The 115,343-nt window shown below is 54.0% G+C and carries 100 protein-coding genes and 1 pseudogene (2 of these 101 running past the window's edge); 45 read left to right on the top strand and 56 right to left on the bottom strand.

The annotated features are described in order from the left end of the window. Positions 1–98, top strand: partial view of a sulfurtransferase TusE gene (tusE, locus tag AC6I8R_RS07105; RefSeq protein WP_021182655.1) — the 3' end only. 229 nt of this gene lie to the left of the window's left edge; 98 of the gene's 327 nt are visible here — the last part of the coding sequence; its start codon lies off the left edge, out of view; the stop codon is at positions 96–98. Here tusE and yccX read toward each other — a convergent pair whose 3' ends face one another. Next, positions 99–377, bottom strand: coding sequence for an acylphosphatase (gene yccX, locus AC6I8R_RS07100; protein ID WP_208725154.1), 279 nt, complete (start codon positions 375–377; stop codon positions 99–101). An 85-nt stretch (positions 378–462) separates the two neighbouring features. Between yccX and rlmI the strand changes: the two genes are divergently transcribed. Both rlmI and hspQ read left to right on the top strand, forming a co-directional pair. Further along, complete coding sequence (rlmI, locus tag AC6I8R_RS07095; RefSeq protein ID WP_021182653.1) at positions 463–1,653, top strand: 23S rRNA (cytosine(1962)-C(5))-methyltransferase RlmI; 1,191 nt, start codon at positions 463–465, stop codon at positions 1,651–1,653. Between the two features lie 59 nt (positions 1,654–1,712). Next, positions 1,713–2,030: a heat shock protein HspQ gene (hspQ, locus tag AC6I8R_RS07090; RefSeq protein WP_021182652.1), complete on the top strand. Its 318-nt coding sequence runs from the start codon at positions 1,713–1,715 to the stop codon at positions 2,028–2,030. Between the two features lie 32 nt (positions 2,031–2,062). On the opposite strand, the gene AC6I8R_RS07085 is transcribed toward hspQ, so the two are convergent. Continuing rightward, entirely contained in the window at positions 2,063–2,485 is a 423-nt protein-coding gene (locus AC6I8R_RS07085; protein ID WP_021182651.1) for a CoA-binding protein, read from the bottom strand. Positions 2,486–2,661: 176 nt separating this feature from the next. Between AC6I8R_RS07085 and AC6I8R_RS07080 the strand changes: the two genes are divergently transcribed. Together AC6I8R_RS07080 and mgsA are read left to right on the top strand one after the other, a co-directional pair. Next, positions 2,662–3,300: a YccT family protein gene (locus AC6I8R_RS07080; RefSeq protein WP_497832058.1), complete on the top strand. Its 639-nt coding sequence runs from the start codon at positions 2,662–2,664 to the stop codon at positions 3,298–3,300. Between the two features lie 68 nt (positions 3,301–3,368). Beyond that, positions 3,369–3,830 carry a methylglyoxal synthase gene (gene mgsA / locus AC6I8R_RS07075; RefSeq protein WP_021182649.1) on the top strand — a complete coding sequence of 154 codons (462 nt, stop codon included), beginning with the start codon at positions 3,369–3,371 and terminating at the stop codon, positions 3,828–3,830. Positions 3,831–3,834: 4 nt separating this feature from the next. Here the strand turns inward: mgsA and helD are convergent, their stop codons facing one another. Beyond that, positions 3,835–5,889: a DNA helicase IV gene (helD, locus tag AC6I8R_RS07070; RefSeq protein ID WP_415175279.1), complete on the bottom strand. Its 2,055-nt coding sequence runs from the start codon at positions 5,887–5,889 to the stop codon at positions 3,835–3,837. Positions 5,890–6,012: 123 nt separating this feature from the next. Here helD and AC6I8R_RS07065 point away from each other — a divergent pair, with 123 nt between their 5' ends. After that, complete coding sequence (locus AC6I8R_RS07065; RefSeq protein ID WP_021182647.1) at positions 6,013–6,456, top strand: YccF domain-containing protein; 444 nt, start codon at positions 6,013–6,015, stop codon at positions 6,454–6,456. A gap of 9 nt (positions 6,457–6,465) precedes the next feature. Then, positions 6,466–8,604, top strand: a complete 2,139-nt coding sequence (gene yccS / locus AC6I8R_RS07060; RefSeq protein ID WP_415175278.1) for a YccS family putative transporter — start codon at positions 6,466–6,468, stop codon at positions 8,602–8,604. A 7-nt stretch (positions 8,605–8,611) separates the two neighbouring features. Here the strand turns inward: yccS and AC6I8R_RS07055 are convergent, their stop codons facing one another. Next, a complete protein-coding gene (locus AC6I8R_RS07055; protein ID WP_021182645.1) occupies positions 8,612–9,211 on the bottom strand; it encodes a TfoX/Sxy family DNA transformation protein in 600 nt (199 codons plus the stop codon). A 223-nt stretch (positions 9,212–9,434) separates the two neighbouring features. On the opposite strand from AC6I8R_RS07055, the gene sulA reads away from it, so the two are divergent. Together sulA and ompA are read left to right on the top strand one after the other, a co-directional pair. Continuing rightward, positions 9,435–9,926: an SOS-induced cell division inhibitor SulA gene (gene sulA / locus AC6I8R_RS07050; protein WP_208725149.1), complete on the top strand. Its 492-nt coding sequence runs from the start codon at positions 9,435–9,437 to the stop codon at positions 9,924–9,926. Between the two features lie 349 nt (positions 9,927–10,275). Further along, a complete protein-coding gene (gene ompA, locus AC6I8R_RS07045) occupies positions 10,276–11,343 on the top strand; it encodes a porin OmpA (protein ID WP_415175277.1) in 1,068 nt (355 codons plus the stop codon). Between the two features lie 67 nt (positions 11,344–11,410). On the opposite strand, the gene matP is transcribed toward ompA, so the two are convergent. Beyond that, complete coding sequence (matP, locus tag AC6I8R_RS07040; protein WP_497832057.1) at positions 11,411–11,878, bottom strand: macrodomain Ter protein MatP; 468 nt, start codon at positions 11,876–11,878, stop codon at positions 11,411–11,413. A 53-nt stretch (positions 11,879–11,931) separates the two neighbouring features. Here matP and AC6I8R_RS07035 point away from each other — a divergent pair. Together AC6I8R_RS07035 and fabA are read left to right on the top strand one after the other, a co-directional pair. After that, positions 11,932–13,790: pseudogene (locus AC6I8R_RS07035) on the top strand (AAA family ATPase). Positions 13,791–13,856: 66 nt separating this feature from the next. Further along, complete coding sequence (gene fabA / locus AC6I8R_RS07030) at positions 13,857–14,375, top strand: bifunctional 3-hydroxydecanoyl-ACP dehydratase/trans-2-decenoyl-ACP isomerase (RefSeq protein WP_021182640.1); 519 nt, start codon at positions 13,857–13,859, stop codon at positions 14,373–14,375. 108 nt (positions 14,376–14,483) lie between these two features. Here fabA and rmf read toward each other — a convergent pair whose 3' ends face one another. The 6 genes from rmf to rlmKL all read right to left on the bottom strand — a co-directional run bounded on the left by rmf (position 14,484) and on the right by rlmKL (position 22,438). Further along, on the bottom strand, positions 14,484–14,651 hold the full coding sequence (gene rmf, locus AC6I8R_RS07025) for a ribosome modulation factor (protein WP_013508548.1): 168 nt from the start codon (positions 14,649–14,651) through the stop codon (positions 14,484–14,486). Positions 14,652–14,928: 277 nt separating this feature from the next. Next, positions 14,929–15,495 carry a membrane integrity-associated transporter subunit PqiC gene (pqiC, locus tag AC6I8R_RS07020; protein WP_415175276.1) on the bottom strand — a complete coding sequence of 189 codons (567 nt, stop codon included), beginning with the start codon at positions 15,493–15,495 and terminating at the stop codon, positions 14,929–14,931. Then, entirely contained in the window at positions 15,492–17,135 is a 1,644-nt protein-coding gene (gene pqiB / locus AC6I8R_RS07015; RefSeq protein WP_415175275.1) for an intermembrane transport protein PqiB, read from the bottom strand. The genes pqiC and pqiB overlap by 4 nt, the downstream gene beginning before the upstream one ends. Beyond that, a complete protein-coding gene (gene pqiA / locus AC6I8R_RS07010; protein WP_415175274.1) occupies positions 17,107–18,390 on the bottom strand; it encodes a membrane integrity-associated transporter subunit PqiA in 1,284 nt (427 codons plus the stop codon). The genes pqiB and pqiA overlap by 29 nt, the downstream gene beginning before the upstream one ends. A gap of 17 nt (positions 18,391–18,407) precedes the next feature. After that, positions 18,408–20,321 (bottom strand): ABC transporter ATP-binding protein, encoded by a 1,914-nt coding sequence (locus AC6I8R_RS07005; RefSeq protein WP_497832056.1) that lies wholly within the window; start codon positions 20,319–20,321, stop codon positions 18,408–18,410. Positions 20,322–20,326: 5 nt separating this feature from the next. Then, positions 20,327–22,438: a bifunctional 23S rRNA (guanine(2069)-N(7))-methyltransferase RlmK/23S rRNA (guanine(2445)-N(2))-methyltransferase RlmL gene (gene rlmKL / locus AC6I8R_RS07000; RefSeq protein ID WP_021182635.1), complete on the bottom strand. Its 2,112-nt coding sequence runs from the start codon at positions 22,436–22,438 to the stop codon at positions 20,327–20,329. Positions 22,439–22,547: 109 nt separating this feature from the next. Between rlmKL and AC6I8R_RS06995 the strand changes: the two genes are divergently transcribed. After that, entirely contained in the window at positions 22,548–23,657 is a 1,110-nt protein-coding gene (locus tag AC6I8R_RS06995; RefSeq protein ID WP_021182634.1) for a YcbX family protein, read from the top strand. Positions 23,658–23,661: 4 nt separating this feature from the next. Here AC6I8R_RS06995 and AC6I8R_RS06990 read toward each other — a convergent pair whose 3' ends face one another. From AC6I8R_RS06990 to AC6I8R_RS06975, 4 genes are all read right to left on the bottom strand, one after another. Continuing rightward, positions 23,662–24,204 carry a cell division protein ZapC gene (locus AC6I8R_RS06990; protein ID WP_021182633.1) on the bottom strand — a complete coding sequence of 181 codons (543 nt, stop codon included), beginning with the start codon at positions 24,202–24,204 and terminating at the stop codon, positions 23,662–23,664. 152 nt (positions 24,205–24,356) lie between these two features. Then, the gene (gene pyrD / locus AC6I8R_RS06985) at positions 24,357–25,367 is read right to left on the bottom strand and encodes a quinone-dependent dihydroorotate dehydrogenase (protein ID WP_208725140.1); all 1,011 of its coding nucleotides are present in this window, start codon (positions 25,365–25,367) and stop codon (positions 24,357–24,359) included. 131 nt (positions 25,368–25,498) lie between these two features. Beyond that, positions 25,499–26,803, bottom strand: coding sequence for a flippase (locus AC6I8R_RS06980; protein WP_021182631.1), 1,305 nt, complete (start codon positions 26,801–26,803; stop codon positions 25,499–25,501). Between the two features lie 58 nt (positions 26,804–26,861). Then, complete coding sequence (locus AC6I8R_RS06975; protein ID WP_497832055.1) at positions 26,862–27,869, bottom strand: glycosyltransferase family 2 protein; 1,008 nt, start codon at positions 27,867–27,869, stop codon at positions 26,862–26,864. A 748-nt stretch (positions 27,870–28,617) separates the two neighbouring features. Between AC6I8R_RS06975 and ssuE the strand changes: the two genes are divergently transcribed. Genes ssuE through ssuB form a run of 5 tightly spaced genes read left to right on the top strand, consistent with a single transcriptional unit; the run spans position 28,618 to position 32,873 of the window. Continuing rightward, a complete protein-coding gene (ssuE, locus tag AC6I8R_RS06970; protein WP_021182629.1) occupies positions 28,618–29,169 on the top strand; it encodes an NADPH-dependent FMN reductase in 552 nt (183 codons plus the stop codon). Between the two features lie 10 nt (positions 29,170–29,179). Then, entirely contained in the window at positions 29,180–30,133 is a 954-nt protein-coding gene (locus AC6I8R_RS06965; protein ID WP_497832054.1) for a sulfonate ABC transporter substrate-binding protein, read from the top strand. A 10-nt stretch (positions 30,134–30,143) separates the two neighbouring features. Beyond that, positions 30,144–31,289 (top strand): FMNH2-dependent alkanesulfonate monooxygenase, encoded by a 1,146-nt coding sequence (gene ssuD / locus AC6I8R_RS06960; protein ID WP_415175269.1) that lies wholly within the window; start codon positions 30,144–30,146, stop codon positions 31,287–31,289. A 10-nt stretch (positions 31,290–31,299) separates the two neighbouring features. Next, positions 31,300–32,085 carry an aliphatic sulfonate ABC transporter permease SsuC gene (gene ssuC / locus AC6I8R_RS06955; protein ID WP_021182626.1) on the top strand — a complete coding sequence of 262 codons (786 nt, stop codon included), beginning with the start codon at positions 31,300–31,302 and terminating at the stop codon, positions 32,083–32,085. Continuing rightward, on the top strand, positions 32,082–32,873 hold the full coding sequence (gene ssuB, locus AC6I8R_RS06950) for an aliphatic sulfonates ABC transporter ATP-binding protein (RefSeq protein WP_208725134.1): 792 nt from the start codon (positions 32,082–32,084) through the stop codon (positions 32,871–32,873). The genes ssuC and ssuB overlap by 4 nt, the downstream gene beginning before the upstream one ends. Positions 32,874–32,914: 41 nt before the next feature. On the opposite strand, the gene pepN is transcribed toward ssuB, so the two are convergent. Beyond that, a complete protein-coding gene (gene pepN, locus AC6I8R_RS06945; protein WP_415175267.1) occupies positions 32,915–35,530 on the bottom strand; it encodes an aminopeptidase N in 2,616 nt (871 codons plus the stop codon). A 231-nt stretch (positions 35,531–35,761) separates the two neighbouring features. Here pepN and pncB point away from each other — a divergent pair, with 231 nt between their 5' ends. The 4 genes from pncB (at position 35,762) to AC6I8R_RS06925 (ending at position 41,331) form a co-directional block, all read left to right on the top strand. Beyond that, positions 35,762–36,982 (top strand): nicotinate phosphoribosyltransferase, encoded by a 1,221-nt coding sequence (pncB, locus tag AC6I8R_RS06940; protein ID WP_021182623.1) that lies wholly within the window; start codon positions 35,762–35,764, stop codon positions 36,980–36,982. Positions 36,983–37,141: 159 nt separating this feature from the next. Then, a complete protein-coding gene (gene asnS / locus AC6I8R_RS06935; protein ID WP_021182622.1) occupies positions 37,142–38,542 on the top strand; it encodes an asparagine--tRNA ligase in 1,401 nt (466 codons plus the stop codon). A gap of 300 nt (positions 38,543–38,842) precedes the next feature. Beyond that, complete coding sequence (ompF, locus tag AC6I8R_RS06930) at positions 38,843–39,940, top strand: porin OmpF (RefSeq protein ID WP_415174082.1); 1,098 nt, start codon at positions 38,843–38,845, stop codon at positions 39,938–39,940. Between the two features lie 200 nt (positions 39,941–40,140). Next, entirely contained in the window at positions 40,141–41,331 is a 1,191-nt protein-coding gene (locus AC6I8R_RS06925) for an amino acid aminotransferase (RefSeq protein WP_021182620.1), read from the top strand. Between the two features lie 85 nt (positions 41,332–41,416). On the opposite strand, the gene AC6I8R_RS06920 is transcribed toward AC6I8R_RS06925, so the two are convergent. The 7 genes from AC6I8R_RS06920 to cmoM form a co-directional block, all read right to left on the bottom strand. Next, positions 41,417–42,046, bottom strand: a complete 630-nt coding sequence (locus tag AC6I8R_RS06920; RefSeq protein WP_021182619.1) for an MBL fold metallo-hydrolase — start codon at positions 42,044–42,046, stop codon at positions 41,417–41,419. A gap of 37 nt (positions 42,047–42,083) precedes the next feature. Beyond that, positions 42,084–42,635, bottom strand: coding sequence for a peptidoglycan L,D-endopeptidase MepK (gene mepK, locus AC6I8R_RS06915; RefSeq protein WP_021182618.1), 552 nt, complete (start codon positions 42,633–42,635; stop codon positions 42,084–42,086). 189 nt (positions 42,636–42,824) lie between these two features. Beyond that, positions 42,825–44,633, bottom strand: coding sequence for a L,D-transpeptidase (gene ldtD / locus AC6I8R_RS06910; RefSeq protein ID WP_415174081.1), 1,809 nt, complete (start codon positions 44,631–44,633; stop codon positions 42,825–42,827). A gap of 156 nt (positions 44,634–44,789) precedes the next feature. Then, positions 44,790–49,256 carry a chromosome partition protein MukB gene (mukB, locus tag AC6I8R_RS06905; RefSeq protein ID WP_497832053.1) on the bottom strand — a complete coding sequence of 1,489 codons (4,467 nt, stop codon included), beginning with the start codon at positions 49,254–49,256 and terminating at the stop codon, positions 44,790–44,792. Further along, on the bottom strand, positions 49,253–49,972 hold the full coding sequence (gene mukE / locus AC6I8R_RS06900) for a chromosome partition protein MukE (RefSeq protein WP_021182615.1): 720 nt from the start codon (positions 49,970–49,972) through the stop codon (positions 49,253–49,255). Before mukE ends, mukB begins: the two co-directional genes overlap by 4 nt. After that, positions 49,953–51,275, bottom strand: a complete 1,323-nt coding sequence (gene mukF / locus AC6I8R_RS06895) for a chromosome partition protein MukF (protein ID WP_415174079.1) — start codon at positions 51,273–51,275, stop codon at positions 49,953–49,955. Before mukF ends, mukE begins: the two co-directional genes overlap by 20 nt. 11 nt (positions 51,276–51,286) lie before the next feature. Next, on the bottom strand, positions 51,287–52,057 hold the full coding sequence (cmoM, locus tag AC6I8R_RS06890) for a tRNA uridine 5-oxyacetic acid(34) methyltransferase CmoM (protein WP_415174078.1): 771 nt from the start codon (positions 52,055–52,057) through the stop codon (positions 51,287–51,289). 124 nt (positions 52,058–52,181) lie between these two features. On the opposite strand from cmoM, the gene elyC reads away from it, so the two are divergent. Then, entirely contained in the window at positions 52,182–52,967 is a 786-nt protein-coding gene (gene elyC / locus AC6I8R_RS06885) for an envelope biogenesis factor ElyC (protein ID WP_021182612.1), read from the top strand. Here the strand turns inward: elyC and AC6I8R_RS06880 are convergent. The 12 genes from AC6I8R_RS06880 to serC form a co-directional block, all read right to left on the bottom strand. Continuing rightward, a complete protein-coding gene (locus AC6I8R_RS06880) occupies positions 52,947–53,840 on the bottom strand; it encodes a YcbJ family phosphotransferase (RefSeq protein WP_497832052.1) in 894 nt (297 codons plus the stop codon). The genes elyC and AC6I8R_RS06880 overlap by 21 nt on opposite strands. 112 nt (positions 53,841–53,952) lie before the next feature. Next, on the bottom strand, positions 53,953–54,702 hold the full coding sequence (gene kdsB, locus AC6I8R_RS06875; protein WP_021182610.1) for a 3-deoxy-manno-octulosonate cytidylyltransferase: 750 nt from the start codon (positions 54,700–54,702) through the stop codon (positions 53,953–53,955). Then, on the bottom strand, positions 54,699–54,881 hold the full coding sequence (locus AC6I8R_RS06870) for a Trm112 family protein (protein WP_013508517.1): 183 nt from the start codon (positions 54,879–54,881) through the stop codon (positions 54,699–54,701). The genes kdsB and AC6I8R_RS06870 overlap by 4 nt, the downstream gene beginning before the upstream one ends. Before the next feature lie 77 nt (positions 54,882–54,958). Further along, positions 54,959–56,176 (bottom strand): winged helix-turn-helix domain-containing protein, encoded by a 1,218-nt coding sequence (locus AC6I8R_RS06865; protein WP_497832051.1) that lies wholly within the window; start codon positions 56,174–56,176, stop codon positions 54,959–54,961. Between the two features lie 21 nt (positions 56,177–56,197). Further along, complete coding sequence (gene lpxK / locus AC6I8R_RS06860; RefSeq protein ID WP_415174075.1) at positions 56,198–57,199, bottom strand: tetraacyldisaccharide 4'-kinase; 1,002 nt, start codon at positions 57,197–57,199, stop codon at positions 56,198–56,200. Continuing rightward, on the bottom strand, positions 57,196–58,944 hold the full coding sequence (gene msbA, locus AC6I8R_RS06855) for a lipid A ABC transporter ATP-binding protein/permease MsbA (RefSeq protein WP_021182607.1): 1,749 nt from the start codon (positions 58,942–58,944) through the stop codon (positions 57,196–57,198). Before msbA ends, lpxK begins: the two co-directional genes overlap by 4 nt. A gap of 34 nt (positions 58,945–58,978) precedes the next feature. Beyond that, on the bottom strand, positions 58,979–61,237 hold the full coding sequence (locus AC6I8R_RS06850; protein WP_497832050.1) for a DNA internalization-related competence protein ComEC/Rec2: 2,259 nt from the start codon (positions 61,235–61,237) through the stop codon (positions 58,979–58,981). 195 nt (positions 61,238–61,432) lie between these two features. Then, the gene (ihfB, locus tag AC6I8R_RS06845) at positions 61,433–61,717 is read right to left on the bottom strand and encodes an integration host factor subunit beta (RefSeq protein ID WP_013508512.1); all 285 of its coding nucleotides are present in this window, start codon (positions 61,715–61,717) and stop codon (positions 61,433–61,435) included. Positions 61,718–61,803: 86 nt separating this feature from the next. Then, the gene (gene rpsA, locus AC6I8R_RS06840) at positions 61,804–63,477 is read right to left on the bottom strand and encodes a 30S ribosomal protein S1 (RefSeq protein WP_021182604.1); all 1,674 of its coding nucleotides are present in this window, start codon (positions 63,475–63,477) and stop codon (positions 61,804–61,806) included. Between the two features lie 123 nt (positions 63,478–63,600). Next, a complete protein-coding gene (cmk, locus tag AC6I8R_RS06835; protein ID WP_021182603.1) occupies positions 63,601–64,281 on the bottom strand; it encodes a (d)CMP kinase in 681 nt (226 codons plus the stop codon). A gap of 199 nt (positions 64,282–64,480) precedes the next feature. Beyond that, positions 64,481–65,767 carry a 3-phosphoshikimate 1-carboxyvinyltransferase gene (gene aroA / locus AC6I8R_RS06830; RefSeq protein ID WP_208725123.1) on the bottom strand — a complete coding sequence of 429 codons (1,287 nt, stop codon included), beginning with the start codon at positions 65,765–65,767 and terminating at the stop codon, positions 64,481–64,483. A gap of 83 nt (positions 65,768–65,850) precedes the next feature. Then, entirely contained in the window at positions 65,851–66,936 is a 1,086-nt protein-coding gene (gene serC / locus AC6I8R_RS06825) for a 3-phosphoserine/phosphohydroxythreonine transaminase (protein WP_497832049.1), read from the bottom strand. A gap of 314 nt (positions 66,937–67,250) precedes the next feature. Here serC and ycaO point away from each other — a divergent pair, with 314 nt between their 5' ends. From ycaO to pflA, 4 genes are all read left to right on the top strand, one after another. Continuing rightward, positions 67,251–69,014 carry a 30S ribosomal protein S12 methylthiotransferase accessory factor YcaO gene (gene ycaO / locus AC6I8R_RS06820; RefSeq protein ID WP_497832048.1) on the top strand — a complete coding sequence of 588 codons (1,764 nt, stop codon included), beginning with the start codon at positions 67,251–67,253 and terminating at the stop codon, positions 69,012–69,014. Between the two features lie 352 nt (positions 69,015–69,366). Then, entirely contained in the window at positions 69,367–70,227 is an 861-nt protein-coding gene (gene focA / locus AC6I8R_RS06815; RefSeq protein ID WP_415174072.1) for a formate transporter FocA, read from the top strand. A 73-nt stretch (positions 70,228–70,300) separates the two neighbouring features. Then, on the top strand, positions 70,301–72,586 hold the full coding sequence (gene pflB / locus AC6I8R_RS06810) for a formate C-acetyltransferase (protein WP_415174071.1): 2,286 nt from the start codon (positions 70,301–70,303) through the stop codon (positions 72,584–72,586). Positions 72,587–72,741: 155 nt separating this feature from the next. Beyond that, on the top strand, positions 72,742–73,482 hold the full coding sequence (gene pflA, locus AC6I8R_RS06805; protein WP_021182597.1) for a pyruvate formate lyase 1-activating protein: 741 nt from the start codon (positions 72,742–72,744) through the stop codon (positions 73,480–73,482). Positions 73,483–73,552: 70 nt separating this feature from the next. Here pflA and AC6I8R_RS06800 read toward each other — a convergent pair whose 3' ends face one another. The 6 genes from AC6I8R_RS06800 to lrp all read right to left on the bottom strand — a co-directional run bounded on the left by AC6I8R_RS06800 (position 73,553) and on the right by lrp (position 82,530). Further along, positions 73,553–74,704, bottom strand: a complete 1,152-nt coding sequence (locus AC6I8R_RS06800; RefSeq protein ID WP_036624587.1) for an MFS transporter — start codon at positions 74,702–74,704, stop codon at positions 73,553–73,555. A 313-nt stretch (positions 74,705–75,017) separates the two neighbouring features. Further along, positions 75,018–76,310, bottom strand: a complete 1,293-nt coding sequence (serS, locus tag AC6I8R_RS06795; RefSeq protein WP_415174070.1) for a serine--tRNA ligase — start codon at positions 76,308–76,310, stop codon at positions 75,018–75,020. 93 nt (positions 76,311–76,403) lie between these two features. Continuing rightward, complete coding sequence (locus AC6I8R_RS06790) at positions 76,404–77,753, bottom strand: replication-associated recombination protein A (protein ID WP_021182594.1); 1,350 nt, start codon at positions 77,751–77,753, stop codon at positions 76,404–76,406. A 7-nt stretch (positions 77,754–77,760) separates the two neighbouring features. Then, positions 77,761–78,372, bottom strand: coding sequence for an outer membrane lipoprotein periplasmic chaperone LolA (gene lolA, locus AC6I8R_RS06785; RefSeq protein ID WP_021182593.1), 612 nt, complete (start codon positions 78,370–78,372; stop codon positions 77,761–77,763). Positions 78,373–78,547: 175 nt separating this feature from the next. Continuing rightward, the gene (locus tag AC6I8R_RS06780) at positions 78,548–81,916 is read right to left on the bottom strand and encodes a DNA translocase FtsK 4TM domain-containing protein (RefSeq protein ID WP_497832047.1); all 3,369 of its coding nucleotides are present in this window, start codon (positions 81,914–81,916) and stop codon (positions 78,548–78,550) included. Between the two features lie 119 nt (positions 81,917–82,035). Further along, entirely contained in the window at positions 82,036–82,530 is a 495-nt protein-coding gene (gene lrp / locus AC6I8R_RS06775) for a leucine-responsive transcriptional regulator Lrp (RefSeq protein ID WP_006118610.1), read from the bottom strand. 523 nt (positions 82,531–83,053) lie between these two features. On the opposite strand from lrp, the gene trxB reads away from it, so the two are divergent. The 5 genes from trxB to infA all read left to right on the top strand — a co-directional run bounded on the left by trxB (position 83,054) and on the right by infA (position 88,955). Continuing rightward, complete coding sequence (gene trxB / locus AC6I8R_RS06770) at positions 83,054–84,019, top strand: thioredoxin-disulfide reductase (RefSeq protein WP_021182591.1); 966 nt, start codon at positions 83,054–83,056, stop codon at positions 84,017–84,019. Between the two features lie 145 nt (positions 84,020–84,164). Then, entirely contained in the window at positions 84,165–85,934 is a 1,770-nt protein-coding gene (gene cydD / locus AC6I8R_RS06765; RefSeq protein WP_497832046.1) for a heme ABC transporter permease/ATP-binding protein CydD, read from the top strand. Then, a complete protein-coding gene (gene cydC, locus AC6I8R_RS06760; RefSeq protein ID WP_497832045.1) occupies positions 85,934–87,664 on the top strand; it encodes a heme ABC transporter ATP-binding protein/permease CydC in 1,731 nt (576 codons plus the stop codon). The genes cydD and cydC overlap by 1 nt, the downstream gene beginning before the upstream one ends. Before the next feature lie 33 nt (positions 87,665–87,697). Continuing rightward, entirely contained in the window at positions 87,698–88,390 is a 693-nt protein-coding gene (gene aat, locus AC6I8R_RS06755) for a leucyl/phenylalanyl-tRNA--protein transferase (protein ID WP_021182588.1), read from the top strand. A 346-nt stretch (positions 88,391–88,736) separates the two neighbouring features. Continuing rightward, positions 88,737–88,955, top strand: coding sequence for a translation initiation factor IF-1 (infA, locus tag AC6I8R_RS06750; protein WP_002211347.1), 219 nt, complete (start codon positions 88,737–88,739; stop codon positions 88,953–88,955). A gap of 156 nt (positions 88,956–89,111) precedes the next feature. Here the strand turns inward: infA and clpA are convergent, their stop codons facing one another. Together clpA and clpS are read right to left on the bottom strand one after the other, a co-directional pair. Further along, complete coding sequence (gene clpA / locus AC6I8R_RS06745; RefSeq protein WP_021182587.1) at positions 89,112–91,388, bottom strand: ATP-dependent Clp protease ATP-binding subunit ClpA; 2,277 nt, start codon at positions 91,386–91,388, stop codon at positions 89,112–89,114. A gap of 55 nt (positions 91,389–91,443) precedes the next feature. Next, positions 91,444–91,764, bottom strand: a complete 321-nt coding sequence (gene clpS / locus AC6I8R_RS06740) for an ATP-dependent Clp protease adapter ClpS (protein ID WP_021182586.1) — start codon at positions 91,762–91,764, stop codon at positions 91,444–91,446. A 323-nt stretch (positions 91,765–92,087) separates the two neighbouring features. On the opposite strand from clpS, the gene cspD reads away from it, so the two are divergent. Then, a complete protein-coding gene (gene cspD / locus AC6I8R_RS06735; RefSeq protein WP_013508492.1) occupies positions 92,088–92,309 on the top strand; it encodes a cold shock-like protein CspD in 222 nt (73 codons plus the stop codon). 114 nt (positions 92,310–92,423) lie between these two features. Here cspD and AC6I8R_RS06730 read toward each other — a convergent pair whose 3' ends face one another. Then, positions 92,424–94,064, bottom strand: coding sequence for a DUF2813 domain-containing protein (locus tag AC6I8R_RS06730; protein WP_415174066.1), 1,641 nt, complete (start codon positions 94,062–94,064; stop codon positions 92,424–92,426). Between the two features lie 137 nt (positions 94,065–94,201). Here AC6I8R_RS06730 and AC6I8R_RS06725 point away from each other — a divergent pair, with 137 nt between their 5' ends. The 3 genes from AC6I8R_RS06725 (at position 94,202) to ltaE (ending at position 97,988) form a co-directional block, all read left to right on the top strand. Continuing rightward, a complete protein-coding gene (locus tag AC6I8R_RS06725) occupies positions 94,202–95,101 on the top strand; it encodes a LysO family transporter (protein WP_497832741.1) in 900 nt (299 codons plus the stop codon). 93 nt (positions 95,102–95,194) lie between these two features. Next, positions 95,195–96,916, top strand: a complete 1,722-nt coding sequence (gene poxB / locus AC6I8R_RS06720) for a ubiquinone-dependent pyruvate dehydrogenase (RefSeq protein ID WP_497832044.1) — start codon at positions 95,195–95,197, stop codon at positions 96,914–96,916. Between the two features lie 67 nt (positions 96,917–96,983). Further along, on the top strand, positions 96,984–97,988 hold the full coding sequence (gene ltaE / locus AC6I8R_RS06715; protein WP_021182582.1) for a low-specificity L-threonine aldolase: 1,005 nt from the start codon (positions 96,984–96,986) through the stop codon (positions 97,986–97,988). A 2-nt stretch (positions 97,989–97,990) separates the two neighbouring features. On the opposite strand, the gene AC6I8R_RS06710 is transcribed toward ltaE, so the two are convergent. Next, positions 97,991–98,824, bottom strand: a complete 834-nt coding sequence (locus AC6I8R_RS06710; protein ID WP_497832043.1) for an N-acetylmuramoyl-L-alanine amidase — start codon at positions 98,822–98,824, stop codon at positions 97,991–97,993. 83 nt (positions 98,825–98,907) lie between these two features. Here AC6I8R_RS06710 and AC6I8R_RS06705 point away from each other — a divergent pair, with 83 nt between their 5' ends. The 6 genes from AC6I8R_RS06705 to artJ (AC6I8R_RS06680) all read left to right on the top strand — a co-directional run bounded on the left by AC6I8R_RS06705 (position 98,908) and on the right by artJ (AC6I8R_RS06680) (position 103,381). Continuing rightward, positions 98,908–99,444, top strand: a complete 537-nt coding sequence (locus AC6I8R_RS06705) for a lipoprotein (RefSeq protein WP_415174062.1) — start codon at positions 98,908–98,910, stop codon at positions 99,442–99,444. A gap of 216 nt (positions 99,445–99,660) precedes the next feature. Beyond that, entirely contained in the window at positions 99,661–100,389 is a 729-nt protein-coding gene (gene artP, locus AC6I8R_RS06700; RefSeq protein ID WP_021182579.1) for an arginine ABC transporter ATP-binding protein ArtP, read from the top strand. Positions 100,390–100,404: 15 nt separating this feature from the next. Then, entirely contained in the window at positions 100,405–101,136 is a 732-nt protein-coding gene (gene artJ / locus AC6I8R_RS06695; RefSeq protein ID WP_497832042.1) for an arginine ABC transporter substrate-binding protein, read from the top strand. Positions 101,137–101,142: 6 nt separating this feature from the next. Further along, complete coding sequence (artQ, locus tag AC6I8R_RS06690; protein WP_497832041.1) at positions 101,143–101,856, top strand: arginine ABC transporter permease ArtQ; 714 nt, start codon at positions 101,143–101,145, stop codon at positions 101,854–101,856. A 1-nt stretch (position 101,857) separates the two neighbouring features. Continuing rightward, positions 101,858–102,526, top strand: coding sequence for an arginine ABC transporter permease ArtM (artM, locus tag AC6I8R_RS06685; RefSeq protein ID WP_021182576.1), 669 nt, complete (start codon positions 101,858–101,860; stop codon positions 102,524–102,526). A gap of 123 nt (positions 102,527–102,649) precedes the next feature. Then, positions 102,650–103,381 carry an arginine ABC transporter substrate-binding protein gene (artJ, locus tag AC6I8R_RS06680; RefSeq protein WP_208725110.1) on the top strand — a complete coding sequence of 244 codons (732 nt, stop codon included), beginning with the start codon at positions 102,650–102,652 and terminating at the stop codon, positions 103,379–103,381. An 84-nt stretch (positions 103,382–103,465) separates the two neighbouring features. On the opposite strand, the gene rlmC is transcribed toward artJ (AC6I8R_RS06680), so the two are convergent. The 10 genes from rlmC to AC6I8R_RS06630 form a co-directional block, all read right to left on the bottom strand. Then, positions 103,466–104,590: a 23S rRNA (uracil(747)-C(5))-methyltransferase RlmC gene (rlmC, locus tag AC6I8R_RS06675; RefSeq protein WP_497832040.1), complete on the bottom strand. Its 1,125-nt coding sequence runs from the start codon at positions 104,588–104,590 to the stop codon at positions 103,466–103,468. 48 nt (positions 104,591–104,638) lie between these two features. After that, positions 104,639–105,100, bottom strand: coding sequence for a YbjO family protein (locus tag AC6I8R_RS06670; RefSeq protein WP_497832039.1), 462 nt, complete (start codon positions 105,098–105,100; stop codon positions 104,639–104,641). A 195-nt stretch (positions 105,101–105,295) separates the two neighbouring features. Then, entirely contained in the window at positions 105,296–106,141 is an 846-nt protein-coding gene (gene potI, locus AC6I8R_RS06665) for a putrescine ABC transporter permease PotI (protein ID WP_021182572.1), read from the bottom strand. Then, entirely contained in the window at positions 106,138–107,100 is a 963-nt protein-coding gene (potH, locus tag AC6I8R_RS06660) for a putrescine ABC transporter permease PotH (protein WP_415174059.1), read from the bottom strand. The genes potI and potH overlap by 4 nt, the downstream gene beginning before the upstream one ends. Before the next feature lie 9 nt (positions 107,101–107,109). Continuing rightward, complete coding sequence (gene potG, locus AC6I8R_RS06655) at positions 107,110–108,243, bottom strand: putrescine ABC transporter ATP-binding subunit PotG (RefSeq protein ID WP_021182570.1); 1,134 nt, start codon at positions 108,241–108,243, stop codon at positions 107,110–107,112. Positions 108,244–108,358: 115 nt separating this feature from the next. After that, entirely contained in the window at positions 108,359–109,468 is a 1,110-nt protein-coding gene (gene potF, locus AC6I8R_RS06650) for a spermidine/putrescine ABC transporter substrate-binding protein PotF (protein ID WP_021182569.1), read from the bottom strand. A 371-nt stretch (positions 109,469–109,839) separates the two neighbouring features. Further along, the gene (locus tag AC6I8R_RS06645; RefSeq protein ID WP_013508474.1) at positions 109,840–110,319 is read right to left on the bottom strand and encodes a YbjN domain-containing protein; all 480 of its coding nucleotides are present in this window, start codon (positions 110,317–110,319) and stop codon (positions 109,840–109,842) included. A gap of 87 nt (positions 110,320–110,406) precedes the next feature. After that, complete coding sequence (gene rimK / locus AC6I8R_RS06640) at positions 110,407–111,309, bottom strand: 30S ribosomal protein S6--L-glutamate ligase (protein WP_021182568.1); 903 nt, start codon at positions 111,307–111,309, stop codon at positions 110,407–110,409. 17 nt (positions 111,310–111,326) lie between these two features. Beyond that, complete coding sequence (gene nfsA, locus AC6I8R_RS06635; protein ID WP_021182567.1) at positions 111,327–112,049, bottom strand: oxygen-insensitive NADPH nitroreductase; 723 nt, start codon at positions 112,047–112,049, stop codon at positions 111,327–111,329. Between the two features lie 12 nt (positions 112,050–112,061). Continuing rightward, on the bottom strand, positions 112,062–112,313 hold the full coding sequence (locus AC6I8R_RS06630) for a DUF1418 family protein (RefSeq protein ID WP_021182566.1): 252 nt from the start codon (positions 112,311–112,313) through the stop codon (positions 112,062–112,064). A 174-nt stretch (positions 112,314–112,487) separates the two neighbouring features. On the opposite strand from AC6I8R_RS06630, the gene AC6I8R_RS06625 reads away from it, so the two are divergent. The 3 genes from AC6I8R_RS06625 (at position 112,488) to AC6I8R_RS06615 (ending at position 114,634) form a co-directional block, all read left to right on the top strand. Next, positions 112,488–113,264: an MBL fold metallo-hydrolase gene (locus tag AC6I8R_RS06625; RefSeq protein ID WP_415174057.1), complete on the top strand. Its 777-nt coding sequence runs from the start codon at positions 112,488–112,490 to the stop codon at positions 113,262–113,264. Positions 113,265–113,279: 15 nt separating this feature from the next. Continuing rightward, complete coding sequence (locus AC6I8R_RS06620; protein WP_415174056.1) at positions 113,280–114,242, top strand: GlxA family transcriptional regulator; 963 nt, start codon at positions 113,280–113,282, stop codon at positions 114,240–114,242. A 128-nt stretch (positions 114,243–114,370) separates the two neighbouring features. Next, the gene (locus tag AC6I8R_RS06615) at positions 114,371–114,634 is read left to right on the top strand and encodes a GrxA family glutaredoxin (RefSeq protein WP_013508468.1); all 264 of its coding nucleotides are present in this window, start codon (positions 114,371–114,373) and stop codon (positions 114,632–114,634) included. 78 nt (positions 114,635–114,712) lie between these two features. Here AC6I8R_RS06615 and ybjM read toward each other — a convergent pair whose 3' ends face one another. Continuing rightward, positions 114,713–115,078, bottom strand: coding sequence for an inner membrane protein YbjM (gene ybjM / locus AC6I8R_RS06610; RefSeq protein WP_021182563.1), 366 nt, complete (start codon positions 115,076–115,078; stop codon positions 114,713–114,715). Between the two features lie 254 nt (positions 115,079–115,332). On the opposite strand from ybjM, the gene AC6I8R_RS06605 reads away from it, so the two are divergent. Further along, positions 115,333–115,343, top strand: partial view of an aspartate:alanine antiporter gene (locus AC6I8R_RS06605; protein WP_036624566.1) — the 5' end (the start) only. It continues 1,678 nt past the right edge of the window; 11 of the gene's 1,689 nt are visible here — the first part of the coding sequence; the start codon lies at positions 115,333–115,335; its stop codon lies beyond the right edge, outside the window.

Raw genomic sequence — 115,343 nt, 5'->3', positions numbered from 1 at the left:
AAGGCAACAGCCGTTATCTGTTTCGTTTGTTCCCGGAAGGCCCGGCTAAACAGGCAACGAAAATTGCCGGATTACCAAAACCAGCGAAGTGTTTGTAATCACCCGGTGGTAAAGCGGCTGGGGGCTTCTGTCGGTTGATGCGGTTCCACCAGCACTTTTTCCACGCGCGCGCTGCGCGGGCCACCGGCCTTTAACCACGTAATCAATGCGTTCACCTGGGGTTCCTCCCCCCATGCCAACACCTCTACGCTGCCATCGTTCAGGTTACGTGCATAACCTTTTACATCCAACTCTCTGGCCTGTGCCTGGGTGCTATAACGAAAACCAACCCCCTGCACCAGACCATGAACCCAGATTTTGAAGCAGGTTGTGGCCATTATCCTCTCCCCTCACTGTTCATTGCATTTTGCCGCCATCCACCGGAAAATGACGCCTCATTTTTTCAGGTAAGCATAGCAAACTATGACTGTTCGATTGATTCTCACTAAGGGACGTGAAAAATCCCTGCTCCGCCGTCATCCCTGGGTTTTTTCTGGTGCTGTTGCCCGTATGGAAGGCAAAGCCCAATCAGGGGAAACCATTGATGTCTGCGACAGCAATGGCAAATGGCTGGCTCGTGCCGCTTATTCTCCGCAATCACAAATTCGGGCGCGCGTCTGGAGCTGGCAACAGGATGAGTCAATCGACATTGCCTTCTTTGTTCGCCGTCTCACCCAGGCGCAGCAATGGCGTGCCTGGCTGGCGCAACGTGACGGGCTGGATAGCTACCGTCTGATTGCGGGTGAGTCTGATGGTATGCCTGGCGTCACCATTGACCGTTTCGGCAATTTCCTGGTGCTTCAGTTGCTGTCTGCCGGTGCTGAATATCAGCGCCCGGCGATCATCTCCGCCCTGCAACAATGTTTCCCGCAGTGTGCGATTTACGATCGTTCCGATGTGGCGGTACGTAAAAAAGAAGGTCTGGAGCTGACACAGGGGCCGGTCACTGGCGAGCTGCCACCGCCACTGCTGCCGATTACTGAACACGGCATGAAGTTGTTGGTGGATATCCAGGGCGGCCACAAAACCGGTTATTACCTTGACCAGCGTGACAGCCGCTTTGCTACGCGCCGCTATGCCGAAAATGCCCGCGTGCTGAACTGTTTCTCCTATACCGGCGGCTTTGCCGTCTCAGCACTGATGGGCGGTTGCCGTGAAGTAATCAGCGTAGATACCTCTCAGGACGCGCTGGATGTTGCCAAACAGAATGTGGAACTTAACGGTCTGGATGTATCCCGTGCCCAATTCTTACGTGATGACGTGTTCAAATTGCTGCGTCGCTACCGTGACAGCGGTGAAAAGTTTGATGTTATCGTGATGGACCCACCGAAATTTGTTGAGAACAAGAATCAGCTGGCGGGTGCCTGCCGTGGTTATAAAGATATCAATATGCTGGCGATGCAGCTGTTGAATCCCAACGGGATTCTGATGACGTTCTCCTGCTCCGGCCTGATGGCAACCGATCTGTTCCAGAAGATTATCGCCGATGCCGCCGTCGATGCGGGGCGTGATGTACAATTTGTAGAACAGTTCCGTCAGGCAGCCGATCATCCCGTGATTGCCAGCTATCCTGAAGGGCTTTATCTGAAAGGTTTCGCTTGCCGCGTACTGTGACTTGAAAATTCTGCCTCTGCCTCCATATCTGACGCAGGGCAGTATTTTGGGAGGTCACTATGATTGCCAGTAAGTTTGGAATTGGACAGCAGGTCCGGCATCGTCTCTCCGGGGTGCTTGGCGTGATTGTGGATGTTGATCCGGAGTATTCGCTGGAAGAACCTAAGCTCGAAGAAGTCGGGGCTGCCGAGAAGTTACGCGCTGCACCCTGGTATCATGTGGTGATGGAAGATGAGGACGGTGAACAGGTCCACACTTACGTTGCCGAAATTCAGCTGTCCGGTGAAACATCTTTCGAACATCCAGAACAACCCTCGATGGATGAGCTGGCCGCGTCAATCCGACAGCAGCTTCAGGCACCACGCCTGCGTCATTGATCAAAAACGGCGACCCTCGGTCGCCGTTTGTTTTAGTGCACCGGCTGCGATAGCCCGAGCCGTGGTATCTCAATCTTCGGGCATCGATCCATGACCACCGTCAACCCCGCATCCTGCGCCAGTACCGCCGCCTGTTCATTGATCACGCCCAGTTGTAGCCACAACGTCTTCGCGCCGATGGCGATGGCTTCCTGCGCGATCCCCCATGCCGCTTCGGCATTACGAAACACATCCACCATATCCACCGGACCCGGGATGTCAGCGAGAGTCGCGTAGGCAGTTTGTCCCAACAGTTGTTGCCCGGCCAGCTTCGGACTCACCGGCACCACCTCATAACCCTGATCGAGCAAAAACTTCATCACGCCATAGCTGGGACGATCGGGACGATCGCTGGCGCCAACCAGCGCAATACGTTTGGTGCGCGTCAAAACATCACGAATGGTTTGATCGTTCATGCCTCTCTCCTTTTTCACTCGCCTGAGTGTAGATGGCATCAGGTTACACCACGCAACCCCCGCGTCAGAAAACTTTGCGCGGCAGCACGAATAAATATGTTAAAATGTAAATTTACTGCCATAATGTAATAATTTGCTACACATCACTGATTTGCGCCCAGCTTACGGGAGTTGAAATGAAGCTGTTTTTGGCTGCGACGAGTCTGTTTATCTTGCTCGTCTCAGCATCCTGCCATGCCATAACCTTGAAACTTGATCCGGAGATCGATCTTCTGGTGCTGGATGGGCGCAAAATTTCGGGCTCTCTGCTGAAAGGGGCCGATGGTCTGGAGCTGGATCGCGGTCAACATCAATTCCTGTTTCGGGTTGATAAAGCACCGACCTCTGCTTCAAACAATGGCCCACATTATCAATCTGTCCCGATGATTGTGACCTTTACCGCCAGTGGCAAAACCGTGGCTATCCGCCTGCCTGCCCTGGACAGCCGCCGCGAACGCCATGCATTCGATAAATCTCTCAATTTTCAGCTAATTGATGAACAGGGCAAAGAGATTGCCAGCATCCGTGACCACCTGCCCATGCCGTCGGGAGGCGATCTTGAACAGGCCATGTTGAATTATAATCGCAATGGCCAGGCCGCATCCGTCCCCCGTTTTGCCGTGCAAACCAGCAGTACGCCAGATGTCCAGTTGAACGCCGATTTCGCCTGGCTGGAAGCCAGCGACCTGCCCTCACTACAACGATGGTTTGAACGTTTCGATGCGGCCACCCGTCTGCGTTTTCTTAGTTGGATGAAAACCTTACGCGCAAGTTGATAGGAACGAAACGCCAGGGGTAAACTCGAGCATCACTTAACCTAGCCCGAGAAGAGTCAGGAAGCCCTATGGAGCAGACCGTTCGTACCCTCAATATTCAGAAACACATTGCCCTCGTTGCCCACGATCATTGCAAAGCCTCGCTGTTGGACTGGGTCCAGAAGAACCAAAGCGCACTACAGTCGCATGTATTATATGCCACCGGCACCACCGGTAATTTGATCAATCGCCACACCGGCCTTGAGGTGAACGCTATGCTGAGCGGCCCAATGGGCGGCGACCAGCAGGTAGGCGCATTGATTTCCGAAGGGAAAATTGATGTGCTGTTCTTCTTCTGGGATCCGCTCAATGCCGTGCCGCACGACCCGGATGTCAAAGCGCTGCTGCGTCTGGCAACAGTATGGAACATTCCGGTTGCCACCAACCGTTCCACCGCAGATTTCCTGATCCAGTCACCGCTGTTTGCCAGCGAAGTCGAGATTCAGATCCCTGATTATCCGCGTTACCTGGCTGAACGCCTGAAGTCGTAATGCCTCAGGCCTTCCTGCTCTGCGGTACGCCTAAATCGCGGAAATGATCGACAAACACGGAAGGCCGTTCCTTATCGAACAATAACCAAACTTGCTGACGTGCACGCGTCAGCGCCACATACGCCAGGCGGCGTTCTTCCGCGTCCGGGAACGCTTCTGGTTGCGGTAACAATCCCTGTTCCATGATCGACTCGCGTGCGGCAGCCGGGAAACCATCACGGCCTTCATGCAGGCCCAGCACAATAACAAAATCGGCCTGCTGCCCCTTGCTGGCATGGATGGTCATGAAATCCAGATGCAGCTTCGGCCAACGGGTTTTGGCTTTATCCAGCACCTCAGGCCGCAGGTGATGGTAGCGTGCCAGCAGCAGCACCCGCTCATCGGGTTTCACATAACCACTCAACTTATCGAGTAACGCTTCTAGTTGTTCCTGCGCCAGCAATATCACCGATTTTTTATTGCCTTTAGTCAGGCTATTGAGTGGCTTGCGCAGCTGATGTGGATTTTGTTGCACGAATCGGTTGGCGATCTCACCGATGCGATCATTGAATCGGTAGGTGGTATCCAACACACAGCGATCACCTTCGCCGAAATAGTGATGGAAGGCGGTAGTCAGACTCATCTCTGCGCCGCTAAAACGATAGATGGCTTGCCAATCGTCACCGACAGCAAACAGTGAGGTTCGCTTATTTTGTTGGCGCAGTGCCGTCAGCAAGGCGGCACGCTGCGGTGAGATATCCTGAAACTCATCCACCAGAATATGCTTCCACGGACTGATAAAGCGTCCCTTATCCAGAATAGCGATTGCCTGATGAATCAGGCCGGAAAAATCGACCGCGCCCTCGTCTTTTAACGCACTTTTCCAGGCTTTCAGGATCGGTGCCATCAACTTAACGCGTTTGCTAAATTGATCGCGTTGCTCCTCAGGTACATCGGCGATCATGGCGGCCTGTGCACCGCCATGCATACGCATCAACCCCAGCCAGCGCTCCAGACGGGACGCCAAACGCTGTGCCAGTTTATCATCCTGCCAAAATGGCCCTTCGGTGACGTCCCACTCCAGTTCTTCCTGCAACCACTGACGCCAACCACTGGCCTGCGCCTTTTTGCTGCTGCATTGTTCACGCCAGCTCTCAATTAACAACTGACGACGGGCTTTGCTGTCGCTTTCCAGTTTACTGATGACAGGCTGTTTATTGCTGCCTTCACGAATAATGTGCAGCGCCAGCGCGTGAAAAGTGCGCGCCTGAATCGCGCTTTCACCCAGCCGCGACTGGATGCGATCGTTCATCTCGTCTGCCGCCTGACGCCCAAATGCCAGCAGCAGAATCTGCTCCGGCTGCGCCAGTTTACGCTGCAACAACCAGCCAGCACGCGCCACCAGCACCGACGTTTTTCCACTTCCCGCCCCGGCTAACACCAGTAACGCGTCTTCACCATTCACCACCGCCTCACACTGCGAAGGATTGAGCGGCGTCGTTTCAACCGTGGAGAAAAAGGTCTGGTACTCCTGCAAGATTTTTGCTGTCCACTCACGGTTGCGCTGGCGAATCGCCGTTTCACCCTGACTCATCCATTGCTGACAGAACTGCCACAATTCGCGGCAATTCTCGAACTTGTCCAGCCGTGATAGCGGTAACGGTAAGGCAGAGAACTGCCGGGCAATGTTTTCTTTTACCGTCTGGAGTTCGCTTCGCTTCAGCCAACGGTCCTGGCGGGTAAACGCGAAAATCTCCTGCTGTAACCCGGTCAGCACCCCGACACACACCTCGCTCATCTCCTGGCTCCATTGCTGCCAGGCTTGTTGCAGGTAATGAAAAAAGCGCTGCGTTTCCTGCCATTCCGTGCCGTGCAACCGCACCACTTTCTCGTCTGGCAGCAAAAATTCCAGCTCGCCCCACACCAACCCACGCTTACAGGCGATATCCAATAATTGATTGAAAGGGATCAGGTATTCGTGACGATCGCCGCTGACTTCCACTCCGGCTTCCAGCAGACGTACGCGATTATAAGGGTGCTGAGCCAGACGTTTACCCATTGATGTTGCTTTCAGTTCCATGTCCGCACCGTGTTCAGCAAGAGGATTATCGCGCAGTTTACCTGTCAGACACTTGGCGCTCCAGCCTTAAAACAGGCTAAACTGGGCAACACATATTGCGGATTGCAAAAGGAAAATCGTGTTATGCGTACCGTGCTCAACATTCTCAACTTTGTACTGGGTGGCGTTTTCACCACCCTGAGCTGGTTACTGGCTACGCTGGTCAGCATCGTTCTCATCTTCACATTGCCATTGACGCGTTCCTGCTGGGAGATCACTAAACTCTCGCTGCTGCCATTTGGCAACGAAGCGGTTCATGTCGATGTACTGCGACCGGACAGTAAAAATCAGGTGATGAACGCCGGAGGCACTTTTCTTAACCTCTTCTGGCTGGTGTTTTTCGGCTGGTGGCTTTGCCTGATGCACATCTCTGCGGGTATCGTGCAGTGCCTGACTATCATCGGGATTCCTGTTGGCATTGCTAATTTCAAGATTGCCGCCATTGCCCTGTGGCCCGTGGGACGACGCGTTGTTTCAGTTGAAGAAGCGCAGGCGGCGCGGGAAGCCAACGCTCGTCGCCGTTACTGAGACTATGCCATGATGCCTGAAGCCTTACCCGGCTGGCGCCGTTATCTGTTTAACAGCAGCTTGCGCTATTTGCTGCGCATTTTTTTCGCCCTTGCCGGTTGTGCCGCCGTTCCGTGGTGGTTACAGCAAATTGAGTGGACGATCCCCCTCACCCTCGGCGTGGTTGCCGCTGCATTGGCCGATCTTGACGATCGTCTGGCAGGCCGCCTGCGCAATCTATTGATTACGTTGATCTGCTTTTGTATCGCATCGGTATCCGTCGAATTACTGTTTCCCCACCCCTGGGCATTCGTCCTCGGCCTGGCGCTCTCAACCTGGGGATTTATTCTGTTGGGTGCTCTCGGGCAGCGTTATGCCACTATCGCCTTTGGTGCATTGCTTATCGCGGTGTATACCATGCTCGGCGTAGGTTTGTTTCCACAGTGGTGGATGCAACCAACGCTGCTGCTGGTGGGGGCCTTGTGGTACAACCTGCTGACCCTGGTGGGGCATGTGATGTTTCCGGTGCGCCCGGTTCAGGAGCAATTGGCGGCCAGCTTTTCTCAGTTAGCGCGTTATCTGGATGCCAAAGCCAACTTGTTCGATCCCGATGGCGGTGAGCAGGATGATGCCAACCTGATTGCCACCGCAATGGTGAATAGCCAGTTAGTCGCCCAACTTAATCTGACGAAAAGCACTATCCAAAGCCGGTTACGCGGCGACCGGGGTTCACGCAGCACCCGCCGCAGCCTGCATTACTATTTTGTGGCGCAGGATATTCATGAACGGGCCAGTTCCTCCCACCTGCAATATCATCAACTGCGCGATGACTGGCGCTATAACGAGGTGCTTTTTCGCTTCCAGCGACTGCTGAATATGCAGGCACAGGCATGCCGACAGTTAGCGGAAGCCATTTTTTTGCGTCAGCCCTGGCATCATGACACCCATGTCGAACGCGCCTTTGAGCGGCTGGAAACCGCACTGGAACGCTTGCAACAAAATGCCCCGGACGACGCCCATATTCGTGCGTTATTCTGGCTGCTGCGTAATTTGCGCGCCATAGATGCCCAACTGACCTCGATCGAATCGGAACAGAAACTGGCGCAACCTGCCCCATCCAGTGACGATAATCTTTCCAATGATGGACCAGGCGGTTGGGCGGATATTCGGCTGCGCATTAGCCGGCATCTCACGCCAACCTCCGCCCTGTTCCGCCATGCCGTAAGAATGTCGTTGGTGTTGTGCATCGGCTACGGATTTATCCAGATCACCGGTGTACATCGCGGCTATTGGATTTTGCTTACCAGCCTGTTTGTCTGTCAGCCGAATTATAATGCCACCCGACGGCGACTGGCGTTGCGTATTGGCGGGACGCTGGCTGGGATTGCCATCGGTTTACCGGTGCTCTGGCTGGTGCCTTCCATCGAAGGACAGCTGGTATTGATTGTGCTCAGTGGTGTGCTGTTCTTCGCGTTTCGCCAGATACAATATGCTCAGGCAACGCTCTTCATTACCCTGCTGGTGCTCCTCTGCTTCAATCTGTTGGGCGAGGGTTTTGAAGTCGCCCTGCCGCGTGTGGTGGATACGTTGCTGGGGTGTGGCTTAGCCTGGCTTGCTGTCGCTTTCGTCTGGCCAGACTGGCGCTTCCGCCAGTTGCCTGCGGTAGCCGAGCGTACGCTTAATGCCAACTGCCGCTACCTTGATGCCATTATGGAACAATATCATCAGGGCAAGGATAATCGTCTGGCCTATCGTGTTGCGCGGCGAGATGCGCACAATGCCGATGCCGAACTGGCCTCAGTTGTGTCAAATATGAGCAATGAAGCACGTCATCAGCAATCATTACGTGAAAACGCCTTTCGGTTACTTTGTCTGAATCACTCCTTTCTCAGCTATATATCCGCGCTGGGCGCTCATCGGGTCAGGTTAAATGACACCCGACTATTAACGTTGCTGGATGATGCGGTGTGCTTTGTTGATGATGTTTTGCAAATTGAACGCGTCAGCGATGTTGAGGCAACGCAGATGCAGCAGACCCTGCTGCATCGACTGGCGGAAATGAAATCCAGCCCGGAGACGCAAGCTCCGTTAGTTTTGCAGCAGTTGGGATTATTAATTGCGCTGTTACCTGAAATTGCGCGCCTACGCCGCACCCTCGCAGCAGATTGAACCGCTGTTAGCGGAGCGTTTTTTGATACCACGCGCATAACTCCTCCCGGACCTCACGAGGCAATGCCGCCTCGTGATGGCCCGAAATCGCTCCCTCGAGAGCCAGCAGCGTCTTCAGGCCGATATGCTTATTGATGGTGCGAAGTTTCAGCCAACTTTTCTTGGCACCTGTTTCACACAGATGTTTGACCGAGCAGATGCCGACCTTATGTAGCATCATTTCCATACGCAGGCTGAGATTGGGCAAATCCTTCAGCCGCAGTGAGACATAACGGGTTTGCAACTCCTCACGCGCAGCGTGTAGCGCCCCAGAGGATAGCCGCATTAACTGTTCCGGTTCCTGCCAAAGACGTTTGTCGACTTTGTAATAACTCAGTGTCACCGGTATACCGCGTTTACTGTATATCAGCGGCTCCATCGGGCATTGCGTCGCATAGGTCGTCACCGCTTCACAGGCACGTAGATAGAGCGCATCTTCATTGATAAACGCAAAGACAACCTTTTCCACTGAGAGCGTATAACCACCAAACTGCGTGCGGGATTCAATTTCGCCTAGCGCGGCTAATTGTGCTTTCGATTGTTCGACGATTGGGTGAGATTTTTTCATCCTGATACCTTCCTGAATTCCTTTTACCAGAACTGTCCTAATAAATACTTCATGTATTCATCAGGTTAGAAGATATTGAAAACGTTCCAGCTGTTCAATGATTAAATGCATTCGAGGTGAAAATTTGTCCGATTTTGCGAGACGTTTTCAGAAATTGAGGTTGATCTTTATCCAGGAACTCATTACTGTATATTCATACAGTTCATTACTGAGTGATTAAATTATGCGTACTCAATTCTCTGGCACCGCTGATCGTTCTCACCGTTTTGCGACTTCAGACGTAGCGCAACCTTCTTTGGGTGGCATTACAGAACTTCGCTACAGCGAGCAACCTGGCATGATGCAATTACTGCTGCTGCCGGTGCTAAAACAATTGAGCTTACAATCACGCTGGCAGCTGTGGTTAACGCCTGCACATAAGCTGAATCGCCATTGGATGCAACAATCTGGTTTGCCGCTGGAAAAGAGCATGCACATCACTGAATCTGAACGCTACAGTACGGTTGAAAGCATGGTTAAAGCTCTGCGCACCGGTAACTATAGCGTCGTGCTGGCGTGGATCCCTTATGAGCTGAATGATGATGAACGTCGTGAACTCAAACAGGCTGCTGCTGAAGGGGAAGCTTTGGGTTTGGTGATGCGTCCTCAGGGACACGATGGGGTTTTGTGCAGACAACCATCTGCGTCAAAAATTCCCTCAGATTTGTTTCATTAAGTAAAATTAGGATTTTTCTCACGCTGTTTTTTGCGGAAGTTGACGCTAAGCCACTGATTCTTGTCCCGCCAGCTTAGACAATGGCTTAGCCGATTTTTTCATTTCTGATCACGAAGATTATGCCGTGTCAATTGTTAAAATGTGTGTATAAATCCCTGTTTTTTTATCGCCTGGCGTCACATCATACTTGTAACTTTCCAATCTCGTTGTAGACTTTACCTCGCCAGGGTGCTCAATAACCTCCGTTTTTTCGGTAGAGTCATAAGCGAGCGTTTTGACCCGGCGAAGGATTAAACCAAGAGCAAACTATTTTTGCTCATTGCCTATTTGGATGATAACGAGGCGCAAAATGAAAAAGACAGCTATCGCAATTGCAGTGGCACTGGCTGGCTTCGCTACCGTAGCGCAGGCCGCTCCTAAAGATGACACCTGGTATACCGGTGCTAAACTGGGCTGGTCTCAGTATCACGATACTGGTTACTACGGTAACGGTTATGAGAACAACAACGGTCCGACTCACGAAAGTCAGCTGGGCGCAGGTGCATTCCTGGGCTACCAGGCTAACCCGTACCTGGGCTTCGAGCTGGGCTACGACTGGCTGGGCCGTATGCCGAACAAAGGCAGCGTGACTAACGGCGCGTTCAAAGCACAAGGCGTTCAGCTGGCTGCTAAACTGAGCTACCCGATCACTGACGATCTGGACGTGTACACCCGTCTGGGCGGCATGGTATGGCGTGCTGACTCAACTCAGAACAACAACGGCGTTCGCATCAGCGACCACGACACCGGCGTTTCTCCGCTGGCTGCTGTTGGTGTTGAATACGCACTGACCAAAAACTGGGCTACTCGTCTGGACTACCAGTGGGTTAACAACATCGGCGACGCAGGCACCGTTGGCGCACGCCCTGACAACAGCATGCTGAGCGTCGGTGTTTCTTACCGTTTCGGTCAGGACGAAGCTGCTGCACCGGTTGTTGCTCCGACTCCGGCCCCAGCTCCGGTTGTTGAAACCAAGCGTTTCACCCTGAAGTCTGACGTTCTGTTCAACTTCAACAAAGCAACCCTGAAGCCGGAAGGTCAGCAGGCTCTGGATCAGCTGTACAGCCAGCTGAGCTCACTGGACCCGAAAGACGGTTCAGTTGTGGTTCTGGGCTTCACCGACCGTATCGGTTCAGAGCAGTACAACCAGAAACTGTCTGAGAAACGTGCTCAATCTGTTGTCGATTACCTGGTTTCTAAAGGTATCCCGTCCAACAAAATCTCTGCACGTGGCATGGGCAAATCTAACCCGGTTACTGGCAACACCTGTGACAGCGTGAAAGGCCGCAACGCCCTGATCGACTGCCTGGCGCCGGACCGTCGCGTTGAAATCGACGTGAAAGGTATCAAAGACGTGGTAACTCAGCCGCAGGCTTAAGTTTTCGCGTAATAAAAACCCCGCTTCGGCGGGGTTTTTTTATACCTGGCAGATGGCAACCAATAGATTACTCGTTACCTGCATCACCTTTACCCAGAATAGCCTGCAAGTCCTGCTTCAGTGTCGACATCTGGCTGGCATACTTCTCTTTGCGTTCCGCATCTTCAATCAACTGAACAATCGTTTCAGAAAGCGTGCTGCTGCGACGCTGCGCCAGTCCTGCCAGCCGTTGCCACACCAGATATTCCAAATCGATTGATTTCTTCCTGGTATGCTGATGCTCCGCATTAAAGTGGCGCTTACGACGAGCACGGATCGTCTGCTTAAGACGATTTTCTAAATCCGGATGAATATGCTGGTCAATCCATGCGTTGACTTCGACAGGGCTATTCTCCATCGTCAACAGCAGGTCTACCGCGGCCTGAGCAGCACTCAGCTCCAGATGACGGGTGATCAGCTCACCTTCCCGATGCTTTTTCACCAGGTATTTCCACTTCCATCCACTTTCAAGATTTTCGAGCTGCTGGTATTTCATCGGAATCTCATCGTGATCACGTAACAAACTAAGAATAACAGCTTTTTTCCTGGATGCAGCAAGGAAAAACATGTTGCGGTCATCACAATTCGGGCCGGAACTCCGCAGTGCTTAACCTGGTTGATTCCTGTATAATCGCGCTTTTCCCGAATTCGACGAATGGAATATTTTGACCAGCTCTCAACTTACGTGGCAAGCCCTGCAGCCGGATAGCACCCGCTACCAATCCATTTTCTCCAATGTTTCACTGGAAGATAGCGATAGTCTAGCCGCGGTCCAGCCGCGTCTGCTGAATGCCCTGGCGCATTTACATCATCAACAACAGGGTTTTCCACTGCTGCTGTTACGCAGTCAGGAAAATAACGACTACCTCGCCTGGATTGCCTCTGCTGCACAGCGCTTTCAGCCTGATGAAACCGCCCTGTTTGGTGGTGATTATCTGGTGATGGGTGACAATGTCAGCCTGTTGCCAGCGGCAGAAAACCGCCCTTTCACCAGCCAGGGTGGCGTGCACTATGCAGACTGGATCGAATTTGAACAACTGTTCGGCTGCGTCCGTCAATATAAAGATCGGGTCCAGCTCGAGCCAGGCTTAATTCATCGCGCCAATGGCGGCACCCTGATCCTCAGCGTCAATACATTGCTGGCTCAGCCGCTGATGTGGTTACGACTGAAAAAATGTATCGAGCAGGGCCGTTTTGAATGGTATTCATCAGATGAACGTCAGCCGTTACCGGTCACGATTCCAGCGTTACCGTTTCAGCTGCGCCTGATCCTGTGTGGCGAACGTGATGCATTGGCTGATTTTCAGGCTCTGGATGCCGAAGCGCACGAAATGGCGCTTTACAGTGAGTTTGAAGAAAGCTTGCAGTTGGTCGATGAAGACGATATGACCGCCTGGTGTCAGTGGACACTCACCCAGGCCGGTATGGCCGGTTTACCGGATCCTGAAGCAGATTTCTGGCCGGTACTGATCAATGAGGCGGTACGGAACACTGGCGATCAGGACACCTTACCGCTCTGCCCACGCTGGTTGCGCCGCCAGATGCAGGAAGCCGCGCTGCACGGCGACGTCCTTAATGCCGAAGCCCTAAAGGATGCACTGGAAGCGCGTCAGTGGCGCGAAAGTTTCCTCGCCGATCGCATGCGTGATGAAATTCTGCTAAACCAGATCATGATCGAAACAGAAGGGGAAGTGGTTGGTCAGATCAATGGCCTGTCTGTGATTGAGTTTCCAGGCCATCCGCGTCCCTGGGGCGAACCGTCGCGTATTACTTGCGTAGTGCATCCGGGTGATGGCGAGTTCACTGACGTCGAACGCAAAGCGGAACTGGGTGGCAATATCCATGCGAAAGGCATGATGATTATGCAGGCTTACCTGATTGCCGAGCTGGAGCTGGAGCAGCAACTCCCCTTCTCTGCTTCACTGGTGTTTGAACAATCCTATTCTGAAGTCGATGGTGACAGCGCATCACTGGCCGAGCTTTGCGCGCTGATCAGTGCACTGGCTAATCAACCGCTCAATCAGCAAATCGCCGTCACCGGTTCGGTTGATCAGTTTGGCAATGTACAGCCAGTGGGTGGCCTCAATGAAAAAATTGAGGGCTTCTTCAGTATTTGTCACGAACGTGGTCTTACCGGCCAGCAGGGCGTCATTTTGCCCGCCAGTAATGTCCGCCATCTGAGTCTCAATGCTGCGGTGATTGAAGCGGTCCAGCAGGGCCAGTTCCATATCTGGGCGATTGAGAGCGTCGATGAGGCATTACCACTGCTAACCGGTGTGGTGTGGCAAAGTGAAAGCGGGGACTCCCTGCTGAGCACTATCCAGGAACGTATCGCGCAGCTGAATCAGCAGGAGACGCGTCAGCGTCCGTGGCCCTTACGTTGGCTTAACTGGTTCAACCACAGCTGATAGCATTGCCCGGCGTACAACTGTTCGCTAATATTCGGGCTTCACTAAATAAGGCTTATTGAGAACATGGTAGATAAACGCGAATCCTATAGCAAAGAAGACCTGGTTGCCTCAGGTCGCGGAGAACTGTTTGGCGAAAACGGACCGCCGCTTCCATCAGGCAATATGTTGATGATGGACCGCGTGGTCAAAATGACCGAAGACGGCGGCAAATACGACAAAGGTTTTGTCGAAGCCGAGCTGGATATCCGTCCTGACCTGTGGTTCTTTGATTGCCACTTCATCGGCGACCCCGTTATGCCGGGTTGTCTGGGCCTGGATGCCATGTGGCAGCTGGTTGGCTTCTATCTGGGTTGGTTGGGTGCCGAAGGCAAAGGCCGCGCGTTGGGCGTGGGCGAAGTGAAATTCACCGGTCAGGTGCTGCCAACAGCGAAGAAAGTGACGTATAAAATTCACTTCAAACGTGTCATCAACCGCAAACTGGTGATGGGCGTTGCTGATGGCGAGGTATTTGTCGACGGTAATCTGATTTACTCGGCAACTGACCTGAAAGTGGGTCTGTTCAAAGACACCACCGCTTTCTAATCTCCCTATACCCGAAATGACTCGAGGTATCTCAGGTTATGACGGGTATAAATGACAACCTCCGCATTACGCGGAGGTTTGTTCCTTATTGATAGACATCCGGCAGTGCTAAGCCACCGCCGACCTGTCCTCCATGGCTTGTCGCCAACCTCCCAACCAGTGAGACCGTGCGTCGATCATTTGATACGGGCAAATCTCTTTTGAGCGTCCCGTAATACCGGCCTGATAGCCTCGTGAATGTGCTCGTTCCAGGCGGTCTCGTTTCTGTCTCTTCATACCTCGTTTCCCTCATTTCAGGTCTGGTGGAATCTGGTGGAAAGATAGAGTGGCGGAAAAATGTTCAACCACTCTAACGTTCTAACGCCATGCGCCGAAAAGATCAATGCGCAAATTTCACGCCAATGTCATAAATATGACCTGAAACCAACATCACAGAATGAGGTAAATTTTCGGAAAAATCTCTTATCTGGCTGATTAGACAATAAAAAAGTCCCTGATATTTTTGCCACTCGTTAATGACAAATCAAGGACTTAGATAAGCTTCGAACAATTCTTAATTTAACGCGATCGCATTATTCGCTATCTGCTGAGCGACTTGATGCCAACCAAGCGCCAGGGTACGCACCAGGGCATCGTAACCGTCTTCAGTCTGTGGCAGCGTCAGATTAAAGCCATGTTTGATAAGGCGCCCTTCATGTTGCAGCACCCACTCCCCACTCACAATGGCTTTACCGTCAAAGCGCCCCTGAAAAGCGGTCACATTGACGGTCAGGGTGTCGTGCGTCTCAGCCAACGGCGAGCCTGATACCAGGCGGCCCGGCAACGCACGGCTCAGATTATTCACCAGCGTTTGCTGCAATTGCTGGTCAAGCGGACTGGCCCACAGATTATTAGCGGCAATGACGTATTTCACGTCGCTGGTCTGGTACACCAAACCATTGCCTGCCAGATAATCCGGCACGCTGACCTGCTGAACCCAAAGCATCGGCTGCTTACTGCTGGCATCGCTGCTGACAGGTGCCATAGCGGCACCTGTCGGGAGTTGATAGTACGTCGTTTCAACGGTGCTGCTGCAACCCGCCAGCAGCAGCATCGCCCCAATCATCAACCCTTTTTTCACTGTTTCGCCCTCTTTGGCTGTGGGTCCTCACCCGGCTTGGCTTCAAACACCAGCGCGTTGCTTTTGCTGTTCAGTGTCTTCAACACCGGCTGCAATTCACGCAGCGTCTTATCGAGTTGCTGCATACCGCCCACCAGCTTGTTATAAGCAGGCGATCCCGGTTGCAACCCTTTCATGCTGCGGTTCAGCTCACGCAATGTCTGCTGCATATCAGCCGGTAACGTCTTCATCGCCGGGCTGGCAGTGATCTGATTCAGGTTATTCAGCGTTTTTTGCAACTGCTGCAACGTTTTCTGACTCTCTTTCAGCGTACCGGTTGCCTCATTGATCATCGGATTCAACGGTAGATTGTTAATCTTATCCAATGCCGCCATCAGTTTTTGTTGAATCTGACTGAGGCCGCCGCTGACCGTCGGAATCACTTCGAAACCGGCAACTTTATTCGGCCCTTTATACGCCGCCACGTTGTCATAGAAGTCCAGATCAACGTAGAGTGCGCCGGAAAGCAGATTCCCTGTTTTCAACGTGGCACGCAGGCCGCGCTTTTTACCATCTTGCAGATGTTGCTCAAGGTTAAAATCTCCGCCCAGACGGGTAATGAAGCGATCAGGCTCAATACGAATCAATACCGGCACACGATAATCATTGTCCAACGCCTGATCCAGGCCCGGGATCATGTAAGGTGCCTTCGCCACCGTGCCAAGCCGGATACCGCGAAACTCCACCGGTGCTCCCGCCTGTAGACCTCGAATGGAGTCAGAGAAGAACATCAGGAAATCGATATGCTTGGTATACAACGAATCCTGGATACTGCGCTGATCGTCAAACAGATGGTATTCCGCCTTGTTCTGCGCCACTTCGCCCAGCTCCCAGCCAGTTGGCACATCAAAGCTCACACCGCCACTGAACAGTGTGGTCAATGATCCCATCTCGACACGCATACCTGAGGAAGACATATCCACGGCGATGCCGCTGTCCTTCCAGAAACGCACATTGGTGGTCACCAATCGGTCATAAGGCGCTGAGATAAACAGCTGATACGTCATCATACGTTTGTCGGTATCAAAACTGCTGGTTTCTACCGATCCCACCCGGTAGCCACGGAACAACACCGGATCACCCGGATTCAATTGCCCCGCTTTGTTACTATCAAGCGTGACGCGAATACCTTTGGCATCGGGCGGTGCCAGCGGCGGCGCGTCCAGCAATTCGTAACTGGTCGGCTTGTCGCCCTTGGCACCCGGCTGCAATTCGATGTAAGCACCCGACAGTAAAGTACCGAGGCCGGTAATTCCTTCACGGCCAATCTGCGGTTTGACCACCCAAAACACGCTATCGCTATGAAGTAGTTTTCCCATACCAGAATTCAGGCGCGCGGTGATTTCTACATGATGCAGATCGTCAGTCAGCACCGCACTTTCCACCACGCCGACATCAACGCTACGGCTTTTAATCGTGGTTTTACCTGCTTCAATACCTTCGGCATTTTCGGTGATCAGCGTGACTTGCGGCCCCTGATGGCTAAAATGATAAAAAAGAATCCATCCGCCGATCAACAGCGTAACGATGGGTACAATCCAGACCGGCGACCAGCGTTTAATCTGGTCGACGTTAGCAATGCCCTGATGATTGTCCGTCAAGACGCGGCTCCTTACGTTCGGTTTTCCGTACACGATCCCAGGTCAGGCGCGGATCAAAAGCCAACGCTGCAAACATGGTGAGAATCACCACCAGCGCAAACAGTAGCGCGCCTGGCGCCGGATAAACACTCATCAGCCGCCCCATCCGAACCAATGCGGAAAGGACAGCAATCACAAACACATCAATCATTGACCAACGGCCAACAAACTCCACCACCTCATAAACCAGATGCATCTTTTCGCTGTCATGCTGACCGCGTCCACTGGCATCCCAGCATAACCAGCCAATCGCCAACATTTTCAACGACGGCACCATGATGCTGGCGATAAAAATCACCAGCGCCACCGGCCAGGAGCCTTCACTCCATAGCAAAATCACCCCTGCCATAATGTTAGAAGGATATTGCGTGCCTAACGTCTCCGTCACCATGATCGGCATAATATTCGAAGGGAGGTAAAGCAGCAGCGAAGTCACCAGCAACGCCAGCGTCCATTGCAGGCTGTGCGGTCGGCGCGCATGCACCACCACACCACAGCGGCTACAGTGATTCTGCGCAACTGGCAAAATGGCGGTGCAGCACGAACAACGTTTCATCCCTTGTTGTAAACCACTGATGCCTGCTTTCGGTGCGTGTGGCAGCGCTGGCAAGGGTGCGATCTGCTGCCACACCCAGCGGCGATCCACCACCTGAAACGCGCGCAGTTGCAACACGCAAAACAGGCACCAGGCCCAGAAACTGATCCCCAGACCCAGTTCACCGTAAGCCATCAGTTTGACAAAGCTGACCAGCACCCCGGCCATGAAGATTTCCGCCATGCCCCAGTTACGCAACTGGAACAAAATGCGTGCCAGCACCAGCCGCAGGTGGTGTGGCATTCTGATGCGGTTGACCAACAGGATGATGGTCACCATACAGAATGCGGGAATGCCCTGCACAAAGAGCAGGAACAGGGTGGCGAGGCTGCTGTAATCCTCACGCACCATCACATTGGGGATTTCCGGCAGCGAGATTTCACTACTCAAACCGGCGACATGCATGTTGACGAAAGGGAACAGATTCGCCAGCACCAGCATAAACAGCGCGGCAAATGCATAGCCGGTCGGCCGCTTTTGCGGTTCGTGCCAGTTTGCTGTCAGCGTGGTATGGCAGCGCGGGCAACGCGCCCGGCTGCCGATCGGCACAGCAGGCAATTTAACCGTTAAATCGCATTGTGGGCATAGCACCCACGATTGCGGATTATCCGCTGCACACATACCGGTTTCCTTCTGTATTAAGCGCCGTTTTTCAGAGCTTCCAACTCTTCCCAGCGTTCAAACGCTGTTTCCAGTTCCTGCTCGGTCTGCGCCAGCGCATCAAGCACCGGCTGCGTTTTATCGTGCGGCTGACTGAAGAAATCCGGATGACTCATTTGCGCCTGCAACTCGCCAATACGCGTTTCGAGCTGCTCCAGTTTTTGCGGCAGCTGCTCCAGCTCTCGCGTCAGGTTGTAACTTAACTTGGTTGCGTTACGTTTACTGGCATCACTTTTTTCCGCAGGTTTTGCCGTGACGGAAGATTTCGCCACCGGCGCGGTCTTCAGCTGCTTATACGCGGCACGCTGCTGCTGCGCATCATGATACCCGCCGACAAAGGTCCCAATCTCGCCGTTACCTTCGAAAATCCAGCATTCAGTGACGGTGTTATCGACAAACTGACGATCGTGGCTCACCAGCAACACGGTACCCTGATAGCCATCAATCAACTCTTCCAGCAGCTCCAGCGTTTCCACATCGAGGTCGTTGGTCGGTTCATCGAGAATCATCAGGTTACTGGGTTTGAGGAACAAACGTGCCAGCAGCAGACGATTACGTTCACCGCCGGAAAGCGCACGCACCGGCGTCATGGCGCGTTTCGGATGGAACAAAAAGTCCTGCAAATAACCCAGCACATGGCGCGGCTTACCGTTCACCATTACTTCCTGCTTGCCTTCCGCCAGGTTATCCATCACGGTGCGATCAGGATCAAGTTCTGCACGATGCTGGTCAAAGTACGCCACTTCCAGCTTCGTTCCGGAGTGCACGCGACCACTATCCGCCTTCAGTTGTTGCAACATCAGACGCAACAGCGTGGTTTTGCCACAGCCGTTGGGGCCAATCAGCGCAATTTTGTCACCACGCTGCACCTGTGATGAGAAATCCTGCACCAGCACCTTGCCATCTACAGCGTAGTTGACATTCTCCAGCTCAAACACAATCTTGCCGGAGCGTGAGGCTTCACCCACCTGCATATTGGCTTTGCCCATCACTTCACGACGCTCAGAACGTTCACGGCGCAACGCTTTCAGGGCACGAACACGTCCTTCGTTACGGGTACGACGCGCCTTGATGCCCTGACGGATCCACACCTCTTCCTGCGCCAGCTTGCGGTCAAATTCGGCGTTTTGCATCTCTTCCACGCGCAGCGCTTCTTCTTTACCCAGCAGATACTGGTCGTAGTCGCCCGGCCAGGAGACCAGCTTGCCGCGATCCAGATCGACAATGCGCGTCGCCATATTGCGGATAAACGAACGGTCGTGCGAAATAAACACGATGCAGCCAGTGAAGGTTTTCAGGAAGGTTTCCAGCCAGTCGATGGTTTCGATATCGAGGTGGTTGGTGGGCTCATCCAGCATCAGCACGCGTGGATTGCTGACCAGCGCACGTCCCAGCGCCGCTTTACGTAACCAGCCGCCGGACAATGACGACAGTTCGGTATCCGCCTGTAAACCAATTTTCTCCAGCACATCATTGATGCGGCTTTCCAGCTGCCACAGGTTGTGGTGATCGAGGATGCCCTGCAAACGCGCCATCTCATTGAGGTTTTTCTCGCTGGGATCCTCCATCACCACATGGGAAATGGCGTGGTACGCCTTCAGGTGCTCCGCCTGTTCTTCCACCCCTTCGGCGACGAAGTCATACACCGAGCCAGTGATGTTGCGCGGCGGATCCTGTTGCAGACGCGCCACCACCAGGTCGGTTTCATAAATAATGCGACCATCATCGAGCGGCTGTTCACCGTTGATGATTTTCATCAGCGTGGATTTACCGGCCCCGTTGCGCCCCACCAGACAGACGCGCTCACCCTCTTCAATGTGCAGCTCGGTGTTATCCAGCAACGGCGCATCGCTGAAGGAGAGATAAGCGCCGTGGATACTGATCAATGACATAAAACTTATTCCTTACCGGCGTGGCTGACCAGCCAGCAGTTGTGAATGTGATTACGGGCAAAATCCTGCGACTGGGTCTTCTGAGTGATTTCCTGCGCCTGCAAGCCCAGACGCTGCAAACCATCAAGATCCATTTTGAAGCCGCGTTTATTGTTGGAAAACATAATGGTACCGCCACGACGCAGCAGACGCTTCAGGTTTTGCATCAGCATCAGGTGATCGCGCTGCACGTCAAAATCGTCTTCCATACGCTTCGAGTTGGAGAAGGTCGGCGGATCGATGAAGATCAAGTCAAACTGTTCGTTGCTGTCACGCAACCAGCTCAGGCAATCGGCCTGCATCAGGCGATGCTGGCGGCCCGTCAGCCCGTTGAGGCGCAAGTTGCGCTCAGCCCATTCCAGATAGGTACGCGACATATCCACCGTGGTGGTGGATTTAGCCCCACCCAGACCAGCATGGACACTGGCGCTGCCGGTGTACGAGAACAGGTTCAGGAAATCTTTGCCCTGGCTCATTTTACCCAGCATCTGACGCGCGATGCGGTGATCGAGGAACAGGCCGGTATCGAGATAATCGGTGAGGTTAACCAGGAAACGGGCATCAAATTCCTGCACTTCAAAGAAGTTGCCCTTCTCCGCCAGCTTCTGATACTGGTTTTTGCCTTTTTGACGCTCACGGGTTTTCAGCACCAGACGGTTCGCCGGGATCTCCAGCACGCTAAGCGTGGCGCTGATCACGTCGAACAGGCGTTGACGCGCCTTGTTGGCATCCACGGTTTTCGGCGCTGCGTATTCCTGAATCACCACCCAATCGGCATAGCGATCCACCGCCACGTTATATTCCGGCAGATCGGCATCGTAAAGACGATAACAATCGATGTTCGACTGGCGCGCCCACTTCTCCAGTTTTTTCAGGTTCTTGCGCAAGCGGTTAGCGTAATCTTCCGCGATCTGCGCGGTACCTTCACCACTGCTGGCCGCCAGCTGATAATTTTTCTGCACGCACTCGAGCGGGCCGTTTTTCGCTTTAAATTGACGGTCGGCACGCAGCGACAGGCAGCTCAGCAGCTCGGGTGAGGCGCTGAATAACGACAGGTTCCAGCCACCAAACTTCTGCTTCATGATGCGGCCTAACTGGCTGTGCAACGCAATCAGCGCCGGTTCGCTCTCCAGACGCTCACCATACGGTGGGTTACTCAACACCGTACCGGTCACCTCCGGCGGCAACGGATTGCTCAGCTTCAGGACATCCTGTTGCGCAAAGGTGAAGAGATCGGCCACACCGGCACGACGCGCGTTGGCACGCGCCCACTCCAGCACACGACCATCATTGTCATAACCAAAGAAACGCGCACCGGTCGCTGCCGTACCCGTGCGTGCGCGCTGTTGCGCTTCGCTACGCAGCTCCTGCCACAGCGGTTGATTATGTTTTTTCCAGTCAGTAAAGCCCCAGCGCGAACGCAACAGGCCTGGCGCGCGATCGCAGGCAATCAACGCCGCTTCAATCAACAGGGTGCCGGAACCACACATTGGATCAATCAGTGGCGTATCCTTTTGCCAACCAGAACGCATCACGATCGCCGCCGCCAGATTCTCTTTCAATGGCGCCTGGCCGGTTTGCTGGCGATAACCACGCTGATGTAGCGCATCACCGCTCAGATCCAGCGCAATGCTGACGCGATCTTTATTCAGCCAGGCATTGATACGAATGCCCGGCTGTTCACGATCCACATTCGGGCGCGGCAGATTCTGTCGCGTAAAGCTGTCAACAATGGCGTCTTTGATACGCAGCGCACCAAACTGGCTGTTGCGGATCACCTCGTTGGTGCCACTGAAGTGGATGGCGAAGCTGGTGTTGCTGTCGAAGATGTCACACCACGGAATACTCTGGGCGCCGACATACAGATCGAGATCGCTCCAGACGCCGAATTCTCCCAGCGGCAGTAAAATACGCGAAGCCAGACGGCTCCACAGCAGGCTTTGGTACATCACGCGGTCATCGGCCTCAAAATGCACCCCGCCCTGCACCACCTGCAAATCCTGCGCACCCAGCGCGTCCAGCTCAGTTTTCAACAGCTCTTCGAGCCCACGCGCCGTACTGGCAAACAGAGAATTCATATCGTCACTTATACCCTTGATAAAATTGTTGCGCATTATAGCGAATCAGCGTCCTATGTCCTAAAGTTAGCTTCTTTTTGTCCTGCATGACGGCTTTCAGGGAGTGGTGATGATTACGTTGTCCCGTCTATATATCCATCCGGTTAAATCGATGCGCGGTCTTCAGTTGTCGCATGCCCAGGTGCTGGATAGCGGCCTGGGATTTGATCGCATCTTTATGGTCACCGAAACCGATGGCACCTTTATCACAGCTCGCCAGTACCCGGAGATGGTGCGCTTCACCCCGGCGCTGTTGCCGGACGGCCTGTTTTTACAGGCACCCGATGGCAGCCAGGCGCTGATTCGCTTCACCGATTTTGCCGCCGATGATGCGCCCACCGAAGTATGGGGTAATCACTTTACTTCTCGTGTTGCCCCGGATGCGATCAACCAATGGCTGAGCGGCTTTTTTCCGCGCCCGGTGCAGCTACGCTGGACCGGTTCCCAACCGACCCGGCGCGTTAAACGCTTTGACCAGGTGCCACTCAGCTTCGCCGATGGTTTTCCTTATCTGCTGGTAAACATGGCGTCATTGCAGGATCTGCAACAACGCTGCCCCGCCAGCGTGCGCGTGGAACAGTTCCGCCCTAACCTGGTGGTCAGTGGCGCGCAGGCATGGGAAGAAGATAGCTGGAAGACCCTGAAAATTGGCGATATCACCTTTGAGATGCCGAAGCCCTGTAGTCGCTGTGTCTTCACCACGGTGGGAACAGAAAGTGGCCAGAAACATCCGCAGGGTGAACCACTGGCAACCCTGCAACGTTTCCGCAGCGCGCAGGATGGCAGTGGCGACATTGATTTCGGTCTGAATTTAATTGCGCTCAACAGCGGTGTGATCCGGGTGGGCGATCCCGTCACCATTGTGGAGAAACAACCGGCTCGCGCCTATGGTGCTGGTCAGGTCGTGGAAACACTGGCAACCACCGCCAGCCCGACCAGCCCTGTCACCATTGGTTATCAGGGCAGTGCCTTCGCCGGCGACAATCAGCAAGTCTTACTGGAGCAGCTGGAGATGCAGGGCTTTCGTATCCCCTACTCCTGCCGTGCCGGGATATGCGGCAGCTGCAAAATGACGCTGGTATCGGGGGAAGTGAAAGCATTGAAGAAAAGTGCCGTACGTCAGGATGGCACCATTCTGAGTTGTAGTTGTATTCCCGCTGGCGATATTGAACTGGCGTAACGCGTTATACCGCCCTGGCAAACGGGGCGGATGATTCCTGCTGACAAGGTTGCAGGCGATCGTTCATCACTTTAATCGCATCACCCAACACCATACCTTTACCCGCCACGGTTAGCGCATGTTGTGCCAGCAAACACAGCGCCGCATTCTCACCACTCTCCACCACCAGCAATTGTGCCTGCTCACCGCTATCGGCCAACGTCACCGCCACCATATCACCCGCAGCAGGCTGCCAGCTGTGAGCATGGCTGGTAAAGTGCCAACTTTTTGGCATCAGCGGTTTTAGAAAACGACTGGCAACCAGCGCATTTAATACCAGCTCGGCACGTTGATCGCCTTTTAATCCGCTCAGACGACAACGTTCTTCAAAGGTAAAATAAAGCGCGGCATCATCCACGCAAAAACCGCTTTCATTAAAGGCATCTGGCGTCAGCATTTTGCGTGAGAAGCGCGAGCGAAATAACATGCCATCAGCCAGATCAAGCATCATCCGGTCATGCTCCGCGTCAAAATACCAACGCCAGTTGTCATCGGGTTTGATTTTCATGATGTGCCCTGTGGTTTATCGCTGCGCAAAATTGCGGTTCACAGCAAAGAAAAATAACGCTAAGGAAAAGCTGAAAAATGCATCAGCAGAACAAAATATAAACGAGCCAGAGGGATAAATAAACCCCCTGGCGCGGGAATGTGGGAAATGTCTTAGAGGTGGGTCACGATATCTTTAATTAAACCAGGTCCTTTATAAATGAATCCGGAGTATATCTGGACCAGCGTGGCACCGGCGGCGATTTTTTCACGCGCGGCCACCAGCGAATCAATACCACCCACACCAATAATAGGCAGACGGCCTTGCAGTTCCTGCGACAGGCGGCGAATGATTTCGGTGCTGCGTGTTTGTACCGGACGACCACTTAAACCACCGGCTTCTTCACTGTATTTCAGCCCGGCCACCAGTGAGCGGTCCAGCGTGGTATTGGTGGCAATCACACCATCAATTTCATGACGCACTAAACTGTCTGCCACCTGGATCAATTCCTCTTCAGAAAGATCCGGCGCGATCTTCACCGCGACGGGAACATATTTAAGGTGCCGTTCCTGCAACTCTTTTTGCTTTAATTTGATCGCTGACAGCAGATCATCCAGCGCTTCACCATATTGCAGTGTGCGTAATCCTGGCGTGTTAGGTGACGAAATATTGATGGCAATATAACCGGCATGGGCATACACCTTTTCCATGCAGATCAGATAATCGTCTTTACCTTGTTCAACTGGCGTATCTTTATTTTTACCAATATTGATACCAAGGATTCCTTTAAAACGCGCCTTTTTAACGTTCTCAACCAGGTGATCGACACCCAGATTATTAAATCCCATGCGGTTAATTATGCCTTCCGCTTCCACCAGGCGGAACATACGCGGTTTGTCATTACCGGGTTGCGCGCGGGGTGTCACGGTGCCCACTTCGACAAAGCCAAAGCCCATAGCACCAAAGGCATCAATACATTCGGCATTTTTATCAAGACCGGCTGCCAGCCCCAAAGCATTAGGAAAGGTCAGCCCCATGCAGTTCACCGGACGCGCAGGTAACGACTGGCGGATAAACCCTTCCAGCGGGGTGCCGCTGATAAAACGCAATTGTTGAAAGGTAAGTTCGTGCGCACGCTCTGGATCGAGCTTAAACAGCGCCGGCCGGATGATAGGATATAACATGCACTCTCCTGAATGGCGGAAGCTTCGTGAAAGTCGGGGTGCACGGGAAAATGTGCGCCAGAATGGTAAAGGCCTCTGGCACAAAAGTAAATTGCAGCGCGAGGAAACGCAGGTCAGATTGACCTGCATCATCATTCACTTGCGGTATCTTTAATCGCTGTGCGGGTAGACGGTGAATTATGCAGGTATTCGCGCAAAATACCGTGCCGCGCCATCACCCAGAAAATCCCCACGCAGACGAGGAATTCAGCAATCACCATCGACCAGGCTGCGCCAATCGCCCCATATTTCCAGGCAAGAAACGCACAAACCGGGATATTAATAATTCCCGGTCCCAACATCACCAGCATACGCTGACGAGCCAGACCGTGGGGGATCAACACCTGCAACCCCGCCGGATAAGCAATGTTGCCAAACAGGAAACACAGCACAAACACGCGCAGCACGTCAGCCGAGGCCACAAACTCCTGACCCAGTAGAATGCGCACCACGTCATCGGCGAAGAACCAGGTAAAGATCACAATACCGAGGCTGAGCAGGAACGAGATCAGCAAACTTTTGCGCGTCGCCGCAATCGCCGCCGCTTTATCGCGGGCAAACAGATAACTGACCCGGGGGAAAAATGCATTGCCAATCTGCTCCGGCACCGAATTTGCCGCCTTACGCAGCCGATCAGCCCCGTTATAGATACCAATCGCATAATGCGAGGTGAATGCCGCCAGGATCACCACGTTGACGCTGTTAAACAGGTTGGCACCCGCGATAGCAATAAAAACGTGCACGCTATCTTTCAGACGTTGCTTGATTTCGCTGGGTTCGAAACGATAGCGACCAATCACCTTCATCATCAATACAAATCGAAGGGTAATCAATGCGCTGATCATTGACACCACACCCGGGATCAACGCTGCCAGCCAGGTATCGTCCGGGGTTTTCACCAACAGGAAGGTCAGTGGGATGGCGCAGAAGTTACCAAAGGTGGCGATCACCGCTGTTTTGCCCAGTTTTTCGAACCCCTGCATCAACCAACCAAAGGAGAACAGTGAACCGAGCAGCGTGGTGCAATTCGCCAACACTACCCAGAACAGATAATGCCAGCCTGGATTGAGCCAGGTCGTCAGCAGCAGCACGCCACTGGTGGACAGCATTAACAGTAATTTGGCGTTGAAGGTTGACCAGAAGATTTGCGTCACCCGCGTTTTATCTTCACGATGGTGGGCAATATCCTTGGTGGTATAAACGTTAAAACCCCAGTCTGAAATGGTGCTGCAATACATCACGCAGGCAATCGCCAGCGCCAGTACCCCCATTTGGTTGACGCCCAAAATACGCGCCAGATAGGGCAAGGTGACTAATGGGAAGAGAAAGGACGCTCCCCGATAGGCCAGTAAAGATAAAATATTAATCACTAAACTCTTATCGAGTGTTTTCGCCATGACGCAACAACCTTAATGCTCAGACCTGCAATGACTTTCGCACTTATTTCTGGTGCAATCAAACCACCGGAACACTTTTCGGAATAAGGCTGATTCTCTTCATCTCCTTTACCACTTTGTAATTCTGAAGACGAATAAACAGCTCGGGTTGATTCAATAAAAGCCACTCTTTAAACCCGGTAGCTTTGATTTCCCGGCCGAGAAAACGGATAGCATTAATCACGTAATGCGGCACCGGAGTACGGTTATATAACGAGAGGTAAATCATCAAGCGGAAGGAATGTAACAAATATTCTTTTTGAAGCCGATCGCGCCAGGTATTTTTTTCCAGCGTGGTCATTAAATCGTGATACGCCTGCATAAAGGCATGGTAACGTTGCAGAAAATAATCGCTATTTTTGCTGCCGTTGGTTAATGAACCCACGCGTACGCGTTGTTGATAATAGCTTTTCTCGCTCACCCATGCCTGACGGCTGTTCAGGAAAGCGCCAAGACTGAAACAGTGATCTTCATGCACCCGTTGTTCAAAGCGTAGCTGATGATTATCGACAACCGTGCGTTTCAGGATGTAGTTCCAGGCCGCCGAGGTATAGGTACCATTACGTAATAAAGAGGAAAGGACCTGCTGCGCCGGTTGCAGGCCAGCCAGGTCATGCTTCACTTTAGAGGCACAACGCTGCGGCTGTTCGTGGTCAAAGGTGGTCGAGCTGAAGCAGAACAGCTCCACCTCGGGATGCCTCTGCGCCACCTGTTGCAACTCCTGCACCAGGCCCAGTGCCACACGGTCATCCGGGTCGCAGAAGAACAGAAACTCCCCTTGTGCCAGCTCAATCCCTTTGTCGCGCGCCAGTCCGGCGCCACCGTTAGGGACAGTAACAATCTGGATCTGAGGTTGACTGGCATAATGTTGATTGAGGAGTGCCAGGGTACCATCGGTTGAACCGTCATTCACAATAATGATTTCATTGGGCGTGGATATTTGCGCTAACAGAGAATCCACACATTCAACAATATATTTCTCTACGTTATAAGTAGGAATGATAACGGACAGTTGTTTCTCTGACATAAGCACTCTCTTTTTGAACTTTTTAAAAAGAAAAATAGCAACCACATCCCTGTACGCCACAACGCACAGAATGCATTATCACAAGAATCATTTAGCGCTAGCTTAATCAGTGGCCGCAGGTTTTGACAGTTCCGTTTCTCAACCAGACCCAGGGCTAATCAGAAATAATGTTTATCAGCCATGATGTATTTATTTATTATTTTTGCACCGTTGAGTTGTGGTTTATTTTTCTCACCTGGATGACATTTTTCCATTTGTAATTTAGAACAAGAAATTATTTAAAATCGCCTTGTTTGTTATTGGTATCGATTTTGACAGAGTTGATTAAATTGATACCGGGAGATACAACCAGACATAACTGATACCCTCGCGGTTAACCGCATCATCGTTGTTTATACGAGAAGTTGCCGTGTCACCGGAAATATAGCGGCGTGGCAACCTGGTATGGTGCTGACATCACTTATAATGGGGTAGCGATACATTTGTTATCCTTTTGCACACTAATAAATCGACTCAACGGCATGTCATTGCTTAAAGAGAGCGAATCATTTCAATTTTGTGACTCAGCGGTTTTCGGAATTGTCGTATCGATTCCCCACCGCCTGATATTGATGCCCACCGTTTATTTGCAGATTCCGGCTTATCATTGCCGGATAAATCATTTAAGCCCTGCCCCCCGCTCTGTCAGGATTACCACATCAGTTCTCAATATCAGATAATCAATAACTTTCAGTTATAAGGAGTGACTATGCGGGTTATTACGCTGGCAGGCAGCCCACGATTTCCGTCCCGTTCCACGGCGTTACTAAGCCTGTGCCAGCAGGCGCTGGAAGCTCGCGGCGTAGAAGTCATTCCCTGGAATATTCACAACTTCCAACCGGAAGATTTGTTGTATGCGCGTTTTGATTCCCCGGCCTTGCAGGCCCTGAAAGAGGATCTGGCGCAGGCAGATGGTGTGATTGTCGCCACCCCCATTTATAAAGCTTCATTTTCTGGCGCCCTGAAAACGCTGCTGGACCTGTTACCGGAGCGCGCCCTGGAACATAAAGTTGTGCTGCCACTGGCAAGCGGCGGCAGCGTGGCACATATGCTGGCAGTGGATTACGCCCTGAAACCGGTACTCAATGCGCTGAAAGCGCAGGAAGTCCTGCACGGTGTGTTCGCCGATGACAGCCAGATTCAACACTATGACCGCCAGCCGGAACTGGATCAGTTGCTGGCCGCGCGCATTGATGAAGCACTGGATACCTTCTGGCATGCGCTGCATCGCCGCCACCAACCCTTTGCTAAAGCTGTATAAAGGAAGAAGTATGAAAAGGATGCTATCCGGTCTGCTGCTCGCAACCCTTACCGCGCTGCTAAGCCTGAGTACCTGTGCCGCTGACGCACCCGCGCAGTTTCGTATTGGCTATCAAAAAGGGTCCGTCAGCATGGTGCTGGCTAAATCGCATCGGCTGCTGGAGCAACGTTTCCCGCATACGCAGATTCAGTGGATTGAGTTCCCCGCCGGACCACAGATGTTGGAAGCGTTGAATGTCGGCAGTATCGACCTCGGCAGCACCGGCGATATCCCGCCCATTTTTGCCCAGGCTGCGGGGGCGGATTTGCTGTATGTCGGCTCGGAACCTCCTAAACCAAAGGCAGAAGTGATTCTGGTTCCCAAAGATAGCCCGATTCACAGCGTGGCCGAATTGAAAGGCCACAAAGTGGCATTTCAGAAAGGTTCCAGTTCCCACAACCTGTTATTACGCGCACTGGCGCAGGCCGGTCTGAGCTTTAAAGATACTCAACCCACTTACCTGACGCCTGCCGATGCTCGCGCCGCTTTTCAGCAGGGTGACGTGGATGCCTGGGCGATCTGGGATCCCTACTACTCCGCCGCCTTGTTACAGGGCAATGTGCGGGTGTTGGCCGATGGCAGCAAACTGAATCAAACCGGTTCCTTCTATCTCGCCACCCGTAAATTCACCGCCGCCAATGGCAACTTTGTGCAGCAGGTGTTGCAAACCTTCAGTGAGGCCGATGCGTTAACGCGTAGTCAGCGTGACCAGAGCATCGACCTGTTGGCGCAGGCGATGGGTCTGCCCAAGCCGGTGATTGCCAGCTATCTCGACCATCGACCACCCACCACCATTACGCCGGTCAGCGCCCATACCGCGCAGGCCCAACAGCAAACGGCCGACCTGTTCTATGCCAACCATTTGATGCCGGTAAAAGTGACGATCGCCGATCGCATCTGGCAACCACAGTCGGCTCAGCCTTAAGGAGTGAATAATGAGCGTATCCGTATTCTGGTTTCTCCCGACCCACGGTGATGGCCACTATCTTGGCACCGATCAAGGTGCGCGCCCGGTAGACCATGCCTACTTGCAACAAGTGGCGCAGGCCGCCGATCGCCTCGGTTTTGGTGGCGTGCTAATCCCAACGGGTCGCTCCTGTGAAGATGCCTGGCTGGTGGCGGCATCGCTGATTCCGGTGACGCAACGTCTGCGTTTTCTGGTCGCGCTACGCCCCGGCGTGATTTCCCCAACACAGGCCGCGCGTCAGGCCGCCACGCTCGATCGCCTGTCGAATGGCCGGGCGCTGTTTAATCTGGTAACCGGGGGGGACCCGGAAGAACTGGCGGGGGATGGCGTGTTCCTCGATCACCGTGAACGCTATGCTGAATCGGCTGAATTCACCCGTATCTGGCGGCGCGTACTGGAAGGGGAAACCGTTGATTATGAAGGCAAACACGTCAAGGTGCGCGGTGCCCGGCTGATGTTTAAACCGGTGCAGCAGCCCCGTCCCCCGTTGTGGTTTGGTGGATCGTCTGATGCAGCTCAGGATTTGGCGGCCGAGCAGGTCGATGTTTATCTCACCTGGGGTGAACCGCCCGCCCAGGTTAAGGAGAAGATCGCCCAGGTCCGCGCGAAAGCAGAAGCCCAGGGGCGCAAGGTACGTTTTGGCATCCGTTTACATGTGATTGTACGTGAAACCAATGAAGAGGCGTGGCGTGCCGCCGACCGGCTGATCGCTCATCTGGATGATGCCACCATCGCCAAAGCGCAGGCTGCGTTAGCCCGCACCGATTCCGTCGGTCAGCAGCGCATGGCCGCGTTACACGGTGGACGCCGTGACAAACTGGAGATCAGCCCTAATTTGTGGGCCGGTGTCGGTCTGGTACGCGGTGGTGCTGGTACAGCCTTAGTCGGCGATGGACCGACCATCGCGGCACGTATGCAGGAATACACCGACCTCGGTATCGAAACCTTTATTCTTTCCGGCTATCCCCATCTGGAAGAGGCGTATCGCGTCGGCGAGTTGCTGTTCCCGCATCTTGACCTGGCCATACCGCAGATCCCGCAGCCGTCGACGATTAAAGCGCGTGGTGAGGCTGTCGCCCATGACTTCGCGCCGCAAAAAGTGTCGCAGAGTTGAGGAGGCTATCATGACAAAGAAACACCTGAGTAATGCCTTGCTGCCCTGGGCGCTGCCGGTCCTGTTAGTCGCGGTATGGCAACTGGCTTCCCAAACCGGGCTGTTATCGACGCGCATTCTGCCGTCGCCGGAGAATATCCTGATCACCTTCTGGAATCTCTCGGCCAGCGGCGAATTGTGGCAGCACCTCGCCATCAGCGGCTGGCGCGCCGCGATTGGTTTCAGTATCGGCGGCTCGATCGGGCTGATACTGGGCCTGATTACCGGCACCTCACGTCTGGGTGAGCGCCTGCTCGATACCTCGGTGCAGATGCTGCGCAATGTGCCGCATCTGGCGCTGATTCCGCTGGTGATCCTGTGGTTCGGCATTGATGAGGCGGCGAAAATTTTCCTCGTCGCGCTCGGCACGCTGTTTCCGATCTATCTCAACACCTACCACGGCATCCGCAATATTGATCGGGGGTTGGTGGAGATGGCGCGCAGTTATGGCCTTTCCGGCTGGAGCCTGTTTATTCAGGTGATTCTGCCCGGTGCCCTCCCCTCTATTATGGTGGGGGTACGTTTTGCCCTGGGCCTGATGTGGCTGACATTGATCGTTGCCGAAACCATTTCTGCCAACTCGGGCATTGGTTATCTGGCGATGAACGCGCGTGAATTTCTGCAAACCGACGTGGTGGTGGTCGCCATCATTCTGTATGCCCTGCTCGGCAAACTGGCCGATGTCGCGGCCCAACTGCTGGAGCGCGTCTGGCTACGCTGGCATCCGGCTTATCAACTGAAGGAGGCTAACGCATGAGCACTGCAACCCTCACTCCGGCGCGGCTTAACAGCGGAACACCGGTGGGCGTTAACGGCGTAGTCAAACGCTATGGTGACCGCACCATCCTGAACCATATTGATCTGCATATTCCGGCCGGACAATTCGTCGCGGTGGTGGGCCGCAGCGGATGCGGCAAAAGCACCCTGCTGCGCCTGTTGGCCGGACTGGAATCCACCACGCAAGGCGAATTACTGGCCGGCAATGCCCCGCTGGCGTCGGCGCGCGATGATACGCGTTTGATGTTTCAGGATGCGCGTCTGCTGCCGTGGAAAAAGGTGATTGATAACGTCGGGCTTGGGCTAAAAGGTCGAGCCTGGCGGGACAATGCGCTGGAAGCGCTGGCAGCCGTGGGCCTGGCGGAGCGTGCCAACGAATGGCCCGCCGCGCTGTCCGGCGGGCAGAAACAGCGTGTCGCACTGGCGCGTGCGTTGATCCACCGTCCCGGTCTGCTGCTGCTGGATGAACCGCTCGGTGCGCTGGACGCCTTAACGCGTATTGAGATGCAGGGATTAATTGAATCGCTGTGGCAACAGCATAACTTTACCGTGTTGCTGGTGACGCACGACGTCAGCGAAGCGGTGGCGATGGCGGATCGGGTATTGCTGATTGAAGAAGGACAAATCGGGTTGGATTTAACGGTTGATCTGCCGCGTCCACGCCGTCGCGGCTCTGCCCGACTGGCTGAACTGGAAGCGGAAGTGCTGGATCGGGTGATGAAGCGTAGCTCCAGCGAACAGCCACTACGCTTTGCACAACAGCGATAATCGCCCCGTAGCGGCGCAATTTATTGCGCCGCTACGGTTAATTACGCATTCAACGCTTTGGTGATCTTCTCATACAGGTCGCCAGACAGCTTATCCAGTCCTTTCAACGTCTCCAGCGCCTGACGCATCAACGCCTGACGCCCGGCATCGTAACGCTTCAGACGAATCAGCGGCTCGATCATGCGCGCAGCAACCTGCGGGTTCCGCGTGTTGAGATCGGTCAGCATCTCCACCAGGAATTGATAACCGCTGCCATCTTTGGCATGGAAGGCCGACGGATTAGCCGAGGCAAAAGCACCAATCAACGAACGAATGCGGTTGGGGTTACCCATGGTGAAAGAGCGATGATGCAGCAGTTCACGCACCTTGCTCAGCACGTCAGACGCCGGACTGGTGGCCTGTAGCACAAACCATTTGTCCATCACCAGACCATCCTGATGCCAACGCTCGTCATAGGCCGCCATTAAGCTATCACGACACGGCAGTTGTGCAGCGACCGCCGCCGACATTGCCGCCAGCGCATCAGTCATGTTGGTGGCGTGCTGATATTGCGCCTGTACCAGCTTGTCAGCCTGTTCGACGTCAGCAAAGGCCAGGTAGCTCAGGCAGACGTTCTTCAGCGCGCGTTTACCAATTTCCGCATGCTCAACCTGGTACTCATGGCTCTGATTGGCACGATAAACCGCCAGGAACTCATCACTCAGTTCTTTCGCCAGGGTGCGCACCAGCGCCTCACGCACTTCAGCGATGGCCTGCGGGTCAATCACCTCAAACAACTCAGCGATTTCATTCTCCGAAGGCAGCGACAGAATCAGCGCCATCAGCGCCGGATCGCCCTGCTCATCCAGCAACACCGCACGGAAGGCATCAGCCACATGCAGCGGCAGCGACAGCGGTTGCCCCTGTTGATGACGCGCGACATTCAGGCGGATATAGGTTGCCAGCAGGCTTTGCGCTGCATCCCAGCGGGAAAAGTCGTTACGGGCATGACGCATCAGGAACGTCAGTTGTGCATCGCTCCATTTATAGTCGAGCTTCACCGGCGCAGAGAATTCGCGCAGCAATGAGGGCACTGGCTGGAAATAAACCTTATCGAATACGAAACTCTGGAACTCTTCGGTGACGTTCAGCACATGGTGCACCGGATGACCATTATGTTGCAGCGGGATCACCTTGCCTTCACCGTCATACAGTTCAATATCCAGCGGGATATGTAACGGCAGCTTCTCTTTCTGCTCGGCGGTCGGTGGCGTGTGCTGAGTAACGTGCAGCGTATATTGCTCCAGCTCCGGGTTGTAATCATCGCGCACCGTCAGCACCGGCGTACCGGACTGGCTATACCAGCGACGGAACTGTGACAGGTCAACATTAGACGCATCTTCCATCGCCTGCACGAAATCGTCGCAGGTCGCCGCGCTACCATCATGGCGCTCAAAATAGAGCTGCATCCCTTTCTGGAAATTCTCTTCGCCCAGCAGGGTGTGCATCATGCGAATCACTTCTGAACCCTTTTCATACACCGTCAGGGTGTAGAAGTTGTTCATCTCAATGACCTGATCCGGGCGAATCGGGTGTGCCATCGGGCTGGCATCTTCAGCGAACTGCGCGCCGCGCATCACGCGCACATTATCGATGCGATTTACCGCGCGGGAACCGAGATCTGAGCTGAACTCCTGATCGCGGAACACTGTCAGCCCCTCTTTCAGGCTGAGCTGGAACCAGTCACGGCAGGTGACGCGGTTGCCGGTCCAGTTGTGGAAATATTCGTGACCAATCACCGCTTCAATACCGAGGTAATCTTTGTCGGTGGCGGTTTCCGCTTTCGCCAGCACGTATTTAGAGTTAAAGACGTTCAGCCCTTTATTCTCCATCGCGCCCATATTGAAGAAATCCACCGCGACGATCATAAAGATATCGAGGTCATATTCGAGGTCAAAACGCTCCTCATCCCACTTCATGCTGTTTTTCAGCGAGGTCATTGCCCAGTCGGCACGGTCAAGGTTGCCGCGATCGACAAAGATCTCCAGCGCCACATCACGGCCTGAGCGGGTGGTAAAGCTGTCGCGCAGCACATCAAAATCACCAGCGACCAGCGCAAACAGATAACAGGGTTTCGGGAACGGGTCCTGCCATTTTACCCAGTGGCGACCATCTTCATGACGACCACTCTCCAGCTTGTTGCCATTGGAGAGCAGATACGGATAGCGCGCGGCATCGGCGATAATGGTGGTGGTAAAACGCGCCAGCACATCCGGGCGGTCCAGATACCAGGTGATATGACGGAAACCTTCGGCTTCACATTGCGTGCACAGCGCCTCACCTGACTTATACAAACCTTCCAGCGCGGTGTTTTGGTCCGGGTGGATATCATTGATGATGGTCAGGGTGAAGGTGTCTGGCACCTGGCTCAACACCAGCGCGCCCTCTTCTTCGCGATAATGCGTCCACGGAGTGCCGTCCACCGCCAGTGATACCAGGGTCAAATCTTCCCCATCCAGACGCAGCTCAGCCTGGCTGTTGCCTAAACGCTTCACCTGGCTGACCGCGGTGACGCGCGTGGTGGCCGCATCAAGGTCAAACGTCAAATCGATATCAGTGATGGTGAAATCGGGTGCACGGTAGTCGTGACGATATTTTATTTGCGGCTGTTGCGTCATAAATCCTTCTCGCATCGTTAAAAGGTATACCCGTCAAAGTCTAAGCGGGTTGGGCCTCACTTGCCACGCACAATGCGTGCCTTAGCAGAAAATGCTACAATTTATTAACAATGGCACAAATGACCATCGACCTGCCCCCTGCAAATATGGTGTGATCGCGGTCTATTACTGTTTTATACTCCTGCGTCTTTATGACTTTGTTGAACACCGGGCTATGCTCCGCGGAAGAGGATGCTGAAACGCACCATGACAGGACACGCTTCCCCGATTTTGACCACGCTGCTTGATACCGATGCCTACAAGCTTCATATGCAGCAGGCCGTATATCATCGTTACTACGATGTCCCGGTCACGGCGGAATTTCGCTGCCGCGGCACCGAGTTACTCGGCGTCTACACGGATGAACTCCGCACCCATATTGATGCGATGCACTCTCTCGCCCTGAGTGAAGAGGAATATCGTTATCTTTCTGCCCTGCCCTTTTTTGACGCTGACTATCTCAGCTGGCTGCGCGGTTTCCGCTTCGATCCCAGCCAGGTCGTGGTACGCAACGATCACGGCAAACTCGCCATCCAGATCAGCGGTCCGTGGCGTGAAGTGATTCTGTGGGAAGTGCCGTTGCTGGCGCTGATCAGCGAACTGGTGCACCGTCACCGCACCCCGCAGATCGGTGTCGCGCAGGCAGTCGATCACCTGCAACAAAAGTTGACGGACTTTCGCCGGCAGGTCAGCGACCTGGATATGTCCCGCTTCCATTTGATGGACTTCGGTACGCGTCGCCGCTATTCCCAGCCAGTGCAGGAAGCCATCGTCAGCACCCTGAAGCAGGATTTCCCGTGGCTGGTGGGTACCAGCAACTATGATCTGGCGCGTCGTCTGCAACTTAACCCGGTCGGCACCCAGGCGCATGAGTGGTTCCAGGCACATCAGCAGATCAGCCCGGTGTTGGCCAATAGCCAGCGTGCTGCGCTGCAATCCTGGCTGGATGAGTACGACGAGCAACTCGGCATCGCACTGACCGATTGCATCACTATGGATGCCTTCCTACGCGATTTCGGTCCCGGCTTTGCCAACCGCTATCAGGGATTGCGCCATGATTCCGGCGATCCGGTGGAATGGGGGGAGAAAGCCATCGCTCACTATCAGCGCCTGGATATCGATCCGAAAAGCAAAACCCTGGTGTTCTCCGACAATCTTGATCTGGACAAAGCGCTGGCGCTGTATCGTCACTTTGGTCAGCGCGCCAATGTGGTGTTTGGTATCGGCACGCGCCTGACCTGCGATATTCCAGGCGTAACCCCCCTGAATATCGTGATCAAACTGGTGAGCTGCAACGGCAAGCCGGTGGCTAAACTTTCCGACAGCCCCGGCAAAACCATCTGCCAGGATAAAGCCTTCGTTCGCGCTCTGCGTAAAGCCTTCGACCTGCCGCTGGTGAAAAGAGCTAGCTAACCACCCGACAGCAGGGTACCTGTACCCTGCTGTGCTGCAACAAATCTCCCCGTATCCCGGCAATTTTGCTTGTTTCCTGATGGCTCGTAAGTAACATAGCAAAACCCCGGTATGGGGAATGTATAAATTGACTTCATCCTAATATATAGAGAGATATTTATGAGCGTAGTGCCTGTAGCGGATGTACTGCACGGCCGTGTCGCGGTTGACAGTGAAGTCACCGTACGTGGTTGGGTGCGTACCCGAAGAGATTCCAAAGCCGGTCTTTCCTTTATCGCCGTTTATGACGGTTCCTGCTTTAATCCCGTTCAGGCTGTCGTCAATAATTCTCTGAATAATTATCAGGACGAAGTGCTGCGTCTGACCACGGGCTGCTCGGTGATTGTGACCGGCAAAGTGGTGGAATCGCCGGGTGAAGGTCAGGCGTTTGAACTGCAAGCCACTCAGGTTGAAGTAGTGGGCTGGGTGGACGATCCGGACACCTATCCGATGGCTGCCAAACGCCACAGCATCGAATACCTGCGTGAAGTGGCGCACCTGCGCCCGCGCACTAACCTGATTGGCGCGGTGGCACGTACTCGTCACACCCTGGCGCAGGCGTTGCATCGCTTCTTCCATGAAAACGGTTATTTCTGGGTTTCCACGCCGCTGATCACCGCTTCGGATACCGAAGGTGCCGGTGAGATGTTCCGCGTCTCTACGCTGGATATGGAAAACCTGCCGCGTGACCCGCAGGGCAAAGTCGATTACGACAAAGACTTCTTTGGTAAAGAAGCCTTCCTGACGGTGTCCGGCCAGTTGAACGGCGAAACTTATGCCTGTGCGCTGTCCAAAATCTACACCTTCGGCCCAACCTTCCGTGCTGAAAACTCCAACACCAGTCGCCATCTGGCTGAGTTCTGGATGCTGGAGCCGGAAGTGGCGTTCGCGACACTGGATGATGCCGCGGCCCTGGCGGAAGCCATGCTTAAGTATGTGTTTAAGGCGGTGCTGGAAGAGCGCGCTGATGACCTGGCGTTCTTTGCAGAGCGCGTAGACAAAGATGCGATTTCTCGCCTGGAACGTTTTGTTAATGCAGATTTCGCTCAGGTGGACTACACCGATGCGATCGAGATTTTGCTGAAAAGCGGCCAGAGCTTCGAAAATCCAGTCTCCTGGGGTGTCGATCTGTCGTCAGAACACGAGCGCTACCTTGCTGAGAAACACTTCAAAGCCCCGGTGGTGGTGAAAAACTATCCGAAGGATATCAAAGCGTTCTACATGCGTATGAATGACGATGGTAAAACCGTGGCTGCGATGGATGTCCTGGCGCCTGGCATCGGTGAAATCATCGGTGGTTCACAGCGTGAAGAACGTCTGGATGTCCTGGATGCACGCCTGGCTGAGATGGGTCTGAACAAAGAAGATTACTGGTGGTACCGTGACTTACGTCGTTACGGCACCGTGCCACACTCTGGCTTCGGCTTAGGTTTCGAACGATTAATCGCGTATGTCACTGGTGTACAAAATGTAAGGGATGTTATCCCCTTCCCACGTACGCCGCGCAACGCCAATTTCTAAAATTCGCGATTAATTATAAGTAATTCATATATATAACGAGGTCGGCTATGCCGGCCTTTTTTTATTTTTGTAAATTTAGAGTTCTCTCACAAAGTTCCCGAATATTTACATTTTGTAATACAATTTTTCTTTTTGATACCTAATTGCGAGATTAGTAGCATTTTCGGGGTAGAATTACCAACCCCGGGATGGAAAGATGCGTGCAGACACAGGAGACACCAAACTTCTTTCAAGGTTCCCGTAAAGGTTTCTTGACGGCAGTGGCAGGTGTCCAAATAACTCCAATGAGGGTAATAAAAAATGATGAAGCGCAACATTCTTGCAGTGGTTATCCCTGCTCTGTTAGCTGCTGGTGCAGCCAACGCAGCAGAAATCTACAACAAAGATGGCAACAAATTAGACCTGTACGGTAAAGTTGATGGTCTGCATTACTTCTCTGACGACTCTGGCAACGATGGCGACCAGTCTTACGTGCGCTTCGGCTTCAAAGGTGAAACTCAGATCACCGACCAGCTGACCGGTTACGGCCAGTGGGAATACAACATCCAGGCTAACAACTCTGAAGGCGGCTCTGACGCACAGTCTGGCAACAAAACCCGTCTGGGCTTTGCTGGTCTGAAATTCGCTGACGCAGGTTCTTTCGACTACGGTCGTAACTATGGCGTGGTTTACGACGCAATCGGCTGGACCGACATGCTGCCGGAATACGGCGGTGACTCAGGTTACTCTGACAACTTCCTGGCTGGCCGTTCTACCGGTCTGGCTACCTACCGTAACAGCAACTTCTTCGGTCTGGTTGATGGCCTGAACTTCGCTGTTCAGTACCAGGGCAAAAACGACCGTACCGACGATCCGCGTCGTGCGAACGGCGACGGCTGGGGTACTTCAATCTCCTATACCTCTCCGATCGGTGTTGGCATCGTAGGTGCTTATGGTTCAAGCGACCGCACCAATGCGCAGAACCAGATGGACTACGGCAGCGGCGACAAAGCTCAGCAGTGGGCAACTGCTCTGAAATATGACGCGAACAACGTATACCTGGCAGCAATGTACAGCGAAACCCGTAACGCAACCTACATTGCTAACAGCAACGTAAACAGCGTTGACAACGGTGCAACCGGTTTTGCTAACAAAACTCAGGTTATGGAATTCGTTGCTCAGTACCAGTTCGACTTCGGCCTGCGTCCGTCTGTAGCCTACGTTCAGTCTAAAGGCAAAGACATCGAAGGTATCGGCGATGCTGACCTGTACAAATACGCTGAAGTGGGCGCAACCTACTACTTCAACAAAAACATGTCTACCTACGTCGACTACAAAATCAACCTGCTGGATGACAACAACCCGCTGGGTCTGAACACCGACGATATCGTAGCTGTAGGTCTGGTTTACCAGTTCTAATCTGCCGATTAGTAACGCGTAATACCTTTAAAACGGAGCCTGACGGCTCCGTTTTGCTTTTCAGTGATCCACTTCGCAATAAGCGGCATTAATCGCAGCCGTGGCATTATTTCTTTTTCGTCGCAACGGTTGGCAACGGTGCCGACTGACGCTAACCTGATAGCTCATTTCGCTAAAGTTCACGCAACTGGACCTGACTCATGTTTGAATCGATCTCTGCCGCACCCGCCGATCCTATTCTTGGTTTGGCCGACCTGTTTCGCGCCGACGACCGCCCGAATAAAATCAACCTTGGCATTGGTGTTTATAAAGATGAAACCGGAAAAACGCCGGTGCTCACCAGTGTGAAAAAAGCTGAACAATACTTGCTGGAAAATGAGACCACCAAGAATTACCTCAGCATTGATGGCCTGGCTGATTTTGCTCGTTGCACGCAGGAACTGCTGTTTGGTAAAGAGAGCGCGCTGATTGCCGCTGGGCGTGCCTGCACCGCTCAAACGCCGGGTGGTACCGGCGCACTACGCGTTGCTGCCGATTTCCTCGCCAATCAGACCAGCGTAAAACGTGTCTGGGTGAGCAATCCAAGCTGGCCGAACCACAAAAACGTCTTCAACGCTGCGGGTCTCGAGGTCTGCGATTATCAGTATTACGATGCCGCCAACCATACGTTGGATTTTGACGGCATGGTTGCGTCACTGCGTGAAGCGAAAGCCGGTGATGTGGTGCTGTTCCACGGTTGCTGTCACAACCCAACCGGTATCGATCCAACAACCGAGCAATGGCAGCAACTGGCCGCCCTGTCTCAGGCAAATGGCTGGCTGCCGCTGTTTGATTTCGCCTATCAGGGCTTTGCCCGTGGTCTGGATGAAGATGCAGAAGGCCTGCGCATTTTTGCCGCCTCGCATCAGGAGTTGATTGTTGCCAGCTCATACTCAAAAAACTTCGGCCTGTATAACGAACGTGTGGGTGCCCTGACGGTGGTTGCCGCCAATAGCGATGTGGCAAAAACTGCGTTCAGCCAGGTGAAGTACAGCATTCGCGCTAACTACTCTAACCCACCGGCCCACGGTGCGGCGGTGGTGGCGACCATTCTGGGTAATGATGCGCTGCGTACCATTTGGGAGCAGGAACTGACCGATATGCGCCAGCGTATTCAGCGTATGCGTCAACTGTTCGTTAACACGCTGGCCTCAAGCGGCGCAGAGCAGGATTTCAGCTTTATCATCAAGCAGAACGGCATGTTCTCGTTCAGCGGCCTGACCAAAGATCAGGTGGTGCGTCTGCGTGAAGAGTTTGGGGTTTACGCGGTGAATTCGGGACGTGTTAACGTCGCGGGAATGACGCCAGACAATATGTCGGCGCTGTGCGAAGCGATTGTGGCAGTGCTGTAAGGAGTAACCCGTAGCGGCGCGATTTATCGCGCATTGCGAAAAAGACGCGTGATAAATCACGCCGCTACGGTTTATGCATGCAGTTTTATTGCAGAAATGGATTACTGATACGTTCGCGGCCCAGCGTGGAAATCGGGCCATGCCCTGGTACAAAAGTCACATCATCGCCCAGCGGCAGCAGTTTGGTTTTGATAGCCGCGATTAAATCGCTGTGGCTGCCCTGCGGAAAATCGGTTCGACCGACACCACCGTTAAAAATCACATCACCTGAGATCAACAGACGACCGGCGCGGTCAAAGAACACGATATGGCCTGGAGTATGTCCCGGACAATGCAGCACTTCCAGTGTCACTTCACCGACCTGCACCGTTTCCCCCTCTTCCAGCCAGCGGTCTGGCGTTAACGGTGCACATTCCGGCAGACCAAACATGCGACTCTGAGTCGGCAATGCCTCCAGCCAGAAAGCATCCAGTAACTGTGGTCCGACAATCGGCGCCTGAAAATGTGCTGCCAGTTCAGCCGCAGCACCCACATGGTCGAGATGCCCATGCGTCAGCAGAATCTGCGTCGGCGTGATACCACGCTCTGAAAGTACAGCGATAATGGTTGCAGCATCGCCGCCCGGATCCACCAGCGCAGCCTGCTGAGTATCGTCACCCCAGATGACAGAACAATTCTGAGAAAATGCGGTGACCGGAATGATGAGGTAGTTCATAGCGCTCCATGACCGACGCACGCAGCGCTGTCGGTTTTTACGACCAGTGCCTTACAGGACCGGTGTCAATGTGAACAAAGTTGCTGCGCGGGTAATATCCTACACCACCTGCACGCAGAGATAACGCCGCTTTGCGAACATTGCTCAGGGAAATGCCTTCGATGTGGAAGTCCATCGCCTGACCTTTGGTGTGGTAACTGTGTTTCGCCACGCCAGGACCGGACTCACGCAACATATTGTTGGTGGCAATGGTGCGATAGCCTGAAACCAGTTGAATCGGTTTACGTGTTCCCAGCGCGGCCTGGAGGCGATAAATCTGATCAAACAAATGTGGATCGATGGTTTTGATCTGATTGGCGCGATAATCACGGAAGAAGTGATTTAAACGAGCTAACTCATCCTTGTCATAACTCTTGCCGTTAAAAAACTCTGTTTTGAGGGTTTCACCGGTGTGAAGGTTATTAAGCGTCAAAATACGCGGCCGGGAGGTGGACATTGAAGCCAGTGCAGAGCCAGGGAGAAGTGCCAGACCTGCCGTTGCGCCTCCGATCAGGAGCAATTTGCGACGTTGAGAATCAAAATTAGCCATGAAACGGGGTTACCTGAGATTAAAGCGATAAAAAAATGTGTAAAAAGCACACAAGGCGGAACATTAACGTTAGCCTCAAACTCAGTCAACCCAGAATAAGGGAAAGAAAATGCAGAACCGGCGCAAAATCGCAATTTTGCTGCCGGCTGTATGAAAGTTAACCAGAAAGGAGATGAATTAAATCAATCACTAGAGTAGCAATTGACCAGCTTTGGTCAGCACCTGACTCCCCGAACGGGCCGGATTATCATAATTGTAAATATCTGTACGATATTGCGGTTGACCATCTTCCGCCACCCAGGCCGTCAGATAATAGAGGTTTACCGGGATACGATGACGAATCGGGATGTAGCGCGTGCTACCCTCTTTCAGGGTGTCAGAGATACGGCTGTCATTCCACCCTGCATCCTGAAGCAACAAATCCGCCAGTTCAGACGCCTTATTCACCCGGACACAGCCAGAGCTGAGCGCACGAATATCACGCTGAAACAGGTTGTGGTTCGGCGTATCGTGCAGATAAATCGCATCCGAGCTGGGCATATTGAATTTATAACGCCCCAGCGAATTCATTGCGCCAGGAGCCTGACGGATACGGTAAGGGAAGCTGGCGGCTGAAACCATATTCCAGTCGAGCGTGGAGGGATCGATGACTTGCGCATCAGCGCTCCAGCCTGACAACAGGGTATAACCGTGTTTATACAGATAACCCGGGTCCTGTTTGACCTTCGGCACAATGTCCTGGCGCACCAGCGAAGTCGGCACATTCCACGGCGGATTGAGCACCACATTATTCAATGCGCTGCGCATCAGCGGCGTTTTGCGATCGGGACGTCCGACAATCACGCGTGACGACAGGATGGTGGCACCATTGTTGTAGTAGGTCAGTGAGTAGTTGGGGATATTGACCATGATACCGTTATGCATATCATCCGGCAGCAAACGCAAACGCTGAATATTGAGTGCCAGCAAGGCGGCGCGCATTTGCGGCGAGACATTCAACCATTCGCGGGTGCGCGGACCAATCGCGCCATCGTCGGCCAGGCCTTGCCAATGCTGGAAGCGTTTTACGCCGTCCACCAGCGCAGCATCATAAACATTGTTGGCCGATTGCACGGGATTCGCTGCGACATTGCCCGGCGCTTGTGGTGCCGGAGCAGAGAGATCATTCACGTTGGCTGCCGAGGGGCTGACCGCAACGGGCTGCGCACTCTGACTGACCGGCACCGGTGCCACAGGCACAGCATCGTCTGCGGGCGTCGGTGTTGCACTATGCCCGGTCAACATGCCGGTACGTTGTAAAATCTCACGCAGGGCAGGCACATCATTACTGATTTGGCCGGGGCGCAGCGTACCGCTATCACGTAATTGCGGCCACGGGCGGTTGTCGGTCAACAGGGTTTTCAGCGCTGCGTGCATGGGAGCGTATTGCGGATGTTGCGGCTCAAGCGAGATGACAAAGGCACGGCTTCCACCACCATTTACCGCATTTTGCCACTGATTAATCGCCGCAATGGTGGGCATCGCCATCTTGTACGGCACGTTGCTGTACAACCAGGTTTCGCCCTGCGTCGGCACGCCGGAGACAAATTGCAGATAGCCCAACATGGCATCACTCAGCACGATATCGCGTGCCAGCCCTTTTATCGCTGGGTTGGTCAGTAGCCCTACCCAGCGCGTAAACTGCGGCTGTACCCCGGATAATGCCACTTCCGCCAGTTGCTGCTGAAACGCCTGTACCGCCGTGCGGTCCTGCCACAACGGCGCCATATTACGGGCGGCATAAATGCCTGCCAGCCCGGGAAGATAGAACGGTTGTTCGCTGGGGCTGAAAACCTGCTGAATCTGACGCTGGCTATCCGCGACCGACAGAGTATGGTGCGTCGTACCCGGTAGCGCTGCGATAATTGCCGCATGGCTGGCCGCCAGTGGCGACAATACCAGTGACAAACTGAGTGCTATGACAGCACGATTAAATCTGCTCTTATTATTCAGCAACATCCCTGGCCCCCTTCTCGCCTAAGACACAGCCGACTCGCTATGCTGTGTACTACCTTATACATATTTTTGAGTATACAAATAAAAACGGCATTTGCCTCTGGTAGCAAATGCCGTTTACACATTAACTGTAGCGATGAATTTTAACCACAATTCCCGCTACGAATTTTCTGTTTCCAGGTCCGGCGCGTTATTTTCTCGCTTCACCGGTGCCGGATCCGCTGAGAAGCCACGCAGGCCCACCACATGAACGTGTTCGGTGTTGTTAAATACCTTACGCACCAGTTTATAAGTGGTCCCTTTTTCCGGACTGATATTTTCCGGGGCGGCAATCACCAACTGCATTTCCAGACGCTCGCACAACTCAAACAAGGTGGCGATGGAACGCGCATCAAGACGCGCGGCTTCATCGAGGAACAGCAGACGGCATGGGGAAATATCTTTGCCGCGCAAACGGCGTGACTCCTCTTCCCAGCTCTGCACCACCATCACCAGAATCGACATACCGGTACCGATCGCTTCACCGGTTGAGAGCGCACCACTTTCCGCGCGTAGCCAGCCATCGGAGCCACGGTTCACCTCAACCTCCATCTCCAGATAGTTGCGGTAATCGAGCAGCTCTTCACCAATGGTCTGTGGCGTACGCTGGCCCATATCGATTTGTGGATTCAGGCGCTGATACAACTTCGCCAGCGCTTCAGAGAAGGTCAGGCGATTGCTGTTAAACAGATCCTGATGCTGTTCGTGTTCCTCTGACAGCGTTTCCAGCAGCATCGAGTGCGTTTCACGCACGTTCACGTTCAGCCGCACGCTGCGCACCTGACCAAAGCTGACCGCTTGCAAGCCCTGATTAAGCTGACGAATACGGTTCTGCTCACGCTGAATGGTTTTACGAATGATGTTGGCGACGCTACGCGAACTGATCGCCAGCGTCTGCTCGCGCGCCGTCAGCTCCTCCGTCAGGCGGTTCAGCTCAATCTCCATCTGCTCAATCGCTTCCACCGGATCATCGGTACGAATGATGTCCTGACGAATACGCTCACGCAGATGCTGGTAGACCGCGATAAAGAACTGAATTTTACGCTCCGGACGTTTCGGATCTTCCGACATCCGCAATACATCGCGGAGATGTTCGTTATCCGCCACCGCCAGACGCAGGGCGCCCAACGCCTTATCCGACATTGAACGCAATTCATCGCCGCTCAGATAAGCCAGTTCACGACGATGCAGGCGTCGCTCGACACCATTTTCTTTCACCAGGCGCAGCACCGCGCACCAGCCCGCTTTCGCAGTGACAACCTGCTCGCGTATCTGGTGATAATCACGCTCCAGCTTGCGCAATTTCTTCTGTAGGCTGTCCATTTCTGCTTCGCAGAAAGTGAGCTGTTTTTCCAACTGGTTACGGCGCGCACGGTTATGGCTTAACGCGGTATAGAGTTCATCGCGGCGGGCGCGTGCACGCTCCTCGGCGCTGGCATCGGCATGCACACCGATGTCCTGCATCTCCTGCTGCAACTCTTTCAACATATCGCGCTTAGCGTCATACGAACTTTTCAGCGAAGCCAGCACCTGAGAATATTGCGTCAACTGAGCCTGATGTTCACGCAGACGTTCGCGGGCGCGACTGCGCTCGCCCTCTGCCTGCTCAAGACGCTGACGTAACTTCTCGTTGAGGTCGCTGTTACCGGTCAACATACCGGCCGAGTCTTCGTAGCTGAAATGTGCACGGCGCTGAACCACTTCGGTAAGCGCAAACGCCTGCTGACGCGCCTCACGCTGCAACTGCTGCGCCTGCTGATAATCACGCTCCAGCTGATCATGCTGCTGCGGATCGCTCTGTAGCACCGGCAACAACGGCTCCAGTTTGCCGAGTTTATTACTGTGCTGATGCAGGAAACGCGCCGCTTCCTGTGCTTCTTCGACGCGCTCACGGATCTCTTCACAGCGATCCGCCAGCGTATCATCCAGCAGCAGCGTCACACGCGGCAGCAGGCGGTTCAGCTGGGCCACGCCCTCTTTCGCCTGTTCGTACTGCATGCGCTGCTGTTGGTTATCGTTTTCATGCTGACTCAGCGCGCGTTCCAGTTCGCCGCGGCGGCTGTTGAGCTGGCGAATCAAGGCTTCCGGGTCTTCGTCAAATGCTACCGCCAGATGGCTGCCGATAAAGCGGCTGAATGACTGATGCAGGCGCTGGGTTTTCTGCACATCAAAGGAGAGCGTTGCATAACGTTCCGCCAGTTGATCGCGTTCGTTGTTTAACAGCTCCAGCTGATTCTCACGCGCGGCACGGCCAAATAGCGGCACCTTCGGGAAGCGGGAGTAGCGCCACTGACGCTCAGCTACCTTCACCACTACCGCGTTTTCCAGCTCATCAACGCCGAAAACGCTGTCATCAAATGACTGCGGATCCCCTTCAATCAGATACAGATCTTCCGGGCAATCTTCCAGGCCATTCAGCAGCTCACGCACCAGTGAGAGATCCGGCACCACAATCGCATGGCGCGATGGACCATAGAGCGCGGAGAAGTACGGCGCATCGTCCAGCGTGACATCATCATAAATTTCAGACAGCAATACGCCGCCAAAACGCTCAGCAAGCTGTGTCAGACGTGCATCTTCTGCACCACCCGGCTGGCTGAGACGTTCGATTTGCTTCTCAACATCACGTTTCCGTGCCGCCACCTCATCACGTTCGACGGTGGTTTCGCGCTCGCGCTCCAGCAACTGCTGCATAAATTCGGTGATTTGCTGGCTGCTGGTCAGCTGCTGTCCGGTTTGCTCGCTCAGCTGCGTCAGGATCTCCTGTGCAGCCAGCCAGTGCGGCGCGCGCGCGGTCAGCGCGGTGATGCGCTCACGCAGTTGCTCCAGCTCCTGGCGCATCAGCATACGGCGTTCACCGGCATCGGCAACGCTGCTGCTCAGCTGCTCAATCTGCGCTTCCAGCTCACGCTGTAAGCCTTCCAGCGCATCGGCATCATATTGCTGCCCCTGACGCTTACAGAAATCTGCCAGCAGACGCTCGGCTTCGTTCTGCTCGCGCAGACGCTGTTCCAGCTCGTTCAGACGCAGACGCAGCGAGGAGAGTTGTTCGGCATGATGACGCTGATTGGCCGCATCACGCAGCAATTCACGCCCGACCTGCCAGGCATCCTGACGGTTAACGTCACCAGCAATGCTGATAACCAGCGCCAGTGCCTGTTCAAATTGGCTGTGCGCCGCTTCAGCAACGCTGAGTTTCTGTTCCAGACGCAACAGTTTTTCGGTCGCTTCTTCTTCGCGAGCCTGAAAAGTTTCCTGCCACTCCGCAGCGTTGTCGATGGACAGATCCGGCAATTGACATTGCGCACGGGCTTTATCCAGTGCCTGCAATGCCTGTTGATACTGAATGGCACGGGTTTGCTGCACATCCAGCGCCTGCTGGAAGTCGGCCAGTTGGCTTTTCAGCTCATCCACTTCCACTTCAGCCGCTTCGGCGCGTGCTTCATTTTCTTCATGCACTTCACGCGCTTCAGCCACCACCTCGTTCTGCTCTTCGAGACGGTAAGTCAGCTCTTCCAGATCGGCATCGTAACGCTCGATCTTCTCCTGCTGACGCATCGCCGTCTGCACCAGATTCAGGTGATCGCTGGCTGCCTGATAATCGGTTTCCAGATCGTTTTCCGCGCCGCTGTGCTCAGACAGCTCTCGCGCCATTTCGATGTGGCGATACTGTTCCGACGCCAGTTGGTTGCGGCTGGTAAACAGCTCATTACGCAGTTGCAATGCGCCATCCAGGTGGATGCGACGTTCATTGGCGTGACGCATGTAATCCGCCGAAACGTAGCTGGTCGCTTCGGAGATCAAATGCTTAAACAAATCGCGGTCTGACTGGGTGACGCGAATCGCTTCCAGCGTCATACGGTTTTCACGCAGTGCCGCTTCCATATCCTGGAAGGCTTTGCGCACGCCGCTGTTTTCCGGCAGCAGGTAATCACGCAACGATCGGGTAATGGCGCTGGAGATACCGCCGTATAACGACGCTTCAATCAGACGATAGAATTTGCTGCGATCGCCCGCGGTACGCAGACGGCGCGGCACCACGCCAAGTTCGAACAGCGTGGCATGATAATCCGTTACCGAGCTGTACTGGCGGAACTGCACGCCTTCCTGCGCCTCGACACGATCTTTCACTTCGGTCAGCGGCAACACACGGGCCTGGCGACTGCCGAGGATCTCAGTCAGGATATCGGTAGGTTGTGTATCGGTGGGCAGGCCGTGAATGCTGAACGGCTTGATATCCACCTTCTTATCACGCCCGGCGACCTGTTGCAGACGCACGCCCACCACTACGCGCTGATGACGTGAGTTGACGACATCCAGCACCGCATAGCAGACGCCCGCACGCAATTTACCGTGCAGACCTTTGTCGCGCGAACCGGAGGTCGCCCCGGCTTCGGTGGTGTTACGGAAATGCAGCAGCGTCAGATCCGGAATCAACGCCGTGACGAAGGCCGCCATCGTGGTGGATTTACCCGCACCGTTGCCGCCTGACAGCGTGGTCACCAATTCATCAAGATCAAAGGTACGGGCAAAGAAGCCGTTCCAGTTGATCAGCGTTAGCGAACGAAATTTACCGCGTTCAATCATGCCTGTTCATCCTCCGCGTTATCACTCGCTTCATTCTCGGCGTCGTTGTCGCTTTCTTCGGTGGCCGGAGCAGTTGTAATCAGCATGGCTTCACCATCGCGAATCAGACGCAGCTGCGCTTCGCGGGCATCATCACCGCTGCGCACATCCGCCCCGAACCGGAACACCGATTCGGTGATACGGAATTTGCTGCTGTCATTGCCCATAAACCACACCATGCCGAGACGACGCAGGCGGTTCAGTGAAGCGCGCATCTTCTCCTGCAACTTGGCACGATCGAGGTCAGAACCGGTGGAGCGCTGATTCACCAGCTTGAGCAGTTTGCTCTCATCCGCCAGCGACAGCAGCTCATCGTACAGCTCCTGCTGGGTAAAAATACCTTCGTTGGCAAGACGTTCCGGGCTGAGATAGAGGTAACACAGGATTTTGCCGACCATCATATCCAGCTCGGACAGTACCGAGCGCGGGATCAGCGTGGTTGAACGCGGGCGCAAATAGAAAAAACCTTCCGGCGCGCGGATCAGTTCCACGTTGTAACGCGCGTAAAACTCTTCCAGATACTCCTGGTAATCCATCAGGAAAGCATGATTATCCAGCTCTTCGATGCCAATATGGCGTCCTGCGCGTAACTGGCTATCGAGCGCAGGAAAAAGGGGATTTGCCAGTGCCAGCGCCAGTTTGACTGGCATCACTTGTTCAATATTTGTCGATGACATGTGCCTGCACCTTGGCTCCGTATTCATTAATGGTCTGCCATTCCGCAGGCAGACCGGCTAAATCAGCCTCGGCGACGCCAAGACGAACCGCCTGATCGATGACAATGCGCGCCAGATCAAAATGACGCGCGCGCGGATATTGCGCCAGATAGTCACGCATCACCGTCGCGAGGTTAAGGGGTTTGTGTTCCTGCTTATACACCAGTAAGGCTTCTTCAATCATCGCCGCCAGCTGCTCACGAATCTCGTTAAACTCTTCGTACTCCAGCTCCGCCGGCAGCTCGCCCATCACCTCGTCGTTACGCAGCGTCATCTCTTCGTCGCGCATATCAAACAGGCGGTCGGCATTGGCGTAGGTCAGCGCCCAGGGTTGGTCGAAATAGTTTTGTACCGACAAACGTAAACGTTGGGCGAACACGCGGTTCTTGTCCATGTCGATGGCGGTACGAATGAATTTGTGAACATGGCGGTCATAACCGATCCACAGATCAATAGCCTGCTGGCCCCAGCTGATAATGCGGTCCAGCTTGTTTTGCAGATCAAACACCAGCTTGTCGACAAAACCGAGATCCGGGCTGCTCAGGGTTGCGTCCTGGATACGCAACAGATTGGCCTGCAACTTATCGCCCGCCGCCTCCAGCGTATCCTGCAACTCACGCAGGGTGCCGGAGGTTTCTGACAGCAGCATTTCACAACTGGAGATCGCCGCGCGCCAGTCTTTGTTCAGCAGATCGGCGATATCGGTCTTCACCGCCTGCTGCTGTTCATCCATCAGGCGTTGCGTCATGTCGATACTGTCGAAAATCTCCGCCACCGAATATTTCAGCGGCGCAAACACGTTGCGATGCCAGTGAAATTCATCACCGTCTTCTTCCGCAGCATCCGCCGCACGTTTCAGCTCTTGCGCCACGATCGACAGCTGCATCGACAGACGCAGGGTGGAAAACTCACGCTGGCGGATATAGTAGTCGGTGATACCGATAGCCAACGGCGTCAGGCGGTAAATCGCATTACCTTCCGTCAGTTCGCTGGTAAAACGGTTGAGCAGGCGCTGCCGCACCATATCGTTGATGGCGTTATTGGCACGCACCTGAACGGTTTCGTGGGTTTGTTCGAACGCTTTACTGACATGACGAAATGCGTCAATCAACTCGCCTTCACTCATCTCACCGTCCATCCGCTCACCGTTCAGGGTGGCGATAGCCAGCAAAAACGCCAGACGTTCAACCGGCAGCGCAAGCGAAAAATCGTTCTTGCGCGCCCATGCCACCAGTTCGGGCACCGTCTGGGAAAAATCGCTCATAGTTGGTCCTTCTACCTGGGTTTGCGCGCGGTCACATGGATATAACGCCCTAAACTTAAAAAGGGCTCCTGGCGACAGTAGCGCCGTTCCATCTCAATAATGGACTCAACGTCTTTCACGGCGGCAGACTGTTCTTTCATGTAGTCACAAAAGACACGAATGCCAGCGCGCTGTTCAATCTCAAATCCACAATCTGTCAGCCAGCGATACACATCTTCGGGATCGCGTGGGTAATCGGGCGACAGCGTGCGCTTCTTGCGCTTGGACATATTGGCCTGTAGATAGCCGAAATTGCCAAGGGTCAGCAGGCGCATGGTTAAGGCATGGCGATTAAAAAACATCAGCGACAACACGCCACCGGGCTTCAGGGTGTGCCATAACGCCTGCAATACCACCTCGGGTTGCGCGACCCATTCCAGCACAGCGTGAAACAATACCAGATCAACTGGTTTATCCAAATGTTCGCCGACCTGTTGCGCGCTAATTTGTTTGAATTGCATGTTGTGGCTCACACCCTCGGCAAGGGCATGCGCTTCCGCCAGCTTCAACATCTCCGCAGACAGATCACACAACAACACCTGATGGCCGCGCGCCGCCAGACCGCTGGAGATTTGCCCTACTCCACCACCGGCATCCAGCACCGACAGCGGCCCGGCGGGCAGCGTCGGCAACAACGTATCCAGCTCATCCCACAGGATCGCCTGACGCACCATGCCTTTTTTGGTGCCATATATGTTCTTTGAAAATCTCTCCGCGAGATCGTCAAAGTTACGATCCTGCATGCTGGTCGCTCCGTTCTGCTGCCTTCAACTTGTGCTATTTTGTCACAGGCGCAATAAGAATGAACCTTTCATCCCGTGGTTAGTGTCTGGCTGCTGTTTTTTCGGCCAAAAGGAGCAATTTTCGATGTTTTTCACGTTAAAAAAAGTGATCGGGGGAATGTTACTGCCCTTGCCACTGCTGCTGTCGTTGATGGCAGCCGGACTTTTATTGCTCTGGTTCAGCCGCTGGCAGAAAAGCGGCAAAATCCTGATATCAATCAGTTGGCTGTTGCTGCTGTTACTCAGCCTGCAACCGGTAGCCGATCGCCTGTTGCTGCCACTGGAAAAGGCCTATCCGACCTGGAACCGTTCTGTCAGCGTCGATTATATCGTGGTGTTGGGTGGCGGATACACCTTTAATCCGGAATGGGCACCCAGTTCGAACCTGATTGGGAATAGTCTGCCTCGGGTGGCTGAAGGGGTGCGTCAATGGCGACGTTATCCGCAGGCGAAGATGATTTTTACCGGCGCGGCAGCAGGGAATAACCCCATGAGCAATGGCCGCGTGGCGGCGATGGTGGCGGAGAGCCTCGGCGTCCCCGACAGCGCAATTATCGTGCTGGACCAGCCTAAAGATACCCGGGAAGAAGCGCAGGCCGTAAAAATCGCCGTGGGGCAACATCCCTTCCTGCTGGTGACATCCGCCAATCATCTGCCACGGGCGATGCAGTTCTTCCAGCGTGCCGGACTTAATCCACTGGCCGCCCCGGCCAATCAACTGGCCATCACCTCGCCATTAAACGGCTGGGAGCGCGCGATCCCTTCACCGTTGTGGCTCAGCCATAGCGAGCGGGCAATTTATGAAACCCTGGGGCAGGCGTGGCAGGCACTGCGCGGTGATGACCTCACCTCATCCCAGCCAGGGGAGTAACTGTTCACGCGCGTTATCAAAGCGTGGACGGTCGAACTGGCCGGTGCTGACCAGGGTATCAATGCAATCCCAGAGTTGATACAGCCAGCGCCGCCAGAGAAATCCTTCTGCGACCGGTGCACGCTGCAAATAGTGCTGCAACAGCGAGGCTTCTGCCCCGTTGTCACCCATCCGCATCAGTTCAAATTCGCGTGGCGCCCACAACACATTGCCGGGTTGTGTCATTGCCACCAGTTGATCACTGCGCACATCCTTCATGATGCTCGCCAGCCGCAAGTTGCCGTGGATCAGCACGCAGGGATCGTCAAACCCCTGAAATAATCGGGTCAGTTGCTGACGGCTACGAAACAGAATTTGCCGATCGTCGAGGGTGAAATCGGGGGGCGACAGGTAGCCTAACGTTGACCACAACACCTCGACCCGCTGCTGATACCAGGCAGGCCAGTTGTTTTCCTGAATGCTGTCGATGCTGCCGACCAGTCCATGACTGTCAATGCGATGCCACGCCAGTAAGCCTTCAACCACCTGCTCGCAAAGCTGCTCCCAACGTGCAGCCGTTCGCGCAGGCGCTTCGGCAGACACACCATTGAGACGTGCCATCAGCAACATTTCGTGTACCGGTTTCTGTTGGCTGAGTACCAGGCCAAACACCGCCGGTACTGCAATTAATCCATCGCGGCCCAGCATCGCCAGCTTTTTGGCTTCCAACGCTGCGCGCCCCTGATGACGGAAATATTTCGCGACAACCGGCATCGGTTTATCGGCGGCGTCATATAACGCGTAAAGCCGCGATTGGGATTGTTCACTGATGGTTTCAAGACGGCCGACGCTTTCACCAAGCACCAGCGTGAGTTCTGAGCGAAGCTGTTCCATGCGTCATCCTCCTGAGAAAGTGACTTAAATATCCTGGAGGTCACGGTAGCGCAGAGCGATGCGCCAGATCAAAGAACAGCAGGGCCAGCCGCAAAAGCTGGCCGCTGCGGGATTAAGCCTGCATGGCAGCGCGAACGCGCAACAGGTCTTCCGGGGTGTCAACACCAACGCTGGGCACCGTCTCTGCTACGGCGACATGGATCTTCTCGCCATACCACAAGACACGCAACTGCTCGAGCAACTCAATCTGCTCCAGCGGGCAGGGTTGCCACGAGATATAACGACGGACAAAGCCTGCGCGGTAAGCATAGATACCAATATGACGCAGCAGCGTATCGCCAGCCTGCTCGCGCGATTTCGCGTAACGCTCGCGATCCCACGGAATGGTGGCGCGCGAGAAGTAAAGTGCATAACCCTGCGCATCAGTAACCACTTTTACCGCATTTGGGTTGAACGCTTCTTCCGCATCACGGATGGGCACCGCAAGGGTCGCCATACCCGCATCAGCCTCAGCCAGGTTTGCCGCCACCTGGCGCACAATCGCTGGCGGGATCATCGGCTCGTCACCCTGCACATTGACAATGATGGTGTCATCCGGGAACTGATATTTTTCAATCACTTCCGCCAGGCGCTCGGTACCGGAATGATGGTCAGCACGCGTCATGCAGACTTCACCACCTGCCGCTTCTACCGCCGCCGCAACATCAGGATGATCCGTGGCAACAATCACCCGTTCGGCACCGGATTCACGCGCACGTTCCATCACATGCACCACCATCGGTTTACCAAGAATATCCACCAATGGCTTGCCCGGCAGACGCGTCGAAGCGTAGCGCGCCGGAATAATGGCGACGAAACTCATGGATGGATCTCTTCAACAGACAAGGTTCGCGCTTCGTTTTCCAGTAACACCGGAATACCATCGCGCACCGGGAATGCCAGCCCATCGGGTTTGCAGATTAACTCCTGCTGTTCTTTGTTGTAGTACAGTTTTCCATTGCAAACCGGGCAGGCCACAATTTCAAGCAAACGGTGATCCATAATCTCCTCCATACCGGATCGATTCGTCAGGTAATAAGCATACCATAGCGTAGCGCGAGACAACGTGCCGGAATCCACTACGCAGTTATTGTCCAGCGATCTGACCAGGCAGCACGCAATGCCGATGGTGCCTGCTCAATCAACACTTCACTGGCCCCCTGCCATTGGGCAAATCGCGTGATGGCACGCTGAACGTCATTGACAAAGCTGGCCGTCACACGCACCCCCTCCTCCAGCCAGAAAGCGCGGATCACCAATTGCTGCGCCTGGCGATCCATCTTCGCATCGAGCCGACCTTTCAGTACGCCACGATGCAAAACCGGCAGCACAAAGTAGCCGAACTTACGCTTCTCCGCTGGCGTATAGCATTCGATGCGGTAGTCAAAATTGAACAATTCCAGCGCCCGGCGTCGATCCCATACCACCGGGTCAAAGGGAGAAAGCAGCGCGGTATGGGTGGCTGCCGACGATTTTTCCAGTTGCGGGAGTAACTCATGATGCAGCCACATCTCGCCCAGTTGCTCAACCTGCACCGGAATAATCTCGCCCCGCTCCTGCGCGGCCTCAAGCCAGGGTTTCAATGCAACCCGCTTCAGCCGATAGTAATCAGCCAACCAGGTGGTGCGGAAAATACCCAGACTACGCGCGCTGTGGTTGAGCATACTGACCACCGCGTCCTCTTCACTGAGCGCGTGTTGCTCATCATCCCAGTCCGGCATCACCCGTTGCTGTAGGTCATACACCCGATGGAAATTGCGGCGTTCTACCACCATCAATTCCCCCGCACTAAACAAGTTTTCCAGATGGCGTTTATGCGGCTTCCACGCCCACCAGCCCGGTTTACTGTGCTTTTCCGTGGCAAAATCAGCGGCACGCACCGGACCGTTAGCGTTGATATGCTCCAGCAGGTCGGCAATCTCCTGCTGATGCTCTTCAACCCACTGCGCGTTATATTTCCAGCCAAGGCGCGAGGGATCGAGCATGCGATGGCGCAGCAGCGGGTAGTCTTCACGCGGGATAAAACAGGCTTCATGCGCCCAGTACTCAAACAACTCGCCCGATGCCAGCGACTCTTCCAGCCAGGTTATCGGGTAGTCACCCAGACGGCTGAATAACACCAGATAGGGGCTGCGCGCCACCACATTGATGGTGTCAATTTGCAGCAATGACATCTGACGGATAGTGGCATGAATATCAGCGAAACGGGCCCGCCGCCCGGCAGGCCGAAGCAGCCCCTGAGCGGCAAGATGGAGATTGCGAGCGGTCTGTAAAGAGAGGGAATCAGCGCGGGTCATTACTCAGTTTCCCTGTCAGTTTTAGCGCGGTTTTGCGTCGCGGGCGTTGAGACAAAGTTGCGTGATGTCATCTAACAGCACAGGCAAGGACGCCCCTGCAAGATGCGCATCGACGGGTAAATACCACCAGTTTTCACGCGCAAACGCACGGCATTTCACTGCATCTTTTTCCGTCATCAGCAGACACTGCCCTTGTTGCGTCAGGCTGCTTAATTCGGCTTCGCTATAAGCGTGATGGTCAGCAAAAGCGATTTCCGCAACAGGCTGTAATCCTTGCTGCTTCAGGGTAGTGAAGAAACGAGGCGGATGCCCAATACCGGCCATGGCGATCACCGGTGGCAACTGTGCCAGGCTGGCGCTTTGCCCGGTAACGAGATTTATCGCCTGGCCTGGTTGTAATGTCATGGCGATTTCACGACCACTGGCTTCACCACCGTTCACGATAACGGCATCAACCTGATCAAGACGGGAAGCACGTTCGCGCATTGGCCCGGCGGGCAACCACCAGCCATTGCCGAAACGACGTACGCCATCCACCACGACCCACTCGCGGTCACGTTGCAGAGCGTAATGCTGCAATCCATCATCGGTGATAATCACATCCAGCTGCTGCCGGGACAATAAGGCCTCGACGGCAACACGACGTTGCGGGGCCACCGCGACCGGTGCACCGGTACGTTGAGCTATCAACACCGGCTCATCACCTGCCAGCTCGGTGGACGTTTCGGCATCGACTATCAGTGGATAACGTTCAGCTTTACCACCATAGCCGCGCGACACTACCCCAGGACGCAGACCTCGTTGTTGCAACGCCTGCACCAGCCAGATAACCACCGGTGTTTTGCCGTTACCGCCAGCAGTGAGATTACCCACCACAATCACCGGACAGGGCGCACGCCAGCTTTTACGCCAGCCACGCTGGAAACTGAGGCGAATCAGCCAGCTGACTGCCCCATACAGCAGGCTGAGCGGCCATAACAGCAGCCACAGCGGCGAACGCCCACTCCAGATGCGTTCAATCATTGGCCAAACTGCAATTTGTGAAGTTGTGCATAAGCTCCTTTTTCGGCCAGCAGAACCTCATGCGTACCACGCTCAACAATACGACCATCTTCAACCACCACGATTTCATCCGCTTTTTCGATGGTTGAAAGACGGTGCGCAATCACTACCGAGGTGCGGTTTTTCTGCAATTCATCCAACGCCGACTGAATCGCACGTTCAGACTCGGTATCCAGAGCAGAAGTCGCTTCATCAAGGATCAGGATTGGGCAATCACGCAATAAAGCACGGGCTATGGCGATACGCTGACGTTGGCCGCCGGAGAGCAGCACACCATTTTCGCCGATGACGGTATCAAGCCCGTTATCCATTTTTTTGATGAAATCCATCGCATGCGCCATAGTCGCAGCCCGCTCAACCTCTTCGCGGCTGTACTGTTCATTGCGTGCATAAGCGATGTTATTCGCGATGGTGTCGTTGAACAGATGCACATTCTGCGACACTAACGCCACCTGGTTACGTAACGAACCCAGGGTGTATTCGCGTAAATCGTGTCCGTCCAGCAGGATTTCGCCCTGTTGAATATCGTAAAAGCGGGTCAGCAGACTCGCCATGGTAGATTTACCTGAACCTGAACGACCCACCAGTGCCACGGTCTTTCCGGCCGGTAAGCTCAGATTGATATCGCGCAATGCCGGAGTATCACGGCCAGGGTAAGTGAAGGTTACATGACGGAATTCCACATCACCTTTAGCGCGTTCCAGTTGACGCGTACCGCTGTCATTCTCCTGCTCGCTATCCAGAATGCTGAACAGCGTCTGACAAGCCGCCATACCACGCTGGAACTGCGCATTGACGTTAGTCAGCGACTTAAGCGGGCGCATCAGGGCGATCATCGAGGAGAACACCACCGTGATGGTACCGGCGGTCAATGTATCCATTACGCTTGGGAAGCTGGCAGCATACAGCACAAAAGCCAACGCCAGAGAAGCGATCAGCTGAATAACCGGATCAGAGATAGACGAGGCAGAAACCAGTTTCATGCCCTGTTGACGCATCTGATTGCTGACGCGTGCAAATCGCTGGGACTCTACTTCCTGGCCGCCAAAAATCAGCACCTCTTTGTGCCCTTTCAGCATTTGCTCGGCGCTGGTTGTCACTTGCCCCATGGTGTTCTGCATGGTTTTGCTGATATTACGGAAGCGTTTTGAGACGTTGCGAATCGCAAAGGAAACGATCGGTGCCAGAACAATCAGGATCAATGACAGCTGCCAGCTGTAGTAAAACATCATGATGAACAGGCCGATGATCGATGCACCTTCACGCACCACCGTAACCAGCGCGCTGGAAGACGATGAAGCGACCTGCTCGGAGTCATAAGTGATACGAGACAGCAACGTACCTGTCGACTGCTGGTCAAAGAAGGCCACCGGCATACCCATCATGTGACTGAACAGGCGACGACGCATATTCATCACTACGTTGCCGGAAACCCACGAAATGCAATAGCTAGAAATATAACTGGTTATTCCGCGCATCAGCATCAAACCGATTACCGCCAGCGGCATCCACAACAGCACGGATTTGTCAGCTTTACCGAAGCCGTCATCCAGTAAAGGTTTCAACAGGGAGAGCATTAAGGTGTCGCCTGCCGCATTGAGTATCAGCGCCACAGCAGACACGAATAAGCCAGCTTTGTGGGGCGCAATCATCGGCCAGAGTCGGCGAAATGTCTGCCACGTTGAGAGATCTTTGTCTTGTTGCATTATTTAGTCACGCTGTTTGAAATAGCCGCTCATTCTACCTGGATTCACGTTTGACGCCAAACCACTGATGATACCAGCGGGGCATTATTTGCTCTCTTAACCCCTTTATTTGCCAATGACCTGCACGGATCCCTATCTGTATCTGGCCGGATTGGGCGGTGTCATGCCAATGATAACCCTGCTGCTGATAGGTGCTAATCACCGTCTTCGCTGGCATCCGCCAGACGTTATAACGTGCCACAGAGGCAATCGCGACCTCCCCGGAGACATTACGCAACAACAACGCGCTGGAAGAGGTTCGACTACCATGATGAGGCACCTGTAAAATGGTTGAGGCCAGTGCCTGCTTTTGCTGCGCGACCAGCATCCTTTCAGCCTCCCGCTCAATATCCCCCGTCAACAGCAAACTCACTTTGCCATCATCGACCCGTACCACACAGGAGTCGTTATTTTCGCCTCTGGAGGAGCCACGAGGCGGCCAGAGTACGCTAAAACGAAGTTTCCCCCAGAGCCACTCTTCCCCTTGATAACAGGGAAGATGGTTAGGTTCAGCCAATGCGCTACGCACCGGTGTGCCAGGGTGAGCAGCGATAATTGCTGCCAGCCCACCACGATGGTCCAGATGCTTATGGCTCAAAATTATTGACTGTAAGGCTCGGTTTTTACGCTGCAACCAGGGAAGGATGACCCGGCTCCCTGCATCACCATATGTCCAGCGAGGGCCTGTATCGTATAACACTGCCTCATCCCCCTGAGAAATGACGATCGCCAGTCCGTGCCCAACATCGATCATATCGATTTGCCAGTCATCTCGTGGCTCACTGACCCGCCACAGCAGCAAAGTGATGGCAATACTGCAACATTGCACAGGGGCGCGAAAAACAATGCCACTACGCCAGGCAAACATCCCGCCCCACAGCAACAGCATCGCTGGCAATGCATCACTCCATGGCAACCAACCCGCGGGAAGCCATGCCAGCCCAGACATCACCTGGTGGACCGACTGATCCGCCAGCCACCATAATCCACTGGCAAACGAAGTCACGGGCATCACCATCGCCAGCAATATCAACGGCACCGTAATAAATGAGATTATCGGTACTGCCAGCAGATTAGCCAGCAACGCACTGAGGCTAATGCCCTGAAACAGCCATATTTGCAGTGGAGCCATCAGCAACATCATCCCCAATTGCAAATGCAGCAATTGCAAACCCCACCAGCGACGCCCGTTACGAAACCTTGCAGGTAATGCAAACCATTGATACCAGATTAGCAGCGCCGCTACAGCCAGGGCTGATAACCAAAAACTCTCTGACAAAACAGTGAGCGGATCCAGCGCCAGCAACAAGCCAACACATAATGTCCACACCTGCCAGCCACTCAGTTGCCAGCCCGCAATGCGTAGGCCTATCCATAGCGTCAGGGCGAGCAAGGCACGCTGTGCCGGTGGATGGCTGCCAGATATCCAGCAATAAATCGCGGCAGTGCACCCACTGGCTATCAAAGGAAACAGATAATTAATCCGTCGGGCGGGGAGCACCCATTGCAGCATCCGCATAAATAGCCAACCAACACTGGCTGCCAGTGCGATATGCATACCCGAAATTGCCATCAGATGCGCTGTTCCCGTTTCGCGTAGAATGCGACGCTGATCTTCTGTCATCGATTCCCGCATACCAAACGCCAGCGCCTGGACAATCGCCGGGGTTTGCATCACCGCAAATGCCGGAAGGTGATAATTGATCAGTCGGGCGCGCCAGCTACACGTTGGATTCAACACCAGACGTGTTGCAATAACGCCCTGCAAAGGTTTGTGTTGTGCCAGGGCAAAACGCTGTGCATCAAACTCGCCCTCGTTGAGGCGCGCATGCACGGCACGTAAACGTAACTGCATACGCCAGCGCTGTCCGCTGCAAAAGGGTTCCCCTTCCCCGTTGTGGTTTAGCGTGGCAAAGAGCGGTGGAAACAGATATCGCCCATTGATTTGCAGCAGTTGAACCGTCAGTTGTTTATTGTCCTGACGCACATCCGTTATCCGTACGATAGCGTTTACCGGTGCCTGCGTCAGTTGGTCAATAGTGCTGACCATTTGCCGGGCCTCAGCCAATGCCCAAGTCATCAGGAGTAAAGTCACGCCGACGAGACGTAACCAGGGAAGAGGTTGCAGACTCAGTAACAGTGCGCTGGCCCCCATCGCCCACAGGATGTCATTACCGGGTAAGTCAGGTATCAATCCTAATGGCAATGCAGCAAGCATCATCAATCGCGCCAGCACTATCCATGTTATCTGCATCTTTCTTCTCCGTGAAAGGAGAAAAGAGTGTGCCAGAGGTGATCGCGTTATTCGCGCCAGGCGTTAACGATTCTGGAGGCAGCTCCAGAGATAATCAGGCTTTTGCAGTGGTATTACATTAATTCTGGAGCTCGATTGTCATCAGGCAAAAAAAAACGACACCAGATGGTGTCGTTTTCACTGTTCGGTAACGGCTTAGCCGTAAATATTCGCACGGTCACGCAATTCTTTGCCCGGTTTGAAGTGGGGAACGTATTTACCTTCCAGATCCACTTTGTCACCCGTTTTCGGGTTACGTCCGGTACGCGGTGCGCGGTAGTGCAAAGAAAAGCTGCCGAATCCCCGGATTTCAATGCGCTCGCCTTGTGCCAACGTTGTGGCCATATGCTCGAGCATCTCTTTAACCGCATCCTCAACGACTTTCGCCGGAATATGAGTCTGCTGGCCAGCAAGTCTTTCAATCAGTTCTGACTTGGTCATGTAACCTCCGGTTAATCCCTGTTTGGAAAGGTATGACAGCTTTTACCGAAACCGGGCAGCTTACGCCGCCCGTTGCTTCGGGTCGATTACTCGCCTTTAGCCGCTTTGAACGCTTCAGCCATAGCGTTAGAGAAGTTGCCTTCTTCCTGTTTGGTGTTAACAGTGTTGATAGCTTCTTTCTCGTCAGCCTGGTCTTTCGCACGGACAGACAGACTTACAACGCGGTTCTTACGGTCAACGCCAGTGAATTTAGCTTCAACGTCGTCACCAACACTCAGAACCAGAGTTGCGTCTTCGATACGGTCCAGTGAAGCTTCAGAAGCGCGCAGGTAACCCTCTACGCCATCAGCTAATTCTACTGTAGCACCTTTCGCGTCAACTGCAGTGACTTTACCAGTCACGATAGCGCCTTTCTTGTTCAGGGTGATGTAGTTGTTGAACGGATCTTCAGCCAACTGTTTCACACCCAGAGAGATGCGCTCACGCTCTGCATCAACCTGCAGTACAACGGCAGCGATTTCGTCGCCTTTTTTGTACTCACGAACGGCTTCTTCGCCAGTTGCGTTCCAGGAGATGTCAGACAGGTGAACCAGACCGTCGATGCCACCGTCCAGGCCGATGAAGATACCGAAGTCAGTGATTGACTTGATTTTACCTTCAACGCGATCGCCTTTGTTGTGGGTCTCTGCGAACTGCTGCCATGGGTTAGATTTGCACTGCTTCAGACCCAGGGAGATACGACGACGTTCTTCGTCGATGTCCAGAACCATAACTTCAACCACGTCGCCCACGTTAACAACTTTAGACGGGTGGATGTTTTTGTTGGTCCAGTCCATTTCAGAAACGTGTACCAGACCTTCAACGCCTTCTTCGATTTCTACGAAGCAGCCGTAATCAGTCAGGTTGGTTACACGACCGGTCAGCTTGGTGCCTTCTGGATAGCGTTTAGCGATAGCTACCCACGGATCTTCGCCCAGCTGTTTCAGGCCCAGAGATACACGGGTACGCTCGCGGTCGAACTTCAGCACTTTAACAGTGATTTCGTCGCCCACGTTGACGATTTCGCTCGGATGCTTAACGCGTTTCCAGGCCATGTCAGTGATGTGCAGCAGGCCGTCAACGCCGCCCAGGTCCACGAATGCGCCGTAGTCAGTGAGGTTCTTAACGATACCTTTGACTTCCATGCCTTCCTGCAGGTTTTCCAGCAGCTGATCACGTTCAGCGCTGTTTTCAGATTCGATAACTGCGCGGCGAGAAACAACCACGTTGTTACGTTTCTGATCAAGCTTGATTACTTTGAATTCAAGCTCTTTGCCTTCCAGGTGCAGGGTGTCGCGAACTGGACGCACGTCTACCAGTGAACCCGGCAGGAACGCACGAATACCATTCAGCTCAACTGTGAAGCCACCTTTAACTTTGCCGTTGATAACACCGGTAACAGTTTCAGCATCTTCGTAAGCTTTTTCCAGCGTGATCCAAGCTTCGTGACGTTTAGCTTTCTCACGGGACAGCAGGGTTTCACCGAAGCCGTCTTCTACTGCGTCCAGAGCAACGTCAACTTCGTCGCCCACCTGGATTTCCAGTTCGCCAGCTGCGTTCTTGAACTGCTCTGCAGGGATTGCAGATTCAGATTTCAGACCCGCATCAACCAGAACTACGTCTTTGTCGATAGCAACAACGACGCCACGAACGATGGAACCCGGACGGGTTTCGATTTCTTTCAGGGACTCTTCAAAGAGTTGAGCAAAAGATTCAGTCATATTGATAATCTTCAGGATTCTTCAATTTAACGTCCACCTGACGTCATTGTCGGATGGGGTTGTTTCACATGCCCTGCACCGGATCCGTGGTACAGGGTTACTGCAATTCGGTTACCGAAAATATTAAATGCCCAGCTTCTGGCGGGCATAATCAAGTGCCATTTCAATTACTTGCTCAATTGACATGCTGGTTGAATCCAGCACCAGAGCATCGGCAGCAGGCACCAAAGGGGCGATTGCGCGATTACGATCGCGGTCGTCGCGTTCCTTTATCTCGGCTAAAAGGCGATCAAAGTTAACACTAAAGCCCTTCTCCTGCAACTGTAGCATACGGCGATGAGCACGCTCTTCTGAACTGGCATCAAGGAAGATTTTTACCGGTGCATCAGGGAAAACGACTGTCCCCATATCACGACCATCAGCAATTAAACCCGGCTCCTCACGGAAAGCCCGCTGACGACGTAACAGCGCTTCACGTACCCGTGGGAAGGCGGCAACGCGTGACGCGGTGTTGCTCACTTCCTGAGTACGGATTTCACCGGTCACGTCTTCACCTTCCAGAATGACCTGCATCTCACCATCAACGGAAAGAAAACGCACGTCGAGGTGAGCCGCCATCGGAACTAAGGCCTCTTCAGACTCAATATCCACCTGATGATGGATCGCAGCCAAAGCCAGGACGCGATATATCGCGCCCGAATCCAGCAAGTGCCACTGCAATGACTCCGCCATCGCTTTGCACAAGGTTCCCTTCCCTGCACCACTAGGCCCATCGATGGTAATAACCGGGGCGATTGCCGTCATTGTTTTCTCCTGTTGCTGAATGCGTATTTTCAGCCGGCATGGCTGTGCGGATTGCGCAGCATTATACGCTGACCGCGTCAGGTTCGTTACCCCTTAGCGCAGACAGCGTTATAAATTTGGGCAGAATCGGAGGAATTTCCGGTACTAAGGCCAGGAGAAAGTAAAGTCACCCGGCAGGAAAGGCCACCGGGTGTCAGTATCAGGACGTGTGGCTGATTTTCGCCAACTGCTGAAAATAGTCAGGGAAGGTTTTTGCGGTACAACCTGGATCAAGGATTGTCACAGGCGTATCTGACAGAGCGACCAGCGAGAAACACATTGCCATGCGGTGGTCGTTGTAAGTGCCGATATCGGCATGCTGCAACTGCGCAGGCGGGGTGATACGAATGAAATCGTGCCCTTCTTCAACTTCAGCACCGACTTTACGCAGTTCAGTCGCCATCGCGGCCAGACGGTCAGTCTCTTTAACGCGCCAGTTATAGATGTTGCGCATCAGGGTGGTACCGTTAGCAAACAATGCCGTGGTCGCAATGGTCATCGCGGCATCAGGAATATGGTTCATATCCATATCGATTGCGTTCAGAGAACCGCGAGTACAGGCAATGTAATCCTCACCCCATTCAACGGTGGCACCCATTTTTTCCAGCACATCGGCAAAACGGATATCACCCTGCACGCTGTTACGTCCAATACCCGTAACACGCACGGTCCCGCCTTTAATTGCCGCAGCAGCGAGGAAATAGGAAGCTGAAGAGGCATCACCTTCGACCAGATAATCGCCCGGTGATTGGTACTGCTGCTGCCCTTTAACGACAAAGCGTTGGTAATTCTGGTTATCAACTTCAACACCGAAACAACGCATCAGATGCAATGTGATATCAATGTAGGGTTTTGATACCAGATCACCTTTGATCGTGATGGTGGTGTCCTGCTCTGCTAAAGGCGCCGTCATTAATAACGCCGTCAAAAACTGGCTGGAAACACTACCGTCGACACTCACTTCACCGCCGTTAAAGCCCCCTTTGAGCAGTAACGGTGGATAGTCGGTCTGCTCCAGATAATCGATTTTAGCTCCGCCCTGACGCAGTGCATCAACCAGGTGACCAATCGGGCGCTCTTTCATCCGCGGCTCACCGGTCAGCACGATAGATTGCTGGCCAAGGCACAATGCGGCAGCCAGTGGACGCATCGCTGTGCCGGCATTACCCAGAAAAAGTTCCAGCGGTTGATCTGCGTGCAGTGGACCAGCATTACCGGTCACCTCACAAACAGTGCGATCCGCAGAGAGCGTATAGCTCACACCCAGCGCTTTCAGCGCGTTAAGCATATGCTTAACATCATCACTATCCAGCAGGTTGGTCAGGCGTGTGGTACCTTTTGCCAGCGCTGCCAGCAGCAGTGCACGGTTAGATACGCTCTTGGAACCCGGTAGGTTTACCGTGCCATCAACACGAGCAATCGGTTGTAGTGTCAGGGAGTCCTGCATGTGAAACTCAATCTCCAGAAAAGAAGAAACCCCGTCTGAAAACAACGGGGTCTGGTACCAGTCAAACTGGCATATATGAATAATTAAGCGTGGCGACGCTCAAAATCGACCATGAAATCGGTCAGGGCTTTTACACCTTCCAGCGGCATCGCATTGTAAATCGAGGCACGCATACCACCAACCACGCGATGACCTTTCAGCGCATGCAGGCCAGCTTTGAGCGATTCTTCGAGGAATACTTTGTCCAGCGCAGCATCTGCCAACTGGAAAGGCACGTTCATACGTGAACGGTTTTCCGCCGCAACATCGTTACGGTAGAAGTCGCTGCGATCAATCACACCGTAAAGCAGATCAGCTTTAGCCTGATTCTGCTTGTCCATATCGGCCACACCACCTTTCTCTTTCAGCCATTTGAAGACCAGGCCAGAGAGATACCAGGCAAATGTCGGTGGGGTGTTGAACATGGAATCGTTCTCCGCCAGCACCTTGTAATCGAGAATGGACGGCACATAGCTGTGTGCTTTGCCCAGCAAATCTTCACGTACGATAACCAGCGTCAGGCCTGCCGGACCGATATTTTTCTGCGCACCCGCATAGATTACACCATAACGGCTGACGTCAATCGGGCGTGACAGGATGGTTGATGAATAGTCGGCCACCACCACTTTGTCGCCAAAGTCTGGCTGTTCATCAATCGCGATACCATCGATAGTTTCATTTGGGCAAAAATGCACATAAGCCGCATCATTGCTCAGTTGCCATTCGCGCATCGGCAGAATCGCACGCTTACCATCACGGGTGGTTTTTACATCAATGGTATTTGGCGAGCAGTATTTTTCCGCTTCTTTAATTGCACTGTGCGCCCAATAGCCGCCATCAATGTAGTCAGCAGATTTAGCGGCACCCAGCAGGTTACCAGGGATAGCCGCAAACTGCGCACGCGCACCGCCATGACAGAATAAAACTTTGTAGTTGGCGGGGATTTTCAGCAGATCGCGAAAGTCTTTCTCAGCCTCTTCCGCCACCTGAATAAATTCTTTACTACGGTGACTGATTTCCATCACCGAGGTGCCTAACCCGTGCCAGTTTGTCAATTCTTGTTCTGCACGACGGAGCACTTCAACCGGCAGCATCGCTGGACCGGAGCTAAAATTATAAACCTGCGTCATTTCCCCTCACCACTGTCATATCGAACGGTTATGAATACCCTACCGGTTTTATCATTGCCTCTGGATGGCTGCAATCATTTATCCAACCGCGATCACATTTCCAGAGCCAGCTCCACCGCAGCTTATGTCATAAATGTAATCGACAATGGAATTTTGTGAGGTTTATCTGCGAAGTAAAATCAGAATGCCGCCAGGCGGATAAAAACCCGTAACATAAGCGAGAGAGAAACTTCGCCAACCGAATAGCGAATTGCGTGCAAAACCCGTATTATTGCGCGCTTTACGCCCACCCCATTGACTTAGAGAGCGCCATCATGACGCAAACTTTTATTCCAGGTAAAGACGCTGCACTGGAAGACTCCATTTCACGCTTCCAGCAAAAATTGCAGGATTTGGGTTTTAACATCGAAGAAGCCTCCTGGCTGAACCCTGTCCCTCATGTGTGGTCAGTCCATATTCGCGATCGTGACTGCCCGCTGTGCTTTACCAACGGTAAAGGTGCCAGCAAAAAGGCCGCGCTGGCTTCTGCGCTGGGCGAATACTTTGAGCGCCTCTCAACCAACTACTTCTTTGCTGACTTCTGGCTGGGTGAGTCCATCGCTAACGGCGAGTTTGTCCACTATCCCAACGAGAAGTGGTTCCCCTTACCTGAAGATGGCAGCCTGCCAGCAGGGATCCTCGATACTCGCCTGCGTGAATTCTATGATCCTGAAGATAGCCTGAGCGCGAGTGACCTGATCGACCTGCAATCCGGCAGTGCTGAGCGTGGCATTTGCGGCCTGCCCTTTACACGTCAGTCAGACCAGCAGACCGTCTATATCCCGATGAATATTATCGGCAACCTGTATGTGTCCAACGGAATGTCAGCAGGTAACACCGCTAACGAAGCGCGTGTACAGGGACTGTCCGAGGTGTTCGAGCGCCATATTAAAAACCGCATCATTGCTGAATCCATCAGCCTGCCAGAAATTCCTGAAGCTGTTATGCAGCGCTATCCTGGCGTGGTTGAGGCCATCGCACGTCTGGAAGCTGAAGGCTTCCCGATTTTTGCCTATGACGCCTCCCTCGGCGGTAAATACCCGGTGATCTGTGTGGTGCTGTTCAACCCGGCGAACGGCACCTGTTTCGCTTCATTTGGTGCACATCCTGATTTTGGTGTGGCGCTGGAGCGTACCGTTACCGAGCTGCTGCAAGGTCGTGGCCTGAAAGATCTCGACGTGTTCACGCCGCCAACCTTCGATGATGAAGAAGTTGCCGAGCATGCCAACCTGGAAACCCACTTTATTGATTCAAGCGGTCTGATTTCCTGGGATATGTTCAAAGACGATGCCGACTATCCGTTTGTTGACTGGAGCTTTGCTGGCAGCACACACGAAGAGTTTGACACGCTGATGGCTATCTTCCGCGCTGAAGATAAAGAAGTGTACATCGCCGATTACGAGCATTTGAGCGTGTATGCCTGCCGCATCATTGTACCGGGCATGTCTGATATTTACCCGGCGGAAGACTTGCTGCTGGCAAACAACAACATGGGCGCACCGCTGCGTGAAACCCTGCTGGCCCTGCCGGCGAGCCAATGGGAGCCGGAAGCCTATCTGGATCTGATCACCCAACTGGATGAAGAAGGTCACGATGACTTTACCCGTGTTCGCGAATTGCTGGGTCTGGCATCGGGCAAAGACAATGGCTGGTTTACGCTGCGTATTGGCGAGCTGAAAGCCATGCTGGCACTGGCTGGTGGTGACCTCGATCAGGCACTGATCTGGACTGAATGGACGATGGAATTTAACCAGTCAATCTTCAGTGCTGAGCGTGCTAACTACTACCGTTGCCTGCAAACCCTGCTGCTGCTGGCTATGGAAGAGGAACGCGATCCGGTTCAATACCACCGCGCCTTTATCCGTATGTACGGTGAAGCAGCCGTTGACGCGGCATCAGCCGCTATCAGCGGTGAAGCGCCGTTCTACGGCCTGCAAGCCGTAGATTTAGATTTGAAAGCCTTCCCGGCCCATCAGTCGTTGCTGGCAGCTTATGAAAAGTTACAGGCGGCCAAACGTCGTTATTGGTTAGCGAAATAAATAGCCTTATTTTGCGGTAAAAGGTCAGATAATGCCCAAAAAGGCGCTGAATAACTTCAGCGCCTTTTTTTATTATCAGCGGTTTTACCTTTCTCAGGAAAATTTCAGATAACATTTTAGACTCAAGCAATAATATTCGTTAACAATTCAGCTTTTCCATCGTTGCGTTTCTCAACAATATTTGCAAATATTAAAAAATATTTATTTGATAATATTCAATTGGTTAATGCGGTTTCGCTTGCCCAATAGCCCCTGACACCCCCACCCCACCGGCCAAATATGATCCATATCAAATCCTGTCCTATACTCCTTTGTTAGTATTAATCCCAGATAATTCCTGGAGAGCGTTAGTGTGAAAACTGACAACCCGTTTAATTCATTATTACCGGCGGCAATGGCAAAGGTTGCTGAAGATGCCGGGGTTTATAAAGCCACTAAACACCCCTTAACCACCTTCTTTCTTGCCATAACCGCTGGCGTATTCATTTCTATCGCTTTTGTGTTCTATATCACCGCCACCACCGGTAGCGGCACGATGCCTTACGGCATGGCAAAACTGATTGGCGGCATCTGCTTCTCTCTGGGATTAATGCTGGTGGTGGTGTGCGGTGCTGACCTTTTCACCTCCACCGTGCTGATTGTGGTGGCTAAAGCCAGCGGTCGCATCACCTGGGCACAGCTGGGGCGTAACTGGTTAAATGTTTATATCGGTAACCTGATTGGCGCACTGTTTTTTGTCGCGCTAATTTGGCTCTCTGGCGAACATATGGTGGCAAACGGCGCGTGGGGCTTAAACGTTCTGCAAACTGCTGACCATAAAATGCACCATAGCTTTATTGAAGCCGTTAGCCTTGGCACCCTTGCCAACCTGATGGTGTGCCTGGCGGTATGGATGAGTTACTCCGGCCGCAGCCTGCTCGACAAAATGGTGGCGATGATTCTGCCTGTCGCTATGTTTGTTGCCAGCGGCTTTGAGCACAGTATCGCTAACATGTTTTTGATTCCGATGGCGATCATGATTCGCGACTTCGCCAGCCCGGAGTTCTGGCAAATGGCCGGAGCCAGTGCCTCACAATTCCAGGCGCTCAGTGTCGGTAACTTTATTGTCGACAACCTTATTCCTGTCACCATCGGCAACATCATTGGTGGTGGCCTGTTAGTCGGATTGACCTACTGGGTTATCTACCTACGCGGTGATGACCCGGTACATTAATTAAGTATTGAGTACGGGCACGCCTGATCGCGTGCCAAACGTGAAAGTTTCCCTAAATAAAGGCAGGTATATCATGACCGAACTGAATGAAAAATTGGCGGCAGCCTGGGAAGGATTTAACGCGGGCGAATGGCAGAACGGTGTCAACGTACGCGATTTCATCCAGAAAAATTACACCCCTTATGAAGGCGACGAGTCATTCCTCGCAGGTGCCACCCCGGCAACCACTAAACTGTGGGATAACGTGCTGGAAGGCATCAAGATTGAAAACCGTACTCACGCTCCGGTTGACTTCGATACCGACCTTGCTTCAACCATCACTTCACACGATGCCGGTTACATCAACAAGTCACTGGAAAAAATCGTTGGTCTGCAAACTGAAGCCCCGTTGAAACGCGCCATCATCCCGTTTGGCGGTATCAAAATGGTGGAAGGCTCCTGTAAGGTTTATGGCCGTGAACTGGATGCCTCACTGAAAAAAGTCTTCACTGATTACCGTAAAACCCATAACCAGGGCGTGTTTGATGTCTATACCCCTGACATCCTGCGTTGCCGTAAATCCGGTGTACTGACCGGTCTGCCAGATGCTTATGGTCGTGGTCGTATCATTGGTGACTATCGTCGCGTTGCGCTGTATGGCATCGACTACCTGATGAAAGACAAAGTTGCGCAGTTCAATTCACTGCAAAGCGACATGGAAAACGGCGTCAATCTGGAAGCCACTATCCGTCTGCGTGAAGAGATTTCTGAACAGCACCGTGCGCTGGGCCAGATCAAAGAGATGGCGGCTAAATATGGTCACGATATCTCTCTGCCTGCCACCACGGCGCAGGAAGCGGTGCAGTGGACTTACTACGGCTACCTGGCTGCGGTTAAATCACAGAATGGTGCGGCGATGTCGTTTGGTCGCGTGTCTACCTTCCTTGATGTTTACATCGAACGTGATATCAAAGCAGGCAAGCTGAATGAAGCCGAAGCGCAAGAACTGATTGACCACCTGGTCATGAAACTGCGTATGGTGCGCTTCCTGCGTACGCCGGAATATGATGAGCTGTTCTCTGGCGACCCGATCTGGGCAACTGAGTCCCTGGCAGGTATGGGCGTCGACGGTCGTACTCTGGTCACCAAAAGCACCTTCCGTTTCCTGAACACGCTGTACACCATGGGTCCATCACCGGAACCAAACATGACCATCCTGTGGTCAGAAAAACTGCCGATTAACTTTAAAAAATATGCGGCAAAAGTCTCCATCGATACTTCATCACTGCAATATGAAAACGATGACCTGATGCGTCCTGACTTCAACAACGATGACTATGCCATCGCCTGTTGTGTTAGCCCGATGGTGATCGGTAAACAAATGCAGTTCTTCGGTGCCCGCGCTAACCTGGCGAAAACCCTGCTGTACGCAATCAACGGCGGCGTTGACGAAAAACTGAAAATGCAGGTTGGCCCGAAAGAAGCGCCGATCACTGATGACGTACTGAACTTCGAAACCGTCATGGCGCGTATGGACCACTTCATGGACTGGCTGGCAAAACAGTATGTCACCGCCCTGAACGTTATCCACTACATGCATGATAAATACAGCTATGAAGCGTCACTGATGGCTCTGCATGACCGTGACGTTTACCGTACTATGGCTTGTGGTATCGCCGGTCTGTCTGTAGCTGCTGACTCACTATCAGCTATCAAGTACGCCAAAGTGAAACCGGTACGTGATGCAGATGGCCTGGCGGTTGATTTCGAGATTGAAGGTGAATACCCGCAGTTTGGTAACAACGACGCTCGCGTCGATGATATGGCCTGTGACCTGGTTGAACGTTTCATGAAGAAAATTCAGAAACTGGCGACCTATCGCAATGCTGTTCCGACTCAGTCAGTGCTGACCATTACCTCTAACGTGGTTTATGGTAAGAAAACCGGTAATACCCCGGATGGCCGTCGCGCAGGTGCACCGTTCGGACCGGGTGCTAACCCGATGCACGGACGTGACCAGAAAGGTGCGGTTGCCTCACTGACCTCGGTCGCTAAACTGCCGTTCGCCTACGCCAAAGATGGTATCTCTTATACCTTCTCTATCGTACCGAACGCGCTGGGTAAAGATGATAACGTACGTAAAACCAACCTCGCGGGCCTGATGGATGGCTACTTCCACCATGAAGCCAACAATATCGAGGGCGGTCAGCATCTGAACGTTAACGTGATGAACCGTGAAATGCTGTTGGATGCGATGGATCACCCGGAAAAATATCCGCAATTGACCATCCGTGTTTCCGGTTACGCCGTGCGTTTTAACTCGCTGACTAAAGAGCAGCAACAGGATGTGATTACCCGTACTTTCACCAAGTCCCTGTAATTCGTCCCGCTAAAAAAAGGCTCCTGCGGGAGCCTTTTCTCCAGGTCGTTTTGCCAGAAGGCTAACCGAGGCTCTCTGGCAAAACCGACTTAAACCTCAGAGCACGACACAGATTGTGCCGCCTGATACCAGGCCAAATTGGAGAACTCATCGCAATGTCAACCATCGGTCGTATTCACTCCTTCGAATCCTGCGGCACCGTTGACGGCCCGGGAATCCGCTTTATCACCTTCTTCCAGGGCTGCCTGATGCGCTGCCTCTATTGTCACAACCGTGATACCTGGGATACCCACGGCGGCAAAGAGGTGACGGTAGAAGATTTAATGAAAGATGTGCTGTCGTACCGCCATTTTATGAATGCCTCTGGCGGTGGCGTGACAGCTTCCGGCGGCGAAGCGATTCTCCAGGCAGAGTTCGTACGCGACTGGTTCCGCGCCTGCCGCGCCGAGGGTATCCATACTTGCCTCGATACCAATGGTTTTGTGCGACGTTACGATCCGGTTATTGATGAACTGCTTGAAGTCACTGACCTGGTGATGCTCGATCTCAAACAGATCAATGATGATATCCACCAGATTCTGGTCGGTGTCTCGAACCACCGTACCATGGACTTTGCCCGCTATTTGCAGAAGAAAGGTGTTCGCACCTGGATTCGCTATGTCGTGGTGCCCGGCTATTCCGACGATGATGATTCGGTACATCGCCTGGGTGAATTCACCCAGGACATGGACAACATCGAGAAGATTGAATTATTGCCTTACCACGAATTAGGTAAGCATAAATGGATTGCGATGGGTGAAGAGTACAAGCTGGAAGGTGTGAAGCCACCGACGAAAGAAACGATGGAACGGGTGAAGAACATTCTGGCTGGATATGGTCATCAGGTGATGTATTAACCCTGCCGGGCCAACACACCTCCATAGCGGCGCGATTTATCGCGCGGGTACGGAGGTGTGCAGACACGCTCTACGCGTGCGCCACAGGTGTGGCGTGATGGTCGGCTTTGCGCAGCAGCATCACCAGATAAACCAGTGCCACCCCCGCAATCATCACAAACAACAGACGATCTGAGTAGCTCTGCATCAACATCGCCGTGGTGCCCGGTCCAACCAGACTGCCCAGGGTGTAGCTGAACAGCAGTGCCTGATTCATCGCCACCAGTTCGTGATGTGCCACCGTTTCACACGCCCAGGACATCGCTACCGGATAGAGCGTAAACCCAGCCAGTCCCAGCACGAATAAGGCCGGGGCCATTGCCGCATCACTCAGCATCGCAATCGCTCCGAGGATGATGACAAACACCTGGACACGCAGCACCAACAAACGGCCAAAGCGATCGGCCAGACGCCCCACCGGCCACTGCCCAACGATACCGGAACTGACCAGCAGCGCCATCCAGTAACCTACCGTGGCATCGCTCATACCCTGATGTGCCAGATAAAGCGGCATTAAGCCATACAGTGAACCCAACAGAATCCCGGAGATAATGCAGCCGTTAATACCCAGACGCGAACTGCGACGGCGCATCATCGGCCAGATACGTCCTGGTGACGCATCTTCGCTGGCATGACCGGCATTCACGCGAACAAACACCACTGGTAACACCGCACAGAGCACCAGGGCCGTTACCCACGGAATAACATGCAACAATTCGGTTGAAACACGGCTGACCAGCAGTTGCCCGGCCACGGTGCCGAGATAATAAATAATCATGTAAGCAGCAAGTAACTGGCCGCGATTGCGCACGGTGCCGCTACAAAGCAAAGCGCTTTCCACCACTACCCACATCAGTGCGCAACCGACACCGGCGATAAAACGCAGCAGTGTCCAGCTGTAAAATCCACCCAGCAGCGCCATCCCCACGGTTGCCACGGCAAACAGGATCGTCGCCAGATAGTAGCAACGATTAAAACCGTAGTGGGTGATCAACCAGCCTGCCAGCAAAGTGCCTGCAAGGTTACCGGTATAATATGATGAACTAACCATACCCACCTGCCAGGTTGGCAGTTGATCATGCGTCAGCCATAACGGCACCAGCGTATTGAGCACAGCGATAGACACCGTCAGGAGCAGCAAACCGCAAAGCAGCAGCAGGACGGGGCGCGACCAGGTTGACATAGGGAAAAAACCAAAGGAATAGAGAGAATTGCGCGCAGTTTGCCAGTTGCTATTTTAAAGTCAATGTGCAAAAAAACACCGCCGCATTTTTTGCTGCTAACCAATTTAATTTTTTTATCTTCAGTTAGTTAGAGTACGAAAGAACTTTCTTAACCGTCTCGCTATCTCTATGAATTTGTGGATTTTTAGGCGATCAGGTTTCTCAGATGACGATAACGTTTATTTCTGATTAATTCCGGGTAAAGATTAAATCAGTTTTTTATTTGGGAAATAAAAAACCCGGCATTGCCGGGTTTTTAAAAACAGCGGGAGATTAGCCAATAAATTCAATACCGCCCATATACGGACGCAGAACTTCAGGCACTTCAATACGACCATCTGCCTGCTGGTAGTTTTCCAGCACGGCAACCAGCGTACGGCCAACCGCCAGGCCAGAACCATTCAGCGTATGGACCAGACGTGGTTTCTTCTCAGTCTTGCTACGGCAGCGTGCCTGCATGCGACGCGCCTGGAAATCCCACATGTTGGAGCAAGAGGAGATTTCACGGTAGGTATTTTGCGCCGGTAACCAGACCTCAAGGTCATAGGTCTTGGTTGAGCCAAAGCCCATATCGCCGGTGCACAGCAGCACTTTACGGTACGGCAGGTTAAGCAGTTGCAGCACCTTCTCCGCGTGACCAACCAACTCTTCCAGTGCCTGCATGGAGGTTTCCGGTGCGACAATCTGCACCATCTCCACTTTGTCGAACTGATGCATACGGATTAAACCGCGCGTATCACGACCGTAAGAGCCCGCTTCTGAACGGAAGCATGGCGTGTGTGCAGTGAGTTTGATCGGCAGGTTTTCTTCTTCGACGATCTCATCACGCACCAGGTTAGTCAGCGGCACTTCTGCGGTCGGAATCAGCGCATAGTTGCTGCTGCCCGCTTCTTCATCCAGCGGCTTGGTGTGGAAAAGATCTTCACCAAATTTAGGCAACTGGCCGGTACCATACAGCGTGTCATGGTTCACCAGATAAGGGACGTAGGTTTCAAGATAACCGTGTTGCTGGCTGTGCAGATCAATCATGAACTGGCTCAGGGCGCGATGCAGGCGAGCAATTTGCCCCTGCATTACCACAAAACGGGAACCGGTCAGTTTTACCGCAGAAGCGAAATCTAAACCTTTCGCCTGCTCACCCAATTCAACATGGTCTTTCACCTGGAAATCGAACTGACGAGGTTCACCCCAGCGCGCAACTTCGAGGTTTTCCGTGTCATCTTTACCCAGCGGAACTTCATCGGCGGGCAGATTGGGCAGCGCCAGAGCAAAATCACGAATTTCGTTCTGCAGGGCATCCAGTTCTGCTTTCGCGGCATCCAGGCGTTCGCCCAGCGCGTTCACTTCCTGACGCAGCGGCTCGATATCTTCCCCACGGGCTTTAGCCTGACCGATGGATTTGGATCGGGAGTTACGCTCAGCCTGCAGATTTTCGGTTTCTACCTGCAATACTTTACGACGCTCTTCATGGGAGCGCAGCGTTTCCACATCCAGTTTAAATCCCCGGCGTGCCAGTTTTTCTGCGACTGCGTCTGGCTCGTTACGCAGCAGATTGGGATCGAGCATGCTTATCCTGTGTAATTAAGGTTGATTGAACGAATGAAGTGATGCATCCCTCTGGAATGCATTGAATTCCTGGATCACCTTACCGTAACGCCTTTAGGAGCGGTAGCGTTTTATCGGGCTATTTTGATCCTGTTCAGCCAGCCAGGCGAGTTTTTCGCCAATTTTCCCTTCAAGACCACGATTGGTGGGATGATAGTAGCGTGTTTGTGCCATTTCTGGCGGAAAGTAGACTTCACCGGCGGCAAATGCATTCGGCTCGTCATGCGCGTAGCGATACTCCTTGCCCAGCCCCATCTCTTTCATCAATTTGGTCGGCGCGTTGCGCAGATGTTCGGGGACGTCATAATCCGGAAATTCGCGTGCGTCACGCATTGCCGCTTTGAAAGCGGTGTAAACGGCATTACTTTTCGGCGCACTGGCGAGATACACAATCGCCTGAGCAATGGCGCGTTCCCCTTCGGCGGGCCCGACGCGTGTAAAGCAATCCCAGGCCGCAATCGCCACCTGCATACCACGCGGGTCGGCATTGCCAACATCTTCCGAGGCGATGGCCAACAGACGACGCGCCACATACAGCGGATCGCCACCGGCAGTGATAATACGCGCATACCAGTAAAGGGCGGCATCCGGTGCCGACCCCCTTACCGACTTATGCAAGGCTGAAATCAGGTCATAGAAGCGATCGCCTTTGTTATCAAAACGCGCGGCGCGCTCCCCGGAAACCTCATTCAGCAACTGCGGCGTCAACTCACGCTGGCCAGCGCCGTTGGTTTCCGCCATATCTGCCATCATTTCCAGCGTATTCAGCGCGCGGCGAGCGTCACCGTTCACCAACTCAGCAATCATGCGGCGCGTATTATCAGGCAATAAAATGTCGCTATTACCGTAACCGCGCGCGCTGTCCTGCATCGCCTGCTGTAAAACCTGCTCAATATCCGCAGTGGTTAATGATTTCAGCAGGTAGACGCGCGCCCGTGACAACAACGCTGAATTCAGTTCAAACGAGGGGTTTTCGGTGGTAGCACCTATAAAGGTGATGGTGCCATCCTCAATATGCGGCAAAAACGCATCTTGCTGGCTTTTGTTAAAGCGGTGCACCTCATCAACAAACAAAATGGTGCGACGCCCAACCTGGCGATTTTGCCGGGCGCGTTCAATCGCTTCACGGATCTCTTTCACGCCGGATGTCACAGCGGAGATGCGCTCAACATCGGCTTTGCCATAATGGGCGATGATCTCGGCCAGGGTGGTTTTCCCTGTCCCTGGCGGCCCCCACAAAATCATCGAATGCAGATGCCCCGCCTCAATCGCACGGGGCAACGGTTTACCTGCTGCCAGCAGATGTTGCTGACCGATGTATTGTGCCAGCGTCACTGGCCGCATACGTGCGGCCAGTGGCTGAAACTCATTGCTGGAGGAGAAATCCAGGGAAAGATTACTCACCGTGACCTCACTGACGTTGATCGTCTACCGTTACCCCTTTCGGCGGCGTAAAGGTGAATTTATCCGGGCTAATTGCCCCATTGGTCTGACTTTTCAGCTGATAGCTGCTGCGCTGTCCATCCTGTTCAATCGCACTGAATTGATTGATGGTGCCAGATGGCGTGACCGTGATGGTGAACTGCTTGAGATTGCCGTCGCTACTTTTCGGCGTCAGCTCAAAATTATCGCCCTGCTGTTTGATGTTGTACTGCTTCCAGTCGCTCGGCTGGTTACGGGCGATCAACATAAACGGGGTGTTGCTGGTGGCATTTTTCAGCCAACTGGCGCTAACCTGCTCGACAAACGGATTGTAAAACCACAGGGTTTTACCATCGGAAATGATCACGCTTTCGTCCGGTGCCGTCATATGCCAGTTAAACAAGCTGGGACGTTTTACCCACAACTCACCTTCACCATCTTGCACGTTCGCTCCGCTACCATCGGTCACCTTCTGGCTAAAGCTGGCATGGAAGCTGTTCACTTTATTCAGACGCTGCTGCAAATCGCTGGAAGCATCAGCCAGCACGGAAGCGGAAAGAAAAGAGGCCAGCAGACCGCAGGCAATCACGCGTAATTTCATCTGATTCGATTCCTTATTCATTGTTTCCCGACACTTACTGCATTAAACGTAGTTGCCGCACTGTCTCTTCGACAGGAGAAAAAGCCGAAAGCTCCCGTTGATATGGGGATCGACTGCCAGATAAACAATGGGCCAGTAAATACTGGCCCGGGATTAACGGTTGGAGAGTAAGCAGTTACATCTCATGCGGCGGTGGCGACAGCACCTCACGGTTACCATTATGTCCAGGTTCAGACACAATCCCCTGCGCTTCCATCTGTTCAATGATGCGCGCGGCGCGGTTATAACCGATACGGAACTGGCGTTGCACACCAGAAATCGATGCACGACGCTTATCCACCACAAAAGCCACCGCCTGGTCGAACAGCGGATCCAGCTCTTCATCGCCTTCCAGACCGGCGGCACCGCCTTCGTTCTCCTCGCCTGCCGTGATGCTATCGATATACTGTGGGCGACCACGCGCTTTCCAGTCCTGCACCACCGCATGAACCTCCTGATCGCGAACAAATGCGCCATGTACACGCATTGGCATCGACGAGTTGGGCGGCATATACAACATATCACCCATGCCGAGCAGCGATTCCGCACCGCCCTGGTCAAGGATGGTACGCGAGTCGATTTTACTCGATACCGTAAAGGCGATACGTGTCGGGATGTTAGCTTTGATTAACCCGGTAATCACATCCACTGACGGACGCTGGGTCGCCAGCACCAGATGGATACCTGCCGCACGCGCCTTCTGCGCCAGACGGGCAATCAGTTCTTCCACTTTCTTGCCTACCGCCATCATCAGGTCGGCAAATTCATCTACCATCACCACGATGTAAGGCAGTTTTTCCAGCACTGGTGGCGTGGTGTCCATACTGTCACCAGGCTTCCAGAATGGATCAGGAATCGGACGGCCCATCGCCTCAGCCTGTTCCACTTTTTCGTTGTAACCGGCAAGGTTACGCACGCCAAGCGCAGACATCAGCTTATAACGACGCTCCATCTCACCCACACTCCAGCGCAGCGCATTCGCCGCATCTTTCATGTCGGTCACCACTTCTGTCAGCAGGTGCGGAATGCCTTCATACACCGAAAGCTCCAGCATTTTCGGGTCGATCATGATAAAGCGCACTTCTTCCGGCGTGGCTTTGTACAGCATGCTGATGATCATGGCGTTCACGCCGACCGATTTACCCGAGCCGGTGGTACCCGCCACTAGTAAGTGCGGCATTTTTGCCAGGTCGGCCACCACCGGCTGACCGGCAATATCTTTACCCAGCACCACTGCAAGCGGCGAAGGATTGTCGCGGAATTTGGCGCAATCCAGCACTTCACGCAGGTAAACCGTCTGACGATGCTTGTTCGGCAGTTCCAGACCAACATAAGGTTTGCCGGGAATCACCTCAACCACACGTACCGCCACCGCCGACAACGAGCGGGCCAGATCACGCGACAGGTTGGAAATACGCGCGGCTTTGACGCCAGGTGCGAGGTCCAACTCAAAGCGGGTGATGACCGGCCCCGGCGAGATACCGACGACCTCCGCCTTCACGCGGTAATCAGCAAGGCGCGCTTCTACCAATCGCGCCGTTTGCTCCAGCGCGAACATATCTACCGGCTCTTCTTCCGAGGGTGGTGGCGTCAGCAGATCCAGCGTGGGCAACGGCGTGGATGGACGCTCCAGCGGCTGTTCATGGCGCACCAGGAAGGGATGGAACAGGCTATCGTGTACCGATTTGGCCGGTTTCTCTTCTGCAACCGGTTCCGCTTCTTCAGCGGCTGACCACGGGCTGCTCTCTTCATCGAAGGACGGCATCACCTCCGGCTGCGGCGCAACCGGCTGCTGCCACTGTGCAGGCGCTGGAGCTTCAGGTTCTGGCGTGGCCGCAATGGTGAATAACGGTTCACTCGGGCTGTCATCCACCAGATCTTTCATCGGTGAGAAATCAAAGGCTGACGATGTGTCGAGATTAAATACCGGCCCTTCATCCGCTTCAGCTTCTTTTTCTGCACGGTAACGCTGTTGCTGCTGTTCAGCAAACTGACGCGCCAGTTGTGCCTGCTGCAACGCATCTTCGTCTTCCGCATCCGTGTGCCAACTTTCGCCATAACGCTGCTGCTGTTGAGACTGAAAAGCGTCACGCAATTGCGCTTCCTGTAACGCCGCAGCATCTTCTGCCGCAACAGGATCCAGCGCGGCGCTAGCCTGCTGTTCTGACTCTTTAGCTTTCTCTTCAGCCATCCGCTGTGACGGAAGCTTGATGCCATAAGAAGCCAGCTCACGGCGAGTGGGTAATTTCACCGGGTTCGGACGAGGCAGCTCCGGGCCAATACCCTGTTTAACCTGCGGGTTGTAATCACGCTCCGGCACCACATCGAAAGCAGGCGTATAAGGCGCACTGGAAGCAGCAACTTTTGCCGCTCCGGCGGCCAGCGCCACACTGGCGGTGGTATTGAGCGCGGAGGGTGCCTGCGCAGCATCCTGCCAGTTCCCCATCCTCGGGCCATCGTCCTCGTCGACCGGTGAGAACGGCGAGGTTTCCGCCGGCACTTCAAAACGGTACAACGGCGGCGCGGCGGGAGTTTCAGCCACCACCGGTGTTGTCGGAGCAGGAGGAACCGTGGCCACAGGCTGGACCGATTGCACCACCGGCTGCGGCGCAGCGGGCACAACCGCTGGCGACGTTGTCGGTGGTACTACGGGTTCCTGGCGAGCCGCTTCGCTGCTCACCGCAACCGCTGCTGCCGTAGCGGCACTGGCTTTCGCCAACAGGGGATCATCCCCGGCAGCATCAAGCGGTGCCTCATTCACCTTACGAGGTTTTGCCAGCAGCACATCATCGTCATCAGATGCAGCCGCACGCAACGCGGGTACAGCTTCATCGGCCGGCTCCTGCTCGTCCTCGTATTCATCTTCTTCCTGCCAGGGTTCATCCTGGCGGGAGCGATTGCTGGCAAATGTCAGCACCCCCATCACGACACCGCCGATTCTTTCGGCAATCGTTAACCATGACCAACCGGTGTAGAGGGTAATCCCTGCTGCCCAGACGCACAGCAGCGTTAAAGTGCCACCTGCGGAGCTGAACCAGGGTGCCATCGCGTTGCTGATCAGGCTGCCGATCACACCGCCGGAGGCGAAATACCAGATGTCGTCAGCGTTAAGCGCCGCCAGACCACAGGTGGTTACCACCAGCGCCAGCACGCCAATCAGACGCAGCCCCACCGCAAAGTAATCGATGTAGTCGTGACGATCGCGCTGACGGAAAGTAATCCAGCACAAGCCAATAATGACCGGAGGAATGGCATAGGCCATCACGCCGAAGATAAACAGCAAGGTGTCGGCTAGCCATGCACCGACGCTGCCACCCAGATTGTGGATAGGCTCGTGCCATGCCGTTTGCGACCAACTGGGATCGGAAGGGTTAAAACTGACCAAAGAAACCATCAGATAGATGGCAAACAGGGCCACAAGGATAAGCAACGCTTCAAGCAGCCGACGTCCGCTGCTCAGCGGTTGTAATGAAACGTCTTTGTCTTCTGTATATTCCTGGCTCAAGAGAACTCTCCAGGTGCCTGTAAATTAAGAAGGCAACAACGTCGGGCTGGCCCGACGCTGGTCCTGTATGAATTCACAGGAGTGTACCGAAATCCTGCACGCTTTGCACCTGCCCTGCGTTAACGGGTTTTGATCACCAGGCGATTGCTCTGTTTGACCTCTTCCATTACCACATAGGTGCGGGTGTCGTTTACGCCCGGCAGGCGCAGCAAGGTCTCACCCAACAGCTTGCGATATGCTGACATATCCGGCACACGGGTTTTCAGCAGATAGTCAAAGTCACCGGAAACGAGGTGACACTCTTGAGTTTCCTCAAGTTTTTGCACGGCGGCGTTAAATTGCTCAAACACATCTGGCGCGCCACGATTCAGAGTAATCTCAACAAATACCAGCAGCGAAGCATCGAGATAGTGCGGGTTGAGCTGTGCGGTATAGCCAAGAATGAAACCCTGACGTTCCAGGCGACGAACACGCTCAAGACACGGCGTCGGCGATAATCCAACACGTTTCGAAAGCTCGACATTGGAAATACGACCGTCTTTCTGCAATTCATTCAGAATGTTTCTGTCGATACGATCCAGATCTTTTCCGGGGCGCTTCTTATTGTCTACCATTATTATTGTCTCTCTTAATTCCTTCCCTTAACCTGCCACACCCTGAAAACATTCATTGCTCAGGGCCTTACTCGAAGTGAAGACGATAAGCCTGTGCAGTAATGCGACCATCCGTATGACGCATGTTGTCTGTCCACATCATGCGTCATTACCAATGTCAGACTGTTTAAATCTGGCGAAACAAACCAAAACAGGTATGAAATTCTGTTTTGTATCGCTAAATCTTCTTTGCTTCTGACAATGTTTTCGCAAATGCGCAGGCGATTGTCAAAGTAAAACATCCAAATTCAGTACAAGATGCCAGACAGAGTGCTGGGTTCCTGTTTTCTAATGAGATTTTTTATACAGCTGCACCACTAATTACCGAGCATTGCCCCCTTTTGGCGCAATCCGCGTGCAGAATTCCTTCTCATCGTCTACGCCGCTCGCAGCGATTGTTAACAAAATTGCTGAAGACTTTTTTTGCGGCGGCAATTTCCCTACAATCGCTAGCTATGTTGTCAGACAAAAAACTGAGGAACACATGAGTACGGCCAAACACAGTAAGCTGCTCATTCTGGGCTCCGGCCCTGCCGGTTACACCGCTGCAGTCTATGCCGCGCGCGCCAACCTGAATCCGGTATTGATTACCGGTCTGGAAAAAGGCGGTCAGCTCACCACCACCACTGAAGTGGAGAACTGGCCAGGCGACCCGCACGATCTGACAGGTCCATCGCTGATGGAACGCATGCACGAACATGCCGAAAAGTTTAATACCGAAATCATTTTCGACCATATTCACACGGTCGATTTGCAGAACCGTCCTTTCCGCCTGACCGGTGACAGCGGCGAGTACACCGCCGATGCGCTGATCATCGCGACCGGTGCTTCCGCCCGTTATCTCGGCTTGCCGTCAGAAGAAGCGTTTAAAGGTAAAGGCGTATCGGCCTGTGCAACCTGCGACGGTTTTTTCTATCGCAATCAGAAAGTCGCGGTCATCGGTGGCGGCAACACCGCCGTGGAGGAAGCGCTGTACCTGGCGAATATCGCTGCTGAGGTGCATCTGATTCACCGTCGTGACAGCTTCCGTGCCGAAAAAATCCTTATCGACCGCCTGATGGAAAAGGTACGCAACGGCAATATCGTGTTGCATACCGACCGTACGCTGGACGAAGTCGTGGGAGATCAGATGGGCGTAACCGGTCTGAAACTGTTGTCGACCAAAGGTGACGCTGCTGAATCGCTGGAAGTGGCCGGCCTGTTTGTCGCTATCGGCCACAGCCCCAACACCGCCATTTTTGAAGGCCAGTTAGCCCTGGAGAATGGTTACATCAAAGTTCAGTCTGGTCTGCATGGCAATGCGACCCAGACCAGCATCCCTGGCGTGTTTGCCGCGGGCGATGTGATGGACCATATCTATCGCCAGGCAATCACCTCAGCAGGCACCGGCTGTATGGCGGCGCTGGATGCAGAGCGTTACCTGGATGGTTTGGTTAAAAACGATAAGTAACTTGTTAATAACCTGATCATATTTGCTGAAGGCGACCTGTTTTGGTCGCCTTTTTTATTACCTGCGTGCTACAGTTCATGCGCCTGACGTTGTTGGGGTTTTTGCTTCGCAACGACTTCTCTTCTGAGTAATTGAACGGCTTCGTATGAACAAATCGCGGCAACAGGAACTTCTCCGCTGGCTCCGCCAGCAACGTCATCACGGTGCGCGTAGTTTGCGTCTGGTTTCTCTATTGGGATTTGCCAGCGCCCTGGTGATTATCGCCCAAGCCTGGCTGCTCGCCACGCTACTTCAAGCCCTGATCATCGCCCATCAACCTCGCACGGAACTGTTGAGCCAGTTTGCCCTGTTGCTACTGTGTTTTGTGCTGCGTGCCGCGCTGAATTATGGCCGCGAAATGGCAGGCCAGCGCGCCGGAATGGCGATTCGCCGCGCCTTGCGTCAGCAGGTTCTGGACCGTCTGAATACGTTGGGTCCGGCATGGATTCAGGGCAAGCCCGCCGGTAGCTGGGCCACCCTGCTGCTGGAGCAAATTGAGGAGATGCAGGAATATTACGCGCGCTATCTGCCACAGATGTCGCTGGCGGTGTTTATTCCCTGCGCCATTCTGGTGGCGATTTTCCCGATTAACTGGGCGGCTGGCCTGATTTTACTGGTTACAGCACCCTTGATTCCGCTGTTTATGGCAATGGTCGGTATGGGCGCGGCCGATGCCAACCGCCGCAATTTCCTTGCGCTGGCGCGTCTGAGCGGTGATTTCTACGATCGTCTGCGTGGCCGTGAAACATTGCGCCTGTTTGATCGCGCCAGTGCAGAACAACAGGCCATCACCCGCAGCACCACCGATTTTCGTCAGCGCACCATGGAAGTTCTGCGTCTGGCCTTCCTCTCTTCGGCGGTGCTGGAGTTTTTTGCCTCCCTGGCGATTGCCGTGGTCGCGGTGTACTTCGGCTTTTCCTATCTTGGCGAGCTGAATTTTGGTCATTACCACGGCGGCGTCACGCTGTTTGCCGGTTTCCTGGCCTTAATCCTCGCGCCCGAATTCTTCCAGCCGCTACGCGATTTAGGCACTTTTTATCATGCTAAAGCCCAGGCGGTGGGCGGTGCCGATGCACTGGATCGTTTCCTGCAAGAAAGCCCGGAAGTGCAATCTGACGAATCAGGCGAGCCGTTCACCTTCTCCGCCCCGCTACAACTAACAGCCCAGGATCTGGTAGTTATGACGGCCAAAGGGGAGTCACTGTCCCAGCCGTTGAGCTTTAACCTGAGCGCAGGTAAACGGGTCGCGCTGGTAGGGCAAAGCGGTGCCGGTAAAACCGCGCTGATGAATGTCCTGCTCGGCTTTCTCCCCTATCAGGGATCCCTGAAAATTAATGGTCGCGAGTTGCGTGATATGCCACGTTCAGACTGGCAACACCATCTCGCCTGGGTCGGCCAAAACCCGCACCTTCCGGCTGCCACCTTGCGCGACAATGTGCTGATGGGACGCACCGTGAGTGAGGCTGAACTGGAAAACGCCCTCAATCAAGCCGGGGTCACTGAATTTCTGCCGCGTTTACCTCAGGGGCTGGATACAACGCTCGGCGATGGCGCAACCGGCTTATCCGTCGGCCAGGCACAGCGCATTGCCGTTGCGCGCGCCCTGCTGAAACCGGCACAACTGCTGCTGCTCGATGAACCCGGTTCTGGCCTGGATAGCCAAAGCGAGCAGCGCGTGATGAGCGCCCTGAAACAGGCCGCTACGCGGCAAACCACCCTGATGATTACGCACCAACTCAGCGATCTTGCCAGTTGGGATGAGATCTGGGTGATGCAAAACGGCCAACTGGTGCAACAGGGTGACTGGCAGCAGTTGCATCAGCAGGAAGGTCCGTTGCGTGAGATGGTGCAACATCGCCAGAGGGAGATTGCCTGATGCATAGCCTGATGCCTTTTTTACGTCTGTGGCGACGCCATCCGTGGCGTCTTGGTCTGGGGATCGTGCTGGCCATCGCCACGCTGTTAGCCAGCATCGGCCTGTTGACGCTCTCCGGCTGGTTCCTCGCCGCCTCTTCGGTAGCAGGCGTGGCTGGTTTGTACAGCTTCAACTACATGTTGCCCGCCGCTGGCGTGCGTGGTGCAGCCATTATTCGTACTGCCGCCCGCTATTTTGAGCGTCTGGTCAGCCACGACGCGACCTTCCGCGTATTGCAGCATTTGCGTGTCTTTACTTTCAGCAAATTAATTGCGCTGGCACCGCAACAACTGGCGCAGTTCCGTCAGGGTGATTTGCTGAACCGCTTTGTCAGCGATGTCGATACGCTTGACCATCTTTATCTGCGTGTGATCTCCCCGCTGATTGGCGCGACGGCGGTGATTCTCGCCGTGACGCTGGGATTATCCTGGCTGGATGTGCCACTGGCACTGCTGCTGGGCGGCATCATGTTAGCAACCTTGTTGCTGATGCCACCGCTGTTTTGGCGCGTTGGCGCAGCGGCAGGTCAGCGTATTGCACGCCATCAGGCCAACTGGCGGTTACAGCTGACGCTGTGGCTTACTGGTTTAGCCGAGTTGCAAATTTATGGCACGGCCGCACGCTGGCGCGCGCAACTGGATCAGGAAGAAACCGACTGGCAGCAGGCACAACGTAAACAACACCGTTTACAGGCGCTGGCGCAAAGTTTGTTGCTACTTATCACCGGTGTGACGGTCACGCTGTTGCTGTGGATCTCTGCGGCAGGCGTCGGTAACGATAGCGCACCTGGCGCGTTGATTGCGTTGTTCATCTTCTGCGGATTGGCGGCCTTTGAAGCACTGGCACCGGTCGCAGGTGCGTTCCTGCCTCTGGCGCAGGTCACCAGCGCGGCACAGCGGGTACAGGAGATTATCGATCAGCCTCCGGCTATTCGTTTCCCGAGCGCCAAAATCCACTCCACACCCGGCATCAGCCTGGCGCTGGATAATATTCAGTTCAGCTATCCACAACGCCCTGAAGCGGTTTTGAATCATTTTTCCCTGCATTTGCAGCCAGGCGAACATCTGGCGCTGCTTGGGCCAACCGGTTGTGGCAAATCCAGCCTGCTGGCATTGATTACCCGTGGTTGGGAAGCGCAACAGGGCAGCATCACGCTGAACGGCCAGCCTCTCGCGAACTGGGATGAAGCCTCGTTGCGTCAGCGCATTAGCGTGGTGACACAACGGGTGCATCTGTTTAGCCAGACCCTGCGCGACAATTTGTTGTTGGCAGCACCGACGGCAAGCGATGAACAACTCATCGAAGCCCTGCATCAGGTCGGCCTCGGCCATCTGGCGGATCACAGCGAAGGTCTGAATGCCTGGATGGGAGAAGGTGGTCGCCCTCTTTCCGGTGGCGAACTGCGTCGTCTGGCGATTGCGCGCGCGGTGCTGCATGGTGGCGATTTATGGTTGCTGGATGAACCAACCGAAGGTCTGGATGCTACCACTGAGCAACAAATTCTGACGCTATTGCAGCAGGTCAGCCACGGCAAAACCCTGATTATGGTGACGCATCGTCTTAGCGGCCTGACCCACATGGATCGTATTTGCGTGATGGACCAGGGACAAATCATTGAATCGGGTACCCATGACGAATTAATCTCAAAAGCAGGACGCTACTGGCGTTTCCATCAACGGTTTGCGCTATAGTCTTAGCGAACTGCCGTAAGGGTGATTAACGCAATGAGATTGGTTCAACTGTCACGCGATTCGCTGCATTTCCCGCCTCCGGAAATGGCGCTACGCGAGCCAAATGGCTTGCTGGCGATGGGGGGTGATCTCTCCCCTGCTCGTCTGATGAATGCGTACCAGCGTGGTATTTTTCCGTGGTTTTCGCCCGGCGACCCGATTCTCTGGTGGTCGCCCGATCCGCGCGCGGTGATGTTACCGGAATCATTCCACCTCAGCCGCAGTATGGCGCGTTTTCACCGTCAATCCCCCTATCGTGTCACCATGAACCAGGCGTTCGCGCAGGTACTGGAAGGCTGCGCCAGTAATCGTCAGGAAGGCACCTGGATCACCTTCGAGGTCAAACGCGCCTGGCTACGGTTGTATGAACTGGGCCATGCGCATTCGGTTGAAGTGTGGCATGAACAACGTCTGGTCGGGGGGTTGTACGGGCTGGCACTGGGACAGATTTTTTGTGGCGAGTCGATGTTCAGCCGCCAGGAAAATGCCTCCAAAACCGCGTTGTGGGTTTTCAGTCAGCATTTTCTGCAACATCATGGCCGACTGATTGATTGCCAGGTACTGAATCCCCATACCGCCTCGCTGGGCGCCGTAGAGATTCCGCGCGTGGATTATTTGCAGTATGTACAAACCCTGGCATGGCAGCCTGTTTTAGCGGGTTGCTGGCAAACACAAACCCTTTTTTGAGCGCTGGCGCAGATGTTTTGCACACAATACGCAGTGAAAGTGATATAATAGTCGAGTTTGGTATGTCGTCCGCGCTTCGCTGTGGCGAGCCGGAATTGCCAGGCTGGGAAAGTGACTGTTTTCCCGAAGCTGTTTCAGTTGCGCATCAGAGGCCAATTGCTACAGATTCTTAGCCCGCTAATCCCCCGCAGACGTCAAAAACACCCGAATTTATCCGTAATGCACGCGCAATTGGCGCGACGCACGGCGAAGTGTTGGCAAAATCACCAACGTTTCTTTACATAAATCATGGAATTCGGCATTATCTTGCCGGTTCAACAGTTTGGTAGTTCACCCAGAGGATTCGATGGCCAAAGAAGACAATATTGAAATGCAAGGTACCGTACTGGATACGTTACCTAACACCATGTTCCGCGTAGAGCTTGAAAACGGGCACGTGGTTACCGCTCATATCTCCGGTAAAATGCGCAAAAACTACATCCGCATCCTGACGGGCGACAAAGTGACTGTCGAGTTGACCCCGTACGACCTGAGCAAAGGCCGCATTGTCTTCCGTAGTCGCTGATTTGTTGTTCACGTCACGCGTTTTCTGAACGCGAAAAAAGGCCGGATTCGTATCCGGCCTTTTTCATGCGCAATCCGTAGCGGCGCGATGCAGGCATATAAAAAAGCCCCCCTGATGCAATGCACCAGAGGGGCTTTTGACCTGCAAGGCTTTTAATTAATGCACGGTACCTTCGGTTTTACGTTTTTCCGCACTCAGGAAGTGATACGTCAGCTGGTTTTTCTCTTTATCCAGCGCGACGGAGACTGAGCCACCATCTACCAGTGAACCGAACAACAGTTCGTTGGCGAGCGGTTTTTTCAGGTTTTCCTGCACGGTACGCGCCATTGGACGTGCACCCATTGCTTTGTCGTAACCTTTTTCAGCCAGCCAGTCACGCGCATCATCGCTAACTTCCAGCGACACGCCTTTCGCATCCAGCTGAGCCTGAAGCTCAACAATAAATTTATCCACCACCTGATGAATCACCTCAGTCGACAGGTGACGGAACCAGATAATGTTGTCGAGACGGTTACGGAACTCCGGCGTAAAGATCTTTTTGATCTCTTCCATCGCGTCAGTGCTGTTGTCCTGCTGAATCAGACCAATCGATTTACGCTCGGTTTCACGGACCCCGGCGTTGGTGGTCATCACCAGCACCACGTTACGGAAATCGGCTTTGCGACCGTTGTTATCCGTCAACATGCCGTTATCCATCACCTGCAACAACAGGTTGAACACATCCGGATGTGCTTTCTCGATTTCATCCAGCAACACCACGGCGTGTGGATGTTTGATCACCGCATCGGTGAGCAAGCCACCCTGGTCAAAACCGACATAGCCCGGAGGCGCACCAATCAGACGGCTGACAGTATGACGCTCCATATATTCCGACATATCGAAACGCAGCAGCTCAATGCCCAGCGCTTTCGCCAGCTGCACCGTCACCTCGGTTTTACCTACCCCGGTCGGACCGGCAAACAGGAAGGAACCTACCGGTTTACGTTCCTGGCCAAGACCCGCACGGCTCATCTTGATGGCTTCAGTCAGTGCCTCGATGGCATTATCCTGACCAAATACCAGCATTTTCAGACGATCGCCGAGGTTTTTCAGCGTATCGCGATCGGTTGCCGAGACGCTTTGTTCCGGAATACGCGCAATACGCGCAACCACCGTCTCAATATCCGAGACATTGACCGTTTTTTTACGTTTACTGGCAGGCACCAGGCGCGCACGCGCACCCGCTTCATCGATCACGTCGATTGCCTTATCAGGCAGATGACGATCGTTGATGTATTTCACCGCCAGCTCCACCGCCGCACGGACCGCTTTGGCGGTATAGCGAACATCGTGGTGCGCTTCGTATTTCGGTTTCAGACCGTTAAGGATTTGCACCGTTTCTTCAACCGACGGTTCAGTGATGTCGATTTTCTGGAAACGACGCGCCAACGCCCGATCTTTCTCAAAAATGTTACTGAATTCCTGATAGGTGGTTGAACCCATCACGCGGATTTTACCGCTGGAAAGCAACGGCTTGATCAAGTTCGCTGCATCCACCTGACCACCCGATGCCGCTCCCGCACCAATGATGGTGTGGATTTCATCGATGAACAGAATGCTGCTGTTGTCCTGCTCCAGCTGCTTCAGCAGTGCTTTGAAACGTTTTTCAAAGTCACCACGATACTTGGTGCCCGCCAGCAGTGAACCGATGTCCAGTGAATAGATGGTGCAATCTTTCATCACTTCCGGCACATCGCCCTGCACAATCCGCCAGGCAAGGCCTTCCGCAATCGCGGTTTTACCGACACCGGATTCCCCCACCAGCAGCGGGTTGTTTTTACGGCGACGGCATAATACCTGAATAGCCCGTTCCAGCTCTTTCTCGCGGCCGATCAGCGGGTCTATCCCACCGACTCGAGCAAGCTGATTAAGATTGGTGGTGAAGTTTTCCATACGTTCCTCCCCGCCTGCTTGCTCTTCGTTAACCGGATTTTCCGCATTCTGTGCCTGGCCAGGCTCGTCTTTACGCGTACCGTGGGAGATAAAGTTCACCACATCGAGGCGGCTCACTTCGTGTTTACGCAGCAGATAAGCCGCTTGCGACTCCTGCTCGCTGAAAATGGCGACCAGCACATTGGCACCCGATACTTCGCTGCGCCCGGATGACTGGACATGGAAAACCGCACGTTGCAGCACGCGCTGGAAGCTGAGCGTCGGTTGCGTATCGCGCTCTTCTTCACTGGCAGGCAACACCGGTGTGGTTTGTTCGATGAAGGCTTCGAGTTCCTGTCGCAGAGCCACGATATCCACCGTACAGGCTTCCAGTGCCTCTCTGGCCGACGGGTTGCTGAGCAGAGCCAGCAACAGATGCTCGACGGTCATAAACTCATGACGGTGCTCACGCGCTCTGGCGAAAGCCATGTTTAAACTGAGTTCCAGTTCTTGATTGAGCATTAGGCACCTCCCCCAATTATCGCTCTGACGACCTTTCCCCTATATGGAGACGGTTTCAGGCTTTTTCCAGCGTACACAGCAACGGATGTTCATTATCTCGTGCGTAATTGTTCACCTGGGCAACTTTGGTTTCCGCCACTTCCGCAGTAAATACACCACAGATCGCCTTTCCCTGGTAGTGAACTTTCAACATCAGCTGCGTTGCACGTTCAACATCATAAGAAAAGAACTTTTGCAGAACGTCAATAACAAATTCCATAGGTGTATAATCGTCATTATTCAGAATGACTTTATACATTGAAGGCGGCTTTAACCCTTCGCGTACTTTGTCTTCGGCCAGATGTTCAAAATTAAGCCAGTCGTTTGTGTTTGCCATAATGTTCCGTCGAAATTCTGCGTTACGGTTGTGCGCATTTCTGCGCTCACACCTAAAGTTTAACATGTCTGTCAAGCCATTTTCCCATTACTAAAAAATGGCCCTGAAAGCACATGCGCGACCTGTATCACAAAATTTGCAATAGCGTTAACTGCCTCAAATTTTGATGAATTTCCCCCTGCGCGCCCGGGTCGTTTGCTTGACGATAAGGACCGTTTCTCTACATTCTACTTACACAAGCTGAGTGAGTTTTGAACAAGCTCGACTCACAGCTTCAATGACCTCACCTACTTATCAAAATGTCTTGCGAGGGAAGTAAAAGCATGGAGACGGGTACTGTTAAATGGTTCAACAACGCCAAAGGCTTCGGCTTTATCTGTCCGATTGGCGGCGGCGACGATATCTTCGCACACTACTCCACGATCCAGATGGAGGGATACAGAACGCTGAAAGCCGGCCAGCAGGTTCAGTTTGATGTCCATGAAGGGCCAAAAGGCAATCACGCCAGCCTGATTGTGCCGGTGGAGACATCGGTGCCGGTATAAACCTGCGCCACTTCATCCATTCTGACCACTCCCGAAAAAAAATGCCAGCCAGTGATGCTGGCATTTTTCTTTTGAGAATTTTACGTCCTCTTCCGACAAGATTTCGCCGTGAAATCAATCGGCCTTGCCATGTGCCAACCAAATTACCCGTGAAAACAAGGTATCCAGCAGGGACGGAATCGACGCCGGTCCACGTTCGGCAGCAGCCATCGCGACAGCAATCGCCAGCTCCGGCTTAGAACTATGATGAATCGCTTTAGTGATAATACGCCGGGCGTTCATCGGTACGTTTAACGGCAGGTGCGCTGTTTGATGATAAATGTCACTAAACCCATGCTTATAAAAGAAGTTCTCGATATCCAGCGCCGGTAGCATCGTCAGGTGATCGACATCATGTTCATGCGCTTGTAACTGGCTGCGCGTGGTCGCCGCATATTTCTTCCCGGCATCATCGCCATCGGTCAACACATGCCAGGCTATCCCCATACGGCGGGCAAATTTCAGCAATGGTTTCAGGCCGGACTGGGCAAACTCAATCACCTTCACCCCTTCCGCGGCAAAGTGATAACCGCTCTGGCGTGCCAGTTCATTAATAATCCACACCTCCGTCTCCCCCTCCACCAGCAGCCAGCAGCGCGCAAACAGGGCCGATGGACGATTAACGCGAATATGGAAACCAATCCGACGGCTCTCCTCCGCACTCAGCCCCTCAGGGCCGATGCGCCAGGCCGCAACCCGTGTCGGTTCACGTACCAGACGACAAACACTCTCCAGCGGTACCTGAGACAATAATTCACCTGAATTAGTGGTGGCGATTTTTTGCACTGGCATCAGATCCAGCAGGTTCCACGCCACCGCCAGCATAATGGGATGGAGGCGGGTTTCCGGGTCCTCAACCAGTAACATGGGGCGAGCGCCGACCGGTAGCGCAGCGTTGCCGTGCGCCTGAATCAACAGCGAAAACATGCGTAACAGAATGACCTGGCGGCTGCGCGATTCAGTACCCGCAATCAGATGATTGAGCTTATCCAGAGAACGCCAACCCTCTCCACCGTTTCGGGCTTCCGGCGATACCCTGGCCATGTTGCCCCCCGGATGCTGGACCAAAAAGTAATGTTCCAGCAATTGCTGCATCGTATGCAGCCCCTGGCGCAGCAGTTCATCGCTCAGCATTTGTGGTCGCGAAACCAGGTCACGCGTCAGTTTATCAACTTCCAGCGCCAACTCGCTCAGGGTACTGGCACGTTGCACCGGATCAGTCTCCACCTGACGCGCCCGACGGCTAAAGCGGGCATCGCGCACGCGCAACACCGGGTAAAAGGTTCTTAGGTGGACCAGCGCCTGCGCCGTCCCGTCCAGCGGTAATACATCGCCGCGCGCATCAATAAAGCGATGGGTGGTCTTCACCTGATGCTCATGCCGCTTACCGCGTGCGCTGAAGCACAGGTAACGTTCGTCACCATCACGTTGCCAGAACGGCTCCAGTACCGGCTCTTCATCGTGGCTTTCGCCGCGAAAACGGAATACCAGCTGTAACTGGTGAGTGCGCGCCTCAAGATCGCCTGGCGGGAAGTGGAAGTCGTTTTCGGTGAAGAGATAGGATTCGGTAGCGGGAGCCAGCAACAGCGTCAACGCATCCAGCAGACTCGATTTCCCCCAGGCATTTTCGCCAATCAACAGATTGGTCGCAGTCAACGACAATGAGAGTCGGTTTATCCCGCGAAAACCATATATATCGATATGTTCCAGAATCATCGCAGCATCCATCCTGTTCTTTGCCTGAGCATGGTCTGCCTTGTGGCGTTGGTCAAGCCGTCTCGCCGGGAAAAGGTTTACACTTCAGATATTTTTCGTTAGCGTGACGCCTCATTTTTTCAGGGACGAATCACATGATGTATACCGGATTGATCATTATCCTGCTGCCACTGATCCTCGGCTGGTTGTTGCCAGAGCAAAGCCCGCGTCTGCTGAAAATCGCCAACCGCTCGTTGGGACACATTGTTTACCTGATTCTGTTTTTTATGGGCATCAGCCTGGCGTTTCTCGACAATCTTGGTAGCAATCTGCTGACGATCTTCCATACCGCGCTCATCAGCATGCTGTGTATCCTTGCCTGCTCGCTGGGCGCGCTGTGGTTACTGGAAAAACGTTATCCGTGGCAGCATAACCATCGCCCGCAAACATTGCCCTCACGCTGGCATATGGCGCTGGAATCGGTGAAATTGTGTGCCACTGTTGCCGCGGGATTTCTGCTGGGATTGACCCACGCATCCCCCCTGCGTCACGCCGCCACCGCCAGCGAATACGCGTTGATCCTGATGCTTTTCCTGGTCGGCATTCAGTTGCGCGGCAGCGGCATGACATTACGGCAGATTATGTTGAATCGCCGTGGCCTGTTGGTGGCGGGGGTATCGCTGGTCAGCGCCCTGTGTGGCGGTGCTCTGGCTGCTACGTTACTGGGTTTGCCGCTAAAAACCGGGTTGGCACTGGCGAGCGGATTTGGCTGGTACTCCCTCTCCGGCATTCTGATGACCGAAGCCTTCGGCCCGGTGATGGGCAGTGCAGCGTTCTTCAATGACCTGCTACGCGAATTATTCGCCATCATGCTGATCCCCCTGCTGGTCACACGCCATCGCTGCACGGCGTTGGGGTTGAGCGGTGCCACCTCAATGGATTTCACCCTCCCCATCTTGCAGCGCGCAGGAGGGATGGAGATTGTCCCGGCGGCCATTGTGCACGGCTTTATCATGAGTCTGCTGGCGCCGATTCTGATCGCCCTGTTCTCGGCCTGACCCGATTACGCGCAGCGCATTTTTTCACGGCTGCGCGGTTATCCCATCGTCTACGCTTCAGACTGACCTCATTTTCCCGGAAAGGAGTGTTTGATGAAGCAAACTGTTGCAGCGCTGCTGGCGAAAACCTTAGAAAACGCAGGTGTGAAACGCATCTGGGGCGTAACTGGCGATTCATTGAATGGGCTAAATGACAGCCTCAACCGCATGGGCACCATCCAGTGGATGCCCACCCGACATGAGGAAGTCGCTGCTTTTGCCGCCGGTGCCGAAGCGCAAATCAGTGGGCAACTGGCGGTGTGTGCCGGTTCCTGCGGGCCAGGCAATCTTCACCTGATCAATGGCCTGTTTGATTGCCATCGCAATCATGTCCCGGTGCTGGCCATTGCCGCGCACATCCCCTCCAGTGAAATCGGCAGTGGCTATTTTCAGGAAACCCACCCCCAGGAGTTGTTCCGCGAATGCAGCCACTATTGCGAGCTGGTGTCCAACCCGGAGCAGCTGCCGCAGGTGCTGGGCATCGCGATGCGTAAAGCCATCCTCAATCGTGGCGTTTCGGTGGTGGTATTACCCGGTGATGTGGCGCTGGAAGCAGCCCCAGAAGGCGCACGCGCCGATTGGTATCCGCCACAATTGCCGCAGGTGGTGCCGTCCGCCAGTGAAATCGCCCGACTGGCGTTGACGCTGAATGGCGCAAAAAATATTACCCTGCTGTGCGGCAGCGGTTGCGCCGGTGCGCATGCTGAAGTGGTGAAGCTGGCGGAAACGCTGAAAGCACCGGTGGTACACGCGATGCGTGGCAAAGAACATATCGAGTACGATAATCCTTATGATGTTGGCATGACCGGTCTGATCGGTTTTTCTTCCGGTTTTCACGCCATGATGAACGCCGACACGTTGGTGCTGCTGGGTACGCAATTCCCCTACCGTCCCTTCTACCCGGCAGAAGCCAACATCATTCAGATTGATATCAATCCCGCCAGTCTCGGCGCGCATAGCCATGTGGATATGGCGTTGGTGGGCGATATCAAAGCCACCCTGCTGGCATTGCAGCCACAGCTCACCAGCAAAAGCGATCGTCAGCACCTTGACAACGCATTGGAACACTATGCCGATGCCCGCAAAGGGCTGGACGAGCTGGCAACCGCCAATGATAAACAGGCAATCCATCCTCAATATCTGGCGCAGCAAATCAGCCATTTTGCCGCTGATGATGCCATCTTTACCTGCGATGTCGGCACCCCCACGGTTTGGGCTGCACGCTATCTGAAAATGAACGGTAAACGGCGGCTGCTCGGCTCGTTTAATCACGGTTCGATGGCAAACGCGATGCCCCAGGCATTAGGCGCACAGGCGCTCAACCGCGACCGTCAGGTGGTGGCGCTGTGTGGCGATGGCGGATTCAGCATGCTGATGGGCGATTTTATTTCCGTGGCACAACTGAAGCTGCCGGTAAAGCTGGTGATCTTCAACAATAGCGTGCTGGGGTTTGTGGCGATGGAGATGAAAGCCGGAGGCTATCTCACCGATGGCACCGAACTGGAAAATCCTGACTTTGCGGCCATCGCCACCGCCTGTGGCATCAAAGGTATTCGGGTAGAGCAAGCCTCGGCGCTCGACAGCGCGCTGGAGGAAGCATTCGCCCATGATGGTCCGGTGCTGCTGGATGTGATTACCGCCAAAGAAGAGTTGGCTATCCCACCACAAATCAAACTGGAACAGGCCAAAGGCTTCAGTTTGTATATGCTACGCGCGATTCTGAATGGTCGTGGCGATGAAGTTGTGGAGCTGGCGAAAACCAACTGGCTGAGGTAAAACGGTTTCAGCAAACCAAAAAATCGTATGCGGGCGCTCAGCCCGCTTTTTCTTTCAGGAGAGCGACGTGATCGATTTACGCAGTGATACCGTAACCCGCCCGAGTTCCGCCATGTTGGACGCCATGATGGCGGCTGAAACCGGCGATGATGTTTATCGTGACGATCCTACCGTCAATGCACTGGAAGCCGAAGCTGCACGTCTGAGCGGCAAAGAAGCCGCGTTATTTTTTCCTACCGGTACACAAGCGAATCTCGTGGCGCTATTGAGCCACTGCCAGCGCGGTGAAGAGTATATCGTTGGACAGCAGGCGCATAACTACAAATACGAAGCCGGTGGTGCGGCAGTGCTGGGCAGCATTCAGCCTCAACCGATTTTGGCGGCGGAAGACGGTACCTTGCCGCTGGTCGATGTCGCTGCCGCTATTAAGCCGGACGATATCCACTTTGCCCGCACCCGTCTGCTGAGCCTGGAAAACACCCATCACGGCAAAGTGCTACCACTCGCGTATCTGGAGCAAGCCTGGCAATTCACTCGCGAACATAAGCTGGCGTTGCATATTGACGGCGCGCGTATCTTCAACGCGGTGGTGGCGCAAAACACCACGCTGGAAAAGATTGCCCGTTACTGCGACACCCTGACCATCTGCCTGTCCAAAGGGCTTGGCACCCCGGTGGGATCGCTGCTGTGCGGTGATGCTGCGTATATTGAACAGGCTCGCCGCTGGCGCAAAATGACCGGCGGCGGGATGCGCCAGGCCGGAATTCTGGCGGCCGCAGGCCTGTATGCGCTGCAACATAACGTGGCGCGTTTGCAGGACGACCATGACAACGCGGCCTGGCTGGGCGAGCAGTTGCAAGCGCTGGGCGTGACGGTGGTAAGCCAGCAAACCAATATGTTATTTGTACAGGTCCCACCGCAGCAGGTTGAAGGGTTAAAAGCGTGGCTGAAGGCGCGTGACGTGTTGATTAGCGTCGGCCCGGTAACGCGTATTGTTACCCATCTGGATGTCAGCCGTGACGATCTGGCACAGCTGGTCGCTCACTGGCAGGCCTTCCTGCAACAGGCATAACCTCAGGCAGCACCATATTTCGCCAGTAACGCGCGGGCAATTGCCAGCGTCTCTGCATCCGCCAGGCCACGGTAATCCCGCGGCCTGAAATGCATCTGAAATGCCGCAATCACCTTACGCTGCATCGCAGGCGTGGTGGCAGCCGTGATGTCATAACCGTAGCGCTGTAACACATCCAATAATGCTTGTTGATCAACCAACGCATCGGCGGCCTGATCGCCAAGGTAACGCTGCACCGTAGCCGTATCGGGCCACGCCCCAATCCCCTGCTGCGCCAGTTGCTGCCACGGAAACAGTGGACCAGGATCCTGTTTGCGCTGCGGCGCGATATCGCTGTGCCCCACCACATTTTCCGGCGAAATACCGTAACGCTTGGTGATGTCTTTGACTAAGGCTTCCAGCGCCGCGATTTGTGCCGGGCTGAACGGCTGCCAACGCAATCCGACCAGCGTGCGTTGATAGCCGCTGTTTACCAGTTCAATGCCAATCGAGGTGTCGTTGATGCGCGTCGCGCCGCGCCAGAAACTCGGTCCGGCGTGCCAGGCCAATTGACTTTCGGGCACCAGTTGCCAGATCACCCCTTTTCCTCTGCGCTGTTCGGGTTGCGCCGGAATCAGGTAATGCGCGCTGACTTCACGATCGGTCAAGGTCGCCAGCGAGGAAGGAAGATCTTCGGCGGTGTAGTGGATCACCACCACCTTAATGCGTGGCCGCGCGCCTTGCGCCGGGTGGGAGGTATCGACCCAATAGCCGTGGCGTGCTTCAATCGCCGACTGACACCCGCTCAGGATCAGCATCGCCAGCAGCAACCCACCACGCATCAGCCACATCAACATCCTCTCCCCCGTCTGGCACCGAAACCAACGCTATACTTTATGCTAATTATGCCGCTTTGCCAGTGAACAATAAGGAAATCGAGATGAGAAACAATGCTTTTGCGCTAGTTGTTCCCGCAGCGTTGCTGCTCAGCGCCTGTACCACCGTTGAGCCCGTGATAAAGGATAATGGTCCACGTATGGCGTCGTGTGTCGAAGGCGGCCCGGATAGCGTGGCGCAGCAATTCTACGATTTACGCGTCAGCCAACCAACCCAGGGCCTGCCGGATAATGCGCTGCTGGCGAAATATCGTCCCTACCTGAGCGACCGGTTGTATCAGAAGCTGGTGCAGTCAAACGGGTTGAGCAATAAACCTGCCGACTGGCGCAGTGGTGACCTGTTCTCCAGCCTGGCGCAAGGCCCCACCTCTGCTGAGGTAGCCAGCGCCTCCTCCATCCCCAACCGGGATGCCCGCAATATCCCGCTGCGTGTTGACCTGACGCGGGGCGATAAGAAGTGGCAGGACGAAGTACTGATGATCCACGAAGGCAGCTGTTGGGTAGTGGATGATGTGCGTTACGTTGGCAACTGGCCGCATCCGGGTGGTGGCTCGCTGAGTCAGTTGCTGGAGGAGCGTTAATTACCTGTCTGGCGTGATAAATCACGCCGCTACAAAATGTATCGGTTGTAGCGGCGCGATTTATCGCGCATTTTGTCTGCCACACCGCGATGTCGAGATATTGTGCTACGCTTTTTACCTTTAACTGCTGTTTAATAAATTTTAACCCACCTCAATTGCATAACTATTCTGGTGACGTTAAGATTCGCGGCATCAATTGCTATTCATTTATCGCGCATGAGTATTCAACTAACCGGCATTAACTGTTTTTACGGTGCCCACCAGGCGCTGTTCGATATCAACCTGGCCTGCCCACAGGGCGAGACGCTGGTGTTGCTCGGTCCGAGCGGCGCGGGGAAAAGTTCACTCCTGCGCGTGCTGAATCTGCTGGAGCAGCCGCGTTCTGGCAGTTTGCAGATCGCCGGCAATCATTTTGACTTCAGTAAGACTCCGTCTGACAGTGCGATTCGTGAATTGCGTCAGAACGTGGGTATGGTGTTCCAACAATACAACTTGTGGCCGCATCTGACGGTGCTGCAAAACCTGATCGAAGCGCCCTGCCGCGTGCTGGGTTTAAGCAAGGATCAGGCCCGTGCGCGCGCCGAAAAACTGCTGGATCGTCTGCGACTGACCCCGTATGCCGAGCGTTTTCCCTTGCACCTTTCCGGTGGTCAGCAACAACGCGTGGCGATTGCACGCGCGCTGATGATGGAACCCCAGGTGCTATTGTTCGATGAACCGACCGCCGCACTCGACCCGGAAATCACCGCGCAGATCGTCAGCATTATCAATGAGCTGGCGCAGACGAAGATTACCCAGGTGATCGTCACCCATGAAGTGGAAGTCGCACGTAAGACCGCCAGCCGTGTGGTGTACATGGAAAATGGCCACATTGTGGAACAGGGCGACGCCAGCCACTTTACACAGCCGCAAACCGACGCGTTTGCTCACTATCTTTCGCACTAAGTCAGGATGTCTCTAATGAAAAAAGTCGTACTTGCTGCACTGCTTGCTGGTTTGAGTCTGAGCGCTTCCGCTGCGCAGACCCTGCGTTTCGCGACCGAGGCTTCTTATCCTCCGTTTGAATTCGTCGATTCTGACAATAAAATTCAGGGCTTTGATGTCGATTTGGCCAATGCCTTGTGTAAAGAGATTGATGCCACCTGTACCTTCACCAATCAGGCCTTTGACAGCCTGATCCCGAGCCTGAAATTCCGCCGTTTCGACGCGGTGATGGCTGGTATGGACATCACGCCAGAGCGTGAAAAGCAGGTGCTGTTCACTAAACCTTACTACGACAACTCGGCGCTGTTTATCGCGCAGAAAGGCAAAGTGGCGGATGTCGCGGCGCTGAAAGGCAAGCGTGTCGGCGTGCAGAACGGCACCACCCATCAGAAATACCTGTCTGATAAGCACAGCGACATCACCGTGGTGCCGTATGACAGCTACCAGAACGCCATCCTCGACCTGAAAAATGGCCGCATCGATGCCGTCTTCGGTGACACTGCGGTGGTCAACGAGTGGCTGAAGCAAAACCCGAACCTGGCCGCGCTGGGTGACAAAGTGACCGACAAAGCCTACTTCGGCACCGGTCTTGGCATCGCGGTGCGCATGGGTAACACCGAGTTGCAGGAAAAATTCAACACCGCGCTGGATAAAGTCAAAGCCGACGGTACTTACAAAACCATCTACAACAAATGGTTTCAGCAGTAATTTCTGATGAATGAAATGATTCCACTCGCAAGCGCCGCCGGTATGACCGTCGGCCTTGCCGTTTGTGCATTGATCGCCGGCCTTGTGCTGGCGATGATTTTTGCTGGCTGGGAATCGGTGCGCTGGCAGCCGTTGGCCTGGGTTGGCACCGGTTTAGTGACGCTGATTCGCGGTCTGCCGGAAATCCTCGTGGTGCTGTTTATCTACTTCGGTGCCTCGCAATTGTTGCTGTCACTGTCGGATGGCTTCCATATCAACCTTGGCCTGTTCAGCATTCCGGTGCAGGTACAGATTGAGAACTTCGATGTCAGCCCATTCCTGTGCGGCGTAATTGCGCTGGCGATGCTTTACTCGGCTTACGCATCACAAACCCTGCGCGGCGCGTTAAAAGCGGTGCCAGTGGGTCAGTGGGAATCCGGTCAGGCGCTGGGGATGAAGAAGTCAGCGATTTTCTTCCGCCTGATCATGCCGCAGATGTGGCGTCACGCATTACCCGGCCTGGGTAACCAGTGGCTGGTGCTGCTGAAGGATACCGCGCTGGTGTCGCTGATTAGCGTTAACGATCTGATGTTGCAGACCAAAAGCATCGCTACCCGTACGCAGGAGCCCTTTACCTGGTATCTGGTGGCCGCGGCCATCTATCTGATTATCACGCTGTTCAGTCAGGCGGTGCTGCGCCGTATTGAATCGCGCACCACGCGTTTTGAGCGGGGAGCCTGATATGCTGCAATATTTACCCGAACTGCTGAAAGGTCTGCATACCAGCCTGACGTTGACCGTCGCTTCACTGATCGCCGCGTTGGTGTTGTCGCTGCTGTTCACCGTGGTGCTGGCGCTGAAAGTGCCGGTGGTGAATGCCCTCGTCAAAGGCTACATCACGGTGTTCACCGGTACGCCGCTGCTGGTGCAGATCTTCCTGATATACTACGGCCCCGGCCAGTTCCCCAGCATCCAGAACATTCCCTGGCTGTGGCATTTGCTGTCGCAGCCGTGGCTGTGCGCCCTGCTGGCGCTGTCGCTCAACAGCGCAGCCTACACTACGCAATTGTTTTACGGCGCGGTACGTGCCATTCCTTCCGGTCAGTGGCAATCCTGTGCTGCCCTCGGGATGAATCGTAAAGACACGCTGCGAATTCTGCTGCCGTATGCGTTTAAACGTGCGTTGTCGTCCTACTCCAATGAAGTGGTGCTGGTGTTCAAAAGTACCTCTCTGGCCTACACCATCACGCTGATGGAGGTAATGGGCCACGGTCAATTGCTGTATGGCCGCACCTATGATGTCACGGTGTTCGCCGCCGCCGGTTTGGTGTATCTGTGCGTCAATGGTTTGCTGACATTGATGATGCGCCTGATTGAACGACGCGCGCTGGCATTTGAGCGTAGAAATTAATATCCAGGCGGGCTTTCCCGCCTTTTTTCATTATTTATACAACATTCTTGCATAATGATGCATTCGATGGCATCTTGTAACGCGTTCGCCTCCGGGCGTAAATGATCTACAGGAGCCTCAAAAATGAAAAAATGGATCGTTGCTGCTGCACTGGCAACTCTGGCAATGAATGCCTTTGCGGCGGAGAAAATCCGCTTCGCCTCTTCCGCGACTTATCCTCCATTTGAATCTCTGGACCGTGAAAATCAAATCGTTGGCTTTGATATCGATCTGGCAAAAGCGTTATGCCAGCAAATGAAGGCCGAATGTACCTTCACCAACAACGCATTTGACAGCCTGATCCCCTCTCTGAAATTCCGCCGCTATGACGCCATCATCTCCGGTATGGATATCACCGCCGATCGCAGCAAACAGGTGGATTTCACCCAACCCTATTATGCCAACTCGGCTGTCGTCATTGCGCGTAAAGGCCAGTTCAGTGATTTCGCCCAGTTGAAGGGCAAACGGATTGGTATGGAAAACGGCACCACCCATCAGAAGTACCTGCTGGAGCAGCATCCGGAAGTGGTCGCGGTGGCGTATGACAGTTACCAGAACGCCATTCTCGACCTGAAAAATGGCCGTCTGGATGGCGTATTCGGTGATACTGCCGTGGTAAATCAGTGGCTGAAAACCAATGCTGATCTGGCCCCGGTTGGTGCGCATGTGACGGATGCCAGTTATTTTGGCACCGGGCTGGGCATTGCGGTACGTAAAGGTAATACCGAACTACGCGATCAGCTGAATGGCGCGCTGGCGGCAATCAAAGCCAACGGTACGTATCAGCAACTCAATCAGAAGTGGTTCCCCGAATAATAGCTATGGGGTCGGCGCGGTGTGATGCCTGACAGGTTCTGCACTGTCCTCGGTTCAGGATGAGCACGGCGTCGCCCCACCCCTTCAGCGTTTAGTCAGTAACGTCAGCACTTCGAAATGGGCGGTATGGGGAAACATATCGAACAACTGCACGCGGCTGACGTCATAGGCACTCAGACGCGCGATATCCTGCGCCATGCTATGCGGATTGCAGCTGGAATAGAGAATGTATTCCGGTGCCATCTGGCTGAGGTAGGCGCATAACTCAGCCCCAATGCCACGGCGTGGCGGATTGACCAGCACCAACTCCGGTACCTGATCCCGCGAGGTGGCGAACTGGGTGGAATCCAGCGCGGCAAAACTGACCTTCTCCAGCCCCAGTTGCTGAGCTGACTGGCGAGCACAGGCGATAGCTTCCGCGTTGATCTCAATCCCGGTTAACTGCATCTCTGCGCTGGCACAGTGCAGACCAAAACCGCCTACGCCACAAAACAGATCCCACATGCTGCTCACCGCCAACTGCGCCACCCAGTCGCGTGCGGTGGCATACAAACTGGCTGCCACCCGCGGGTTGGTCTGGAAGAAACTTTGTGGGCGAATAAACAGCGGTACGTGATTAAACTTCTCGGCCAGCGCCTGATCAGGCGTCAGCGCAATCTCTTCTTCGCCTTCGAGGATCGCCATATGCACCGGCTGAATATTGGCAGAGATCACCGTCAGCTGTGGCAGCTGCTGTTGCAGCCACGGCAGCGCGGCGCGTAACTGTTCCAGTTTGCTGGCAGAGCGCAGCACGAAACGCAGCATCATGCCGCCCTGGGTGCTCTCCGTCAGCAACAGGAACTTCAACTCACCACGTTTGCGCGCCACGTTATACGGTGTTAAACCGGCGCGGGCGATAAAGGGTTTGAGTACGGCAAACACCGGGGCAAAACTGGCAGGATAGAGTGGGCAGGCGCACAGATCAACCGGCTCGCCATCACGCGACATCATGCCAAACACCGGACGCTCGACACTGCCGCTCACCACCATCTTGGCTTTATTACGAAACCCCTGTTCAACCGAAGTGACCGGCGCGCGCCACTCCCCTACCGCCTGCTGCGCCAGCAGTTGCTCCAGCAGCGACTGTTTCTCAGAAATCTGCTGCGGGTAAGGTTTTTCCAGCCACTGGCAGGAACGGCAGATGTCGGCATCATAAAGCGCGCAATGCATGGTGGGGCCTGTATTCTAAATCGGGAGAAAAAACGGGGGGCGATTGTATCACCGACGCAGGAAAAAAGCGCGGCTGCTGGCCGGGACAAACAACAGCAGCAGAACCATCACATCCGGCAGTTTCTGCGACAGGGTATGGTGAATGATCTGCGCGTTAGTTTCGCCATCGATACTGAAGATCTCCGGGTAAATCCAGCCCATCGATGCCATCAGCATATATCCCAGCACGATAATCTGGGTCGCCACATAGCCCCAGCGCCCTCGGTTACTGCCGCGCATCAGGGTGAAGGCACAGCGCAGCTCAAACAAAAAGATCAGCTGGCTGGCAATAAAAATGACGGTGGAATCCCAGGCCTGAGCGCTACGGTGGACAAAATTGACTAACTCTTCGTAACCCAGTTCATTCGCCAGCATCACCACGCTGATGCAGCGTGTCGCAATAATGGCGATACCGGCAACCAACACCGGCGCTGGTGTGAACAAAGGCACTTTTTTCAGGGTTTCCGACATCGACCAGGCTCCATAACAAAAGGCTGGCTGCGCCATCATGCTGATCAGGTTTGCACGAATCAGTAGCTGCGCGATTTATCGCGCTGTCGCAGGTGTAAAACCCCGCGCGATAAATCGCGCCGCTACGAAATGTATCCTACCTGAGCAGCATTACGTCAGCTCCAGCCTCTCCTATAGTGGCAAATGTTACGGATTTCAGCCACGTCTTGCTTTCTGAATATCGCGCAAACGTTGCTTTTCTTCGTGCGCCATAAAGCGCCAGGCGATAAAACCGACCAGACCGACGACGAACAGAATCAGCGATGCCAGGGCGTTGATCTCCGGGTTCACGCCACGGCGCACGGTAGCAAAGATCGCCATCGGCAAGGTGGTCGCACCCGGACCGGTCACAAAGCTGGCAATCACCAGATCATCGAGCGACAGGGTAAACGCCAGCAGCCAGCCCGTAATGATGGCCGGGGCGATCATGGGTACGGTAATCACGAAGAACACCTTAAGGGGGGTTGCGCCGAGATCCATTGCCGCTTCTTCAATCGAACGGTCCAACTCACGCAGGCGCGAGTTGATTACCACCGCCACATAAGCGGTACAGAAGGTGACGTGTGCCAGCCAGATAGTCAGCATGCCACGATCGCTCGGCCAGCCGAGGGTATTGCCCATCGCCACAAACAGCAGCAACAGCGACAACCCGGTGATCACGTCCGGCATTACCAGCGGCGCGGTAAGCATAAACGCAAAGCCGTTGTGCCCTTTGAAACGGCCAAAACGCACGATAATCACCGCTGCGATAGTGCCCAACACCACCGCCATACTGGCCGACATCGCGGCGATGCTCAGGCTGAGCAGCACCGCATCGATCATCGCATCGTCCTGGAACAACACATGGTACCAGTGGAACGAGAAGCTCTCCCACACCGTTACCAGTTGTGAACTGTTAAACGAATAGGCCACCAGCAGCAGCATCGGTGCATACAGGAACAGAAAGCCGAGCACCAGAATCGCGGTACGCCAGGGGGAGCGGATAGCCGGTAACTGATTCATCCCTTCTCTCCCATTTCACGGTTTTGATGTTTGTGGAACCAGACAATCGGCAGGATCAGAATCAACAGAATGATCACCGCCAGCGCTGACGCCACCGGCCAGTCACGGTTGTTGAAGAACTCCTGCCACAGGATACGTCCAATCATGATGCTGTCCGGGCCGCCCAACAATTCCGGGATGACGTACTCACCCACCGCCGGTATAAACACCAGCATCGAACCGGCGATAATCCCGCCTTTGGTCAGCGGCACAATGACGCTGAAAAAGGTCTTCAACGGACGCGCACCCAGATCCAGTGAAGCTTCCACCAGCGAATAATCAATACGCGTCAGCGCGGTATAAATGGGCAGCACCATAAACGGCAGATAGCAGTAAACAATACCGATATACACTGCGGTGTTGGTGTAGAGGATCACCAGCGGATGATCGATAACGCCCAGCCACATCAGGAAACGGTTGAGGATACCGTTGTTATTCAGCAGCCCCATCCAGGCATACACACGTACCAGGAACGACGTCCATGACGGCAGGATTACCAACAACAGCAGGATGGTACGCATGGAAGGCTTACTGTGCGCCACCGCCCACGCCAGTGGATAACCAATCACCAGGCAGATAATGGTGGAGATAGCCGCCACTTTCAGCGATTGCAGATAGGCATCGGCGTATAACGGATCATCCGTCAGTTGCAGATAGTTACCGAGATTAAGCACCAGATTGAGCTGATCATCAGCCCAGGTGACCAAATCGGTATAAGGCGGGATCGCGCGCGCGATATCGGCAAAACTGATTTTCAGCACGATCAGGAACGGCAGCAGGAAAAACAGCACCAGCCACAGGTAGGGCAGTGCGATCACCAGCTTACGGCCATGTTGCATTTTGATGCGCGTGGCCCAGCGCTGTAGCGGGGTGCCCGGCTGTTCAGCCTGCTTGGCACCGGGTTGAGAAATCTGGCTCATTCCGCCTCCTTAAACCGTCAAAACCACACAGCTGTCTGCATCCCAGCACAGGCGCACTTCATCGCCCCAGGTGGGCGCGCCTTTGCGGTAACGATGGGCATTCTGCAACTGGGCGCTAATCATCTGACCGCTCTGCAAACGCACATGGTAGATCGACAAATCGCCAAGATAGGCGATGTGTACCACTTCCCCCACCGCGAAGTTACAACCATCGGCAGGCACTTCGTCGCACAGCATCACTTTTTCCGGGCGCAGCGCTACATGCACCGGAACGTTATCGACGATGGAGACATCCGTCTCCACTTTCAACGGATGCACCAGACCCGGGCTTTCCAGCACCAGACCATCTTCACGGCGCTCACGCAGCAATCCTTCAAACACATTTACCGAGCCGATAAATTCGGCGCTGAAGCGGTTGGTTGGGTGTTCGTAAATCTCTTCTGGCTCACCGATCTGGGCGAATTTACCGCGGTTCATAATGGCGATACGTCCCGCCATGGTCATCGCTTCTTCCTGGTCGTGGGTCACCATGACGCAGGTCACGCCGACGCGCTCCAGAATATCCACCACTTCCAGTTGCATACGGTCGCGCAGTTTTTTATCCAGCGCCCCCATCGGTTCATCCAGCAGCAGCAGCTTCGGACGCTTAGCCAGACTACGTGCCAGCGCCACACGCTGACGTTGACCGCCAGAGAGTTGATGCGGTTTACGTTTGGCGTACTCCTGCATATGCACCAGCGCCAGCATTTCTTCAACGCGGCTGGCGATTTCGCCTTTCGGCAGTTTGTCCTGCTTGAGGCCAAACGCGATATTTTGCTCCACCGTCATGTGCGGGAACAACGCATAGGACTGGAACATCATGTTGATCGGCCGCTGATACGGCGGCACATGGGAGAGATCCTGCCCATCCAGCACAATCTGACCGCTACTCGGCACCTCGAATCCTGCCAGCATACGCAGCAGGGTCGATTTGCCGCAGCCCGAAGGACCGAGCAGAGCAAAAATCTCACCTTTGTAAATGGTCAGGCTGACATCATCCACGGCGTGCTGGCCGTCAAAGGATTTGGTCAGGTTGCGGATTTCCAGCAGCGGCGTTAATGCCTTTGCGGTTTTGTTATGGGGGCGGGGAATCGCGTCGCTCACTAACTTATCTCCAACGCTTAGCGACTGTTAACATCAGCCGCTAAAAATGGCACAACAGAGGCCATCACCGCGCCTCTGTTGTCGTCCTAATACAAGTGAATCCGTTCAGAACGAATTACTTACCACTTTTAACTTTAGTCCATGCACGGGTACGTACACGATCCAGTTTCGGATCCTGGACTTTCAACACGAACAGCTTGGACATAATCTCGGCTGGCGGGAAGATGCCTGGGTTGTTACGTACATCGGCATTGATCAGCGGCAGTGACGCCTTGTTGCCGTTGGCATAGTTCATCTTGTTAGAGATGTCGGCGATCACTTTCGGATCCATGATGTAGTTCAGCCACTGGTAGGCTTCGTCGAGATTCTTGGCATCTTTCGGAATCGCCATCATGTCGAAGAACGCCAGTGCGCCCTGCTTCGGAACGCTGTAGGCCAGGTTCACGCCATTTTTCGCCTGAGCAGCACGGTCCTTCGCTTGCAGGATGTCACCCGACCAACCGATCGCCACACAAATGTTGCCGTTCGCCAGGTCGTTGATGTACTGCGACGAGTGGAAATAACGAATGCTCGGACGCAGTTTCAGCAGCAGATCGGTCGCTGCACCGGAGTAATCTTTCGGGTCAGAGCTGTTCGGATCTTTACCGAGGTAGTTCAGCACGGTGGCAAAAATCTCTTCCGGCGCATCGAGGAAGGAAACACCACAGCTTTTCAGTTTTTCCAGGTTTTCCGGCTTCAACACCAGATCCCAGCTATCAACCGGCGCGTCTTTACCCAGAATAGCTTTCACTTTATCGACGTTATAGCCGATACCGGTGGTGCCCCACAGGTAAGGAATCGCGTATTTGTTGCCTGGATCGTGCTGAGCCACTTTCGCCATCAGATCCGGGTCGAGATTTTTGTAGTTCGGCAGTTTGCTCTTATCCAGCTCCTGGAACACACCAGATTGCAGCTGGCGCGCGAGGAAGCTCGACGACGGCACGACCACGTCGTAACCGGTGCTACCGGCCATCAGTTTGCCTTCCAGTACTTCGTTGGAGTCAAACACGTCGTAGACGACTTTAATGCCCGTCTCTTTTTCGAAATTCGGAACCGTGTCCGCCGAAATATAATCAGACCAGTTATAAACGTGCAGCGTTTTATCTGCGGCCAGTGAACCAGCTGACGCTGTCATCAGTACACCAGCAACCACACCTGACAACCATTTTTTACGTTGGTTGAACATGTTTTCCTTCCTCCTGAGCGGGTCATCACAACGCTGCATACACGCGATCCGGACGTTGCGTTTTCTGTTTATTTACAGGCACACAATGAATCAATATTCAGCGGGAGTTTAATAGTAAAAACCTATACCTGCGCTGAGGTTGCACGTCTCAAGCAGCCCCGCAAGAATAGCCGCCCCGCTTCACCTGTACCAGATCCCAGCGTAAAAAACGCCTTTTTGCGATAAGTTATGCATGTTTCTGCTATGGGGTTCGGCATGCGCGGCATAAAGCACGACAAATATCTGGCGATTTAGGGCAAAATGCAGAATAAAAAGTGGTGGGGATAAAATGAAAACTGCCGCAAAAAGCGGCAGTTAATCAGACAGGAAAATCAGTGCAGCATCGCACGGCCGAGTGAGCTGGGTTGTCGCTCCTCTTCCTCGCCCATCATCAGCAAATTATTGGCGAAGGCTTCCATAATCACCATAGAAACCTGCTCCTCGCTTTGCTTCATAAAGTGCGAGAACTGACCAAAGGTTAATCCGGCGGTGGTACTGAGCGACTGGCAGACAATCAGCTTCGGCAGATTATCATCCTGAATGTCGATAAAGGCTTTCACCGTCAGGGAGCTGGCATTGATTTGCGACAGATCGCCCACCAGCGGAATCAACGCCGTCGGTTTCACTTCAGCCAGCGCTGAGAACAGGATTACACCATCCACAAGGTCGATTTTTGCATCAAACACCCCGTCAAAATTCTGCATATGCGGCAGATGCAAGGCCTGGCAGGCATCGCATTCGAACCAGGTGATATTTTGTTGATCCAGCCAGCGACGCAGCACGTCGATGTCAGGAACGACCAGTGAATCCATCGTCATGTCCCGTGGGGTGAAGAAATAAGCGCCTTAGCTTACGGAAAAAATGAAATCGATGCCACGAAAAACGCTGAAAAGCGCGTCTCAGCCACCAGTTTTAAGACGGAAACCGGGCAGCGCGTGCTGTTCAATCCAGTCTATCATCATGGCAGCGATGTTCATCCCGGTGGTGCATTCAATGCCCTCAAGACCAGGAGACGCATTCACCTCCATCACCAGTGGCCCTCGGTTGGCACGTAAAATGTCAACACCGGCCACTTCCAGCCCCAGGGTGCTGGCCGCTTTGACTGCAATCTCACGCTCCTGATCGGTGATGCGCACCGGGTAAGCCTTGCCGCCGCGATGCAGATTGGAACGAAAGTCGCCCTCTTTGGCGGCACGTTCAATCGCCGCGACCACCTCATCGCCAATTACCAGGCAGCGAATATCCCGCCCTTGCGCTTCTTTGATGAACTCCTGCACCAGAATATGCGCGTTAAGACCACGAAACGCATCGATCACGCTCTCCGCCGCCTGACGGGTTTCCGCCAGCACCACGCCAATGCCCTGCGTCCCTTCCACCAGCTTCACCACCAAAGGCGCGCCGCCCACCATAGTGATCAGATCATCGGTATCATCCGGTGACGAAGCAAAGCCGGTGACCGGCATATCGATCCCTTCGCGCGCCAGCAGTTGCAGCGAGCGCAGTTTGTCACGCGCCCGGGTAATCGCCACCGACTCATTCAATGGATAGCTGCCGCACAACTCAAACTGACGCAGCACCGCCGTGCCGTAAAAGGTAATGGCGGATCCGATGCGCGGGATCACCGCATCAAAATGCCCGAGCGGTTCACCGCGATAATGCACCGCAGGCGACGCCGGGTTGATATTCATATAACAGGAAAGCGGATCGATAATTTGCACCTGATGACCACGCGCTTCCGCTGCTTCACGCAGACGCTTACACGAATAGAGCTGTCCATCACGGGAGAGAATGGCCATTTTCATCGCAGAATTCCTTGTGCTTAACGGGTTGCCCAGCCCTGCTGGTGCAGGTAATCCAGCATAAACGGACGCGTTTCTTTTATGATCAGGCGTTGAATCAGCTCGCTCCAGGTTTCCGCGCGTTGATTGCTGTCACGCTGTTGATAATAGATGCTGGTGCGGCTGTCGTATTCCGCCAGCACCGCCGCATCGAAAGGTTGATAGGTGTTTTCATGCACCAGCATCGCCTGCGGGATACGGGGTTTGATATCCGGCACCGCGGCAGGATGGCCGATGCAGAAACCAAATAATGGCAGCACAAACTTGGGCAGGCCGAGCAGCGTGGTGACATCCGCGATGTTGTTGCGGATACCGCCGATAAATACACCACCCAGACCGAGCGATTCCGCTGCTATCATCGCATTCTGCGCCATCAGCGCGGTATCCACGCAACCCAACAATAACTGCTCGGCGCGCCCCAGTTGCGCTTCGGGGCAAATTTGCAGATGACGATTAAAATCGGCGCAGAACACCCAAAACTCCGCGGCGGCACTCACCCACGGCTGCCCGCCAGTCAGTGTCACCAGTTGCTCACGCTTCTGCCGATCGGTGATACGAATAATCGAGGAACACTGCAAAAAACTGGAGGTTGAAGCCGCTTGTGCCGCTGCAATAATGGCGTCGCGCTGCGCCTGATCAATATCCTGATCGGTAAAAGCACGAATGGAACGGTGGCTGCACAGTAAATCAATGGTCGGCGTCATAATCCTCTCCGGTTACTTCTTTTTGTCATGTTGATTGAACAACTGAGGGGCCATCGCTTTGGCGGTACGCCACATCATCAACCAGGCGGCGGGCAGCATCAGCACGATGCCGACAATGAACAACACCGTCGCCAGCGTCTTTTCACTGATAGCGGCAGGCGCCGCTATCCAGTCATTAATTAACGCCAGTGCGCCAATCACGGCGATCACGCCGATGGCTTCCAGTAACAGCACCGGCTTTGGTAATCGGGCCAGGTTGCTCATGAGATGACTCTCCCACAGTTCAATCCGTTAAGCCGTCTGTTATAGCACAATTGCCTGGTGGTAATCCGGTGGCTTAATGTGACCCTTTTCCATCGAAGGATGGCATTGTGCCGACTCACTGCCAGCACGGGGGATTTTTATACTGACAGCTCAATATTGTCGGAGAAATAAAACATGAAACTGACCCAGATTCGTAACGCAACCTTAAAACTCGAGTATGCCGGTGTGCGCTTCCTGATCGATCCCATGTTCGCTGATAAAGACGCATGGCCCGGCTTTCCGGGTTCGGCCCGCGCCCATCTGCGTAACCCGCTGGTTCCGTTGCCGTTGAGCATCGATGAGCTACTTGATGTCGATATCATTATTGTCACCCATACCCATCAGGATCACTGGGATGAGGCCGCGCAGCAGCGGATTCCCAAAGACCACCTCATCTACACCCAAAATGAACGGGATGCCACCCTACTGCGTTCACAGGGTTTTAGTCAGGTGCAGGCCCTGGCCGCGGAAAACAATATTGCGGGTATCATTATCAGTAAAACCGAAGGGCAGCACGGTAGCGATGAGGCTTATGCGATCCCCGCCGTGGCGGAACGTCTTGGCGATGCCTGCGGCCTGGTTTTCCGTCATGAAAACGAACAAACACTGTATATTGCGGGAGATACCGTCTGGGTAAAACCCTATGTCGATAGCCTGAACACCTTTACACCGGAAGTCATTGTATTGAATATCGGTTGCGCTACGTTGGACGGCCTCGGCGCGATCATCATGGGCAAAGAGGATGCGTTGCGCACCCATCAGCGACTGCCCGCCGCCATGATTGTGGCCTCCCATATGGAAGCGGTGAATCATTGTCTGCTGAGTCGTAAGGAACTGCGTGAATTTGCTGCCGGGCAGGGACTTGAACATCAGATCCTGGTGCCAGAAGATGGTGAAACCCTGAGCTTTTAACCTGGAGTGCTAACGATGTCTGCATTGCGTGTGGTGGTGGTGGCCAGTCGGGGATTTAGCCCGTTCCACTTTTCAGTACCGTTGATGGTATTTGGTAAAGCCATGCCGCAGGAAGGTTTGTTTCAAGTGGATATTGCCGCAGAACGGCCTGGGGTGATCGCCTCTGATAACGGCCTCTCCATCCATGTCGGGCACGGCCTGGAGTCCCTTGCCAATGCTGATATCGTGATTGTCCCGTTTTGGCAGCATCCGGATGAACAACCTTCAGCCGCATTATCACACGCGTTGATTCAGGCATGGCAGCGCGGCGCGGAAGTGGTGGGACTCTGCCTCGGAGCCTATGTGCTGGCCTATACCGGGCTGCTGGATCACCGTCGGGCTGCCACGCACTGGGAGTTTGAACAGGACTTTGCCGCGCGTTTCCCGCAAATTCGTCTGGATAACAACGCGCTTTACACCCGCGACGAACGTCTGATCACTTCAGCGGGCACCGCTGCCGGTATCGACTGCTGTCTTCATATCGTGCGCGATCATTATGGCGCCGCCATCGCCAATCGGGTTGCCAGAAGAATGGTGGTCCCTCCCTATCGCGAAGGTGGTCAGGCACAATTTATTGAACGCGTGGTGCCCGATTCCACACGAGATAGTCAGATCAACGATTTGATCGATTTTTTGCGCCACAACCTTGATAAGCCGCATGATATCGCTTCACTGGCACGCTTTGTCAGCATGAGCAGACGCACGCTGACTCGCCATTTCTCAAGAGCCACCGGCATGACGCCCGGCGAGTGGCTGAATGTGGAGCGATTGCGACGCAGCCAGGAATTGCTGGAAACCACCGATCACAGCATTGAGACTGTCGCCTCACTGGCGGGTTATCAGTCGCCCATTTCATTTCGCCAGCGCTTTAAAGCGCGTTTTAACGTCAGCCCCAGCGAATGGCGGCGTACTTTTCGTGGGCCAGATGCGCAGTTTTAAAGACCCTGCGCATCACAACAACAGGCAATTCCTTCTTTCTTTCACCCTTTTTAGCGGGCATCATGTCTGCCATTATTCACGCTGTGATGTGACTTTCATCACAAAACAGCAGCGGAAGGAGAGAAGCAATGTTTGCAGTGATTTTTGGTCGTCCCGGCTGTCCTTACTGCGTACGCGCCCAGGAACTGGCCGCCAAACTGACCACCGAACGTGACGATTTTAATTATCAGTACGTCGACATTCAGGTGGAAGGCATCACCAAAGCCGATCTGGAAGCCCGTGCGGGTAAACCGGTCACTACGGTGCCGCAGATTTTCCTCGACCAGCAGCATATCGGTGGCTATACCGATTTCGCCGCATGGACGAAAGAGAATCTGGATTTCGCGGTATAACAGATCGTAGCGGCGCGATTTATCGCGCGGTTTTCTGGTGACAAAACCCACGCGATAAATCGCGCCGCTACACCTGCCTCATGATCGCATTGCCAGCATGATGCGCAGCAAACGTACCAATAGCGCGCCACAGCCCGCCCAAAACAGCGCACTCAATCCCCAGATGACCATCCAGCCGCTATGGCTCAGATTCAGCACCAGCAACACCCACAGCGTACCCAGCACCGTCCCCGCCAGTGCCACCCACAGCGTACTTTTTAACGGACTTTCCGGCTGCATCAGCGCCACCACAATGCCCGGCAGCAGAAACAGCAGCAACTCTGGCTGACCACCTATCGACCTTTCACCCGGTGAGACCCAAAAATGATGGGCAAAAATAAACACCAGCGTATATAGCGTTACGCCCAGCACCGATGCAGGCCAGCGATTATTACGCTGCAACATAACCAACCTCAACTTCAGTGTTAACAATATTGAAACTTTTAACTGCCCTGGCACACGAGTGGAAATAAAAAGAAACAGCTGAATGCGGAAGGAATGAAAACTGCCGATAGCTGAGGGTGTTAATTATGATTAGAATGACGCCGCTTCAAAATTCGGTCCCTGCCCTCCCGGCAAAACGGGCACCTGCGGTCGCCACAAGATAGCGAAAAACGACCTTTTCATCAACATGTTACAGGTAAATAAGAAGTTAAAGCGTGAATATTAA

Source organism: Pantoea sp. X-Soil-OKNW-713, from assembly GCF_059730685.1.
The sequence above is the reverse complement of the archived record's forward strand: the minus strand, read 5'-3'. Positions and strand labels throughout refer to the sequence as shown.

Coding starts and splice junctions, on each gene's coding strand:
- AC6I8R_RS06645 (WP_013508474.1), bottom strand. CDS start 110,319: ATGGATTCACTGGTCGTTCCTGACATCGACGTGCTGCGTCGCTGGCTG.
- lpxK (WP_415174075.1), bottom strand. CDS start 57,199: ATGATTGAACGCATCTGGAGTGGGCGTTCGCCGCTGTGGCTGCTGTTA.
- ssuC (WP_021182626.1), top strand. CDS start 31,300: ATGACAAAGAAACACCTGAGTAATGCCTTGCTGCCCTGGGCGCTGCCG.
- infA (WP_002211347.1), top strand. CDS start 88,737: ATGGCCAAAGAAGACAATATTGAAATGCAAGGTACCGTACTGGATACG.
- pflA (WP_021182597.1), top strand. CDS start 72,742: ATGTCAACCATCGGTCGTATTCACTCCTTCGAATCCTGCGGCACCGTT.
- rpsA (WP_021182604.1), bottom strand. CDS start 63,477: ATGACTGAATCTTTTGCTCAACTCTTTGAAGAGTCCCTGAAAGAAATC.
- AC6I8R_RS06615 (WP_013508468.1), top strand. CDS start 114,371: ATGTTTGCAGTGATTTTTGGTCGTCCCGGCTGTCCTTACTGCGTACGC.
- ybjM (WP_021182563.1), bottom strand. CDS start 115,078: ATGTTGCAGCGTAATAATCGCTGGCCTGCATCGGTGCTGGGCGTAACG.
- ssuD (WP_415175269.1), top strand. CDS start 30,144: ATGAGCGTATCCGTATTCTGGTTTCTCCCGACCCACGGTGATGGCCAC.
- yccS (WP_415175278.1), top strand. CDS start 6,466: ATGATGCCTGAAGCCTTACCCGGCTGGCGCCGTTATCTGTTTAACAGC.
- AC6I8R_RS06925 (WP_021182620.1), top strand. CDS start 40,141: ATGTTTGAATCGATCTCTGCCGCACCCGCCGATCCTATTCTTGGTTTG.
- rimK (WP_021182568.1), bottom strand. CDS start 111,309: ATGAAAATGGCCATTCTCTCCCGTGATGGACAGCTCTATTCGTGTAAG.
- serC (WP_497832049.1), bottom strand. CDS start 66,936: ATGACGCAGGTTTATAATTTTAGCTCCGGTCCAGCGATGCTGCCGGTT.
- ssuE (WP_021182629.1), top strand. CDS start 28,618: ATGCGGGTTATTACGCTGGCAGGCAGCCCACGATTTCCGTCCCGTTCC.
- artJ (WP_497832042.1), top strand. CDS start 100,405: ATGAAAAAAGTCGTACTTGCTGCACTGCTTGCTGGTTTGAGTCTGAGC.
- AC6I8R_RS06620 (WP_415174056.1), top strand. CDS start 113,280: ATGTCTGCATTGCGTGTGGTGGTGGTGGCCAGTCGGGGATTTAGCCCG.
- cmk (WP_021182603.1), bottom strand. CDS start 64,281: ATGACGGCAATCGCCCCGGTTATTACCATCGATGGGCCTAGTGGTGCA.
- AC6I8R_RS06995 (WP_021182634.1), top strand. CDS start 22,548: ATGATTACGTTGTCCCGTCTATATATCCATCCGGTTAAATCGATGCGC.
- elyC (WP_021182612.1), top strand. CDS start 52,182: ATGTTTTTCACGTTAAAAAAAGTGATCGGGGGAATGTTACTGCCCTTG.
- potI (WP_021182572.1), bottom strand. CDS start 106,141: ATGAATCAGTTACCGGCTATCCGCTCCCCCTGGCGTACCGCGATTCTG.
- asnS (WP_021182622.1), top strand. CDS start 37,142: ATGAGCGTAGTGCCTGTAGCGGATGTACTGCACGGCCGTGTCGCGGTT.
- AC6I8R_RS06975 (WP_497832055.1), bottom strand. CDS start 27,869: ATGTCAGAGAAACAACTGTCCGTTATCATTCCTACTTATAACGTAGAG.
- hspQ (WP_021182652.1), top strand. CDS start 1,713: ATGATTGCCAGTAAGTTTGGAATTGGACAGCAGGTCCGGCATCGTCTC.
- AC6I8R_RS06630 (WP_021182566.1), bottom strand. CDS start 112,313: ATGAGCAACCTGGCCCGATTACCAAAGCCGGTGCTGTTACTGGAAGCC.
- cmoM (WP_415174078.1), bottom strand. CDS start 52,057: ATGCAGGATCGTAACTTTGACGATCTCGCGGAGAGATTTTCAAAGAAC.
- AC6I8R_RS06965 (WP_497832054.1), top strand. CDS start 29,180: ATGAAAAGGATGCTATCCGGTCTGCTGCTCGCAACCCTTACCGCGCTG.
- aat (WP_021182588.1), top strand. CDS start 87,698: ATGAGATTGGTTCAACTGTCACGCGATTCGCTGCATTTCCCGCCTCCG.
- pyrD (WP_208725140.1), bottom strand. CDS start 25,367: ATGTTATATCCTATCATCCGGCCGGCGCTGTTTAAGCTCGATCCAGAG.
- pqiA (WP_415175274.1), bottom strand. CDS start 18,390: ATGTGTGCAGCGGATAATCCGCAATCGTGGGTGCTATGCCCACAATGC.
- mukF (WP_415174079.1), bottom strand. CDS start 51,275: ATGAGCGATTTTTCCCAGACGGTGCCCGAACTGGTGGCATGGGCGCGC.
- aroA (WP_208725123.1), bottom strand. CDS start 65,767: ATGCAGGACTCCCTGACACTACAACCGATTGCTCGTGTTGATGGCACG.
- AC6I8R_RS06880 (WP_497832052.1), bottom strand. CDS start 53,840: ATGGAACAGCTTCGCTCAGAACTCACGCTGGTGCTTGGTGAAAGCGTC.
- potF (WP_021182569.1), bottom strand. CDS start 109,468: ATGTTCAACCAACGTAAAAAATGGTTGTCAGGTGTGGTTGCTGGTGTA.
- lolA (WP_021182593.1), bottom strand. CDS start 78,372: ATGAAATTACGCGTGATTGCCTGCGGTCTGCTGGCCTCTTTTCTTTCC.
- sulA (WP_208725149.1), top strand. CDS start 9,435: ATGCGTACTCAATTCTCTGGCACCGCTGATCGTTCTCACCGTTTTGCG.
- AC6I8R_RS07065 (WP_021182647.1), top strand. CDS start 6,013: ATGCGTACCGTGCTCAACATTCTCAACTTTGTACTGGGTGGCGTTTTC.
- AC6I8R_RS06990 (WP_021182633.1), bottom strand. CDS start 24,204: ATGAAAATCAAACCCGATGACAACTGGCGTTGGTATTTTGACGCGGAG.
- AC6I8R_RS06980 (WP_021182631.1), bottom strand. CDS start 26,803: ATGGCGAAAACACTCGATAAGAGTTTAGTGATTAATATTTTATCTTTA.
- cydC (WP_497832045.1), top strand. CDS start 85,934: ATGCATAGCCTGATGCCTTTTTTACGTCTGTGGCGACGCCATCCGTGG.
- ycaO (WP_497832048.1), top strand. CDS start 67,251: ATGACGCAAACTTTTATTCCAGGTAAAGACGCTGCACTGGAAGACTCC.
- nfsA (WP_021182567.1), bottom strand. CDS start 112,049: ATGACGCCGACCATTGATTTACTGTGCAGCCACCGTTCCATTCGTGCT.
- AC6I8R_RS06870 (WP_013508517.1), bottom strand. CDS start 54,881: ATGGATCACCGTTTGCTTGAAATTGTGGCCTGCCCGGTTTGCAATGGA.
- AC6I8R_RS06670 (WP_497832039.1), bottom strand. CDS start 105,100: ATGTCGGAAACCCTGAAAAAAGTGCCTTTGTTCACACCAGCGCCGGTG.
- cspD (WP_013508492.1), top strand. CDS start 92,088: ATGGAGACGGGTACTGTTAAATGGTTCAACAACGCCAAAGGCTTCGGC.
- artQ (WP_497832041.1), top strand. CDS start 101,143: ATGAATGAAATGATTCCACTCGCAAGCGCCGCCGGTATGACCGTCGGC.
- AC6I8R_RS06730 (WP_415174066.1), bottom strand. CDS start 94,064: ATGATTCTGGAACATATCGATATATATGGTTTTCGCGGGATAAACCGA.
- pepN (WP_415175267.1), bottom strand. CDS start 35,530: ATGACGCAACAGCCGCAAATAAAATATCGTCACGACTACCGTGCACCC.
- potH (WP_415174059.1), bottom strand. CDS start 107,100: ATGAGCCAGATTTCTCAACCCGGTGCCAAGCAGGCTGAACAGCCGGGC.
- pncB (WP_021182623.1), top strand. CDS start 35,762: ATGCTGAAACGCACCATGACAGGACACGCTTCCCCGATTTTGACCACG.
- serS (WP_415174070.1), bottom strand. CDS start 76,310: ATGCTCGATCCCAATCTGCTGCGTAACGAGCCAGACGCAGTCGCAGAA.
- pflB (WP_415174071.1), top strand. CDS start 70,301: ATGACCGAACTGAATGAAAAATTGGCGGCAGCCTGGGAAGGATTTAAC.
- matP (WP_497832057.1), bottom strand. CDS start 11,878: ATGAAATACCAGCAGCTCGAAAATCTTGAAAGTGGATGGAAGTGGAAA.
- AC6I8R_RS06710 (WP_497832043.1), bottom strand. CDS start 98,824: ATGTTGATGTGGCTGATGCGTGGTGGGTTGCTGCTGGCGATGCTGATC.
- trxB (WP_021182591.1), top strand. CDS start 83,054: ATGAGTACGGCCAAACACAGTAAGCTGCTCATTCTGGGCTCCGGCCCT.
- kdsB (WP_021182610.1), bottom strand. CDS start 54,702: ATGAGTTTCGTCGCCATTATTCCGGCGCGCTACGCTTCGACGCGTCTG.
- rlmI (WP_021182653.1), top strand. CDS start 463: ATGACTGTTCGATTGATTCTCACTAAGGGACGTGAAAAATCCCTGCTC.
- mukB (WP_497832053.1), bottom strand. CDS start 49,256: ATGATTGAACGCGGTAAATTTCGTTCGCTAACGCTGATCAACTGGAAC.
- AC6I8R_RS06800 (WP_036624587.1), bottom strand. CDS start 74,704: ATGTCAACCTGGTCGCGCCCCGTCCTGCTGCTGCTTTGCGGTTTGCTG.
- AC6I8R_RS07005 (WP_497832056.1), bottom strand. CDS start 20,321: ATGTCATTGATCAGTATCCACGGCGCTTATCTCTCCTTCAGCGATGCG.
- msbA (WP_021182607.1), bottom strand. CDS start 58,944: ATGCAACAAGACAAAGATCTCTCAACGTGGCAGACATTTCGCCGACTC.
- AC6I8R_RS06705 (WP_415174062.1), top strand. CDS start 98,908: ATGAGAAACAATGCTTTTGCGCTAGTTGTTCCCGCAGCGTTGCTGCTC.
- mukE (WP_021182615.1), bottom strand. CDS start 49,972: ATGTCATCGACAAATATTGAACAAGTGATGCCAGTCAAACTGGCGCTG.
- artJ (WP_208725110.1), top strand. CDS start 102,650: ATGAAAAAATGGATCGTTGCTGCTGCACTGGCAACTCTGGCAATGAAT.
- rmf (WP_013508548.1), bottom strand. CDS start 14,651: ATGAAGAGACAGAAACGAGACCGCCTGGAACGAGCACATTCACGAGGC.
- cydD (WP_497832046.1), top strand. CDS start 84,165: ATGAACAAATCGCGGCAACAGGAACTTCTCCGCTGGCTCCGCCAGCAA.
- clpS (WP_021182586.1), bottom strand. CDS start 91,764: ATGGCAAACACAAACGACTGGCTTAATTTTGAACATCTGGCCGAAGAC.
- AC6I8R_RS06865 (WP_497832051.1), bottom strand. CDS start 56,176: ATGACCCGCGCTGATTCCCTCTCTTTACAGACCGCTCGCAATCTCCAT.
- poxB (WP_497832044.1), top strand. CDS start 95,195: ATGAAGCAAACTGTTGCAGCGCTGCTGGCGAAAACCTTAGAAAACGCA.
- fabA (WP_021182640.1), top strand. CDS start 13,857: ATGGTAGATAAACGCGAATCCTATAGCAAAGAAGACCTGGTTGCCTCA.
- yccX (WP_208725154.1), bottom strand. CDS start 377: ATGGCCACAACCTGCTTCAAAATCTGGGTTCATGGTCTGGTGCAGGGG.
- AC6I8R_RS07085 (WP_021182651.1), bottom strand. CDS start 2,485: ATGAACGATCAAACCATTCGTGATGTTTTGACGCGCACCAAACGTATT.
- ompA (WP_415175277.1), top strand. CDS start 10,276: ATGAAAAAGACAGCTATCGCAATTGCAGTGGCACTGGCTGGCTTCGCT.
- helD (WP_415175279.1), bottom strand. CDS start 5,889: ATGGAACTGAAAGCAACATCAATGGGTAAACGTCTGGCTCAGCACCCT.
- artM (WP_021182576.1), top strand. CDS start 101,858: ATGCTGCAATATTTACCCGAACTGCTGAAAGGTCTGCATACCAGCCTG.
- rlmC (WP_497832040.1), bottom strand. CDS start 104,590: ATGCATTGCGCGCTTTATGATGCCGACATCTGCCGTTCCTGCCAGTGG.
- artP (WP_021182579.1), top strand. CDS start 99,661: ATGAGTATTCAACTAACCGGCATTAACTGTTTTTACGGTGCCCACCAG.
- clpA (WP_021182587.1), bottom strand. CDS start 91,388: ATGCTCAATCAAGAACTGGAACTCAGTTTAAACATGGCTTTCGCCAGA.
- rlmKL (WP_021182635.1), bottom strand. CDS start 22,438: ATGAATTCTCTGTTTGCCAGTACGGCGCGTGGGCTCGAAGAGCTGTTG.
- AC6I8R_RS06725 (WP_497832741.1), top strand. CDS start 94,202: ATGTATACCGGATTGATCATTATCCTGCTGCCACTGATCCTCGGCTGG.
- AC6I8R_RS06625 (WP_415174057.1), top strand. CDS start 112,488: ATGAAACTGACCCAGATTCGTAACGCAACCTTAAAACTCGAGTATGCC.
- ldtD (WP_415174081.1), bottom strand. CDS start 44,633: ATGTTGCTGAATAATAAGAGCAGATTTAATCGTGCTGTCATAGCACTC.
- lrp (WP_006118610.1), bottom strand. CDS start 82,530: ATGGTAGACAATAAGAAGCGCCCCGGAAAAGATCTGGATCGTATCGAC.
- mgsA (WP_021182649.1), top strand. CDS start 3,369: ATGGAGCAGACCGTTCGTACCCTCAATATTCAGAAACACATTGCCCTC.
- ihfB (WP_013508512.1), bottom strand. CDS start 61,717: ATGACCAAGTCAGAACTGATTGAAAGACTTGCTGGCCAGCAGACTCAT.
- AC6I8R_RS06850 (WP_497832050.1), bottom strand. CDS start 61,237: ATGCAGATAACATGGATAGTGCTGGCGCGATTGATGATGCTTGCTGCA.
- ompF (WP_415174082.1), top strand. CDS start 38,843: ATGATGAAGCGCAACATTCTTGCAGTGGTTATCCCTGCTCTGTTAGCT.
- AC6I8R_RS07055 (WP_021182645.1), bottom strand. CDS start 9,211: ATGAAAAAATCTCACCCAATCGTCGAACAATCGAAAGCACAATTAGCC.
- AC6I8R_RS06920 (WP_021182619.1), bottom strand. CDS start 42,046: ATGAACTACCTCATCATTCCGGTCACCGCATTTTCTCAGAATTGTTCT.
- mepK (WP_021182618.1), bottom strand. CDS start 42,635: ATGGCTAATTTTGATTCTCAACGTCGCAAATTGCTCCTGATCGGAGGC.
- AC6I8R_RS07080 (WP_497832058.1), top strand. CDS start 2,662: ATGAAGCTGTTTTTGGCTGCGACGAGTCTGTTTATCTTGCTCGTCTCA.
- ssuB (WP_208725134.1), top strand. CDS start 32,082: ATGAGCACTGCAACCCTCACTCCGGCGCGGCTTAACAGCGGAACACCG.